This window comes from Rossellomorea aquimaris, assembly GCF_000935355.1.
GTDB lineage: Bacteria > Bacillota > Bacilli > Bacillales > Bacillaceae_B > Rossellomorea > Rossellomorea aquimaris_B.
The window spans coordinates 1-115343 of the sequence record NZ_JXZC01000009.1 but is presented as its reverse complement, the minus strand read 5'-3'; the positions used below and the strand labels follow the sequence as shown (position 1 = coordinate 115343).

Here is a 115343-nt window from a genome sequence, read left to right as displayed (position 1 = left end):
ATTTGAATAATATAGGAAGCATCAGTCAACCCGTTTATATAGTAGATGTGGACTCCTTTTTTCAAAATCATGAGTTTTCGTACACCTAAATCAAAGCTTTTGTTTAATCCTACATGATTCTTCATGTACTCTTCTATAACACCTAAATCTTTCGATATGGGTGTTTCTTTCGTTTTCTCAGGCATGATATCCGCTCCTTTCCAAGATAATTTCAACAGCCTTTTTCGTAATGGGTGAGCCTTGTGAGTAGTGATCCCTTTTAGCCATTTTGCCAATATCACCAATTCCGACAATGACGGGAACATCCAGCTCATCAAGGCAATAAACCGTATCACCCGTTAACCTTCCCAAATCCATTTCGGGTACACCAAATTTATCTACCCCATATGGAGTTAGTTCACCGAATTTATCAATGCACACATCCACTCTTGTCCATTCAGCCTGCCTGGTTTTACTTGCTACCGCAATGATTCCGAGGACCTCTATGCCAGGGTGGTTCGCAACATGCTTTAGAGCTCTTTCGCCTGCACCTTCTCCAATAAATCCACTATCATCAAACATCACAAAGACGGGGTCATTCTTTGCACTTCTGATTAATTTCACAATCTCTGGCCCTGATAATACAGAAGGATTTCCTTTTGAGCTCGAGATACATCGGCCTCCATACTCTTTGGCAACGCACTCTATTGCCCGCTTCGCATATTCATCTCCGTCTGTAATCAGGATCACTTTTCGTTTGTCATCCATATGAACCCCTGCCTCTTGCTGTTTATTGATGAACCAAGTAGAGCCAATGAAAAAGTGAGCCGGCTATTTTCCCAAACACAATCGCCATAATGAGAATGACGATTTGACCTTCTATCCCAATCCGCTTCGCCAAGATCGGGAAAACATTCAATACCTCTGTTAATGCAGCCGCCAATAGCCCTATGAACACTCCGCTCGCTAAACCGATGGGCATAAGAACGAATGGGGAAAAATGCAACGTATAATTATTTAAGCTGACAAATCCTCCAGCCAGTGCTCCTATAATGACAGCCAGTTCATAGTGATGAATCATTTTCATTGTTTTTGTTAATTGAGTCAACCTTGGGATGATTCCTAATACGGTTAAAAATGCTACAAAACCGGAACCAACGGCCAGTCCACCAGCAAAACCAATAAATACTGTGATCAATACACTAATGGTCATCTAATTTTTTCTGACTTTCTTTATTCTCATGCATGATGACATACTGATCTAAATCCTGCTGGTAATTAAACATTTCAACTTCTAGTGGACTCGGCTCTTCATTAAGTCTCTTTCTGAACACATGGTTGAAAAATAAGATCATCCCAAGACCTAAACCGAATGAATAGGGAACTTGGAACAGTAGAGGATGAGGATCCTCTTCACCTGTCACGAAATGATACAGCCTTTGATGAACTTCCCTCATGCTTACATCTTCATGGAAATTCATAATTGCCAGGGCCGCACCGATGAATAATAGTAACCAAACGCCAATGAAGAGAGGAAGAGAGATTTTCTTTTTCTCATAGATCACTTCAATAATACTTTGTGTGGGTCCTATCGTTTGAATATCAAGATCCGAGAAGTTTTTGCATATGTCCCTTATCACCGTCATCACATCGACCACAATGATATTTTTATCAGATGGAGTCACTTGATGGATCGGGATTTGTCTTAATTCTTCTAAAATATTTTCAGGTGCTATGATTTGAGCAAGCTGACCAAGCTTGACCATACTCTCTTCCCTTACCTGCACTCGATGACGTAAGCGTATATACAGAATACCTTCCATGCAGTTCACTTCCTGAAAACATGATTTTCCCTTCGTACCAATAGTATGGATTAACGGAAATAATTTATGTAATGTCTGGATGTGGCCGATAAGAATGATGGGGGAGTAAATGCGGTGTTATATAGTATTTGAGGGATCTAAGGTATTGAAAATGGCAACAATTTCACAGGAAGAAGAAGGTCGGGTCAGTAAATAAACTGAAAATAACCTTATCGTTTCAAAATGGTTCTTTGAAACGATAAGGTTATTTTGCCTAAGATTCTGTATGCATATGATCTTTCATTGTTTGTAATATTTTCTTCTCGAGCCTCGATACCTGGACCTGGGATATACCAAGTCGATCTGCTACTTCCGATTGGGTTTGGTCTTTGTAATACCTTAAATACACAATCAGCCGTTCCCGATCATCCAATTCCCGGATGGCTTCTTTTAAGGCTATTTTGTCAAACCATTTGTTATCGGTATTGTCGGCAATCTGATCCAATAGAGTAATGGGATCTCCGTCATTTTCATATACGGTTTCATGAATGGAAGATGGAGCCCTGCTCGCTTCCTGAGCCATGATCACTTCTTCTACCGAATACTCGAGATGCTCGGCAAGCTCACTCACCGTAGGAACCCTCCCAAATTTCTTGGAAAGTTCATCCTTGGCTTTACGGATTTTGTTTCCCATTTCCTTCAGGGAACGACTTACCTTTACCGTTCCATCATCCCGGATGAACCGCTGGATTTCCCCGATGATCATCGGAACAGCATAAGTCGAAAACTTGACGTCGTAGCTTAAATCAAACTTATCCACTGATTTCAGCAATCCGATACTGCCTATTTGAAAGAGGTCATCAGGTTCATATCCCCTATTGAGGAACCGTTGGACGACAGACCAAACCAGGCGCATGTTTTTTTGGACAATTAAGTCCCTGGCACTTTGGTCACCGTCCTGACTCTGCTTTATGAGTTCTTTCACCTCATGATCCTTCAAGAAGGTCTGTTCCTTTTCATTTTTAACTTCGACATCCATGGGCACGACTCCTTAATTGCATAGCGCTTTACTATTGGTCAAGTGCTTCTTTAGTCTTACCGTGGTGCCTGTACCTGGGTGTGATGACACTTCTATTTCATCCATGAAATTCTCCATAATGGTAAAGCCCATTCCTGAACGCTCAAGCTCTGGTTTGGATGTGAACAATGGCTGGCGGGCTTCCTCTACGTCTCCAATCCCTATTCCCTCATCACGAATGGTCATATCAATGAAGCCATCCTCTTCCATAATGACAGATATATAAACGGTACCATTGGGTCTGTTTTCATATCCGTGGATGATGGCATTCGTCACAGCTTCAGATACGACTGTCTTGATTTCGGTCAACTCATCCATCGTCGGATCTAACTGCGCAATAAACGAAGCAACGGTTACTCTGGCAAAGGATTCATTTTGGCTTAAAGAACTGAATTGAATGTTCATTTCATTTCTCATGTTATGCGACCCCCAATCTTTGTAATGCGTTTTCTTCAGACGGCTCAAGACGGATAATCTTAAACAACCCTGACATTTCAAATAATCGGTTTACAGAAGGGGAAATCGCACACACAACCATTTCTCCGTGCTTTTGTTTGATCTGCTTGTATCGGCCTAAAATCACACCTAAACCTGAACTATCCATAAAGCTTAATTCCTCTAAATTCAAAATGATATGCTTCACATTTTCACTTTCAATCAGATTCGAAGCTTTTTCCCTGAGCTCATCAGCAGTATGGTGATCCAACTCACCACTTAAACGGACACACAAAACATCTTTTTTGACTTCTAAGTTAATAGCAAGACTCACTATCAGAAAGCCTCCTTCTCTGTCGTATAGTGAGTCATTTCGCTATTCTTTTAGTGAATTCCTTCTCCATGACAAAACTAGAAGGAATTCGTCATAATTAGAGGTTATTTTTATCAGTGATCACGGTTTTACTTCCCAACTTTCGTGAAAAGTCCAAAGGATTTTTTGTATAACTCCCACCAGCTTGCGTCTTTCACATTTTTCTTTGCAACGAGAGTGCTTTCCAACACTTTTTCTCCTTTGTTCATGATGACAAGGGTCCCGACTTTATCTCCTTTTTTGATAGGAGCCTTAAGGTCTTTAGAGAGTGTTATCTTCTTTTCTACTTTATCCAATTTTTCACCTTTTTGTGTTAACAGGGAAATCGGCTCTTCCGTCACTGCATCCACTCTGTTTTGTTTCCCTTTCGATACTTTCACTTGTGCCAGGGAGTCTCCTTTTTTGAATAGAGGTTTGGTTGAATACTGATTGAAGGCATAATCCAGCATTTTACTTACCTCGTTGTTCCGCTCTTTAGGCGTCGGTGCTCCGAACACGACAGCAATGACTCTCATATTATCTTTCTTCGCCGTTGCCGTTAAACAGTATTTCGCTTCATTTGTGAATCCCGTTTTCAGTCCGTCTACTCCGTCATAGAAACGGACCAATTTATTTGTATTCACCAACCAGAACTTTTTATCCGTATCTTCACGCAGGTACGATTCATAACTGCCTGTAAACTTGGTGATTCCTTCATATTTTAGAAGTTCCTTGGCCATCATGGACATATCATGTGCCGAACTATAATGATCTTTGGATGGTAATCCTGTCGGGTTTTTGAAATGAGTGTCTTTCAACCCTAACTCTTGTACCTTTTTGTTCATCTTCTCAACAAAGGCTTCTTCACTTCCTGAAATATGCTCCGCCATGGCTACTGATGCATCATTGGCAGACCCGATCGCAATTCCTTTTAGCATTTCTTCGACAGACATGCTTTCACCTGGCTCCAGGAAAATTTGCGAGCCACCCATCGAAGCGGCATATTCACTTGCACGAACCTGGTCTTCCCACTTTATTTGACCCTTTTCAAGGGCTTCCATGATCAACATCATTGTCATAATCTTGGTCATGGATGCTGGTGCCAGCTTTTCATGGCTATTCTTCTCATATAATACCGTTCCAGTATCCCGCTCAATCAAAACGGCTGATTTCGCTACTTCAGCTAATTCCGATTTCTTCTCCTGGGCAAACCCCATTGAAGGAAACAAAAAAGCTGCTAAAACAAATGTAATCACTATATACGCAAAACGTTTCATCCAACTGTCCTCCAATCAAATCTCGTTTTAAATCAATACTCATAGACCCATTTTTTCCAACTGCATCATTTTTATACAAACATTGGTAAAAAAGTGAGGTTGGCCTATGGATGATAGGTTGTAACATAAAAAGGCCTCTGCCAAAAGAGGAATAATCCTCTTGGCAAAGGCCCGTATTAAAATTAAAGATCAACCCGTGATTTCAGTATGAATCAACGTAGGTGCTGTCACATGTTCAGATGTCACTTTGATGCTTTCATATAATTTTTCTTTTACGTTATCGATATTCTCATCATTGCTGTAAATCGTCACAAGTGAATCTCCCGCTTTGACCGAATCGCCAATTTTCTTGCGAAGTTCAAGACCAACCGCTAAATCGATAACAGAATCCTTGGTTGCACGGCCCGCTCCTAACCACATGGCAGCCGTCCCTACTGCATCGGCCACGATTTCTGATACATAGCCATCTTCTTTCGCTTCAAGCTCAACCTTATATTTCGCCTGTGGAAGTTTTGATGGATCATCCACAACGGATGGATCTCCACCTTGTGATTCCAGGAATACTTTAAAGTTCTCAAGAGCCGATCCATCTTCAATCGCTTTCTGTAATAGCGCTCTCGCTTCTTCCAATGTTGATGCTTTTTCAGCCAGGTATACCATATGACTTCCAAGAGTTAAGCATAATTCTGTTAAGTCTTCCGGACCTTCACCTTTTAACGTATCGATTGCTTCTTTCACTTCAACTGCGTTACCGATCGCGAAGCCAAGTGGCTGACTCATGTCGGAAATGACAGCCATAGTTTTTCTGCCAACGTTGTTTCCGATATTAACCATTGCTTTTGCAAGGTCTTTTGAATCGTCCAAGGTTTTCATGAATGCTCCGGCACCCGTTTTAACGTCAAGTACGATAGCATCCGCACCAGCAGCGATCTTTTTACTCATGATGGAACTTGCGATCAGAGGAATGCTATTGACCGTTGCCGTCACATCACGTAATGAATAAAGCTTTTTATCAGCCGGTGTTAAATTACCACTTTGTCCGATAACGGCTAACTTATTTTTGTTCACTAATCGGATGAATTCATCGTTTTCAATTTCCACATGGAAACCTTCGACGGACTCAAGCTTATCGATGGTTCCTCCTGTGTGACCAAGTCCTCGTCCGCTCATCTTCGCTACAGGTACTCCAACGGAAGCAACCAGTGGTCCGAGAACCAGGGTCGTTGTATCACCAACACCGCCTGTAGAATGCTTGTCTACTTTAATTCCTTCAATGGCAGACAGATCGATTTGATCTCCTGATTCAACCATTGCCATCGTCAGATCTGCTCTTTCTCTATCGCTCATGTCTTTGAAGAAGATGGCCATTGTCAGGGCACTTACCTGATAATCAGGGATGCTTCCATCTGTATATCCTTCAACGATATATTTAATTTCTTCTGTAGAGAGTTCTTTACCTTCACGCTTCTTCTCTATTAAGTCAACCATTCTCATTGTATTCACCCGCTCCTCTAGTATTGTCAAAGGGAAGTACCTTTAGTTTCTAACAACTCTTAGATTGATTTCACGATCTCTTTTACATATGCCAGGAAGTTTGCACGAACCAGTTCAGTTGTCTCCATCACTTCATCATGGGAAAGAGGTTGATCAAGGATACCTGCTGCCATATTTGAAATGCAAGAAATTCCGAGAACTTTGATTCCGCCGTGACGAGCGACAATCACTTCAGGTACAGTCGACATTCCAACCGCGTCTCCACCAAGCGTACGAGCAAGGCGGACTTCAGCAGGCGTTTCGTATGTAGGGCCAGTATTACCCACATACACACCTTCCTGCACTTCAATAGAGAGCTTCTTTGCGATTTCTTTCGCTTTTTGACGCAGTTCTTTACAATAGGCTTCTGACATATCCGGGAATCTTGGTCCTAAGCGGGAATCATTAGCCCCAATCAGTGGATTGCCACCCATATTATTAATATGATCTGTGATCAGCATCAAGTCCCCGGCCTTAAAGCTTTCATTCACTCCACCGGCTGCATTTGTCACGATTAAGACTTCGACGCCTAGTTCTTTCATAACTCGGACGGGAAATGTGACTTTATCGAATCCGTACCCCTCGTAGTAATGAAAGCGCCCTTGCATGGCTACGACTTCCTGACCCGCCAATTGACCGAACACAAGCTGCCCTGCGTGTCCTGCCACTGTCGAAACAGGAAAGTCAGGGATTTCTTTATAAGGTATTTTCACTGAATTTTGGATTTCATCAGCTAACACACCCAACCCTGATCCAAGGATGAGTCCGATTTTCGGTTGGCCTGTGTATTGGTTTTTTAAATGGTTTGCTGCATTTTGGATGTTTTCGTAATTCATTTTCATTACTCCTTTATTATCATTCAACGTAAAGAGGAGGAAACGGGCCGATGTTCCTGCACCTTCATCCCTCTCCCTTTCAATATTTATCCCAGGAATATCTATTTCAATTCTGATAAGAAACTTCGACCAAACTTCGGCATGGTCACATTAAAGTTGTCTGCCACGGTAGCGCCGATATCTGCAAATGTTTCAGAGATAGGCAGCTCTTTCCCTCCGTCAAAGCGTTTTGAATATACAAGAAGTGGGACATATTCTCTTGTATGGTCTGTTCCTGGTGCGGTCGGATCGTTCCCGTGATCGGCTGTAATGATAAGAAGATCATCTTCCGTCATTTTCTCGAACACTTCAGGAAGACGTGCATCAAATTCTTCTAACGCCTTTCCATATCCTTCTGGATCGCGACGATGCCCGTATAAAGCATCGAAATCTACTAGATTCAGGAAGCTTAAGCCTGTGAAGTCTTGGTCGAATGATTGAATGAGTCCGTCCATTCCGTGCATATTATGTTTCGTACGAATCGATTCGGTCACTCCTTCGCCATTAAAAATATCGGAAATTTTACCAATGGCGATCACGTCAAACCCGGAATCCTTCAGTTCATTCATTACGGTACGGTTAAAAGGTTTTAACGCGTAGTCGTGACGGTTGGATGTACGTTCGAACTCGCCTGGTTTACCGACGAATGGACGGGCGATCACACGACCTACAAGGTATTCCTCTTCTTTCGTGATCTCACGGGCGATTTCGCAAATTTTATACTGTTCTTCGATTGGAATAATCTCTTCATGAGCAGCAATTTGAAGGACAGGATCAGCTGAAGTGTAGACAATGAGAGCTCCTGTTTCCATATGCTCTTTTCCTAATTCTTCAATAATCTCAGTTCCACTTGCAGGCTTATTTCCAATGATCGTTCTGCCTGTCTCTGCTTCAAGTTTTTGAATCAATTTTTCCGGGAACCCGTCTGGATACGTTTTGAACGGTTTATCAATATTCAAACCCATTATCTCCCAGTGCCCAGTCATCGTGTCTTTTCCAACAGAAGCTTCCTGCATTTTCGTGAAGTATGCTAACGGCTTGTCAGCTTTTTCAATTCCTTTCACTTCTTTTATATTGGAAAGTCCAAGTTTTCCGATATTGGGCATGTTCAGCCCATTCATATGTTCAGCGATATGTCCAATCGTATCCGTTCCTTTATCATTGAATAATTCAGCATCAGGCGCTTCACCAATTCCCACTGAATCCATGACGATTAAATGAACTCTTTTGTATGTATAGTTACTCATTCAAGTAAACCTCCTATATGTTGTTCCTTATTTAAAAAAGCGTTTACATTTTTAATCTATAATCGTATCTTACCCTTATCTGCATTATAGCAATCGACAGGATTTAACGTCAGAAGTCTGACATCTATATTCTACTTTTCCCTATCCAAAAAAACAAGAGAGATCCCTTAAAGAATTCTATTTTCTTTAAGACACCTCTCTTCATCTTTTAAGCTCGAGGATGGAATTGTGAGTATACATCCTTTAAGCGTGTTTTCGTTACATGTGTATAGATTTGTGTGGTGGAAATGTCTGCATGACCGAGCATCTCTTGTACTGCCCTTAGGTCTGCCCCATTCTCCAATAAATGGGTTGCGAATGAGTGCCTGAGTGTATGAGGAGTCAGATCCTTTTCAATATTGGCTTTTTTCGCAAGAGCCTTTAAGTTCTTCCAGAAACCTTGTCTTGTCAAACCTTTTCCATGATGATTTAAAAATAGATGATCGTCCCGGTGCTTCTTGCTTCTCAATTTCAACCGGGAATCTTGAAGGTAATTCTCAAGAACATTCATTGCTGTCTGTCCGATGGGGATAATACGCTCTTTGTTCCCTTTCCCGATGCATCGTACAAAACCCATGGTCAAATGGACGTCATCTAATTTAAGTTGAATGAGCTCACTTACCCTGATTCCAGTCGCATAGAGGATTTCAAGCATCGCTTTGTCTCTCATGCCAAGGGGGGTAGATTCCTCAGGGGCTTCAAGTAAAGCCTCCACTTCAGCGATGCTCAATATCTTCGGAAGGGTACGCTCTGTTTTCGGAGTCTCAATATGGACAGTCGGATCTTGTTCCGTCGTCTTCTCCCTTAATAAAAATTGATGAAAAGATCTGATTGATGCCACATGGCGGGCAACTGTCTTAGAGGATTTCCCCTGGTTTTTTAAGTATCCGAGAAATTGGACAATATTCATTCTCGAAACGGCGTTCAGTTCCGATACTTCCTCAACCTTTGTTAAGTATAGTGCATAATTCTTTAAGTCACGCTGATACGACTCGATCGTATTCTTTGCCAGTCCTTTTTCTACTATTAAAAAATGCATGAAATCTTGAATATGGTCCTCCACACTGCATTACTCCCCGTTCATATAAAAAAATAATAACCGATCATACCAATGGCTTTCTTCATCGGTCACAGAAGAATATACCTTTACTGCCGCTCCCTCTGGTTCATCATATCTGTGATAACCTTCATATTCCTCACTGATCCACATGATACCATAGTAAAACAAAATCGTTGATCCAGTAAATAAAATAAACACTTTAATGGTTTGCCACACCATTTGAAATCCTTTTATCATTATGTCGTCCTCCATATTCATCGGTACTAACGCCTATTAATACAAGCTATGACGTTTTTAAACTGTTTTATACCTTATGGAGTTATAAACTGTGAAAATTTCTATTCAAATATGAAAAAAGCCTTAAAGAGTATGTATGGGATGTTTCAAGAGTGAAACAACGACAGGAGTCTTTAAGGCTTTCAGGCATCATATTATTCTTCTGGGTCCTCTTCTTTATCCTGGCATCTCGAACAAATGCCATGAAAGGTAAGGCGGTGATCTTTTATTTTAAACTTCCAATCTCGTTCAACAATCGTTTCCACGTCTTCTAAGAGATCTTCTTGAATTTCATCGACCGCTCCACATTCAATGCATACTAAATGATGATGAAAGTGGGCTGCCCCTTCTTGTCTGAGATCATAACGGGACACACCATCGCCAAAATTGATTTTATCTACAATTTTCAATTCAGATAGCAATTCCAACGTACGATATACGGTTGCCAGTCCGATTTCCGGAGATTTTTCCTTAACGAGGAGGTATACATCTTCGGCGCTTAGGTGATCTTCTTCATGTTCTAATAACACGCGTACCGTTGCTTCGCGCTGTGGCGTAAGCTTGTAGCTGGCAGAATGAAGTTGTTTTTTTATTCGTTCAATACGGCTTTCCATGGTCCTCTCCTCCCTCGTCAATGTCTTTACTATTATATCAAAAAGGGAGGAATAAGCAAAATAAAATTATTATAATTAAACAAATAAAACCATTCTTATATAAGAATGGTTTTATTTTATTTTCGAAATAACCGCTTCCATTAAATTGGGGGAAAGATAAGCCTCTATACTGGCTGCAATCGTGACAATCCCGATTGCTACCACCAAGAAAATCACGTATCTGGATAAGAACGGAATCATTTGAAACTGCATCGATGAAGTCTGCCTCATGAATATCTTTCGAATCAACGTAAGGGAGAAATTGGCGCTGATCGCTCCGATGAAAATAAACGCCGGAATAATAATGATATTTTGCGGTAAGACGCTGACAAAGGATAATAAAAACCCGCTCCACCCCATTTGATTCACCAGGAATCCAACCGAAAACCCCACTACTACACCCTTCATAAATAATAGAACGAAGATGAGGGGGAGTCCGATAATCGAGATGCCCAGTAACCACATCAGCCCAAGGTACTTTACATTATGAAGGAAACTCTGACGGAACAATTCTTCCGCTGACGTCATGCTCCCATCTTCCATTTCGGTGAAGAACTTACTTAAATAGAAATACAGGTCTTCCTTTTGGGCAAAAGACAATGAATTGACCACGATTGCTCCAAAAATGATCCCCATTAAAAACAACGTAATGATAAATAAATAGATTGAGGAATGTGCTTGTACATGTTGAACGAGTGGATTTGAATTTGATATTTTTTTGCGCATCACAGTGCTCCTCCTAGATATCGATTACTAAACTATATGTAGGGAGGGACACGTTTATTCTCCTCTCTTCTATTCTATTGAACTTCCATGGAGATAAACGTATAATCATAGAAACCTTATTGTGGAAGTGGAGGAATACATGATGAAAAATCCAAGTCTAATCGAGTTTCCTGATCGGATCGAAACTCCCCGCCTTTACATCAGACCGTGCATGCCCGGTGACGGATCCGACGTGTTTCGTGCCATCTCCGAATCAAGGAATGAATTCAAACCGTGGCTCCCCTTCGCCCGTAAAGAACAAACCCTTGAAAACGTGGAAGCCGGGATCCGGCATTCCTATGGGGAATTCATCAAAAAAACCGACATACGACTACATATATACTTGAAAGAGTCAAATGAATTTGTTGGATCGACTGGACTTCACCGCATCGATTGGGACGTACCCAAAGTGGAAATCGGATATTGGCTATACACGAAGCACACAAAAAAAGGCTATATGGCTGAAGCCGTGAAGGCGTTAACCCATTTCGCCCTGCACGACCTTTCCTGTAAGCGGGTGGAGATTCGTTGCGATGAGAGAAATACCGGTTCACGGAGGGTACCTGAAACACTGGGCTTCATGCTTGAAGGAATCATAAGGCATGATCGTATAGATGAGAGCGGGACAGAGACACGTAATACGTGTGTTTATTCTCTGATTCCCAGTGACCTCGATTAAGATTGGATCACTGCATGAAAACAGGACAGCCTATTCAGGCTGTCCTGTTTTCTCTTATTTTACAAACTTCTGAAGTTGCAGATATTGAACAGCATAAGCCGTTTTTGCATCGTAAATGCGCTGTTCCTTTATTAGCTGCGCCGCTTCCTCGACTGTCACTTCAATCAACTCCACAAATTCATCTTCATCAGTTTCTTTCGATTCCTGAATCGGATAAAGATCGTGGGCGATATACAAGTGAACGAGCTCATCCGCAAATCCGGGAGACGTGTAAAACGATATAAGATGCTCCAGGTTGTCACAGCCGTAGCCCGTTTCTTCTTCCAATTCACGAAGGGCGGTTTTATCCGGTTCTTCCCCCGGCTCAAGTTTTCCTGCAGGAATTTCGATGATGGATTTCTCCAGTGCTTTGCGATATTGCTCTACCATGACAAGTTTCCCCTCTGGTGTTAATGCAATAACGGCAACAGCCCCTGGATGCTTAATCAGTTCTCTCTTGGAAGTCTTTCCATTGGGTAGCTCTACTTCATCCACTTTGAGATCAATGATCTTCCCTTGATAGATCGTTTCCGTTGTGATCGTCTTTTCTTCAAATTTTTTCATCGTTCAACTCTCCTTGTTCTGTCATTGACCTTGTCCTCATACATTTTACCATATCCCATTCGAGGAACGAGGTGAAAGCCCCTTGAAGGTAATTGCTGAAAAAAACCGGATCATCCTGGTAGGGAAGGCATGGGAAATCAGGGCGAAACTAAAGCAATATAATCAGACTTACGCCACGGTGAAGGAATGGATTGAAGCCAATCGTTGAAACCAGCCGTTTCTTTTGTTTATTCATCCCGACTTTCGTTAATATAATAGAGAGTGCTAATGTCGAAAGGACGGATACAATGGAAAAAAGACAAATAGGAAACTCGGATTTATTTGTATCAAAAATGGGACTCGGTTGTATGTCACTTGGAACCGAAGAGAAAGCTGCCAAGGAAATTGTGCAACATGCTTTAAAAAATGGGATCAATTATCTTGATACTGCTGATTTATATGACTTTGGTCAAAATGAAGAGATTGTGGGGAAAGCCATCCGTGAGGTCCGGGATGACGTTATTCTTGCCACAAAGGTAGGAAATCGCTGGGATGACGTGGAAGATGGCTGGCGCTGGGACCCTTCCAAATCCTATATCAAGTCTGCGGTTAAGAAAAGCTTATCCCGCATGAAAGTAGACTATATCGACCTTTATCAGCTTCATGGCGGGACGATTGAAGATCATTTTGAAGAAACGATCGAGGCTTTTGAAGAATTAAAGAGTGAAGGTTTGATTCGCCATTATGGAATCTCCTCCATTCGGCCGAATGTCATTAAGCGATTCCTGATGAGTTCTTCCATTGAAAGCGTGATGATGCAATACAGCTTACTGGATCGCCGTCCAGAAGAATGGATGGACCTGCTGGATGAGAACAAAGTGGGCGTCATTGCCCGGGGGCCTTTGGCAAAAGGACTACTATCGGAAAAGATGCTTTCCAAAGCTTCTGCCAAAATGAAAGAAAACGGGTATCTCGACTATTCTTATCAAGAGCTTCAAGAGACGATAGAGTCCATTCATGGAAAAATGGGAGACACCCGTTCAATGAACGAACTTGCCCTTCAATATGATCTCGCCCATGATTCGGTCGCTGCCGTGATTCCCGGGGCAAGTTCTATCCAACAGCTTCAGGAGAATATCGATGCTGTGAATGCATCACCATTATCTCCTGAGGAGGTAGACATTCTTAAACAGCTGACAAAGTTATCCCGTTATGGGCAGCACAGGGAATAATGTTCAAAAAATCAGCAGGTCAGGGTTATTCATTCCCTGCCTGCTAATTTTTTTTGTCCGCTTGATGAGGCACTACTTCCACATCTCTCATCAATCCTTGTAATTCTTCCAATTCATATTGCTTTCATTCAGTAGCTCTTCAAAACTCTTATTCTTTTCCCGCTGCTTTTTCTCCTCTATTTTACGAAGACGCTCTTCTTCTTTTTTCACAGACTCTACTTTTTCAAGTTCTTCCTTCTTTTGCTTTAATTGTTCGAAGAGATCCTGGTTGATTGAGTTCTTTAATGTCAATTCTGCTTCCTGTTTCTTTTTCTTGGACATGTGGTGATTCCCCCTATCTGTCATAGTTATAAATCTTTTTTTGAATATAGTCAAAGTTGAGGGTTTGGGATTTACTCCACTAAAAATAAAAAGCCGGCCAAAAGGAGTGTCCATCCCTTTTAACCAGCTCTCAACATTAATAGGCTTCCAGTTTCACGTCTTCATCAACGATCAACGTCGCATCCGTGGATGATTGGATGTCTTCCACAGAGAAACCTTCCGCTACTTCACGAAGCAGTAAGCCTTCATCCGTGACATCCATCACAGCGCGATCCGTGATGATCCGGTGCACAACGCCTTTTCCTGTCAGGGGCAAGGTGCATTCTTTCAGGATCTTGCTTTCACCTGCTTTATTGACATGCTCCATGATGACGATGATGCGCTGGGCTCCGTGAACGAGGTCCATCGCTCCGCCCATACCTTTAATCATTTTCCCAGGGATCATCCAGTTGGCTAGGTCACCGTTTTCGGCTACCTCCATTCCACCCAGGATAGCGATATTGATATGTCCTCCGCGAATCATCCCGAATGACTCCGAACTATCAAAGTAAGAGGAGCCTGGAATGGCTGTAACGGTTTCTTTCCCTGCGTTGATGAGGTCTGCATCTACTTCTTCTTCGGCTGGATATGGTCCGATTCCGAGTAATCCATTTTCAGATTGAAGTACAACCTGTTTGTTTTCTGTGATATAGTTGGCTACCAGTGTAGGCATCCCGATTCCTAAGTTGACATAGAAACCATCTTCAATTTCCTTTTCCGCTCTTCTTGCTATTCTTTCACGCATTTTGGCACGATCCATCCCGTTCCACTCTCCCTTCTATGCTTGTTTTACTGTTCTTCTTTCAATGCGCTTTTCTTGCTCAGCTTGAATCAGTCGCTGCACGTATATGCTTGGTGTATGAACTTCATTCGGATTGATGTCCCCGATTTCAACAAGCTCTTCTACTTCGGCAATCGTCACTTTTCCTGCAGCCGCGATCATCGGGTTAAAGTTTTGAGCCGTTTTGTTGTAGATCAGATTCCCCATCTTATCGGCCTTCCAAGCTCTAACAAGGGAGAAATCTGCAGTGTAGGCTTCTTCCAGCAAATATTCTTTTCCATTAAACGTGCGTGTTTCTTTCCCTTCGGCTACCGGTGTCCCGACTCCCGCCGGCGTGTAGAATGCAGGAATCCCTGCTCCCCCGGCGCGGATCTTCTCAGCAAGCGTTCCTTGAGGAACCAATTCCACTTCCAGCTCACCAGATAGGACCTGTCTTTCAAATTCTTTGTTTTCCCCGACATAGGAGCCTATCATTTTATCAATCTGCTTATTTTTCAATAATAAACCTAAGCCCCAGTCGTCTACACCACAATTATTTGAAATGACGGTCAGGTTTTTCACACCTTTTTCTACAAGGGCAAGAATGAGTTTTTCAGGGATCCCGCACAGACCGAATCCTCCAACCATTAAAGTGGCTCCATCGTGGATGTCTGCCACCGCTTCGTCATATGAAGTGTACACTTGTTTCATTGTATTCCCTCCTCGAATCTAGTTTTCGCGGTCTTTACTTATTTGTGAAGTTCAACGACAGTTGCAACGCCCTGTCCCCCACCGATGCAAAGGGTAGCGAGACCGTTCTGGACGCCTCTCTTCTTCATTTCATGAATCAGCGTCACAAGAATGCGCGTTCCACTTGCTCCAATCGGATGGCCCAGCGCGATGGCTCCCCCATTCACATTGAGGGCATCCCTTTTGAATTGAAGTTCTTTATCCACCGCTAATGATTGGGCGGCAAATGCTTCATTTGCTTCAATTAATTCCATATCCTCAATCGTCAGCTTTGTTTTTTCCAATACCTTTTTAACCGCAGCAACAGGACCGATCCCCATAACGCTTGGATCGACTCCGGCATTGGCGTTCCCTTTGATCGTCACCAGTGGCGTAATGCCCAGTTCATCGGCTTTCTTCTTCGACATGACGACGACGGCAGCAGCCCCATCATTGATGCCGGATGCATTTCCTGCTGTTACACTGCCATCTTTTTTGAATGCAGCCCGAAGACCGGAAAGCTTCTCGGCAGTCGACCCTTTACGGGGGAATTCATCCTGCTTGAATACCACAGGGTCTCCTTTTCGCTGAGGGATATGTACCGGGACGATTTCATCATCAAATCGGCCGGATTCAATGGCAGCAGCGGCCTTTTGCTGGCTCCAGGCCGCAAATTCGTCCTGTTCTTCCCTTGTAAGAGAATAGCGGTCACATAGATTTTCTGCCGTCACACCCATATGATAATCATTAAAGGCACACCATAAGCCGTCGGAAATCATGCTGTCGACCACCTTCTGGTCACCCATTTTGTATCCTTCTCTTGCTCCTTTTAGTAAATATGGAGCCTGACTCATATTTTCCATTCCACCTGCAACGATGATATCTGCATCCCCGGAAAGGATGGCCTGCGTTGCCAGGTGGACCGTTTTCAATCCTGATCCACACACTTTATTGATGGTCAAGGCCGGTACATGCTCAGGCAGTCCCGCTTTGATGGATGCTTGACGGGCCGGATTTTGACCTAATCCTGCCTGCAACACATTCCCCATGATCACTTCGTCTACATCGGCTCCATTTAAACCAGCCTTCTCTAAAGCCTCTTTAATCACAACCGCTCCAAGTTCCGAAGCTGAAATGCCTTTTAATGATCCGTTAAAACTTCCGATGGCTGTGCGTACTGCACTGACAATGACGACTTCATTCGACATCTTTCTTCCTCCCTTTCTCTTCTGACTGATCGATTTGCACGTATTTACCTTTAAAAACAGTTCCACTTTAACTCATTCTATGTAAGCGGTTAAATTCCTCTAAATTTGTCAAAAAATTTTTATATTGATTTATATGTCGAAATTTTCTTAAAATGAAGAGGGAGGAGTGAAATGATGCATTTACCTAAAAAAGCAACGATTATTGAAGTTGGTCCGAGAGACGGGTTGCAAAATGAAAAGAATTTTGTCCCGACGGACGTGAAAAAAGAATTTATCCTTCGCTTGAAACAAGCGGGAATCAAGGAAATGGAGCTGACTTCGTTTGTTTCTCCAAAATGGGTTCCGCAAATGCAGGATGCCAGTGAGATTGTCGACTCCTGCATGACAATCGATTCCCGGGATATTGTCCTTGCTCCTAATCAAAGAGGGATTGAACGGGTCTATGAAACAGGCTGCAGGTCCGTGGCAGTATTCGTAGGCGTAAGTAACACCTTTAATCAGAAAAATATCAACAAGACAACGAATGAAGCCCTTGAGGGCCTGGCTCCTCTTATTTCTGAGCTGAAAGAACGGGGCTACTTCGTAAGAGCCTGTATCTCTACCGCTTTCTACTGTCCATATGAAGGAAAAATCTTACCGGAGGACACCCTTTCTCTATGTAAGAAATTTGTTTCTTTAGGTGTGGACGAATTAAGTGTCGCTGATACGATTGGTCAGGCTAATCCTATAGAAGCCCATGATCTGTTTGCTTTGCTGAAACAGGAATTACCCCACACATTACTGACAGCGCATTTCCATGACACACGGAAGATGGCACTCGCTAATATCCTAGCGTCGCTGCAAGCGGGGATCGACCGCTTCGACACTTCCGCCGGGGGACTCGGGGGCTGTCCTTTTGCTCCTGGTGCAACAGGGAATGTAGCGACTGAGGATGTAGTGTACATGTTGGAAGAAATGGGGATTTCCACAGGTGTGGATCCCGAGAAGCTTGCAGTGGCCATTGAGCTTGTGAAGCCCCACGTCAGCCGCCCGATTGAAAGCGGTTACTACCGCCTGTATGAATTGAATCAATCGTGAATACGTCCCCTCTTCTTAGAGCATTCTATACCAGATAACCCTTAAGGAGATGAGTCACATGAGCCAAAAACGCGATAAAGGATTCAGTCAAAAAGGAAAACCCAATGCAGATACAGTTTCACATACCATAGCGAAAGAAGAACTGGATAAAGCCATTCATCCTACTAAAGGACAAAATGCTAAATCGTAAGTTCCATGCCTGAAAAGGTGTCTCTCCCAGAGGCACCTTTTTTATTTCCCCTTCAAAATTCCTCTTTTTTCCTTCATTTGCTACAATATGAGTAAATGATTTTCCCAGAGGTGATGACGATGAGAAAAAAACTGGCGATCCTGGGCGGAACCCTTTCCTCTATCGGTCTGCTTGGCGTTTATATTACCAATCGATTTATGTATTTACCGAAAAAAGGGGATGACTTCATCCGGGCACGTGAAGCGGAATCTACCCGGCTGATTGAAGAGGAATATGACTCCCTTCCTAAAGAAGAGGTGCTGATCCCTTCCCGATACGGTTATGACATTAAAGCGGTATTCGTGAAGCCCCACCCCCATAATAAATTCATGATCTTTTCCCATGGTGTGACGGAAAATAAATGGAACTCGATCAAATATATGAATCTCTTCCTCAAACAGGGATTCAATGCCGTGATTTATGACCACAGGCGTCATGGGGAATCCGGCGGGAAGACGACAAGCTACGGATATTTTGAAAAATATGATCTAAAGGCCGTGGTGGATGAGCTGATCCGTCGTGAAGGGGAGGATGTCTTCTTCGGAATCCACGGGGAGTCCATGGGTGCAGCCACCCTGCTCCTTTATGCCGGCAGCGTGGAAGACCGGGCGGATTTTTACATTGCCGACTGTCCTTTCTCCGACTTTGGTGAACAGCTCTCTTACCGCATGAGTGTAGAAGTGAAGATGCCGGCAAGATTCCTTCTTCCCCTCGTCAATCGGACGCTAAAGCTCCGGCAAGGGTATACTTTAAAGGATTTATCACCTATTTCGGTTGTCCAAAACATCCAAAAGCCCGTGTTATTCATTCACAGCAAAAATGATGACTTTATCCTGCCTCAAATGACAAAGGAGCTGTTCGAAAAAAAGCAGGGCCCAAAGGAGCTTTTCCTCGATTTCCACGGGACCCACGCCCAATCGTATAATGACAATCCTGAACAATACGAAGAGCTGATCCAACGGTTTCTAAAACAATTTGTGCTAAACGAAAAGGATGTTGTCTCTTGATTCCTGCTGATTTCAAATCAAAAATGCAAACCATGTATGGCGAGTCAGGTGCAGGGTGGATTTCGAACGTGGAAGAGCTGCTGCTGTCCTTAAAGAATCGGTTCCACCTAACCTACGGTGAGCCTTATTCATTGAGCTATAACTTTGTGGTACCGGTCCAGATCGGGAATGAACGGGATGCCGTTCTGAAGGTCGGATATCCGAACAACGACTTTTCCAATGAGTTTCATGCGCTTCGGGATTTCCAAGGGAAGGGCATGGTGGAGGTCATAGATTTTCATAAGGAAGAGGGATGGATCCTGTTAGATCGCCTCACACCGGGTACTTCCCTTCACTCCGTTGAGAATGAAGAAGAGGTCCTGAATGTGTTCTCCCTTGTTGCTGATCGTTTATGGCATAAACCCGTTACCCAACACGCATACCCTACCGTTCAATCCTGGTCAAAAGGAATTGGACGGCTGCGGGAAAGATTCAAGGGAGGAAGCGGGCCCATCCCTGAAGAACTCGTCTTAAAAGCTGAAGACCTTTTTCCTGAGTTGCTCGGTACTTCCACAGACCTCTTTCTCTTGCATGGTGATCTCCATCATGGGAATATACTGTACTCGGAGTCTTCAGGCTGGACGGCCATTGACCCAAAAGGAATCATCGGCGAGCGGGAATATGACTGCATTCAGTTTATGTTGAATGAATGGAAGAAATGGGAGGTGCCGTTGGAGCTGCTCCGATACAGGACCCGGACTATCGCTTCCCTTCTTTCCCTCTCTTATGGACGTTTGATCCGATACGGGTTCTGTCATTCGATTCTATCTGCATGCTGGTCTGTAGAGGATGGATGGGATGGATGGGATGGATGGGATGGATGGAAAACCGGGGTTTCTTTGGCCATGATGTTTGACGAGTTGATGAGGGAAAATGAGCTGACCCTTTGATCTAACTAAGAGTCAGCTTCGTTTCTTTTCATTCCCCTGGAAACATCAAAAAGTTCATTCTCCCATTTATGATCTGCCCGGGGCTTTTTAATTGGAATGTATTGCTTTGTGAAGAAAAGTCAATCTTCAGTTCTTCATCAAGAAAGACCATCTTTGACTTTTCTACAAGGATCGGTAAGGTGTTGGTTTCTATTTTTATATCTTCACCTTCAACTGGGTGGTGGATAAACCATAAGGTAGGAATGCCGCTCACCACACAGCCGCAGCCTTCTGTATCGTATTTTAATTTCAGGTGACCCTTTTGCGTCCCGATTTTATCTTGAATCTTTCGGGTTGCTTCGTTCGTTAGTTGGATTTTCATTCGACGACCTCCTCTGTCCCTTATCCTATCATATTTCATTAGATTCCTTTAGAATATTGCTTTTTTACTCTTTTCACCTTACTATCGATAGTGGGGATTCTTTTGTATTTCTAGAAAGGGTGGGTTTTCATGACAAAAGCTCAAATTAAAGTGAATGATAACGGTTCTTTTCGCGTAAGCGGCGATGTGGAACTGATTGATGCCGACGGAAATGTATTTCCAACGAAACAAGTGTTTACTCTTTGCCGCTGCGGTTTATCAACCAACATGCCGTTTTGCGACGCTTCTCACAAAGGGAAATTTGAATCATGTGTGCGTGCCGAAAAGGTATTGGACGAAGAATGAATGCTATGAAAAGAGAGACTTCACCCGAAGTCTCTCTTTTCATTGGAACATCAATCAAAAAAGCGAATGTCCACGACGCTTGCAAGCGGAATATAGTGTACGTCTTCGAACCTGTCTACGACGTGGAGCTTCCCATCCAGCGGGTCGGCATGATGAACGGTTCCAATCGATAATTGATGACGATGCTTCGCGTAGTGGGTAATCGATACCATTCTACCAAACTCCATCGCCTCTGCCACGACTTCATTCATCCTGTCCAGCTCCTGCTCGTCAAGTTCGATCCTCTTTTCGTACGTATCTTCCTTTGCCCAATCCCTTAAGAGTTTCACATGCTCGGGCAGCATCATGGATGTCCATTTGATTCTTCCTCGATCGCGGATCAATACTCTCACCTCTCTATTCCTTACGATTTATGTCCGCCCACCAGACGGGCACGATGCCTTGCTGTCCCGGCTTCCGTATAGGAAACCGCACGGAGCAGGGCGCCTGACCCGTATTTGTTCCGGATGCGATCCACTACATACCCAAGTTCCCGCCTTTCCCAGCGGTCCGGTTCGAAAAGCGAAACCTGCAGCGCCCCGTCCTCTACGATATTCGAAAGGGCGATGTTGATTTTCCGTACGGTTTTTCCATTGTAATTTTCTTCGAATAATTCCAGGCAGACCCGGTACAGATCCATGGTGATGTTGGTCGGTTCCTCTATTGTCCGTGACCGGTGGAACCCCCCGCCGAATTCTTCGTGGCTGTACCCAATCCCAAAGCTGACGGTCCTGCCTGCCTTGCGGTGGGTCCGGGCGCGTCTTGCGACTTCTTCGCACATTTCTAAAATGACGCGTTTGATTTCTTTTTTCTCCTTATAGTCCCGCAGCAGAATCTGCCCCTTGCCGAAGCTGACCTGCCCATCCATGATCGGGGCCCCGATTTCAGATAGATCCACCCCCCATGCATGGTAATAAAGCTGATTGCCCATCACACCGAACTTCGCCTCAAGCTTTTCCAGGTCATACTTCGCCAATTGGCCGATAGAGAAAATGCCCATGCGATTGAGGGTCTTCTCAAGACGTCCGCCTATCCCCCACATTTCACGGAGCGGTGACAGTGGCCACAGCTTTTCAGGGACGTCTTCATATGTCCACTCGGCAACCCCCTTTTTTCTTTGCTTCAAGATCCAGGCACAGCTTGGACAAGAGCATATTGGGTCCGATTCCTATGGCGCATGGAAGCTGAAATTCCCTTTCCATATCATCTTTGATTTTGCGGGCGATGGTGGTCGCGTCTCCCCAGAGACTCGTCGCTCCATCAATCTTGATGAAGCTTTCATCCACGCTGTACGTATGGATGGCATCCTTCGGCACATAACGATGAAACAGGCGGGTCAGCTCCGTGGAAATCCGGACATACGTCGCCATTTTCGGCTCTACAAGCCGGATGCGCGGGTCGTTTGGAATTTCAAACATCCGCGACCCCGTTTTGATCCCAAAGTCCTTCTTCATCCTGGGCGAGGCCGCCAGCACAATACTTCCCTGCCGACTTTTATCCCCGACTACAGCCAAGTGGCATTCAAGGGGATCCAGCCCCTCCATGACAGCCGAACAGCTAGCATAAAAGCTCTTCATATCGATGCACAAAATCTTGTGGTGTGGCAGCACACTGTAATCGACAGTCATATCTTCGTCCTCCATTTTACCTAAGTAGAACAAACGTTCTTATATAGTATATCTATGATTTTAACCGAATATACGTTCCCTTTCAACTTAAATTAATGGAAACCGAGAGAATAAAAAGAAAAGCGGAGGCGGCTTTGGGAGGCCCGACAAGCCCTAAAAGTGAAACACGAGTCAGATTATGTCGATATTTTTGTCGTAAAATACATAGTCATTTTTTCCTATAATTGCTAAAATTCAAATGAACACATTATCAGGACTAGGGAGGCGTAACATGGCGAAAGTGATTGTGATGTATGAGAAACCGAAGGATCAGGAAGCGTTCGAGGAATATTACTTCAACACCCATATGCCGATCGCAGGAAAGGTACCTCTTGTGAAAAATGCGAATGTACAGCGGGTATTATCCAATCAAAATACGGATTTGTCGCTCTATTTAGTAACGGAGATCGAGTTTGAAAACAAAGGAGATATGAAAGAGGCGTTCAAGTCAGAAGAGTGGAAAGCAGTCGGAGATGACGTTCCCAACTTCATGAAATACTTAGAAAAACCACCAATCATCACCATAGTGGATTAAAAATACTTACACTCAAAATACAATGGAAAAAGCCAAAATCACTTGGTGGTTTTGGCCTTTTCCTATTTATGCATCAGCCTTTCCCGGCTTGGAATCCCGGATATTTCGTCATGCCCCCATCGGCAATGAGTGTCGTTCCGGTGACGTAGCTTGCCTGATCAGAGGCGAGAAAAGCCGCGCAGGAAGCAACCTGTTCGGGTTCCCCGATATACCCCATGGGAATGAGCTTTTCCACTCCCTTTTTCTTTTCGGGATCGGAAAATTTCTCGGCATTGATGGGTGTATCAATGGCACCGGGAGCGATATTGTTTACCCGGATTCCATCCGGTGCGAATTCTAATGCAAGACTTTCCATTAATAATTTCACCCCACCCTTACTGGCTGCATAGTGAGCAAAGTGGGGCCAAGGGATGATTTCATGCACGGAAGAAACATTGATGATCGATCCCTTGATTTTGTGCTGGAGCATGTATTTCGCCGCTTCACGGCATCCAAGAAATGTGCCTGTTAAGTTCGTATTGATGACCCTTTGCCAATCTTCAATTGGCAGGTTTTCAGACGGGACTTCATTTTCGATCCCCGCATTATTCACGTAGAGATCAAGACGGCCATACGTATCGTGGGCAAAGCGGACAAAACCCTGGACGTCTTCTTCTTTTGACACATCCCCCTGAATGATGGAAGCGGTCCCCCCGGCTTCTTCAATTTCCTTTACCAGTTCTTCAGGATTTTCTTCTTCTTTAAAATAATTGATGACCACCTTACAGCCTTCACTGGCAAACCGTTTGGCAATCGCCTTCCCTATGCCTGTGGCAGCCCCCGTGATAATGACAACCTTACCCTTCAAATCTGAATACATTTTCATTCCTCCTTAATCTTTCGTGAAGCCTAATAGAACGCCACCTATAATGATCAGAATACATCCTGCAATAACAAGAAGAATCTGCTTCCTGGATTTCTTTTCACCTAAGAAAAACAAACCTCCAAGGGTAGAAATGACGATTCCCGTCTGGGACAGGGAGAAGCTTGTAGCCACTCCGATGCGGGGAAGGGCCAGAAGCAATCCCAGATTCCCCGATGCCCACATAAGACCGGTTAAAATATTGCGTATAGTATATTTTGTAAAGGGCTTATGCCTGAAAGTGATGACAACGGCCCCGATGAACATTCCGATCGCCTGTGGTAAAATGGCTTCCCAGCCGTCAATATCAAACCATCTTAAAATGACGACATAGGCTATGTATCCACAGCTGGATAACAATAAAGTCAGTAAACCCTTTTTAAGCTGAGATTGATCATCACCCTCGGATTTTTGAGTGAACGAGGTTAATATAACACCAATAATAAGAGCTAAAACGGCCCCGCTTCCAAGGAGGATCGTCTCAGTTGTTTTCCATTCTTTAAACACTAAAACGCCAAAAAGAGTCGTTCCAATCAGCTGCATTCCCGTTGAAATCGGAACGGTTTTCGCAACTCCGATGAACTTTACACTCGCTAACTGATTGACTTGACCGACTGCCCAGAAGACGCCTGAAATGAAGCCGATCCCCCAAACAAATAACGTCAATTCCGGGGATTTGATGAAGAAAACGCCTATGGCAAACAGCAAGGAACCAATGGTGATTCCAACCGTTTGGCTATAAGCATTCCCTCCAAGTTTTACACTTACAAACACTAGACTCCCCCATGCTATTGCGGGGATCAGGGCCAAAAGAATCCCTATCATACATCCACATCCTTTTTGCAACAATAGTAATAGTTTTCCTCTGAAACAAAAATTCTAGCCGTTTAGGCTAGAAAATCATAAATATTTGCCGCTCCATGATGCATACCCTTATTTTATCAAGTGTAATCTCAAGGTGAGGTGGAAATACGGGCCGTCTCGTAACGAAGACGATCCTGGATCAGCTGGAATCAAAGCATTTGATCACAAAGAAGAAAGCATTGGTTTATAAACCAATGCTTTCTTCTTTGTCATTTTGTAGATGTATGAATGGGCACGATCACCCGGTCATTGTCCACATTCACAATGACGTGTACATCTCTGTTAATGGAGAGATCTTTGAATCGTAATGAATATAAACCTGTGGGATTTTTTTCAATGGATTGTATAACGACTTGTGAAAATCGAGGGTCTTTCATGACTAATGTAACGGCGCGTTCTTCGGTTTTACTTTGTTGATCCGTCAGAAAAATCAATAGATCGGCAGAAGCTCTGCGAGGGAATGACTCCTGGAGCTTACCATTAAATGTCACATTTATTTTTTTCCCGATTTGAATATCTTCTTTATGTAGTTTTTTTTCCTTATCTGTCTTCATGACGGTTTGGTCATCAAAAGAAAACCAAACATCATTGATAAGCACTTGATTGCTTTCGATCTGGGTAACAAAGCCTATGAGATTTGCGCTGGCTTGAGATGTATTTACAGATGTCGAAGACTCGCAGCCAGTGAATAGAAAAAAGAAACAAAGTATCAAAACAGACAAACTCTTCTTCATAGACTCCCCCCTTATTAGATTAGACGGACGAAAGCATGATTAGGTTTCACTATTTTTTGAAAAAAAGGGTATTTCCCACTTTTTCTACAAAAGATGGGAATAATTGATAGAACACACTACCCATATTCATCCATCTGGGCAAATTAATTTCCCGCCTGTTGGTAAAAAGGGACTCTACCACCTTTTGAGCGACTTCTTTCGGATCAAGCATATACTTTTCCACATTTTTAACATATGTCCCGGATTCATCGGCAATGGAGAAAAAGTCTGTGGCGATCGGACCAGGATTAACCGCTGTCACCTTTACCCCGTATCTTTTGGCTTCCATTCTCAGGCTATTTGTATATCCTAATACAGCATGCTTAGAGGCAGAGTACGCACTCGACTTTGGTGAAGCGAACTTACCTGCCTGAGAGGCGATGTTGATGATATGACCAGAACCTTGTTGACGCATATAAGGAAGAACTGCTCCGGTACATGCCATAAGCCCAAGGACATTCACATCCATCATTCCCTTTACATCCTGAAATGATGTTTGATGTGCTTCCTGGAATATCCCATAGCCTGCGTTATTGATCAAGGCGTGAATCGCTCCAAAGTCCTTCAGGATGGTGGTAAAGGTGCGTGGGATTTCGTCGTAATCCGTTACATTTAAAGGATATACTGCTACTTTACAATTGAATTCTGCTGTCAGTTTTTCTTTTAATGATTCCAGGAGATGTACACGGCGAGCAATCAAAGCAAGATTCCCGCCATTTTCTGCCACTTTAATGGCCATTTGTTCCCCGATTCCTCCAGAGGCACCGGTAATCACAATGGTTTTTCCTTTTATTCTACTGTTCATTTATCGTCACATCTTTCTAGGCAAAATAATGATAGATTCCATCATGCATTTCTTTCTTTATGTAGCGAAGAGATTCCAGGTAGTCTAATTGCCCGATTGTTTCAGACAGAGTCAGACCAAGTTCTTTTCGATATACGGAAGGAAATAATGTCTTACATATGTCGAATACGGTCAGGCGGTTACCTTTGACCATTTCCAGCACACCTCGTGCTCTTTCATCCTGTTTCCCTAATCGCCTCGGAATTAACCCGTGAACATCCTCAATATTGTCCCCATGACCTGTGTAGGCAAGGGAAATGGGAATATCCAATAACTTTTTCAAAGACGCATTGTATTGTAGCAATGGCTTTGAACGTTCGCGGTCCCCTTCAAAAGGAGGTTCAATGAGTGGATTAGGGGAAATATTCGCGAGTATATGATCTCCTGCTATCAGCACACCGTCCCTCTCCCGGTAAAAGGATAAGTGACTCTGAGCATGTCCTAACGTTTCAATGACCGTCCAATCTTCCATTCCGGGAATGGTGTCCCCTTCTCTTATTTCATGATCTAATTTTCGATCCCCCATAAATTTCAAAGGACTCTTAAATGTATGAATGGCCTGAAGATACTCTTTAGGCAATCCAGATTCAATGGACAATTGAAGGAAAAACCGATCATATACTTCATGAAAATAGTCGTCCCGATGCAGCCAAAACTTGTTATAGTTGTGCCCAAATATTTTAATAGAGGAAGAGAACCGATCAAGTAGCCCGGCATGATCCGGATGATGATGGGTCAGAACGATTTGTTCAATATCGTGAGGTGTATAACCCAAAAGGGACAATTGCTCGGTCAGTTGTAACCAGGCTGTATCTGTAAGGGGTCCAGCGTCCACCAATGTCAAGGCGTCCCCCTTCACTAAATAAACATTCACATCTCCTACTGCAAAAGGAGTGGACAGCGTAATTTTTGCGATATTATTCACTAAGGTTGTCATATTTTCACCACATTCTTCATAATAAAAAAGGAGAGGCACACAAAAGATCGAACCCACGTGCTTTTCCCGTCTAGAAATTCATTACTCTTACGTTAACAGAAAATGAATGACTCTTCATTTAATAGTGTACATTTTTTCCTAACAAATGTCATTTTTTAATTGATTGAATAGACTGAAATAAACACTTGACAAATATGCGATCTTTCTATGATAATCACCTATAATATACGTTTACTATCCGTAAGTCATTTTACATAACACTAAAAGAAAAAGCGATGATAAAGACTAGTAATGAATAGATGATGTTAGAGATCGGTGCTCACCGGCTGAAAGGCACCGTCGTCCTCTCTATTTATGAACCTGCCTTTTGAGCGTCTTAAAGCAGAACGTTTTCCAGCGTTACTTGGAACTAAAAGTGTGTTCATTTCATCAATTGAGGGATGAACAAAACAAGGTGGTACCACGGAAGAGAGACCCTTTCGTCCTTTATGGATGAAGGGGTCTGTTTTTTTTTCAAAAATGGAGGAGGAATGAATGAATGAAGACATTGTTTATTGGAGCAGGTTCGATGGCTCACGCTTTAATGAGTGGAGCACTGAAAGCCGGTGTATTGAAGAATGAAAATGTGTATGTAACCAATCGGGCCAACCAGCAGCGTTTAGAAGAAATCGTCCATCAATTCGGTGTCCGTCAGATAGATCATGATTCCTCATACGATGTCGTCATTCTCGCCATGAAACCGAAAGACTTTCATGAAGCATCAGAGACGATCAGCACCTATCTTTCATCGGATACATTGGTCATTTCTGTTTTAGCCGGAATCACCATGGAACATATAGGCGACAAGCTTGGTTATAACGGACCAATAGCTCGAGCGATGCCAAATACAAGTGCTGCCATGGGAAAATCGGCAACGGCAGTATCGTTTAATCCACATCTCTCCCAAGCTCAAAAGGATTGGACGGCAGCATTATTTCAATCCGTTGGAACAGCAGTGGAAGTAAAGGAAGAACAATTGGACCTTATTACGGCCCTATCAGGCAGCGGTCCTGCTTATATCTATTATGTAGCGGAATTACTTAAGAATGCGGCAGTAGAGTTAGGTTTGCAGGAGGAACTCGCTAAAAACCTCGTTACCCAAACGATTGCAGGGGCAAGTGCGATGATGGAAGAATCAGGTTTAGAAGCCCGGGAACTCAGGAGAAACGTAACCAGTCCAGGTGGAACGACTGAGGCAGGAATTGCTACATTGGAAGACTACCAGGTAAGAGATGCGTTTTTCCAATGTGTCTCTTCAGCGAAAGACCGATCTGAGGTACTTGGTAAAGAATTAAAGAAGCAGTCCTAAGCTATTAACCCACCATGATTCGCAATTTTCATGTTTCATTGATAAAATCAAAGCAAAAAAGAAGGTCGACAGAATGATCCTCCTACTACTCCTACTTTGCGCTGTTCTTATTGTCTGGATTTTTATCGGGATGGATGTGTGGAGGGGCTTATCTAACATCTCTTCCATTGATGAGCTATTCCATCCATCAAGTAATGGACCACTCCTATCCGTGATTGTTCCAGCTAGGAATGAAGAAGAGACAATTACGGACAGCATTCTTTCTCAGCTGCAGCAGGATTATCAACGGATTCAATGGATACTCGTCAATGACCGTTCAACGGACGGAACTCCGGAAAAACTCGAAGCACTAGCGGAAATGGATAAGAGAATAAAGGTGCTTCATATCGACTCACTGGAAAAGGGATGGCTCGGGAAAAATCAGGCATTATATAAAGGGTATCAGATATCAAAAGGAGAACTCATCCTTTTCACAGATGCCGACGTCATTTTTAATGATCCGGGCATCCTGACAAAAGCAGTGTCCCTGCTTCGAACACAGAAGCTGGATCACCTGACACTGGCTCCACATATAAAATCACAATCCTTCTGGCTAAAAAGCTTTGTTGCTTTTTTCTTATTCGGTTTTTCTTTTTATAAGCGACCCTGGAAAGCAAACGACCCCTCCTCTAAGATAGGGATGGGCATTGGCGCCTTCAATCTCATCACAAAATCTGTTTATGAGGAAATAGGTACCCATGAGAGGCTCAAGCACATGCCCGATGATGATTTACAGCTAGGGATCCATATAAAGAAACACCACAAAAAGCAAGCCTTCCTCACTGCCCTCAAGTCTCTGGAGGTGGAATGGTATCGCTCATTGAAAGAAGCTTTTAACGGCTTGGAAAAAAATACGTTTGCCGGTCTTCATTATTCCTTTCTGCTTGTATTGTTTGCCATGTTAGGAGTCTTCTGCTCTACTGTACTTCCTTTCATAACGATTTTCTCAGGGGAGACCCCAATTCGAGTCGTAAGTATGATAATCATTCTTTTCATCGGTATTACCTATTTAAAGGTCATTAAACAGATGACGAAGGAGACTCCCCTTCTCTTTCTCGCATTACCTGTAACCGCCCTTTTATTTATCTATTCCATAGGACGAGCCACGTTTTTAACCTTTAAACGAGGCGGAATCGAATGGCGTGGAACAGTTTATTCATTTAAGGAACTGAAGCAAAAAAAGAAGTAAAGCACATTTCTTTCCGAACAAAAAAGGTGTTGTTATACTTCATGTGTAGTACTATTTAGAAACCCGAAATAAATACCACGTCATGGAAGGTGATTAAAATGAACGTAAAGCTATTTCAACCATATTCGCTTAAAGAGGTAGAACTGAAGAATCGAATTGTAATGGCACCTATGTGCATGTATTCTTCCCATAACGAAGATGGAAAAGTTGAAAACTGGCATCGCACCCACTATACGAGCCGTGCTGTCGGTGGTGTCGGCCTCATCATTCAAGAAGCAACTGCGGTCACTCCCCAGGGGAGAATATCCCCGCAGGATTTAGGGATTTGGGATGACGAACATATTGAAGGGTTGAAAGAGTTAGTGGGCTTGATCAAGGAACAGGGCGCAAAGACCGGGATTCAGCTTGCTCACGCAGGAAGAAAAGCCGTTCTTGAAGGAGACATCCTTGCTCCATCTGCGATTCCATTTAATGAAGAGATGAAGATGCCCGTTGAAATGACGGCGAATGATATTAAAGAGACTATAACGGCATTCATTAAAGGAGCAGAAAGAGCGAAGAAAGCGGGCTTTGATGTGATTGAAATTCATGGGGCACATGGGTATCTCATCAACGAATTCCTGTCTCCACTATCCAATAAACGTACCGACGAATACGGTGGATCTGCAGAAAACCGCTACCGCATCCTTCGTGAAGTCATCGATGGTATTCAACAAGTGTGGGACGGACCTCTACTCGTCCGTGTTTCTGCCAAAGATTATAACGAAGAAGGATTGGACGTTGAAGACTATGTTGTGTTTGCCCAATGGATGAAGGAACAAGGAGTCGATCTTATCGACGTAAGCTCCGGTGCACTTGTACCTGCACGAATTCCAGTGTTCCCTGGTTATCAGGTGAAACTTGCCGAGACCATAAAAAAAGAAGCGAAGATCGATACAGGTGCAGTCGGGCTGATTACAACAGGTATACAAGCAGAAGAAATCCTGCAAAACGAGCGTGCTGACCTCGTCTTACTTGCTCGTGAATTGCTTCGTGACCCATACTGGCCAAGAACGGCAGCCAAAGAGTTGGGTGTTGAGATAGAAGCTCCTAAGCAGTATGATCGCGGCTGGTAAGCACTAAGCTTTTTACAAAAAAGAGTGTGACATGCAGGAATACGTGTCACACTCTTTTTTTCTATTCATACACCTTCTGTACCTCATACCTGAAACCTAAACAACGATAGTTTTGTTTTCGATACATCAATCTCGGAGTATCTTCCCCATCCGCTACCAATATCACGGTCTTATCAGGGAATTGCTTCATCACAAACTGTTGAAGCCTTGCCCCGATCCCCTTTTTTTGAAACGTTTCATGAACCATCAGCCCATCGATTTCTGCTGTATGATCTTCAATGATCACATCCACGGATCCGGCCGGGGTCCCCTTATAGAAAGCGAGAAGCTGCACCAAACGGGGATTCTGAAAATTCCTCTTATGCATATCCACCTTTTGATCGGCAAAATCGGGGCCATACTCCATATCCTGCTCGTATTGGAACGCAAGGTACGCATTGAGCTCCGCCTCGGTCACTTCCCTTACTTCAATATCAGTGGTGTCTTCAAGTATTGGGAATTGACCAGGTTCGATAAAATACAGTTCATTGTAACCTGCCTCATATCCTTCATCCTTAAAATAATCCATCAATTCCTTCGAAGGCTTATGATCGTCGGGAAAAAGGAACTTTACATGCTTCTGGCCTTTTGATTGATGAAATTCCCTCAAGAACAGGGCAGCCTCTTTAAACTCAGCCAGCGTTGGATGTTTTTTGAATTTAAGAAAGTTACTATCATACCTTGTTAACATTTCTGGAAAATGAATATGTTTATAAAGCTCATTCTCACCTATTTCATGTCCTGGATTATAAATATGGTCAAATGTGATTTCCTTCATTCGTACTCCCCTTTTCCTCTATGAACTTACTCCCATATCCGTTGAACAGATGCCTCGTCTTCATCGACTTTTACAACATACACATCAGGATTGGAAAGGGCGAACAGCTCATCATATCCGAATTTCTCATCAAACAGCCTTAAAATCAGCGTGGTTAAGTTTCCATGACTCACGCAAACAATATGATCTTCTTCTTTTTTTAAAATGTCTTCTATAAAAGACCTCGCTCTCTCCGTCGCCTGATCATTCGACTCTCCGCCTGGTAAAGCAAGGGAAAAGTCCTCAAAACTGTCTCTTAATTTTTCCATCCAATCAGGAAGATCCTGATCACTTAAAATCCTTTCTCCTAAACGATCATCTTCCTGTACGGTTAGTCCCGACTGATTTGCGAAGGGAGCGATTGTTTCAACTGCTCTCACAAAAGGACTGGAATATATCGCTCTAATGGGTCGTTTTTTTAAAAAAGCAGCTAATTGGTTCGCTTGATTCTTTCCTGTTTCCGTTAAATGCGCATGAAGCGGTTGTCCTTCCGCTTTTGCGTGACGTACGATATAAATCGTCTTCATCCCTTCACCCCTCTACTTCTTTAAAGGTATGACATATTCCATAAAATCCTTGGCTATATACGTATCAGGGAACACTTCCCTAGCTTCCCTCTCCAACTCTTCCCAGGACTCTTTGGCATATCGAGAGGAAATATGGGTTAAAAACAGCAATTTAGCCCCTGCTTCTAAAGCTGTCTCCCCCGCTTGCTTTGTCGTCGAGTGGTAATACTCACGGGCCATTTCCTCCTGATCCCGATTGAAAGTCGCTTCATGAATGAGTACATCTGCCGACCTTCCTAAATCGACAGCATTCGAACAAACCCTGGTGTCTCCAAGAATCGTCACAACACGCCCAGGAATCGAAGGTCCAAGAAAATCCTTTCCATTGAGCTCTGTGCCATCTTCCAACTGGACGGTTTCGCCTGATTTTAATTTCTTGTAGACGGGTCCAGGTTGAATACCTATCCCCTTTAATCGATCAACTTGAAGGATACCCGGTTTATCTTTTTCAACCACACGGTATCCGAAAGTCGGCAAGGCATGATCCAGCTCTCTCGCCTCGACTATAAATCCTTCATCTTCGAAGATGGCCCCTTCCTCGATCTCAATCACTTCAAGGGGATATTGAAGATGCGTCCGACTGACAGATAGAGACACGTGGATATACTCTTTGATTCCCTTGGGTCCATATACCGTAAGCTGGGACTCCCCACCTTGGAAGGAGCGGCTCCCTAATAATCCAGGCAATCCATAAATATGATCCCCGTGTAGGTGTGAGATGAAAATTTTTTCTATTCTTCTCGGTTTCAAGCTAGTATGTAAAATTTGATGCTGCGTTGCTTCCCCACAATCAAAAAGCCAAACCGCACCGCGCTCTTCTAATAATTTCAAAGCAATACTGGTTACATTTCGGAGTTTAGCGGGTACCCCTGCCCCAGTTCCTAAAAATAATAGTTCCAACTTATTCACTCCTAAAATGAGCTATGCTGCCTTTATTTTAGCACATCCTACGCTTATTTACCTTTCCCTTCCATAGAGGATGAAGAATTTCCATCATACTCAGTTAAACAAAGGGGTAATAAGAATGAAAATTAAAGCCAACATAATGACGAAGATGTTTGTGCATAAAACGCTTCCATTTCCCTCGTTAAAAAAGTCATCAGCATATAATTTGCTAAATGAACCAGAAGTCTTTAAAATTAAGTAATTGTATAGGATATGAAATAAATAAGAAGAAATGCAGCTAACAATAGCATCAAGATAAAGTGAGGTCATGACATTGAATAATTCAACTACACCATCATCTCTCATTACGATTTTTGGAGCGACAGGTGATTTAGCAAAAAGAAAGCTATATCCATCTCTTTATCATTTGTTCCGTAAAGGGAAAATCTCAAAGCGTTTTGCCGTTGTAGGGGTCGCTCGACGTGAATGGTCAAATGAAGAGTTTCAGGAACATGTAAAAACTTCAGTACATAAAGCGTTAGGCAGCAACGAAAACATAGATGAGTTTGTTTCTCATTTCTACTATCAACCGAATGATGTTTCAAACAGCGACTCGTATAAAGCGTTGAAGAATCTTTCTGATGAGCTGGATGAAACGTATGAACTAGAAGGGAATCGCATTTTCTACTTAGCGATGGCACCTGAATTCTTCGGAACGATTACAGAACAGCTGAAGAATCAAGGTGTAACCGATACAAATGGTTTCCAACGACTTGTCATTGAAAAACCATTCGGTCACGACCTGCCTTCAGCCGAAAAACTGAACAGCCAGATCCGGGAATCGTTCTCTGAGGATCAAATTTACCGTATCGACCACTATCTTGGAAAAGAAATGGTGCAAAACATCGAAGTCATCCGTTTCGCCAATGCGATGTTTGAACCCCTATGGAATAATCGATACATCTCAAACATCCAAGTCACTTCCTCTGAGGAGCTGGGTGTTGAAGATCGTGGACGCTATTATGAAAAAAGTGGAGCTCTCCGGGATATGGTTCAAAACCATCTGCTTCAAATGGTCGCCCTACTTGCCATGGAGCCCCCAATCAAATTGACGACAGACGAAATCCGCAGTGAAAAGGTCCGTGTATTACGATCACTGCGTCCGTTTGAACATGAAGAAGTGAAAGATTATTTCGTTCGAGGTCAATATGGCCCTGGAACATCCGGCAACCAGGATCTCCCAGGTTATCGCGAAGCAGAAAACGTGGATGATCACTCGAATACTGAAACATATGTTGCCGGGAAACTGATGATTGATAACTTCCGTTGGGCTGGTGTTCCATTCTATATCCGCACCGGAAAGAGAATGGAAACAAAGTCAACGAAGATCGTCATCCAATTCAAAGATATTCCTATGAACCTGTATTACAATCCCGACAAGCCACTGGCACCGAATTTATTGGTGATTCACATTCAGCCTGAAGAAGGAATCACCCTTCACTTAAACGTGAAAAAATCCGGACAAAACATTGAAACGACTCCAGTGAAACTAAACTTTGCCAACAACAGCGTAGACGGGATGAACACGCCGGAAGCATACGAAAAGCTTCTATTCGATTGCCTGCGCGGGGATGCAACGAACTTCACTCATTGGGATGAAGTAAAGTTATCCTGGGCATTCGTCGATAAGATCTCTGAAGTATGGGAACAAACGCGTGATGGAGAATTCCCTAACTACGAAGCAGGATCAATGGGTCCGAAAGCCGCCGACAACCTGCTGGCTAAAGATGGCTTCTACTGGTGGCCCATTGCGAATCTAGACGTGGACCAATGCTAAGGAAGGTGTGGAAACAATGAAAATTTATGATGTAACAGCTCCAATCTTTAACGGAATGCCGGTTTATAAGAACAAACCAGAAAAACAACCTACGATCGAAACGAATACCAATGGTCATGTAACAGAGTCCCGCATCTCAATGGATGTTCATACAGGAACACATGTTGATGCTCCCCTTCACATGATTAACGACGGGGAAACCATTGAAACGATCGATATCGAGCAGCTCGTTCGTCCTGTAAAAGTTTTTGATTTAACAAAGGTCGATGAGAAAGTCAGTCTTAAAGATATCGAGGAATTAGATATTGAAGAAAATGACTTCATTCTCTTCAAGACGAAGAATTCATGGGATACCGAATTCAACTTTGAATTCATCTATGTGGCAGAAGACGCTGCAGCTCACCTTGCGGACAAGAAAATCTCAGGTGTTGGAATCGACGCTCTTGGTATTGAAAGAGCCCAGGAAGGTCACCCCACTCACCGCAGCTTAATGGGAAGCGGCGTCATCATCATGGAGGGACTTCAACTGAAAGATATCGAAGCCGGCCAATACTTCATGGTTGCCGCTCCACTTAAGATAGAAAACACAGATGCATCGCCTGCACGTGTGTTGTTATTTGATGAATTGATTGGATGAAATCCGAAAACGACTCTCTAGTTTACTAGGGAGCCGTTTTTTTTTGATCTGTAAAGAAATACATTAAAAACTCAATTTCCAGATGTATATTTTCCTAATATTTTCTTTGTGCTTTGAAGGTTTTACTGCTTTCGTCAATCATTTAAAAAAGCCTTATAGACGTCCCCGATGACCCCTTTTAATTGATGAACACCCAAGTCTGTATTGGTCATGATGACCAAACCACTATCCAATTGTGGATATGCCACCATCATGCATTGAAAACCAACGCCCCATCCAAGTGATGATATTTCGATTCCCTTGTCGTTTTTATCCAGGAAGACCCCTAGTCCGGTCCATTCCTTACCACCTTGTGGATGGATCATTTCCGCTGCTTTTATGGAGGTAAGCTTGAGCTTGCTTTTTCCTTTTAACGCATGAATAAGTTCAACCACTACAAGGGCTAGATCAGTTGGGGTTGTCCACAGTCCGGAAGCAGCAGGATACGGATAAATTGGATATTTGCCTTTCACTACTTTTCCATCACCCGTATGACCGCAAGAGACATTTTGAAATGGAGGACTAAATGTACTATTTTTCATATGTAATGGCTGAAAAAGATGTTCCCTCATGACTTCTGAAAAAGGGTTCCCAGTAACATCTTCTATCAACAGTTGTATGATACAGAAGCCTGCATCAGAATAGTGAAAGTCCCTTTTAGGGCCATATTTCAATTCAATAGGAACCTTACAATAAGGGGATTTCCCTTCTAACAGGTCAACCATCGTCGGCGTTCCGAACTTTGAATTGAATTCATTGAAGCTGCCTTCAGGATCGACAACCCCCGATTGGTGACTAAGTAAATGTCTTAGGGTAACATCTCCATTATATGTATGTAGAGGAACCTTCCAAGTTGTTAGCATTTTATTTATGTCTTCATCTAAATCCAGAATGCCTTGTTCCGTCAAGGTCATCACCAATATGGCGGTTAGAAATTTACTGATTGAACAAGCACTGAAAATCGAATCACTTTCCACCCGTTTATCCGTTCCTGCTTCGAGTAAACCGAAGCATTCTGTGCCGCTGATGCTGCCACTCTCAATGACTGCCATGCTTAATCCCGTTACTCCATACTCTTTCATGCTCTTTTGTATGTTGATCATTTGTGGTTTCATCATAACCCCCATCGTTCTATTAAATATGTTCCGGCTACAGCAAACTCACGACCTGAAGTTGATGGAAACATCTTTCATCGATCTCTTCCATATCATATGATCAGACCCGTTCCCCCAATAATCCTTCAGCCAATAATCAGGCTGCCCAAATTTTTTCATCCATATTTTTTGGGCAACGCCATATCCACTATCCAGACAGAATTCCTGGATTCCTTTGTTTAGAAAAGTAAGGAACATAACGTTTAATAGTAATGTCCCTACACCACGCCCTTGATGATCGGGATGCACAAACACCGTTCCTACTTCATATATATCATTCAATGCCCCGTCAGTACAGGTGTGAATCAATTCACTCGCAGGGCCGTATTCAATGGTGCCGATGATGTCATCATTCTTTCCTGAAGCGATTAGAAAGTATCGGTTCGTCCCATTAGTGTCCAAGTCATTTTTTAAGTATTGTTTCTTGCTCTCTATTTCACTTTCGATATCATCAAGCAGCTCCGCTAGACCTTCTATGGCAAAGGTATGCTTGATGACTGTAGAAAAAAATAGATTCAGTTCTTCCTGATTTTCTATTCGTGGTCTTCTTATTTCAATGGTAGGCACTGAAAATCACTCCTTGATAACCTGAAAAATGAGAGGGTCCAGAACTCTCTATTCCCCCTCATGTTCTGTAACATATCGTTGAAATCTCAAATATATCTCTTTCATCCATTGTTTAGTTCCCTTTGATTTCATCCACATGAATGCCTGCTTTTCTTATGTAATATTATGGTATCATATCCGATAGAATGTTTTATATATCTTTCAAAAATAAAAGCCCCTCTCCTAATAGGAAAGGGGCTATACTCGATTGATTATTTCATCCACTCAGTATGGAAAATACCTTCTTTATCCACACGCTCATACGTATGGGCACCGAAGTAATCACGCTGAGCCTGGATAAGGTTTGCAGGCAGGGTTTCTGTACGGTAGCTATCGTAGTAAGACAGTGCCGCAGAGAAGCCAGGTACCGGTACACCATTTTGGACGGCAACGCTGATTACTTCGCGAAGTGCATATTGGTAACTTTCTACGATCTCCTTGAAATAAGGATCTAATAGAAGGTTTGAAAGATTTGATTCACGGTCGTAAGCTTCTTTGATCTTTTGCAGGAATTGAGCGCGGATGATGCATCCTCCGCGGAAGATCATTGCAATATCCCCGTATTTGAGATCCCATATGTACTCATCAGACGCAGAGCGCATTTGTGCGAAGCCTTGAGCATAAGAACAAATCTTACTCATGTAAAGAGCTTTACGGATGGATTCAACCAGCGCTTTTTTATCGCCTTGGAATGGTTCGGTGTCAGGTCCTTTGAGCATTTTGCTTGCTTTCACACGTTCATCTTTAATGGCTGAGATGAAACGGGCAAAGACAGATTCTGTGATGATCGGTAAGGAAACGCCAAGATCCAGCGCACTTTGGCTTGTCCATTTTCCAGTACCCTTTTGTCCTGCTTTGTCCAGGATGACATCGACCATGGGTTTTCCTGTTTCCTCGTCCCTCTTTGTGAAGATATCTGCTGTGATTTCAATGAGATAGCTATCAAGCTCGCCTTTATTCCAGTCGGCAAACACCTCATGAAGTTCCTCGGCACTTAAGCCCAGGACATTCTTCATCAGGAAGTAGGATTCTGCAATCAGCTGCATATCTCCGTACTCGATGCCGTTGTGCACCATTTTCACATAGTGCCCGGCGCCATCAGGACCGATATACGTCGTACAAGGGTCGCCATCGACTTTCGCAGCGATGTCTTTCAAGATAGGAGCAACTAGGTCGTACGCTTCCTTCTGTCCGCCAGGCATGATGGAAGGACCAGTAAGAGCACCTTCTTCTCCACCGGAGACACCCGTTCCGATAAAGTGGATGCCTAATTCGCTTAATTCGTGATTGCGGCGGCGCGTATCTTCGAAGAACGTATTTCCTCCGTCAATCAGAATGTCCCCTTTTTCCAGGAACGGCTTTAATTGTTCAATGGTTGCATCAGTTGGATTTCCTGCTTTCACCATCAAGAGGATCTTTCTAGGTTTTTCTAGAGAATGAACGAATTCTTCAATCGTATATGTAGGAACGACATTCTTTCCTTTAGATTCACTAATCATTTCATCCGTTTTTTCACGGGAACGATTATATACAGAAACAGAATACCCTCTGCTCTCAATATTCCAAGCTAAGTTTTTACCCATTACGGCTAGACCGATAACACCAATTTCTTGAGACATGTCATTAACATCCTTTCATGAATACTGGTTTTTTCTTTTTTAAACTATCAACATATGTAGGAAAACTCCAGCTGATTAGTTTTTCAAAAGCTGTTTGTCGCACTCTATTTCAATCTAACAAGAATAGTGTGGTGATGCAAATAATCCGTTTGAAGTGTTCACCATCTACCTTAAGGTGTCCTCTATCTTTCCGGGTCATTCCCTCAAAAAATCTTTGTTGAAGCTTGTGTCCTGTTTTGAATCAAAGGTTTTCTTCTTGTTCTTCCCTTTTATTCCTTGAGAGATGGAATCTTTCCCGAACTTTTCCTGGAGTTGTGATAAAACATTATAAAGCGGTTCCTTTTCTGCAACCTTTTTATAAGAGAATAGGTCCAGTTGTTCAGTTGCTTCACTCTTTTCCACAATATCCTGGGCGGTGACACCCAAAAGTCTTACGGGATCTCCATCCCAGTGCTTCAACAATAAGTCTTTAGCATAATGAAATAAATCTTCTTTTTTATATATCGGATTTTCCAGCTTCTTGCTTCTCGTAATGGTTTTTCTGAATTTATCCCTGATCATGAGCTGGATCGTCATCCCCAGAACATCTTTCTGCTGCAGGCGTGAGGAAACTTTCGCGCATAGCTTCTCTATAACCGTTAAAAGCTCATGTTGATTCGTCGTATCCTTTGGTAACGTGGTAGAGTTACCGACACTTTTATAATCATAAATTGAATCAGGGTCTACACTTCGGCGATCAATACCATTTGCACGCTCCTTGAGTCGTAAGCCATTGATCCCGAGGAGTGATTTCAGTTGAATATCATTGGCGTGAGCAAGATCATTACAAGTTTGAATTCCGATTGTATTGAGTTTCTGGGCGGTTTTCTCTCCAATTCCATGCATCTCGATGACAGGAAGGGGCCAAAGCTTTCCGGGAATATCACGCTTTCTTAATACTGTGATTCCCATAGGTTTTTTCATGTCTGATGCGGTTTTGGCAAGGAATTTGTTAGGAGCCACACCGATACTGCAGGGAAGATCGAGTTGACTTTTAATTTGGGATTGAATGTCTGACGCAATTTCTAACGGAGTGCCTTTTTCAAAGGAGTCCGTGATATCCAGATATCCCTCATCAATAGAGACAGGCTCCACTAATTCAGAATATTGTCTGAGGATATCGAATATTCCTTTTGAGGCTGAGCGGTAACGGTCAAAGTTAGGCGTCATGATAATGAGTTCGGGGCACAGTTTTTTGGCTTCCCAAAGAGGCATTGTCGTCTTCACTCCGAAGCTTCTCGCTTCGTAGCTGCATGTCACGATGATGCCTCGTCTCTCTTGGGGATTCCCGGCAATAGCCAATGGTTTGCCCCTCAGTGTTGGGTCGAAAGCCATTTCAACAGAGGCATAAAAGCTATTCATATCAACATGAAGGATCACTCGTCCGTTTTTTGGATAATGTGAGTTCATTTAAATCGCGGCTTTCTTTGTCTAATTTTGATGTGTTATTTGCTCGTTCACGTAATTCTTTAATTCTCTAATACCTTCTAAACTCTCTACTAAAACTTCGGGGTCGATCTGGGTGATGAGAGAATCTTCAAGATTGATGATCCCTGAGAAATAGTTTGTTTTTGAATAAGAAAGTAAACCTACATTTGTAAAAGAATCATTCGGTACTTCAAGAATCTCTTTCGCTTCTTTTACGACCAGACCGATCTGCATGGTTTCTGTGTGAACGACGAGAAGAAACATTCCTTTTTCTGAACCTGCATTACTGTTATAAAGGATATTTGCTAAATCAAGGACAGGGATCAGCTCTCCCCTGACCTTTACAAGTCCCAGGACAAATGAAGGCAGATGAGGGATGGGCCTCACTTCTTCCACTCTTTCAATCGATACTACATTCTCAATCGGTAGAGCATATTCTTCTTTTCCAGCATGAAATACAACTACTTTCGGCATGGTATGACGTCCCCTCTTAAACTTCTCATCCTTATACTTCTAATGTACCATAATTTAGAAAGGTTAGGTGATGATTTTGAGAGAAGAAAATGTCCACGAACGACGGATGATCCTTCGTTTGTGGACATTGTATTGTATGAGTGCAATCAGAGGCGACAAGCAAGCCGCCTGCGCTTTTCTATTTGTCCAGCTCCGGCGCCTAGGCCCTCGAGGTCATAAGATGAATCTGGCAAAAAGGCAAATTACGCCTTTCCGCCAGATTCATCTTATGCTTGTCGGGCCTGGGCAAGCCGCCTGCGCTTTTCTATTCCCCCGCTACCTCTTGAATGATCGCTACAACCATTTCAGAGAGCTTGTTCAGTTCTTCAACAGGCATTCTCTCGCTCTTCGTGTGGATTTCTTCGTAGCCTACAGCCAGGTTGACTGTCGGTACTCCAAATCCTGCGATTACGTTTGCATCGCTTCCGCCACCGCTTGTCAGAAGCTCGCTTGGTCGACCGATTTTCTTCGCGGCACGTTTCGCCACTTCTACTACTTCGTCACCGTCTTTGAACTTGAAGCCTGGATACATCACCTGTACTTCAACTTCCGCTTTTCCACCCATTTCTTCTGCTACGGATTCAAATGCAGATTTCATCTTTTCTACTTGAGCTTCCATTTTTTCAGGCACGAGTGAACGTGCTTCTGCAAGAATATCCGCTTGTTCGCATACGATATTCGTTGCTTTTCCACCCTCGAAGCGTCCGATGTTTGCTGTTGTTTCTTCGTCGATGCGGCCGAGTGGCATTTTGGATATCGCTTTAGCCGCAATCGTGATGGCAGAAACGCCTTTTTCAGGAGCCACACCGGCATGTGCTGTTTTTCCGTAAATCGTAGCTTTTACTTTTGCTTGTGTAGGGGCAGCCACAATGATATTCCCTACTTTCCCATCGCTATCAAGGGCAAAACCGTATTTCGCTTTTACCAGGGATGAATCCAGGGCTTTCGCTCCGACTAGTCCTGATTCTTCCCCTACTGTGATGATGAACTGGATATCACCGTGAGAAATATTGTTCTCTTTTAATACTCGAACAGATTCAAGCATTGTTGCAAGACCTGCTTTATCATCTGCTCCCAGAATGGTTGTGCCGTCAGAGTAAATATAGCCATCTTCTTTAAGGGTTGGCTTAACCCCTTTTGCAGGAACAACTGTATCCATATGAGAAGTGAAGTAGATGGTATCTACGCCTTCTTTATTTCCTTTAAGAGTACAGATAAGGTTACCGGCACCATGACCGGTTTGACCCATCGTATCATCTTCAAATACGTCTACTCCAAGATCAGAGAATTTTTGTTTTAAAACTTTTGCAATTTCAGCTTCTTCCTTCGTTTCAGAATCGATTTGTACCAATTCCATAAATTCATTTAGTAAACGTTCTTGATTAATCATTTAGTAGACCTCCACAATATGTATTCACTTCTATAGTATAGCGTGAATAGCCTTGTTCAACAAATCGTACCACTTCTACAATGGAATATTCCCATGCTTTTTCTTTGGTCGATCTTCCCGTTTGTTTCTCATCATTTCCAATCCTTGAATCAATTTGATTCGGGTTTCACGAGGATCAATGACGTCATCGACCATTCCACGGGACGCCGCTACATATGGATTAGCGAATTTCTCACGGTATTCTTCTATTTTCTGCTCCCGAAGCTGTTCAGGATTCTCACTGGCTGCAATTTCCCTTGCAAAAATTATATTCGCAGCTCCCTGTGGACCCATGACGGCAATCTCTGCATTCGGCCAGGCAAACACCAGGTCAGCTCCGATGGATTTACTGTTGAGAGCAACATACGCCCCTCCATACGCTTTCCTTAATATCACCGTCATTTTTGGTACGGTCGCTTCAGAATAGGCATAAAGGATCTTTGCACCATGACGAATGATTCCGCCATGCTCCTGCTTGATACCAGGGAAGAAACCTGTTACATCTTCAAACGTGATTAACGGGATATTGAAGGAATCACAGAAACGGATAAAACGTGCTGCTTTGTCAGAGGAATCGATGTCCAGTCCTCCTGCCATGAATTTTGGCTGATTACAGACAAGTCCCACTACCTCTCCTTTAATTCGGGCAAGTCCTACGACAATATTTTTTGCGAATTCCTTTTGAACCTCCATAAAGCTATCTTGATCCACAATTTCATTAATCACGGTGCGGACGTCATATGGGCGAATCGCATCAAAAGGAATAATATCTGTTAAATTGCCACGGTAATCATCTTCTTCATTCACCTCTAGGCGAGGAGGCTTTTCTTCATTGTTCTGAGGTAAATAAGCTAATAATTTCCGAACTTCCATGAGAACCTCTTCTTCGGTTTTCCCTCTGAAATGAGCATTCCCGCTAATGGAGTTATGAACCTTTGCTCCACCTAAATCTTCAGAACTGATTTTCTCACCGGTAACGGTTTCAATTACTTTAGGTCCGGTGATGAACATTTGACTTGTATCGTCCACCATAAACACAAAATCCGTGATGGCAGGTGAATAAACCGCTCCTCCTGCACAAGGTCCCATGATGACGGAGATTTGTGGAATCACTCCCGAATAAATGGAGTTTCGATAGAAGATATGTCCGTATCCATCTAAAGATACGACTCCTTCTTGAATTCTTGCACCACCAGAATCGTTTAGACCAATAAATGGCGCTCCATTTTTGACTGCCAGATCCATGACATGTGAGATTTTCTTCGCATGCATTTCCCCCAATGCCCCGCCAAATACGGTAAAATCCTGAGAAAATAAGTAGATCGGATTTCCGTTTACTTTCCCGTAACCTGTAACAACTCCATCTCCAGGGCCCTGAACCCCGTCCAGTCCGAAGTCTGAACAGCGATGCTCGATGAATGGATTCAATTCGACAAAGCTGCCCGGATCCACTAAAATATCGATTCGTTCTCTCGCAGTCAGTTTTCCTTTTTCATGCTGTTTATCTATTTTTTTATCTCCGCCGCCTAATTCCACTTCTCTTCTGCGATCATACAATTCATTAATCTTTTCATAGATATCCATTATGTTACTCCCCCTTGATGTTTGATTTATCACATAGTTCATATAGTACACCGTGCGCTGACCTTGGATGCATGAAGGCAACCGCAGCCCCTCCAGCCCCGGGTTTTGGCGTTTCGTTGATCATCCGGACTCCTTTGGCTTGCAGTTCCTTGATCCGTTCTTCAATTCCTTCAACACCAAAAGCAATATGGTGAATGCCTTCTCCTTTTTTCTCAATGAACTTTGCAATCGGACTTTCATTATGTAACGGTTCAAGTAACTCAAGCTTAATATTCCCACCATCAATGAATGCTACTTTCACACCTTGATTTCCCACCTCTTCAACCTTGACCAGTGAGAGCCCAAGAGTATCTTCATAAAACGTGAGAGCATTGTCTATTGATGATACTGCTATTCCGATATGATCTACCTTTTTCATTCCTATCATCCCCCTGTTGTTTACACACTCCACCCGTATAGTATTCGATGATTGTTGTCGAATTTCCTCCTAAACCGGCGAATAATTAAAGCGTTTTCTTTTATGCCAACGGTTGTTTTATCTCACCATTCACGATAAAATAGAGTTGAAATTCACCTCTTTAAGGTGATATGAAGAATGGAGAGATACAATGGGTAATAAAAAATTACAAAAAATAATTGTATTTGTCATGCTGTTTGCGATGATTGCATCGACGATCATGGCAGGACTGACTTTCTTATTATAAAAGAATAATGAACCGTATCATTTAAGGGACATGCCCTTTAGAAAACAAAGGATCTGCTTTCGCTAGTCGAAAGCAGATCCTTTTATTTTATCGCACCTTGCTCTTTACCTAGCTGATGGAAGCTTTTGTTCGTTTTGACGACTAGCACCTTTGTTCCGACAGGCACCTGATCAAACAGATATTCAACATGTTTGTTGTGCATTCGAATGCATCCATTTGAGATATATTTGCCTATGCTTGAAGGTTGATTCGTACCATGGATTCCATAAATCCTTCCGTCTGTCCCCTTGGCGTCAAAGCCGATCCATCTCGAACCCAATGGATTACGCGGGTCTCCACCCGGAATATTCTTCTTACGGTAATAAGGGTTCTTGGCTTTGACTGTTACATTAAATAGTCCTTCCGGGGTGAGGGTCGTCGTTTTCCCTGTTGCTACCGGGAATGTGTTCTGGATCTTCCCTTCGTCGATATAGGCTAATTGATTGCTTTCCTTGTTCACGATAATAAACGGATCCCCGGGCAACGGATTCCTTCCAAGTGGCCAGATGGGAGAAGCGAACAAGATAATGGCGAGAAGTATACGCATCCTATCACCTTTTTTCGGTTTTAGGTGTAGTGTACTTCTCTTTGATCATTTTCATCCTTCTTTATTCCTTTAAACGAGCTTTTTAGTAGAAGATACTGCTCCATCTCCTGGACGAACTGATAAAGGGCCGCACGGGTTTCGAACTCTTCCCTAGTCTTCGGTAAATCCATTTGCTCAAATTCCACTTTCATATCGTACAATTTCTTCAGATAAAACAAGGCAGTGTTTCCCGGATGTATGTGATCACTAAGCTCATCCAGAAATTCTGCAATCCGATGTCCCTGTTCCACTGTCAAAGAAATCGATGTAGCAATCGGTAAAATACGCTGTAGGATTTCGAACTGCTTTTCCCTCATTTTAAAATACAGATAATATAAGTTCTCATGTCGTAAAAAGTGATTTTCAACATCCTTGAATGCAAGGGTCTTCGCTTCTTTAAGTAATTGTTCCGTTTCAGTGATTTCTTTACCATCCCAATGGCTATCATTTGTTCGAAGGTAGTTGATCATTTCACAAAAGATCTTATAGAAATTGGCTTCAATCTTTTCTTGATATTCGATCATCTTTTTATCTACACTCGGCATATAAAGGTTCATGATAAGAGCTATCCCTATCCCGATGACAATGATGCCTAATTCATTCTCGAAAAGCCCCAAGGTCACGTTACCCGCGGAATAAATATGTAAAATGATAACGGAACTGGTGACAATTCCTTCTTTGATACTCAGGGCAACTGTAATCGGAATGAACACAAGTAATAGCAGGCCGATGACGGCAGGGTGATAGGCAATGAATTCAAAGAACGCAGCCGAAATCATCATGGCAATCACACAGGCCAGAAAACGGCTCCAAGATGCATTCACCGATTTCTTCTTCGTGTTTTGAATGCACAGAATCGTCAATATTCCGGCAGATACAAAGTTATCCAGCTGGAACCACTGTGCAATACTGATCGCAACGGCTGTGCCGATCCCAGTCTTAAGTGTTCGGTACCCGATTCGAAACATTCATTTTTCTCCTAACTCTTTCTTTTTTTTGCTTCTATAGAATACCATAATTCCCCTTGAACATAAAAAGGAGGATTAACGAAACTGTTCGCTAATCCTTCCATCGTTCATAGTATTTTTTCTAGGAATTCTTTTCCCCGGTCGCTTTGCGGGTTCGAGAAAAACAGAAGAGGCTCTCCTTCTTCGACGATCTTTCCATCGTCCATGAATAAGACTCTGTCTGCTACTTCCCTTGCAAAACCCATTTCATGGGTGACAATGATCATCGTCATACCTGAATGAGCGAGTGATTTCATGACCTCCAGCACCTCTTTGACCATTTCAGGATCCAGTGCAGACGTCGGTTCGTCAAACAACATCACTTTTGGTTCCATGGCAAGTGCCCTTGCAATGGCCACACGCTGCTTTTGACCTCCTGATAGACGGTTTGGATATTCATCACTTTTTTCTTTCAAACCGACTTTTGTCAGGAGGTCCGTCCCTAATTTTTTAGCCTCTGTTTTGTTCAGCCCCTTCACTTTCACTGGAGCGTAGATCACGTTTTCCAACGCTGTCATATGAGGAAAAAGATGAAAATGCTGAAATACCATGCCTATATCTTGTCTCACTTTGCTTATATTTTTTCCATTCACAACAGCTTCTTCAAAGTATATCGATCCTGAAGTTGGTTCCTCTAAATAATTCAGGCAGCGGAGAAGAGTGGATTTCCCGGAACCGGAAGGACCGATCAATGCGACAACCTCCCCTTTTTCCACGGAAAAATCGATACCTTTTAATACTTGAAGCTTTCCAAACGACTTTGTAATCTTTTCTGCTTTAATCATTTCCACGTAGTCTCCCTTCCAGCGCTTTCCCTAATAAGGTCAGAACCATGACAAGCACATAATAAATCAGTCCGGCAAATAGGAGTGGTTCGAAAAAGGAATACAAATCACTTCCCACCATATACGAACGTCTCATGACATCGGCTGCCCCGATAACTGTGACGATGGCGGATTCCTTCGTAAGGGTGATAAATTCATTCATTAAGGCCGGCAGGATATTTTTAATGGCCTGAGGCAGAATCACGTCTTTCATCATCAGCCGATAAGGAACCCCAAGGGCCATGGCCGCTTCCTTTTGACCTTTATCCACTGCATTGATTCCCGCTCGAATGATTTCGGAAATATAGGCAGCTGAATTAAGGGAAAAAGAAAGGATCGCTGCTGTATACGGTTCGATCTGGGTTCCAAAAAGCTGTGGCGAACCATAAAAGATGATCATTAACTGGAGAACTAAAGGAGTCCCCCGGAAAACCGATGTATAAATGTCTGCAAGTAACGTTAAAGGTTTGATGGAACTTATTTTACAAAGAGCAAGCAGAATACCGAACGCAAACCCAAGTATTCCCGCTAACCCGACAATTTTAAGAGTGACCTTCAATCCTTCTAAAATAAAAGGAATTGAAGGAATCAATTGTTGAAAATCAAGCGGCACTGTATTCTCCTCCAATCATACTATTAAATAGGAAGGGCTAACCGATGATGGGTTAGCCCTTCTATCAATCTACTGTTCTCCGTCAAACCACTTTTCAGCCAGTTTATCCAATTCTCCATTTTCTTCAAGCTTCTTCAACGCATCATTGAATTCACTTGTAAGTTCACTGTCCTTCGGAAAAGCAACAGCAGATCCGGCATCTTCTTCATTCACATCCATCGTATTTCCTTGAAGTTCATCATTTTTATCCAAATAACCGTTTGCAACTGTATTTTCTATGATAATGGCATCAAAACGTCCATTTTGGAGATCCTGTATCAGCTCGGGTATACGGTCACGCGTCTCGACTTTTAATTGGATGGATGTGGAAAGTTCTTCTGCAGCATCCTGTTGAATGGAACCTAACTGAACCCCAACCGTTTTTCCATCAAGGTCTTTTTCGCTTTGAATTCCGCTCTCTTTAGTTGAGATGATCATATCTTTTGCGGTGTAGTAGACATCACTGAAGTCAACGTTCTTTTGTCGTTCCGGCGTAGGCGTCATAGCTGAAAGCACAAAGTCCACCTGGCCTGTTTTAAGAGCTGATATTAATCCGCTGAACTCCATATCTTTGATCTCGATTTCATATCCAAGTTCATCTGCCAGCAAATGAGCCAAGTCAATGTCGTACCCGATAAATTCATCACTGTTTGCCGTATCGACGTATTCAAATGGTTTATAGTCAGCAGACGTACCCATGATCAGTTTCTTAGAGTCTCCTGAAGCAGTCTCTGCATTCTCTTCTCCTGCTCCGCATGCAGCTAGAGTAGTAGAAACGATCAGTAATAATAATAGAGATAATAGCTTTTTCATTGTAGTTCCTCCTTGGTTATCGTGTATAAATATAATATATAATGTATATTAATTACTATATTCGTATTGTAGCAGAGATTAATTTTTATGCAATAGCTTTTATAATTATAGATAAATGTTTATATTTTCTGAAAATTACAGTGATTTTATTAAGTTTTTATAAGTTAGAGTAAATAGAGAAGGATGAATATTATTCAAATTATATTCATTAATAGTGGAATTGAGCATCTTCGAAATTTCTGGCTGTCACAATCGAGGTAAGTTTCACTAATAATTGAGAGGAATGAGTATGGATCCTGTAAAACTCCCATCCAACATAAAAAACCGTCAGGCTTCTCACTCTACCTGTGAGAAACCTGACGGGTTTTTTCATCTTATTTACACTTCTTCACAATATTGATCGAAGTAAGATTGAATTTTGTTCACAACCGACATTGGATCGTGACCTTCAATTTCGTGTCTTTCTACCATCGTCAGTAACTTTCCATCTTTTAATAGGGCAAACGACGGTGAGGATGGCGGGTAACCGGTGAAGTAGCTGCGTGCTTTCGCTGTAGCTTCTTTATCTTGACCGGCGAAAACCGTTACTAATTGATCCGGTCGTTTATCGTAGTGAATGGAATGAGCTGCTGCAGGGCGTGCGATTCCTCCGGCGCAACCACAAACGGAATTGATCATCACAAGTGTTGTACCTTCTTTAGCGAAAGCTTGATCTACTTCTTCTTCTGTTGTTAACTGAGTATAACCGGCTTGTTCGATTTCTTGACGGGCCTGGCGAACAACATCATTCATTAATAAATTGAAATCTATATCCATGCTTGAACTCTCCTTTTAATCGCTGACTTAATCATTCTCCATAAAACAGGAAATTTGATATACCCCTATCATAACAATTTCAAACCATATCTTTCAATTAAAATTAACTAAACCATTCAATGAATTGCTTCTTTATACAACTTTAGCAATTCTTCTACTGCCTGAGAAGTCGTAAAATCTCCTTCCTTCACTCGATTTTCCATGTGAGGGAGGGCGGACTTTATGTTTTGGTGAAAAAAGAAGTCTGAGAGGACTCTTTCTTTCAACATCGTATGAAACCATTCCTGCTTTTGGAGAAGTCGCCTTTCTTCAAAGACTCCCTGTTCTTTTGATTGCTTCTCAAACTGTCGGATCACATTCCACATCTCTTTTAACCCCTCATTTTTCAAGGCAGAACAGGTATAAGCCTTTGAGCTCCAACCTTTAGTTGCGGGAGTCAAGAAGTGGAGGATTTGGTTCAGCTCTCTTTTTGTTTTCTCAGCGAGAGGTTTATTTTCTCCATCCGCTTTGTTGACAAGTAATGCATCGGCAAGCTCCATGATCCCCTTTTTCATTCCTTGAAGCTCGTCCCCCGCTCCAGTGATGACGAGCAGGAGGAAGAAATCCACCATTTGCCTCACCATCACTTCACTCTGACCGACTCCAACGGTTTCAATGATCATCAGATCATATCCGGCCGCTTCGCATAAGAGAAGGGTTTCACTGGTTTTCCGGTGTACTCCACCAAGTGTTCCTGCAGTGGGGGAAGGTCTTACAAAAGCATGGGGGTTTTTCGATAATTGTTCCATCCTTGTTTTATCCCCCAGAATACTGCCACCGGAAATGGAAGAGCTGGGATCAATCGCAAGGACGGCAACCCGGAGACCCTGCTCACATAACATTTCCCCGAACGCTTCTATGAATGTACTTTTACCGGCTCCCGGCACACCTGTAATGCCGATCCGAAAACTTTTACCCGTATAGGGAAGGAGCTCCTGCAACAGTTCCTGTCCCATGGCATAATGCTGTTCTGCATTGCTTTCAATCAGCGTGATGGCCTTCGCCAAGGAGCTACGGTCGCCTTTCAAGACCCCGTCCTTTAATTCGGGAATTGATACAGAATCCTTTTTCTTCTTCACAAACCGCTTCTTTCGCCCTGAATCATTCTCTGCCATTATTCAGCCACTTCCTCATAGCCCAGCATTTCATAAATTTCTTTGATGACTTTTTGTGCAGCAACGGGTATGATCGTTCCTGGTCCAAAAACGGCAGAGGCTCCGTTATTCAATAGGAAGTCATAATCCTTAGCGGGAATCACTCCACCAATGACAACGAGAATGTCTTCTCTTCCTAATTTCTTTAGTTCCGCTACCAGTTGAGGCAGGAGTGTTTTATGTCCTGCGGCTAATGAACTTACACCGATGACATGCACGTCATTTTCGACTGCTTGCAGAGCCGTTTCTTCCGGCGTCTGGAACAATGGTCCGATATCCACATCAAAACCAAGGTCTGCGAACGCCGTGCTGATCACCTTAGCACCTCTGTCATGACCGTCCTGTCCCATCTTTGCAATAAGGATACGGGGTCTTCTTCCTTCGTTTTCCAAAAACTCTTCTGTCATTTCTTTTACTATATTGATTTCTTGTTCATTTGAAAAATTCGAGCTGTACACCCCGCTTATACTTCTAATGGTCGCTTTGTGCCGTCCCGATACTTTCTCTATCGCATCGGATATTTCTCCTAATGTGGCACGTGCTCTTGCTGCATCAACCGCTTTCTCAAGGAGATTCCCTTCCCCTGTTTCTGCTGCATGGGTTAATGCTTGAAGCGTTTCGATCACTCTCTCGTCATTTCTTTCTTCTTTAAGCTTTTGGATTCGTTCTACTTGTTTTTGTCTTACAACCGTATTATCGATATCCAATGTTTCAATCGGGTCTTCCTTGTCGAGACGATATTTATTTACGCCAATAATCGCTTCGTCTCCTGAATCAATCATCGCCTGTCTTCTGGCAGCCGCTTCCTCGATCCTCATCTTCGGCAATCCGGTATCTATCGCCTTCGTCATGCCGCCAAGCTCTTCGATTTCTTCGATATGTTCCCATGCCTTCTCCATAAGTTGATCCGTCAAGGATTCTACATAATGGGAGCCTGCCCATGGATCAATCACTTTCGTAATGCCGGTTTCCTCTTGAAGATACAGCTGTGTATTACGGGCGATCCGTGCTGAAAAGTCTGTCGGCAGCGCAATCGCTTCGTCCAGTGCATTTGTATGAAGGGATTGTGTATGGCCCATGGCTGCCGCATGCGCCTCAAGTAATGTACGAATGACATTATTATAAGGATCCTGCTCCGTTAGACTCCAACCAGATGTTTGGGAGTGAGTCCTTAGCGCCATGGATTTAGGATTCTGAGGGTTGAATGTTTTCATCATTTTTGCCCAAATCCTTCTTGCCGCCCTCATTTTGGCTACTTCCATGAAATAGTTCATGCCGATGGCCCAGAAGAATGATAGTCTCGGTGCAAATGAGTCGATATCGATCCCTGCCTTGAGACCAGTCCGTACATATTCAAGACCGTCCGCTAATGTATAAGCCAGCTCAATATCGGCAGGTGCTCCCGCTTCCTGCATGTGATATCCGGAAATACTGATGCTATTAAACTTCGGCATATGTTTGGATGTATATTCAAAAATATCGGCAATGATCTTCATGGATGTTTCAGGAGGATAAATATAGGTATTCCGCACCATATACTCTTTCAAAATATCATTTTGAATCGTACCGGACAGCTTCTCCTGCGAAACGCCCTGTTCTTCTGCCGTGACGATATAAAATGCAAGAATGGGCAGCACCGCTCCGTTCATCGTCATGGAAACAGACATTTGGTCAAGAGGTATTCCATCAAACAGAATCTTCATATCCAGAATCGAATCGATGGCTACTCCCGCTTTCCCTACATCCCCCACTACACGCGGATGATCTGAATCATAGCCGCGATGGGTTGCTAAATCAAAAGCAACAGAGAGTCCTTTCTGCCCCATACTTAAATTTCTTCTATAGAACGCATTGCTTTCTTCTGCTGTTGAAAATCCTGCATACTGCCTTACGGTCCAAGGACGATTCACATACATCGTCGGGTACGGTCCCCTTGTATAAGGTGCCAAGCCTGGGAGGTCTTCCCCATGGGATATATCCTTTGAGTCCGCTTCTGAATAAAGAGATTTAATGACGATCTTCTCATTTGTCTCGTAGGTACTGCCTGTCAGAGAACCATCATTCGTTCTCGTTTCTTTCGAATAAGGGTTGATTGCTTGCCAATCAGGCTTTGTCATTGTCAATTCCCTCCTCCCAGATGATTAACAGCTCATTTACTTTTTCCAGAATGTTTTGCTTGTTGTAAATGGATCCATTCAGCCCTATACGAACCCACTCATGCTCATCAGATATTTTCCCTGCTGCGTCAATCACAATGGTGGAATCAATATGATGGATGGACTCAATCAGCATGGGCAGTTTATCTTGATATTCTTCCTCTGTTCCACAAACCACATAGTACGGATAACGGGTTTCCTCCACAAATTGAAGTACATCTTCCTTAGAGAAGCACTCTTTACTTTGATTCGCATGAATGCCCCCCGTCGCTAAAAATCCTTTTACAAAATCAACACGGGGCTTGTGGGTTTTTAACTTTCCTAACCCTATTAAACCTGCCACCGGTTTACTTGTCAGCTTATGTGTCCTTTCTCTTAATCTTTCAAAAGGAAGTGACAAACGCTCATCCACACTATTAGATGTTGGAGTTTGAACTGTCTCTTCAAGGTTTGAATAGATATTCGTCCCGATCATAGAGTTTTTTCTTGTGGCTAAATCATGAATGCGAGACGCTCTCACTCTATTTATTTTTTCATGTATGGAACCATTTTTCAGGCAGACAAGAATTCCCCCATCTCCATCGACCTGTTGAAATTCCTTCCATGCAAGCTTACCTACCTCTTCTGATAACCATTCCACATAAAAAGAACCGCCTCCAGGGTCGACCACTTTATCCAAATGAGCTTCTTCCCCAAGGATCAGTTGAGTATTCCGGGCAATTCTCTCAGAAAACCCGTTCACTTCCCCACTCACTTCATTGAATGGAGCAACAAGAAGATAATCCACCCCAGCAAGAATGGCAGAAAACGCTTCTCCTCCCCCGCGAAGCATATTGACATACGCATCGAGAGTGGATTTGTTCAACTGAGACGTTTCAGCACTGCAGCTGACCGAATGTGCGATCGCTTGTTCTGAAAGTCCATAAGACGATAATACCTCTTGCCACAATTTCTTAAAAGCTCTGATCTTGGCTATTTCCATAAAGAAATGACTGCCTACTGCAAAATGAAAATGCATTTTATCAGCAATCTTTTCTATGGTCCACCCTTTTCTCTGAAGTGCTTCAATATAAGCTACCCCTTCACTCAGACCGTATGCCAATTCCTGCGTGGCACTTCCTCCACTATTATGATACTGGGCAGAATTAATGATTATGGTCTTCAGATAAGGCAGATACTCATCTACGTCTTTTACAACTTTCAACCAATCTTCAAATAACTCTCGATTTTCATTTATTGGATCAAAGCCCATTACACCTTTGAGGTCCCTCAGTTCAGGTATTTCCATCAGTCGCTGAATAGAGAGTGCTGTCTTTTTTTCAATGGAAAAGACAGGAGTCTCAAACTCAACGACTTCTTTTATAAATTGATGGAAGCCTTCTCTTAAGTCTAAGTCACCTACTTGAAATGAAACACAGTTCTGCCCCCGGGATAATGCATCCTTCATTGCAGAAGTGAGTTCCTCCCAAGAGCCCCTTTTGACCGGTTGAGCGATGAACCATTTTGGAGTCCTCTCCAATTTCCCTTGAACATTAGGGATATAAGCATTCACCCTATCCACTCCAGGTAAATCTTCTTTCGTGTATAACGGTTTAAGTTCAATATTTTCATAGGTTTTCGTATGTAAGGAACGAATCCCTTTCCCCTTTAACGCTATTTCAGCTGCTTCCTGCCATTCTGTAAGTGTTCGTCGACTGAATGATTGCTCTTTCATATCACTAAGCTTCATAGTACCCCTCTTTCGACCCGTATGATTGTAATCGTTTACATTTGCATCTGAAAAATCTCACTTAACTAGCATGATTGCACATTGAACATTCAAAATGTTTATACTAATACTATTTTAGTATATAAAAGAAAACGTATTTCTTCAATCTCTCTGGTAAATGAATCAAAAAAAGAAAGAAGAGTCGACGGGGTCGACTCTTCCTCCCTTAATCTTTATTTCTTTGTATTGATATACAATTTACCTTCTGCACGTTTCGTTGTGACATTTCCATAATCATCGGAAATCTTCACTTCAATAAGTGCTCCAGGTGCCTTTACATTTGAAGTGGCTGTATAATAACCGACGTAGTGACCTTCTGATGTTTCCATCATTGGAAGCTCATTTGCGTTTGTTACTTGGGATCGTGCATTTGTCAGTGGCATTTGGATGACGAAGGTAGCATCTAATCCAGGCTCACTGTCAAATTCGATTTTAACCGATTCACCCTTCTTCAGCTCTTTATCTTCAGCAGGAAGAAGATTTTCAACTGCGATGTCACCAAATTTAGCAAAGACTGTCACTCTTTGTTTCTTTTTGTTTCCAGCTTTATCTTTCGCTACTACCTGGATGACATTTTCTCCTTCATTCAGAAGCAGTCTATGACTGAACTTCCCATCACTTACAGAAGCTTTCTCGCCATTTACTTTCACCCAGGCGAGGTTTTCATCGACAATCGTTCCTTCCACGGTGATGGCTTCACGATTCGTTTTCATGCCTTCTTTCGGAGATGTGATGGCAAGCTCTGGCTTCACTTGATCAAGGGTGATGGTCACAGGCTCAGATGGTCCTGTCATACCTTGCTCGGTTGCTGCCTTTGCAGTAATCGAGTTCTCCCCATCGTGTAATGAAACATCCGCAGAGAAGGTGCCATCTTCCATCGTTTCTGTTGTTGCCACTTCGTCGTCACCATTAAAAAGGTGAACGGTTGTGGTCGGGGCAGAAGTCCCTTCAACGGTAACCGAGTCCTTATTTGTAAATGATCCATCTTTCGGTGATGTGATGACCGGCGCAGTGACTTCATAATTCACTGTTGCACGAATCATATAGTTCCCTTCATCTTCTGGTGCTTGTGACCATGCACCTCCGACGAATTGCCAGCTTCTTGCGGCATATTCGCCATCTTCATCTGTTCCAAGTCCTGGCGCGTTCGGATTTGGAGCTGATTGAATGTAAACCATGTAGAAATCACCCTCTACCATGATGCCATGCTGGCTAAGATCTACATGTGTCCATTCCCCGTTACGTAAAGCAGTTCCATCAAACGGACCGGCAACTTTCTTACCAGGAGCGCCATCAGGACCAGATGCATCATAAACGGCAACTTGGAATTCAGTTCCGCCTGGTACTGGCCATTCTGTATCCCAGAATCGGAATAGTCCACCTGTAACCAATGCAGTTTCATTGCCTTCTTCAAGAGACATTTTCACAGCCCAGCCATTACCTGCATCATAGAATGCACGTGCGTTTTCAGCTGTTCCATCATCGTAACCAATTTCACCAGGATACCCGATGAAAGGCTCTAATGAAACATCGGCATTTGTGACTTCTCCACCTTCAACTGTTACTGTCATTTCCTTACTATAGTAGTAAGGTGCAACTACCTTAAGGGTGTACTCACCTTCATATGCCTCCAGTTCATATCCACCATTTTCATTCGTTTCCACAGGTTCCACAACAGCATCTTCAAGTAAGAAGACAGTAGCTCCCTCAACAGGTTCTCCAGAAATTTCATTTGTGACTGTTCCCGTAATATTCCCTTGAGGAATTTCCTCGAGTGTAAAATTGGCAGTAGATGTTTGGTCTGCTTCAATCGTTACACTCTGCGTTTGAGATCTGAAACCATAGGTTGAAGCTTGCAGGGTAAAGTCACCTGCTGCATGAGTCATTTCGTATGAACCATTTGCAGGATTTGTATAAACAGAACGGCCTGTTTCCAAGACACTCACTTCTGCTTGAAGCGGAAGTAATACCGGTGCCGCTTTGTCTTCTACTGGTTCTTCTTTCGTAACTTTTTTATCCAAATTTATTTTATTCGGATTCACACTCGGTTTCTTCGAAATAGACGATGACGTCTCATCCTTCGATTTCAATCCAAGGTTCATCTTTTTAGCTGGCAGAATCGATTCACCACTTAGTTTCACATCATCAACGTACCAACCTTGTTTCACTACACTTCCATCTGTTGTCACATTAAAAGCGACGTAGATGCGCTGACCGGCATATTGACTTAGATCCACTTCTCCATCAATCCAGCCATCCGTATTGCCATTTACACGAAGCGTCTGTGTCCACGTCTCACCATCAGTGGATACAAAAACATGACCGTAATCATAGTTTCTTTCAAGCTCGTGCCACTGCTTGAATTGTAAAAAGCTATTGCCTTCTGGTAAATCGATCGGAGGCATTTGTAATGACATGTTGGCACTGTTGTCATACGTACCATCCAGACTTGTTGCATATACCTTTTCTCCTGAAGTAGCTGCTCCAGGACCATTTACCGGTACACCCCACTCCCAGCTGTTTCCTGGTCCATAAGAATTCCAGCCACTTGGAGATGACTCAAAGTCCTGCTCATATCCGACTGTGATTCCCGGAAGAAGAGTGACAGAATAGGCATCCGTTTCTACTTCATTTCCGCCAAAGTCCATTGCGGACCATTTATAGGTTACACTTTCTCCTGTCAGTGCTTCTCCAGGAATGGTAGCCTCATAAGTTCCTGATGTATAGTCGCCTGCAGATCTTGTTGCTTCAACAGACTCCCAAGCACCATCCTGATTTTGATAATGTAATGTAACATTCGTCACACTCACATTATCATTTGCTTCCGCTTGTAGTGGCAGATTCATTCCTTCAAATGCTTCACCAGGGGCTTCATGGCTGATTACTGGAGCTTCAGAGTCATCCCCCTCTTTTGAAACTTGCCCTTCTACTTTTCCAATACCGCTCATCACGGATGAAACGGCATCGAATGCGTTAACCAAGCCATGACCATATCCATTATTAGGCGTTTCAGGGAAAGTACCGTCAGTCAACGGAACAGCCGTTGACATTAAGATTTCTTCCATTTCGTCAACCGTCAAACTTGCATCCACTTGTCTCAATAATGCTGCAACTGCAGAGACGTGAGGACCAGCCATTGATGTACCATTCCATCCGCCTTCATAGTTACTTCCCGGTACTGAAGAACGAATATTCACTCCCGGTGCGGAAATTTCAGGTTTAACTTCCTCATATGGTGAAGGACCTTGAAGTGAGAAGCTTCCAAGGTTGTCATTAATATCTGTTGCACCTGTAGCAAAGGACTCCGGGTAATTTGCCGGATTAGCGATTGAACCTGGGCCACCAGGATTAAATAACGTCGTATTACCTGCTGAAAACTCAGGGAATATTTCGGCCGCTCTCCAGGCGTTCACCATATCCCGGTACCACTCATCAAGACCGGGACCGCCACCCCAAGAGTTATTGACAACATCAGGAGCCATCTCCGGATGAGGGTTGCCCTCTGAATCCTTTGGAGCCAGAATCCATTCTCCCGCTTCTAATAAATCAGCATCTGTTCCTCCATTAGCCGTGAATGCTTTTACTGCAATCCACTTCGCTCCTGGAGCAACGCCGATCTGATTGCTCCCGTCAGGTTCTGAACCAACCATTGTGCCTGTAACATGCGTACCGTGACCATCATCATCATAAGGTGCACTTTGCCCGGCTGTTGCATCAAACCAGCTGAACTCATGATCAGGGGCATCAGGATTTTGAGGGTCATACCCTCTATATTTTTCCTGTAAAGCCGGATGGTTCCATTGAACACCTGTATCAATCGATGCTACAACGGTTCCTGCTCCATCAATTCCCATATCCCAAACAGCCGGAGCACCCACTCGGTCAATATTCCATTCAATGGAAGCAGGGCTGTTTTGAACTTCTTTTTCTGCAACGCCAGCTGCACCACCTTCTGCTTTTGCCGGTTGAATGAGTTGACGTGTTTCATTCGGTAAGATCTTATCAACTTCTGCAAATGTTGAAATCTTCTCCATTACTTCTTTCGTAGAAGTAACGGCCATTCCGTTTACAACATAGAAGTCTTTTATTTCTTTTACTGCCCCGGATTTCTTCTGTTTCGTTAAGTATTCTTTCACTTCTGCCTGAGATTCAAGGGCCGTGGCTCGAAGCTCGGAGACGACCATATTTCGTTTCAATAGTTTTTTGCTGTTAGCAGACAGCTTCTGCTTTTTCGCTTTTTCAGCCGCCTTCTTAGCTACAGCCTCTGTATCCAGCTGCTCCTTGAATTTCACTAAGTATGTGACATGCTTATCTTTCTTGAATTGATCTTGTAGTTTCGATGTGATCTTTGATTGTGGATTCACTTTTGCTGATTCGTTTGCTGAGGTGGATGGTTTTTCTTTAGCCAGTGCTGATTGTGAGGTATTCGCTGCCCCTGCATTGAATGGAAACATTAACGGGACAAACATTACTAAGGTGAGTACAATGGATAACCATCTTGCCTTCCGCTTTCTACTTGTCATCTAATTCCCTCCCAGTAATTTTTGATTCCTTCAGTAATACCGACACCTCCCTGCTTCAACTACTTGGTAAAAAGTAGGTGATAACCCAAAGATAACCAATATAGATGTAAAATGTTGTAAGTTTATGTCGTTTTAAATCTGAATATTCAGAAATTAATAGAAAAGTCACGTGTTTTCTCCTTTCTAGTACGTACATAGTCACAAAAAGAATATAACTGCAGGAATATTCTGGGGTATCAGGAACTTTTCACAGGGTAAAAGGATGGAGAATGCCTACTTTTTTAAGTTAAGTAAGAAATAATTGAGCGAGAAGTCACAGGATTGTATTCTTGTATAACGGCAACTGGAAAAACGTCCTATTCATGACGAAATATTTCATATTAGAATATTCTTCCAGTAATATTTAACCCTACTTTCCCGAATCATTGGGATAATCATTTATTTTTTCTGCTCCATACTATCCAGAAACAAAAAAAATAAGGACTAACCACCCAGGGTCAGTCCTTATAACGATTAATATACAGATGTATTTTCTTTTGAAGTGTTTTCTAGGATTTCTTTCACACGCTGTAAGAATCTTCCGCAAACCAGACCATCCAGAACACGGTGATCGAGTGACATACATAAGTTCACCATGTCTCGTACTGCGATCATTCCATTGTTCATGACAACCGGACGTTTCACAATCGATTCTACTTGAAGGATTGCTGCTTGCGGATAATTAATGATACCCATTGATTGTACTGAACCAAATGACCCGGTGTTGTTGACAGTAAATGTGCCTCCCTGCATATCTTGGGAAGTTAATTTACCGCTGCGTACTTTTCCGGCAAGCTCAGTGATTTCTCTTGCAATACCCTTGATGGTTTTTTCGTCTGCATTTTTGATCACAGGCACATACAGTGCATCGTCTGTCGCTACTGCAATGGAAAGGTTGATGTCTTTCTTCTGAACAATCTTGTCCCCGGCCCACATAGAATTAATTTGTGGATACTCTTTAAGGGCTTGAGCAACAGCTTTCACGAAAAATGCGAAGAAAGTAAGATTAAATCCTTCACGCTGTTTGAATTCCGTTTTAAGTGAGTTTCTATAATCAACAAGGTTTGTAACATCCACTTCCAGCATCGTCCATGCGTGAGGAGCCTCATGCTTGCTTCGAACCATGTTGGATGCAATGGCTTTACGAATACCCGAAACCGGGATTTCAATATCACCAGGTACAACAGGAACGTTCGCTGCAGGCGCAGATTGCTTGGCCGGTTGTTTAACCGCTTGTTCCTTCACCGGTGCTTGCTGAGGCGCCTGATCTTCAGCCTTAGGCGCCGGAGCATCTCCTGCTTTTGGAATACTACCTGACTCAATGATCTTCTTAAGATCTTTACGAGTGATACGGCCGCCATTTCCAGTTCCTTCTACTTGATTCAGATCAATATCATGCTCTTGAGATAGCTTTAATACGGCAGGGGAATATCTTGTTTTATTCCCACTATCTTTACTTGGAGCCTTCGTTTCAGGTGCAGATTGAGGTGCTTGATCCGATTCTTTCTTAGGCGTTTCTTTCGGAGTTTCTTCAACAGGTGCAGAACCTTCACCTTCCACTTCAATCGAACAAATAATTTCTCCGACTTCAAGAGTGTCTCCTTCTTCAGCAATTAATTCTTTAATGGTACCTGTGAAGGATGATGGTACCTCTGCATTTACTTTGTCCGTTTGAACTTCCGCAATCGGATCATATTTATTGACGGTATCACCAGGTGATACCAACCATTTACTTATCGTACCTTCTGTAACACTTTCCCCTAGCTGAGGCATTTTCATATTTTCAATACCCAATGAGGAACCCTCCTTACTGTCTAATGTTATTAAAATTCTGCAAGTTCACGCATTGCTTTTTCTACTTTGTCCGGGTTAATCATAAAGTATTTTTCCATTGTCGGTGCATACGGCATTGCAGGAACATCAGGACCCGCAAGGCGTTTGATAGGAGCATCAAGCTCGAATAAACAGTTTTCAGCAATAATCGCAGAAACCTCACCCATGATGCTTCCCTCTTTATTGTCTTCTGTCACCAGGAGCACTTTACCTGTTTTTGAAGCTGCTTCAATGATCGCTTCTTTATCTAATGGATAAATCGTACGTAAATCCAGTATGTGCGCTTCGATTCCATCCTGGGCAAGCTTTTCCGCTGCTTGAAGTGCAAAGTGAACACACAGACCATAAGTGATCACTGTGATGTCCTCTCCTTCACGCTTCACGTCTGCTTTTCCGATTGGAAGAGTGTAGTCATCCTCAGGCACTTCACCTTTGATCAGGCGATAAGCACGTTTATGTTCAAAGAATAATACTGGATCTTCATCACGGATAGCAGCTTTCAGTAAGCCCTTCACATCATAAGGAGTGGATGGCATGACAATTTTCAATCCTGGTTGATTAGCGAACACGGCCTCAACCGATTGTGAATGATATAGAGCCCCGTGTACTCCGCCACCGTAAGGAGCACGAATGACCATCGGACAGCTCCAATCATTATTCGAACGGTAACGGATTCGTGCTGCTTCAGAGATGATTTGGTTCACTGCCGGCATGATAAAGTCGGCAAACTGCATTTCGGCGATCGGTCTCATGCCATACATGGCAGCTCCGATTCCAACACCGGCAATGGCTGATTCCGCAAGTGGTGTATCAATGACACGGTCTTCTCCAAATTGATCATACAGTCCGTGAGTCGCTTTGAATACTCCACCTTTTTTACCGACGTCTTCTCCAAGAACGAATACTTTCTCATCACGTTCCATTTCTTCTCTAATTGCCATTGTTACGGCATCAATGTATGAAATTACTGGCATGATTGAATTCCCCCTTACTTCTCTTCTGCGTAAACATACTTCATAGCTGATTCTGCTTCAGCATATGGAGCGTTTTCTGCATAATCCGTTGCTTCGTTCACGAGCTTCATAATGCGATCATTGATTTCTTTCTCAATATCATCGTTCATGACGCCTGTTTCTTTTAAGTAAGCACCAAACGTGATGATTGGATCATTTGTTTTCGCTTTCGCTACTTCATCGGGAGAACGATAGCTTCTGTCATCATCATCCGAGGAGTGAGGAGTCAAGCGATACGAAACCGTTTCAACCAATGTCGGACCTTCTCCACGACGACCACGATCTGCTGCTTCTTTGACAGCTTTATAAACCTCGATCGGATCATTTCCATCTACAGTGATTCCCGGCATACCATACCCAATGGCACGATCGGACACTTTCTCACACGCTAACTGCTTTTCGATTGGAACTGAGATTGCATATTTGTTGTTTTCACACATGAAAATAACAGGTAATTTATGTACACCAGCAAAGTTTGCTCCTTCATGGAAATCTCCCTGGTTGGAAGATCCTTCTCCGAATGTCACAAACGTTACAACATCTTTCTTCTCCATTTTCCCGGCAAGGGCGATACCAACGGCATGAGGAACTTGCGTGGTTACAGGAGATGAACCCGTTACGATATTATTTTTCTTTTGCCCAAAATGACCAGGCATCTGACGTCCGCCCGAGTTTGGATCTTCTGCTTTCGCAAAACCTGATAACATCAACTCTTTAGCCGTCATCCCGAATGTTAATACCACACCCATGTCTCGGTAGTACGGAAGGACATAATCCTTTTCACGATCTAAAGCGAATGCAGCACCGACTTGAGCAGCTTCCTGACCTTGACAAGAAATAACAAAAGGGATTTTTCCCGAACGGTTCAGTAACCACATACGCTCATCGATTTTTCTAGCAAGAAGCATGGTTTCATACATTTCTAATACTTTCTCATTGGAAAGTCCTAACTCTTCATGACGATTTTCTGCCATTTTGTTTACCTCCTACACAATCTAATGGTTGGAAAGGTAGAGAGGACCTCTACCTTTCCTATTGAAATTAATTGTCTACTTGTAGCTCAAGAACAGTAGGCTACGCGTTTCTATGAGTGAATTGCCTTTCCATCTACAGCAAGGGCTGCCTCTCCGATCGCTTCTGACAGGGATGGATGAGGGTGGATTGTGTGCGCGATTTCCCATGGGGTTGCGTCCAATACTTTAGCCAGTCCCGCTTCTGAAATCATGTCTGTTACATGTGGACCGATCATGTGCACACCTAGAATGTCATCGGTATCTTTATCTGCAATGATCTTGACGAATCCATCCGATTCACCATATACAAGTGCTTTCCCGATTGCTCTGAAGCTGAATTTTCCGGTCTTCAAGTTATATCCCTTTTCTTTTGCTTCCTGTTCCGTGATCCCTACGCTTGCAATTTCAGGATTACTGTAGATGCATTTTGAAATGAGGGAATAGTCAATAGGGTGAGGTTTCTCATTCGCCATATGTTCCACAGCTGTGATTCCTTCGTGTGATGCAACATGAGCTAATTGAAGTCCACCGATGACATCCCCGATCGCGTAAATATGAGATTCCTTGGTTTGGAAGAAATCATTCACTTCAATAAAGCCTTTTTCCACTTTAATATCTGTGTTCTCTAAGCCAATGCCTTCAACGTTCGCTTGTCTGCCTACAGATACAAGGATTTTCTCTGCCGTAAAGGCTTTTTCTTCACCTTTATGCTCAGCTTTGATCGTTACCTCTCCTTCTCCTTTTTCCAAGGTTTCAGGAAGCACCTTAGCACTTGTAACGATTTTAACGCCTTTTTTCTTCATCAAGCGCTGCATTTCTTTAGAAATCTCATGATCCTCGGTTGGTACTATTTTATCAGCGTATTCCACAACGGTTACCTCAACATCAAAGTCAGACAGCATGGAAGCCCATTCAATACCGATGACTCCTCCGCCAACGATGATGATCGATTTTGGCAAAGCCTCAAGTGAAAGCGCTTCATCCGAAGATAGAACGTATTCACCATCAATATCAAGTCCTGGTAATGAACGAGGTCTCGATCCTGTTGCAACGATCACATTTTTAGGGATCAGCATTGCATTATCTTCACCGTTATTCATTTCAACTGAAATCGTGCCTGGCATAGGGGAGAAAATCGAAGGTCCTAAAATACGACCCAGCCCTTCAAAGACATCGATCTTACCTTGTTTCATCAAGTGTTGAACCCCTTTGTGAAGCTGTTCAACAATCCCGTCTTTTCTGGATTGGACTTTCGTGAAATCTAATTCTACCCCATTGATCTTCACACCAAAATCTTCACTATGTTTCGCTGTTGCATATACTTCAGCACTGCGAAGAAGGGCTTTACTGGGAATACATCCTTTGTGTAAGCATGTCCCGCCAAGCTTTCCTTTTTCAACGATTGCTGTTTTTAATCCAAGTTGAGAAGCACGAATGGCGGCTACGTAGCCACCAGTTCCTCCCCCTAGAATGACTAAATCATATTCTTCTGCCAATCTTGAGTCCTCCTTGCTCTTATACTCTCGCTTTTTTCTTTACTGGTCCAGGGTACACTTTATAGTCCTCTTCATTTCGCAAGACCCTTAATGCCCCTTCCGCAAGAGCTTGCAGTTCATTTTCTCCTGGTTGAATCACGACATCCGCTATCCAATTGATTCGATTGCTTATCGCCTTCACAAATTCTTTACCATAAGCAAGTCCACCCGTTAGCACAATGGCGTCTACTTTACCATTAAGGACGGCACTTGCTGCCCCTATCTCTTTAGCAATTTGATACGCCATCGCATCATACACGGCTTTGGCATTTTCATCGCCATTCTCAATCATCTTCTCCACTTTTACTGCATCGTTTGTTCCAAGATAACCGACTAAGCCACCTTGACCAACGAGTTTCTTCATGATTTCATCACGGTAATAATCACCTGAGAAGCATAGGTCAACTAAATCACCCGCTGGAACAGTACCTGCTCTTTCAGGACTGAATGGGCCATCGCCATGTAAACCATTATTCACATCCACGACTTTCCCATTGCGGTGGGCACCGACGGTAATTCCACCACCCATATGAGTGACGATCAGGTTTAGGTCCTCATATCTCTTTCCGAGTTCCTTTGCGACTCTTCTTGCTACCGCTTTCTGATTTAATGCATGGAAAATACTCTTTCTTTCAATGAGTGAAAACCCTGAAACACGGGCAAGTGATTGTAGCTCGTCCACTACAACTGGGTCGACAATATAAGACGGAATGTTTAATCCAGAAGCAATTTCAAATGCTATAATCCCACCAAGGTTTGAAGCATGCTGACCTGAGAATCCTTCTTTAAGATCCTTCAGCATGTCATCATTCACTAAGTATGTGCCGCCTTCTATCGGTCTAAGAAGGCCCCCACGGCCACAAACAGCACTTAGCTTCGAAATGTTGATCCCTTCTTCATCTAATGCTTGAAGAATGGTATCCTTTCTGAATTCATACTGATCAATGATGGTTGGAAATTCATTAATTTTTTCTGAATCATGACGAATTGTCTTTTCAAAGATAGATCGATCATCATCGAAAACACCAATTTTGGTTGATGTCGATCCAGGGTTAATGACTAATATTCGATGTTTGTTCTCTTGCACTGTTGTTACCTCCATTTGGGTAGCTGTTATTGTAATGTTTGTACGTAGAATTTTTCCCCTATGATAGATAACCCCTTAATCTGTTCGATGTTCGCATTAACAGGGAAGAAACGCTCTACTTTTGTTAGAAGTAAAGCGTTTTTTCTTCTAATTATCCACGTCTGCTTAAAATATGTTGACCGTTTTGTAAGAACTGGCTTCTTGAACGGCGCATTTTCTCGATTCTTTCTTCAGCCATACGATCAGCAGCAACGTAAGTTGGAACATTATCACGTTTAGCGATTTCAATAACCCGCTCAACGTTGTTGTACACTTGCTCCACTTTTTTCATCGCTCTTTCACTATTGTAACCGTATAGTTCATCCGCTACGTTGATGACTCCACCTGCATTGATGACATAGTCAGGTGCATAAACGATACCCATTTCATGAATCGCGTCACCATGACGAGTTTCTTTTAATTGGTTATTTGCAGCCCCTGCAATGACTTTTGCTTTTAGCTGAGGAATGGTTTCGTCGTTGATGATCGCTCCCAGTGCACATGGTGCAAAGATGTCACAGTCAACCCCATAAATATCGTTGATGTCAACAGCTTTTGCCCCGAATTCATCTACAGCACGTTGTACCGCTTCTTTATTGATATCTGTAACGATCAGATGTGCTCCTTCTTCGTGAAGGTGACGGCACATATTGTACGCAACATTTCCAATTCCTTGAACAGCGATCGTTTTTCCTTCAAGAGAATCAGTTCCGAATGCTTCTTTCGCTGCCGCTTTAATCCCACGGTATACGCCGTACGCAGTTACCGGAGATGGGTTCCCTGAAGATCCAAACGCAGGTGAAATACCTGTGACATAATCTGTTTCTTCATGGATCAAGTCCATATCGGCAACTGTTGTTCCCACATCTTCAGCCGTAATATAACGACCGTTCAGTCCTTGAATGTAGCGACCGAATGCACGGAACATTTCTTCATTCTTATCTTTGCGAGGGTCACCGATAATGACCGTTTTCCCTCCACCTAAGTTAAGACCTGCTGCAGCATTCTTGTACGTCATACCACGCGCAAGGCGAAGCGCGTCTTCAATCGCCGCTTCTTCCGATTCATATGTCCACATACGAGTCCCGCCAAGTGCAGGTCCAAGTGTAGTATCATGAATCGCAATGATTGCTTTCAAACCTGATGATTCATCTTGACAAAATACCAATTGCTCATAATCATATTGTTCCATATAGCTAAAAATTTTCATTTTCATTTCCCCCTAAAGTCTTATATATTTTGATTTATATCACTATTTATTTGAAGCAGAGCATATAGCCAGTGCCAGTGAATATAGTTTACTTTCTGCACTGTCCGCTCTGGATGTCAATACGATTGGTGCTTTCGCTCCAGCGATCACAGCTCCTACTTTCGCTTTTGCAAAATAGATCATGGACTTGTAAAGAGCATTACCAGTTTCGATATTTGGAACGAGAAGGATATCCGCTTGTCCAGCGACTTCACTTTCAATCCCTTTATGTTCAGCAGCGTGGTGTGAAACGGCATTATCCAATGCTAATGGACCATCCACGGTACAATTTCGGATCTGTCCTCTTTGATTCATCATCGTAAGAGAAGCGGCATCAACTGTTGCCTGCATAGAAGGATTAACCACTTCAACCGCCGCTATCGGTGCTACTTTTGGATGGAGAACACCGATTGAACGGGCAATCTCGACGGCATTTTCAATAATTTGCGCTTTTTGCTGTAGATCAGGTGCAATATTCATCGCTGCATCCGTAATAAATGTCAGTCTATCAAACCCTTCCACCTCAAAAGCTGCCACATGTGATAAAACATTGCCTGTTCTGAGACCCCACTCTTTATTTAATACTGCTTTTAAAATAACAGCAGTAGGAACATTCCCCTTCATGAGGGCACCTGCTTCATTTTCCTTCACAGCCTTTACAGCCAGTTCGGCTGATTTCTGTGGCGAAAATGCATGCTTGATTTTAATGCTGCTGTGAGATCGAAGTTGCGGTGCGACCTCTTCTATAAGAGAGATGATTTCTTCTTTATCGCCAAAAAGTAAAAATTTGGCCATATCTTTTTCAACTGCCATGGCGACAGCACCAAGGACTTCTTTATCTTCTGCAGCTGCTACCGCTACAGTGGAGTTTTCTATCCGGGTTGCTTTTTCCACCAAAGATTGTAGATTCATGTATGTCGTTTCAACCCCTTTTTTCTGTTATTATGTTCCCATTAATCTACATGCAAGAACCGTGCCAACTTTCAACACACTGAAAACGCTTTATTAAGCCATATTTATCCCTGCAATTTATTTCATACTGCGCAAATTATTTCATGCTAGTTATTTCAATGTTATATTTTTCAATCTTATAATACAAGTTTCGAACAGACACATTTAATGCTTTGGCGGTTGCTGTTTTATTACCATTATTCTGCTCCAAAACCCTTTGGATTATATTTTTTTCATATTGTTCCACTTGCGTTGCGAGATCCTTAACGGTGCCTTCCGTTTCGTAAGGAACTTCTTTAACAAGGCTTTTGGATGTATCATCCAGTTGGGGTAAATGCTTGATGTCTATCTTCACTTCGTTGTAATTCATAAAGATAATGGCCCTTCCCAATACATTTTCAAGCTCTCTTACATTACCAGGCCAATGATAATTCATTAAGTTATTCATCGCCTGCTCTGTTACCCCTTCAACATTTCTACCGTAATCCTGATTGATCTTCGTAATAAGGGTTTCGGCAATGCGGGGAATATCTGATTTGCGATGTCTTAGTGGCGGAATCTGAATAGGCATTCGATTGAGACGGTAGTAAAGATCTTCTCTGAAAGAGCCGTCAGCGATTCCTTTTTCAAGATTCACATTTGTCGCTGCAATGACCCGGACATTAATCTGGATGGATTTGGTCCCCCCCACACGAACGATCTCATTCTCCTGCAGGACCCTCAGTAACTTAGCTTGAGTATTGGCACTCAATTCCCCTATTTCATCCAGAAAGATACTGCCATTATTCGCTTCTTCAAACAAGCCTCGCTTACCACCACGCTTCGCTCCTGAAAATGCACCTTCCTCATACCCAAATAATTCACTTTCCAATAGGTTCTCTGATAATGCAGCACAATTGACCCGCAGGAATTTGTTGAACTTTCGATCACTCGCATTATGTATAGCGTGTGCAAATAATTCCTTTCCTGTACCGGATTCACCCCTGAGAAGAACAGTGGCAGGTGTTTTTGCCCCTAATTTAGCTTGCTCCACCGCAATCATCATTTCTTCGGAATCCCCGATGATGTCTTCAAACATATACTTTGCTTCTAGAGTGCGAATAATTCTTCTGGCCCGATCCAACTCCTGAGTAAGTGACTGAATTTCAGACATATCATGAATGACACCTACACTCCCCTTGAGTTTACCATTCACGATTATAGGAGCAACATTGACAATGACTTCTTTCCGCTTCGGCCCTACCCGCATCCTCGTTCCCCTGATGGCTCTTCTTGTTTGCAGGACTTTCAAATGGATACTCTCTCCTTCAGAAATGTCTGCCGTTGCCGGTTTTCCAATTACTTCTTCTTGGGAGAGTCCTGTGATTCTAGTATAAGCAGGGTTAATTAATATCCCTTTTCCTTCTTCGTCGACTACAGAAATCGCATCATCACTGGAATGAATGATGGCTTCAAGCATTGTTTGAATTTCTTTAAGATTCGTGATCTCCTCTGCAAGATTCACGACTTCCGTAATATCTTTGAATACAGAAAAAGCTCCGATGATTTCATCATTATCCGTAATCATTGGAATCCGATTGGAAATGATCTTCAGCCCATTGTCCAAAACAACTTCTTGATGAAATTCAGTTCGTCGCGTTTCAATCGTGTTGGTTAATTTACTCTCGGGAATCACATCAGAAATATGCAACCCCATTACGTCTTCCTGGTCCTTACCGATCATCCTCTGTGCACTTTTATTGAAGAGCATCACATTTCCTTGATCGTCTATTCCGACCATACCATCATCAGTAGAGTTAAAAATGAGGTCTCTTTTAAAGGATTCACTTGTTAATTGATGGATAAGATCTTCCTTCTCTTCCAGAAGCTTTGAAATAAGAAAGGCAACACTGCCTGGAATAATAACGGTGTTCCTTCCCCGCTTATCTCTTATATTTTCAAATACTTTTTGTTCACCGGTCACTTCAATGACGATATCAACAGAATCGTTCAGGAAATGTCGCCAATCCGTACCAACTGGTATCCCCAGCTCTTTAGCTAACACAATCCCTGAAGCGTTTTCATTTAGGTCTACAACTGCGATCACTTTCATGACGGAAGCTTCGTGTAGGATTTTTAAAATGGCTGTTCCACCCTTACCCCCGCCGACAATCAGAACCTCTTGCAACATTTTTCACCCCGGCTCTCGATACCTGCAATTTTTTTCACAAACATAATGTTACACTACTTTTCGAAACTTGACAATTTTCTAGTTGGAGTTAGAATTTTAATATGGAAACAAAAAAGGAGTTATGCACCTCATGGTTCGTCTAATTGCCCTGATTATTATGTTAATCCCTGGCGCTCTCGCTGCTCTCGGGATTAAATTGATGAGAGATATGTTATTCGGCATTCTGCAGTCTCCCATTCCTTATTTGTGGTTGCAATTTGTCATTGGATTAGTATTCTTTATATGCGGTCTCGGTTTTATTGCAGGATTTGTACTGCATCGTGATCGAAAACGCAATAAAGTACAATCCCGATTCAACAAAAAAGGCTAGCGCTTATGATTGCGCTAGCCTTTTTTACTTTCTCTCAGCTTCCATGCCTTTTCAGGATAGTCCGTTACAAATGCAGTGCAACCTACATTCAGTAATCTCTCCATTTGTTCCACTTTATTAACCGTGTAAGGTCTGACACAAATGCCGTTATTCATCGATTCCATTATGATTTCATCCTTGACTGCTTTCAGGTTGGGGTGTATCGCTTTCGCCCTTAGAGATTGGGCATAAATCCACGGCATGAATAATCCTGATGAGTATAGTGGCGCAATTTCAACGGCAGGCTCCAGCCGGTAGCACGCTACAATCGAGTAATGATTAAATGAAGAGATAATGATCCGGTCTTCAAATCCAAATTCCTTAATTAATCCGATTACTTTTTCTTCCAGTCCCTGATAGTCCATGATGCTGTTTTTCAACTCAATATTACACAGTAGGTCATTGCTCATTAACCACTGAAATACCTCCCTCAATGAAGGCACACGATTTTTTTTAAACAGCTTACTTTTAAATTTATAATTCGCTTGCAGTTTTTGAATTTCCTGAAGCGTATAGTCTTTGACGAACCCTTTCCCATTTGTGGTGCGATCAACCGTTTCATCATGAATCACGACGATTTCTCCATCTTTCGTCAGTTGAACATCCAATTCAATACCGTCTGCCCTTACTCTTTCAGCTTCATAAAACGCGTCCATAGTGTTTTCCGGGTGAGTCCCGGCTGAGCCACGGTGTGCAAAAATCAGTGTCATGAGTTCACTCCCTTTTCTTAAGTTAATCTCATTCTATATGTAGATATCCAGACCAACGCTTTGAATGAATGTGTGTCTAAACCCATTATATACTTATTAATATTCTCCTCAAAGGGATGAGTTCTCTTTAAATAAAAAAAAATCCTGAGTCACTCAGGATTTTTTTGTTTCCAATGGTAAGTGCAACATCTATTAGAACCAAGAGCATCTTCTTCTGCGGCGACGGTCTTCGATACCTGCTACATCGTCTCTGTCACAACGGCGTACAGCTCTGCAGAAATCTTCCCCTCTAATAAAAGCTCTTACAGGAACTCTAAAGTCGTCTCTATCTCTGTCAAAAGCACCAGCTACATCATCTCTATCACGGAAGCATCCCATAGTCTCACCTCCCTTTTCTTGTTTTTGCATTACACTGTATCATATGTATCAAAGGACAAGCTGTAAGGGCGAACTACCAGATATGAAAAAAAATGAGGCAATTGTTACTGAGGAAGTAGAAAAGTTCACAGGACGCTTATCTTCAAACCAAAAAACCCTACGAAACCAATTGGCTCATAGGGTTTTAATATGAATTATTCAATTCGATGCTTGGCCTAATCCTTACTTTTTCATGAAGCCATATGTTCTAAACGAAGCTTATCAGCAACCATAGCGATGAATTCGGAATTTGTCGGCTTAGCCTTGGACATACTCACTGTGTACCCGAATAAAGAAGAAATTGAATCGATATTCCCTCTGCTCCAAGCCACTTCGATCGCATGACGAATCGCTCGTTCTACTCTTGATGCTGTAGTGTTGTATTTTTTGGCGATATCAGGGTAAAGAACCTTTGTAATTGAACCAAGTAATTCGATATCGTTATAAACCATAGAAATCGCTTCTCTTAAATATAAGTAACCTTTAATATGTGCCGGAACACCAATTTCATGGATGATACTTGTAATACTTGCATCTAAATTCCTTGGTTTCTGCTCTGTATGCATTCTGGATGAGGAAGGTTTTTTGATGATTGGGTTTGATTTACCGCTGACTTGTCTAATATGACTCACTAGATTTTCCATATCAAATGGTTTTAGGATGAAGTAAGAAGCTCCGAGGTCGACGGCTTTCTTTGTTACATCTTCTTGACCGAAGGCTGTCAGCATAATGACATTAGGGATGCTCTTCTTTTCACGAAGTCGTTCGAGCACTGCAAGCCCGTCCAAATGAGGCATAATAATATCCAAAACCAGGACATCCGGATCCACTTCTTCTAACAAATCTAAACAATCTTGGCCATTATGAGCAATTCCTACTACTTCCATATCATTTTGTGAAGCAATGTAGTCTTCCAATAAAGACGTAAGTTCACGGTTATCATCCACAACACATACTTTAATCGATTTCACTACAGGTTTCCTCCTCAATCCTAATTAATTCATCTCTTTATTTTTATTCTAAATTCCTTTTATTTTTGAAAAAAACTTGAAAAATATTATATTTTCTTTGATTTTCTAAAGATTTCTTTATATTTCGACCCTATTCGATATTCGCTCATCGGTTTGTCGAATAATCTTTATTTTAACAAGTTATACGTCTTTTTGGCAAACTGTCCTTTCGGAAACACCTTTTTTATTCAAAAAAAAGAACCCTTATAAGCACCCGCGATCGGGACTTTAGTAAGGGTTTTCCACTGTTAGCTTGCTCGGTCATGATTTTTCTTGTAAATATCGATTCCAGCTTCACTTAGCATCCATTCAATGTGTACACCATATCCGCTTGTCGGATCGTTTACAAATACATGTGTCACAGCCCCGACGACTTTTCCGTCTTGAATGATGGGACTTCCACTCATGCCTTGCACGATCCCACCTGTTTTCTCCAATAGCTTGGGATCTGTTACTTTTAATACCATCCCTTTTGTTGCCGGATACTTCTGAGGTATGGTACTGACAATCTCAATATCGTACATTTCTACATCTTTCCCATCTACCACAGTCAATATCTGAGCAGGTCCTTCTTTCACTTGGTGGGAAAGAGCGATGGACATTGGTTTATCCATCAGATCATTATCAATGGTCTGATTTAACTCCCCAAAAATCCCGAATGGGCTGTTACGGGTAATGTTCCCGATTACGTTACGATCAGAAGAAAAACGGGCTAATTTTTCACCTGGTTTTCCGTCCTTTCCTTTGTGAATGGACGTTACTTCTGAATGGACAATTTCTCCGTTTTCAACCACAATCGGTTTTTTTGTATCCATGTCTGAAATGACATGGCCCAGTGCCCCATATTTCTTGGACTTCGGGTCAAAGAACGTCATTGTGCCGATTCCAGCTGCAGAATCACGAATATACAAGCCTAATTTGTAGTTATTTTCCCCTTTTTCTTTTAACGGAAGCAATTGAGTCTTTACAGTCTCTTGTTCACGCTTAATCACAACATCTAATGATTTGGAATCTTCTCCTGCCTTTTGAACAAAAGGAGCAACATCCGCAAGCTCTTCAATTTTCGTTCCGTTTATTTCAGTAATCATATCCCCTACTTGAATTCCCGCTTTTTCGCCGGGAGACATCTTCCCTGACTCTGTTTCAACTAGATGATGACCTACCACCAACACCCCGACAGTATTTAATTTCACCCCGATGGATTGACCACCCGGGATCACCTTGAAATCTTTCAGTACTTCTACATCGACTTTTTTAATGGGTAACCCAGCTAATTCAAAGACAACTTCATCTTTACCTACAGAACTTCCTTGAATCGAGAGCTGACCTTCTTCTTCATTCAATTGAACATGTTGATTATCAGACGAACCCATCGTTGTAACAGATGCAGCCTTAGGGAGAGCAACTTTATCCCCTTCCATTACCCTTACAGAGTTCGGTGTATTGATAAATTGTTGAACCGGTTTGTAAAAACCAATAAGACAAAGCGAAACAAGGAGAATTCCACCTATACATTTTCTTAACCAATCTAAACTCAATATATCCACTCTCCTCGTTTCTAATCCACACACACTAACTATCGGCTACAGTTTTAATTTTGCCTTTATAAGCTACATTTATAACTGGTAATCATGAAAAAAAGCTACCCCAATTGGATAGCTTTTCATGTTTCTTTTATGGATCCTGCTAATTGCAGTAATTCCTTTGCGTGTTCTAATGTTAAATCTGTAATTTCCACTCCCGAAATCATTCTGGAGATTTCTTTGATCTTTTCCTTCTCTTGAAGACGTTTGACCATTGTGCTCGTTCTTCCGCCTGAAAGTTTTTTCGAAATAAACAGGTGACAATCTGCCATTGCAGCTACTTGCGGTAAGTGAGATATACACATCACCTGGGAATGAATGGCAACCTGATAAATTTTCTCAGCAATCGCCTGTGCCACTCTTCCGCTGACTCCTGTATCGACCTCATCAAAAATGATGGAGGTGATTCCCTGGTGCTTGGAAAAAATCGTCTTCATGGCCAGCATAATACGGGAAAGCTCCCCACCTGATGCAACTTTGGATAACGGCTTTAAAGGCTCCCCTGGATTGGTTGATATGTAAAACTCCACTGTGTCCCAACCATCCTTTTTAAAATGCTGGAAGGAAAACGATTCATTTTCTCCACTTTTCACAAAGCGAACTTCAAATTTCGTTTTATCCATATAAAGTTGCTTAAGCTGTTCATGAATACTTGCTGTTAATTTTTTCGCCCACTGCTTTCTCGTTTGGGACAGATTTTTTGCCTCTAATGATAAATCTTTCTCAAGTGATTGTAATTTACTCTGTAAATGTTCTACATGAGAATCTTTGTTCGTGATGGTTTCAATTTCTTCTTCAATCTTTGAACTATAAGCCAGGATTTCTTCTACAGAAGACCCATACTTTCTCTTTAGACCGTTGATCTCATTCAGTCTCGCTTCAATAAGATCCAAACGGTTTGGCTCAAATTCCAATTGATCTAATTCTCCCCTCACTTGATGAGCGGCATCTTCAAGCATATAGAAAGCATTTGAAACAGATTCCAAAGTCTTTTCATATTGAGAATCAACTTCTGCAGCTGTCTCGAGATGACTCATGGCCAGCCCAGCCCAGTCCAGCCCTTTTCTCTCACCTTGAATACTGTCATAGGAGGTCTGCAGCGCCTCAAACAGCTTTTCAAAGTTCATAAGTTTCCTTTTCTCTTCTTGTAGCTCATCATCTTCGTTTAATTGAAGGTTTGCATCATGAATTTCATTCAGCTGAAACTGAATCAGATCCAAACGATGTGCCATCTCCTGCTCATTCTCATTAAGCCTGTTAAGCTGCTTATAAATAGAAAGGTACTCTTTATATACTTCCCCGTAACTTGAGAGACCAGAAGCAATCTCTTTCCCTCCGAATTGATCCAATAAGGAAAGGTGAAGGCTTTCATTCATCAATTCTTGATGCTCATGCTGTCCATGTATATCAATGAGCGAAGCCCCGATTTCCCTCATGATTGCAATCGTCACGAGCTTACCATTAATCCTGCAAACACTTTTTCCACTGCTCGAAATATCCCTTCGAAGAATGATCATCCCTTCCTCGATTTCTATCCCGAAGCTCGCTGCTTTCTCAATGCATGGATGAGTTTCATTATCAAGAATAAATAACCCTTCAATTTCAGCCTTTTTCTCCCCATGCCGCACGTATTCTGAGGATCCTCTTCCACCAACCAGTAAATGAATGGCATCAATGATAATCGACTTACCTGCTCCGGTCTCACCTGACAAAACGGTCAGTCCTTCTTCAAAGGAAAGAGAGAGGGATTCAATTATGGCGAAATTTTTGATTGATAGTTCTTGTAGCAAAACGTTCACCTCAAATAAAAAGGAACTTTTCCTAAAGAATAGAAAAGCTTCCTATTGGATTTTGTATGAAGGGCTGCCTTACAAACAGCCCATTAATTTTATGATTGATTCTGCAAATTAAAGCATATCTAAAAATCGTTCTGAAACAATCTTTGTCTCTTCTTCAGTGCGGCATATGATCAAACATGTGTCATCTCCACAAATGGTCCCTAAAATCTCTTCCCAGTCTAAGTTATCGATTAAAGCACCGATCGCATTGGCGTTACCAGGTAGAGTTTTCATTACTAGCATATGCCCGGCCTGGTCCACTTTCACAAACGCATCCGTCAGGGTACGCTTAAGTTTCTGTAGGGGATTGAAGCGCTGATCAGCAGGCAAACTATATTTGTATCTGCCGTCCATTAGCGGGACTTTAACTAAATGCAGTTCTTTAATATCCCTCGACACGGTGGCTTGAGTCACATTAAACCCTGCATTTTTAAGGCTTTCCACTAACTCATCCTGCGTTTCCACATCTCTATTCGTAATGATTTCTCTGATTTTAATATGTCTTTGTCCTTTGTTCATCATAGAACATACACCTCTTACATTTGATTAAAACCTGTATAAATATACCTCTACGCTTATGTTAGCCTATTTTGTAGGGAAGTACAATAAAAAAGAAAAGAGGAAGGGGCTCGTTCTGGGGCGACAAGCATAAGTCGAGTAATCCGGAAAGGCGCTCTTTGCCTTTTTGGGTTGCTTGACTTATGACCTCGAGCCCCAAGCCCCTGGAACTGGACAAAGAAAAGCGCAGGCGGCTCGATCAGGCCTGACAAGCACAAGATAAATCGACCGGAAAGGCGCTCCTTGCCTTTTTGGTCGGTTTAGCTTATGACCTCGAGGGCCTAGCCGCCGGAGCTGGACATAAAGAAAAGCGCAGGCGGCTCGATCAAGCCTGATAAGCATAAGGAGTTGATTCGGAAAGGATTGTTAACTGCGACAGATTTTCATGAAGTTTTGCCCTTTTGGTAATGCAGCGGGTCATTTTTTTAAAATTAATAGTCATGGCCCTCTGTTTTGGATAGCCTTTTGGTTCATAAATTCAGTGAAGGGACTGTTATATTTTCAAAACTGACTCATTTATTTTCAATATTAAAGTTTTATTTTCAAAACTGACTCACTTATTTTCAATTCTGGGATTTTATTTTCAAAACCATACTTAGTAAAATTGAGACGTCAAAAAGCCACCCTCCGAAGAAGAGTGGCCCTATTTTACTGCTGCGTTTTCGCCTTAAGTTGATGATGCGCATCCTCTATCACTTCATCTGGTGTAGTGGCGAGAAGGGACTCTCCTTCACCCTCTTGACCCGACCATTTCAGATGGATCAGGAATTCAATATTCCCATCTCCACCTGTAATAGGAGAATAAGACAAACCGGCGATATGATAGCCTTCTTTAATTGCTAACGCCATGATCTTCTCGATCACCATCTTATGCACGGCAGGATCTCTTACGATTCCTTTTTTTCCCACCTGGTCCTTCCCGGCTTCAAACTGCGGCTTGATTAGGGCAACGCAGTCCCCACCAGGTACCAATAATGTTTTCAGGACAGGCAAGATCAAGGAAAGGGAAATAAAGGATACATCGATGGATGCAAAGCTTGGCATTTCTCCTTCCAGATCAGCCGGGGTGACGTAACGGAAGTTGGTTCTTTCCATGACCACGACCCGCTCATCCTGTCTTAGCTTCCAGGCTAATTGGTTGTATCCTACGTCAAGCGCGTAGGACATCTTAGCACCGTTTTGCAGAGCACAATCCGTAAATCCCCCAGTGGAAGCCCCGATATCAATCATCACTTTATCAGCCACGTCCACATCAAAGACCTGCAGAGCTTTCTCAAGCTTTAAGCCGCCACGGCTCACATAGGGAATCACTTTCCCCTTTATCGTGAGGGGGATGTCTTCACTTACTTTTTCCCCGGCCTTGTCCAATCTCATTTCATTTGAATAGACAAGTCCAGCCATGACCGCCCGTTTCGCTTTTTCTCTCGTTTCAATTAATCCTCGTTCTACCAGAAGTACGTCTACACGTTGTTTTTTCACTTTCATCATTAAGCCCTTTTTTGTTTTTTTGGTGTGATTGTCAAAATGCGATCCACTACGTTTTCTTTGGTCATGCCTATTTCGTTCAATAGTTCCTTTACGCTTCCATGCTCGATGAAATAATCAGGAATACCGATGCGGTCGATCACTGCATCATGGAAGCCTTGTTCCTGCGCAAACTCAAGTACACCACTTCCAAAGCCGCCTTGAAGCACAGCCTCTTCGATTGTCAATACAGGCATCTCTTCTTCCAGGATATTTTTCAGCATTTTCTCGTCCATCGGTTTGATGAAACGTGCGTTTACAACCCTAACCGAAAGCCCCTGCTTTTCAAGGTCAGCAGCAGCTTCCATAGCCATTGGTATGGTCGTGCCAAAGGTCAGGATTGCAGCATCCGTTCCTTGTTTCAATATCTCCCACGTTCCAATCGGGATCGTTTTCAGTTCAGCATCCATCGGCACTCCATAACCGTTTCCACGAGGGTAGCGTAACGCAATCGGACCATCATTATACTGTAGAGCCGTATTGACAAGGTGTTGACCTTCATTTTCATCCTTCGGCATCATGATCACCATATTCGGTAAATGCCTTAAAAAGGCGATATCAAATACCCCTTGATGCGTTTCACCATCGGCACCGACTAATCCGGCACGGTCAATCCCGATGAAGACATTCAAGTTTTGTCGGCAAATATCGTGAACCACTTGATCATACGCTCTTTGCAGGAATGTTGAATAAATGGCAAGGAACGGTTTCATTTCCTGGGTAGCAAGACCCGCTGCAACCGTTGTGGCATGCTGCTCGGCAATCCCTACATCAAACATTCGATCGGGGAATTCTTCAGCAAACCCAAGCAGTTTGGACCCTACAGGCATGGCTGGAGTAATTGCGACAATTCGTTCATCCTCACGGGCAATCTTTCTGACGGTCTCACTTACAAGACCACTCCAGGAAGGTGGTGCATTTATAGGTTTAATCAGGTCCCCTGTGTCAATTTTGTATGGACCTGTACCATGCCATGTGCCCTGTTTGTCTGATTCCGCAGGATGAAACCCTTTCCCCTTTTTCGTTATGACGTGTAAGAGGACAGGACCTTTTGTTTTCTTTGCATACTGGATGTTTTCAGATAGATCATTATAATCGTGGCCATCAATTGGCCCAAGATAGGTAAATCCTAATTCTTCAAAGAACATACCTGAAACGAAAAGATACTTTAAGCTGTCTTTTACCCGCTCAGCCGTACTCGCTAATTTGCCTCCGACAGCAGGGATTCGTTTAAGGATATATTCCATTTCATCCTTCACCCAGTTATACTTTCCGGCAGTGCGCAATCGGCCAAGAACACTGTGAAGGGCTCCGACGTTCGGGGCAATGGACATTTCATTATCATTTAAAACGACGATCATATCTTTCTTTTCATGACCAATATGGTTAAGTGCCTCGAGTGCCATACCGCCCGTTAAGGCACCATCTCCGATTACAGGGATAATGAAAGAATCTTCTTTTTTGACATCCCTGGCGATTGCCATTCCCATGGCTGCAGATAATGAAGTAGAGCTATGTCCCGTCTCCCATACATCATGCTCGCTTTCATTGCGTTTTGGGAAACCACATAACCCTTTGTATTGTCGCAACGTATCAAACTGACATGCACGGCCAGTCAAAATCTTATGTACATAGGACTGATGACCAACATCCCAAAGGATTTTATCTTTTGGACTTGAGAAATGCTTATGAAGGGCAACTGTTAATTCGACCACCCCTAAGTTTGGACCAATATGACCGCCAGTCTTAGATAGATTCTTTATTAAGAAATGGCGAATCTCTTGACTGAGCGCTTCCAATTGTTCATTTGACATTTTTTTAAGAAAAGAAGGCTCCTTTATTGATAATAAATCCATGGGGTCCACTCACTTTCATCACTAAATATTTTGTTTCGCACGCTTGTAACGTTTTTTCTTGTTTTTATCTTTCTTGTCTTTTTTATCTTTAATCACTACGATGTGAAATCGGTCTTCAAAAAATTGTAGAACTTTACCAACTCTAAATATTATATCCTTAGAATAGGTGATAGCAAACGTTTTTCCAAGCGCTTTGCCTCCAACCGTCAAGGAAGCTATGATACTTGTCAATGTGACACTCACAATATATTCCTTCAAAGAGCCTCCTTCAAGCTGAAAAGAGACGGCTAGTTGAATGATGACAATTGCTGACGCAGTACCACTTATGATACCTGAAATATCGCCGATTACGTCGTTACAGAAGCTTGCGAACCGGTCTGCGTTCCGGACGATTTTGATTGAATAACGTGCACCGTATACTTTTTTCGCCGCCATGGCATGAAAAGGGGTCTCATCAGCAGCCGTTGCAGCAATCCCCAGCATATCAAAGAAGATTCCGATAAAGACGATGATTAATACAACGACCAGTCCTGTATACCATCCGACTCCATTTAAAACCATATTGGATGTAACTGAAAAAATAGCCGCTAACACAAATGTGATAACGGCAATGCTGACACTCCACTTTATTGAGTTTTTCATTGTTTCATTCATTATCGTTTAAACACACCGTTTCTATTGTGTATATAGTATCAGAACTATGTAATTGGATGGTCATATAAAGAGTAAAAATTGCAGCTTAGGTCCAGTAGGTTTTCCCAATCAGATACCGGATGTTGCCATACCGGCGGTTTCCCTTTAAATCCGACTTAGCCGCGTCACCACAAGCTAGACTGGATTACCACTTAGTCCGCACTATAATCCTCTTTATATGTCCGAATATGAACAGTCTAGGAGTTTTCCTCAACAGTCCTTAACGCAATCCTTAGCCTCTTTTGCAAAGAGGATTTCATATGGGCGAAAAAGCACATATCAATGGCCAACTGATGTGTACCTTGTAACCATAATCCCCTCTCTCTTCACTCAAGGCAGGCTACGCTGCTAGTGAATCATCACATCGCAGGTTCATACTTTGCTCTTATTGCATATGCTTATGCCAGCATAAGAAACAAAGCCTCCGCGGCTTGCGGGTCAACGCCCACATGCCATTGTGGATCGCCCTCAAGCCTTACTCCCAGATATGACCCAAGGCTGGGCGCCTCAAGCCAATTCCAGGAACTTCATCGATGTGCCCTTTAGTGGATTTTTAGGCCCACCTTCAGGATTGGTGGACTGACTAGAATACTGCACCACCCAAATTTGCATTCTATAGGTATTATAACATATGTTAAATAATTTGCTCAAACATAGAATGGTTTTAATGATTCCGGGCAGCGATTAATTGGGCAATTTCGGTAAGGAGACTGGAATCGATTGTCATTTGATCTAGCTTGGATAACGCTTCGTTCAAGTGGAAGTGAAGCTTTTCCTTAGCCCCTCCTATCGTCAAGAGACTTGGGTATGTACTCTTATGTTTCGATTGGTCGCTCCCCACTGGCTTTCCAATAATTTCTTCGGAACCTTCAATATCAAGAATGTCATCCTGAATTTGAAAGGCAAGGCCAATATGATAAGCAAATTGCTTTAGTAGTTCAAGCTGCTCCTCCGACGCATCGGAGATAATCCCGCCTGCCAATACACTAAACGTCAGTAACTTTCCTGTTTTATGCTCATGAATGCTTTCGAGCTCTTTTACAGAAAGCTTCTTATTTTCCCCTTCAATATCCGCTACTTGTCCACCAACCATGCCTTCAGGTCCTGCACACTTTGCTAAAAGACCGATGAGCCTTACCTTGTTATTATCTGTAAGTCCCTTGTCCTCTGTGATCATTTGAAAACTGTAGGTTAGTAAAGCGTCACCGGCTAAAATCGCCATCGCTTCCCCAAACATTTTATGATTGGTCGGCATCCCTCTTCTCAAGTCGTCATCATCCATGGCAGGAAGATCGTCATGAATCAAGGAATAGGTATGAATCATTTCAAGGGCAGACGCAGTATTTAATCCAAGTAAAGGGTCCTTGTTAAAGGCTTTGATCGTAGCAAAAAGGAGAAGGGGACGAATTCTCTTTCCACCTGCTTGCAAAGAATAGATCATAGCTCTCTTCAAGTTAGAAGGCAAAGAAAGGCTGTCTACAGTCTTGACCATATGGTTGGTAATCGTTTCTCCATGCTGTTGTTGAAACTCTTTCAGATCAACGTGAGGATTCACCCTTTATTCCTCCTCATTCAGATCGAAGGCTTTTTCCCCTTCATCTGTCATCATTTTCGTTAATTGGTTTTCAGCTTTTTGCAACGTATCATGGCAGTATTTTGAAAGATCCATTCCTTTTTGATAATATTCTAACGCTTTCTCTAACGGAACTTCTCCCTCTTCTAATTTCTCAACAATTTCTTCCAGTTGTTCCATAGCAGTTTCAAATGATAGTTCTTCTTTAGACTTTGCCATTATTTTCACGCTCCTCAACGGATTCAACTTCGCAATTTATTTTTCCATCCCTGACATTTATCTCGAGACGGTCACCAGCTTTGACTTGCTGAGATGATTTGATCAATGTACCTTCATCCTGATATACCAGGCTGTATCCCCTGTCCATGATTTTCAACGGACTGAGGGCATGTAAAGTGGACAGTGCTGAGCTGAAACGATGATTTTTTCCTTTCAGCACTTGTTTAAATTGCTTCTCAAGCACTCTTTGCATAAATAAGACCCGTTCATGCTGTATGGTGATGAGTTGTGATGGGTGAACACGCTGCAGCCTTGAATGGAGCCCGGACAATTGATCCCGGTTTTGTTTCACATGCAAGCTTAAATTTTTCTGCAGCTGATCAGTCAGCCGGTCGACTTTTTCAATTTTTTGTTGATACAGATTACGCGGATTTCGTAAAGCGTAGGACTTAGTTAAACCATTTAAGCGGCTGCGCTCACTTTGAAGCTTTGTTTTAAAAGATTTAATCAGTCGTAATTTACGATTCATGATTCTTTCCAGCAAATCATCAATGTGGGGGACAGCTAATTCTCCCGCTGCTGTTGGGGTAGGGGCTCTTAAATCGGCTACAAAGTCAGCAATCGTAAAGTCTGTTTCATGTCCTACAGCAGAAATAACCGGAACTTTCGACTCAACGATTGCTTTGGCCACGATTTCTTCGTTAAACGCCCATAATTCTTCAATAGAGCCACCGCCACGGCCAATAATCAATACATCTATATCTCCCAGATCGTTAACCTTCCTCATTGCTCCGGTAATCGACCCTGCCGCTTGATCACCTTGAACCAAAGCAGGAAAAACGAGGATTTCTCCCACTGGATATCTCCTTTTGATGGTTGTGATAATATCTCTGACGGCAGCACCTGTTGGGGAGGTAACAACGGCTATCCGCTTCGGGAACTTAGGGATCATCCGTTTTCTGCTTTGATCAAAATAACCTGCTTTCTCGAGCTTTTCTTTCAGCTGCTCATAGGCTAAATATAGCTCACCGATTCCGTCAGGCTGCATTTCTTTTACATAGATCTGATATTGACCGCCTGATTCGTAAACAGAAATATCTCCCCGGATCAACACATTCATTCCATTTTCGGGTATGAATTTCAGTGATTGATTATTACTTGAAAACATGACAGACAAGATACGTGCTTTTTCGTCCTTTAGGGTAAAATACATGTGTCCACTTGAATGCCTTTTGAAATTAGAGATTTCCCCACGAACAAATAGATTGGACAGATGGGGGTCTCTATCGAATTTACGCTTTATGTATTTTGTCAGAGCTTGTACCGTTAAATAACGTGATTGATCGAGTTCCATGCTCAAGTGACTCCTTTTCCCCTGGCATTTTGTTAAGGCTTTCTATGTAGGAATACGGAAAGGGACCAGCGATTAGCTGTCCCTTTCCGTGTTATGTTACCTATAGTGTACTATTTTTTAACGGTTTTGGCGATTAAGAGTGGCCCATTCTGCAGATTTCACTGTATTGTACAGTAACATCGTAATGGTCATAGGACCGACCCCACCAGGAACCGGTGTGATTTTTCCGGCCTTTTCCTTCACTTCTGAAAAATTCACATCTCCACAAAGTCCGCCGTTTTCATCACGGTTCATTCCGACGTCAATGACGACGGCTCCAGGTTTAACGTCTTCTGCGCCGATTAAATTCGCTTTTCCTACCGCTGATACGATAATATCAGCTTGCTTTGTGTAGAAGGACATATTCTTTGTTTTCGAATGACAATACGTAACCGTCGCATTTCGATTCAAGAATAAGTGGCCTGCCGGCTTCCCGACAATATTACTTCTTCCTAGAATCACGACGTGTTTACCTTCTACTGAAATTTTTTCATATTCAAGCATCTTCATGATTCCAAGTGGCGTGCAGGAATAGAAGGTATCTTGATTGGTCACCATTTTCCCAATGGAAACAGGGTGAAACCCGTCCACATCTTTAGATGGGGAAATCGTTTCAATCACCGTTATTGGATTAATATGCTCAGGGAGAGGCAGTTGGACCAGAATTCCATGAATATGGCTCTGTTCATTTAACTCTTCAATTTTATTCAGCAGTTCATCTTGAGTCAAACTGGATTCATATTGATAAAGCTCTGAATGAATCCCAAGATTACTGCACGCTTTTCTCTTCATTTTGACATATGAATGAGAAGCATGGTTATCCCCTACCAGGATGACAGCCAGGCCTGGAGTGACATCCTTTTCCTTCAGCTCCCCGATCTGACTTTTTAATTGTTCACGATAATGACCTGCAATGAGTTTGCCATCAATTATAGAAGCTGACATTCCACTCGCCCCCAACCATTGTTAAGATTGACTTACCTTTGAAAGAACACCATTTATAAACTTGCTGGATTGGTCATCACCAAAGATCTTTGCAACTTCAACCGCTTCATTGATGACTACCTTATTCGGAACATCTTCTACAAACAGCAGTTCATACACTCCTAAACGCAAAATGTTACGATCTACTTTTGCCAGGCGGTCAAAGGACCATTTCTCGAGGTTTTCACGAATGTGCCCATCGATACGTTCCTGATTCTCGATAAAACCGAGAACAAGCTGTTGAAGATAGGCATCCATCTTCTCCTCTTCCTCCAGTACATTAGTTAATGCAACTTCAGGCTCAATCCCACTCATATCTATTTGAAATAACGCTTGTAAGGCCTTTTCACGAGCAACTCTTCTCTTCATCTTATATTTACTCCTTTTAATCCATCAATTTTCATACCTTTGATAATAGCACAAACTAAGGGCAATACGCACGCCTATGTAAAAAAATCAATATTCTGAAAGAAAAGCGGAGGGGCTTTGCCCAGAGGCGACAAGCATAAGACGAACCTGCCGGAAAGGCGTTCTTTGCCTTTTTGGCAGGTTTGACTTATGACCTCGAGCCTCTAAGCCCCGGAGCTGGACAAGTAGAAAAGCGGAGGCGGGTTGGTCAGGCCCGACAAGCATTTCTTGAGACTCCCTGAAGGCGTTCTTTGCCTTTGGGGAGTCTCAAGAAATGACCTCGAGGGACTACCCGCCGGAGCTGGACAACCAGAAAAGCGGAGGGGCTTTGCCCAGAGGAAAAACGTAAATCGAGTCTCAACTATGCGTGTCCCAACACCCCTTGAGATGAATCCGGCTGAATTTTCAATAATTCCAGCCTTTTTGATGAAAAATCCAGCCGAAACCTTCAGGAATCCAGCCGTTTCTGGAAATAATCCGGCCGATTCACGCAATAATCCAGCCTATTTACAAAAAACACCAATTCAGAAACAAACCCACACAAAAAAGAACGGCCCCCTAAAGGACCGTTCTCTCAATTACATTTCGTCTTCAATTTCAGCTTCAAATTTTTGATTTTCAAATTGAACGCCTACGATATGAACATTTACTTCATCTGCTTCTAAAGCAGTCATGTTCAACAAGGCTTGACGGATGTTGTCTTGAATTTTTTGAGCGACCGTCGGGATCGCTACACCGAATTTCATGATGCAGTAAACATCCACGATGATTCCTTCTTCGGCAAGCTCCACTTTGACGCCCTTACCGTGGTTTTTCTTTCCGAGACGCTCGACGACACCTGTTGCGAAGTTCCCACGCATTTGTGATACGCCTTCAACTTCTGAAGCTGCGATACCTGCAATCACTTCAATCACTTCAGGTGCGATTTCAATTTTCCCAAGACCGTCTTTACCGTGAGACATTTGTAAAAGGTTTTGATTTTCCGCCATTTAAGGCACCTCCTGAATTCACACTAGGATTTCATTACTTCATATTTCTCTAAGAATTTCGTATTAAATTCTCCACCAACAAAGGTTTCATGTTCTAATAGTTTCAAATGGAACGGAATGGTTGTGTATATACCTTCAACGACAAATTCACTTAGGGCGCGTTTCATTCTTGAAATCGCTTCTTCACGTGTCGCTCCATAGGTAATCACTTTGGCAATCATGCTATCGTAATATGGAGGGATCATATATCCAGGATATGCGGCTGAGTCGATTCTTACGCCAATCCCGCCTGGTGGAAGATACATTTCAATCCGGCCCGCTGAAGGCATGAAATTCTTTTCTGGATTCTCTGCATTAATACGGCATTCAATGGCCCAGCCAGTGAATGTTACTTCTTCTTGTGTAAGAGAAAGCTTTTCTCCTGATGCCACGAGAATCTGCTCCTTAATTAAATCGACACCTGTGACCTGTTCCGTAACAGGGTGCTCCACTTGTATACGGGTATTCATTTCCATAAAGTAGAATGTTTGATTAACGTAATCATATATAAATTCTACCGTGCCTGCACCAGTATAATCAACCGCTTTGGCTGCTTTTACTGCTGCTTCCCCCATTTTAACACGAATTTCTTCGGTTAAAGCAGGTGACGGTGTTTCTTCGATCAGTTTTTGAAGGCGGCGCTGAATCGTACAGTCACGTTCTCCAAGATGGATCACGTTTCCGAAATTATCAGCCAGTACCTGGATTTCCACATGCCTGAAGTCTTCAATGAATTTTTCAATGTAAACACCAGGGTTACCGAATGCAGTCATGGCTTCTTGCTGAGTGATTGTCACTCCTTTAACAAGCTCTTCCCGGCTTTTTGCCACACGGATCCCTTTTCCTCCACCACCGGCAGTGGCTTTGATGATGACAGGATATCCCATGGATTCCGCAAGCTGTACAGCATCTTCTGCATCTTTCACAATTCCTTTTGAGCCTGGTACAATGGGAACGCCCGCTTCCCTCATAGTTTCACGAGCCACGTCTTTCGTCCCCATCTTCGAGATCGCTTCTGGTGAAGGACCAATGAAAATGATATTGCAATCGCGGCACAGGTCTGCAAAATCAGAATTCTCCGCTAAAAAACCATAACCTGGGTGAATGGCATCACAATCTGTCAGTTTTGCCACGCTGATGATATTTGTAAAGTTCAGGTAGCTGTCTTTCGATGCAGTTGGCCCAATACAATAAGCTTCATCTGCTAATTGAACATGAAGGGCTTCTTTATCTGCTTCAGAATAAACGGCTACACTTTCGATGCCTAAATCTCGGCATGCACGAATAATACGTACCGCAATTTCTCCTCGATTGGCGATTAATACCTTTTTTATCATATCTATTTTCGCTCCTTATTCAGGTTTGACCAAGAATAACGGCTGTCCATATTCAACTAATTGACCGTCTTTTACTAAGATTTCAGTGATTTCACCTTTTACTTCCGCTTCAATCTCATTAAATAGTTTCATCGCTTCTACGATACATACGACAGAACTTTCATCGACTTTATCCCCAACTTTAACATATGGACCTGCTTCAGGAGAGGAAGATTGATAGAACGTCCCTACCATAGGAGACGTGATTTTATGTAGGTTTGCATCTTCTTTTGCTTGTGGAGCTTCTTTTGCTTCTGTATTTACAGAAGGAGCTGCCTCCTGTGCAGGTGCCGGAGCCTGTTGTACAGCTTGAGCTGCAGGTCTCGCTTCTTCAGCTGCTTGAGTAACTTGCGGTTGCGCAGCTACTGTAACACCATTGCTCTTTTTAAGTTTTATTTTCGAACCCTCATGTTCGTATGTAAACTCATCAACACTAGAATGACTTACAAGTTTGATTATTTCACGAATTTCTTGGATTTTTAACACGGTTGACACCCCTCTTATAGTTTTAAAAATTATGACTAGCTACTAATATCATACGATAATACCTCGTATAAATTCAATATGTGATTCCTACCATTCTGTAAAGCGCATACAACTCTACTCTCTATTCTAGACCTTTTCGCTGAAAAAATAAAATAATAGAAAGGATTTTTTATTTCTCTGTTATTACGAGTCAGTATTTATAGAGTTTGAAGTCATTTTATGGCAGAAATGCAGCCCCTGAAGCCTATTAAACTTCGTCCTTCAAAAAAAAAAATGCCACTCAAAGGAAATTCTTTGAGTGGCTTTATTTTAGTTTAATTTGTTGGCTGAAACTCTACTGCTACAGGCTTCATTTGTCCCACTTCACTCATCACGAGGCGGATGATTTCATTCGCATCGGCTGTTGAATGTTCTTTGTCGGACTTCACGGTAATACGGATGTTTTCACCGTTAGCTCTGACTAAGGCATCTTCGTAACCCATTGTTTTGATCATTGTCTCTAAAACAGATTCTGTCATGGCTAACTCTCTCAAGTTTTCCATTTCTTCATAGGCGGCACTCTTTTCTTCTGCTGATACATCGGCGTTGGCTACTTTTGCTTCTAATTCTTCACGAAGCTGTTCGCGTTGGTCCAATACTTCAATTCTTAATGCTTCAAACATTTCATTTCCAGCAGCGTCCGTTACCACTTCCATATCAGACATGGTTTCTTTACCATCTTCCTTGGCTTGTTCTTTTCCGTCCTTTTCTTCATAAGCCATATCTGTCACTTGCTGCGTTGGAGAAGTAATGTAGTATACTGATAGCACGATCACAAGACTCAACATCGTTAATAACCAAACCGTTTGTTTTTTTAGTAACATCTATCATTTCCCCCTTATTTTTTGGGCAGAACCGATACCCGGTGACTTGGTACGTCTAATCCACGGGTAACAGCCTCTATGATCCATTTTTTGATTTGTATATTATCGGCGCCTTTTGCTACAACAAGGACACCGCTGACTTTAGGTTTTTTAGTTTCTTTCACAATGGGAACTTCTTTCTCTCCATCCCTCACGATGACCATTTCTTCCTCTTGTGATTTATCCTCTATCGATCGTTTTCCACCTTGCTTATCTTCTTCTGAGGTTGTTTGTGACTGTGTGGATTCATTCTTTTCATATATTTTTGACTCAGTTGCCTCTACATTGACCACAACATGCACTTCACTCACCCCGACAATCTGATCCAGGGCTTCTTTCAGTTGGTTTTCGTATTGATCTTCGTACCCTCTCATAGAGCCATCAGATTCCTTATGGCCTGAGCCGAATGTAGCGACTTCTTCAGGAACTTCTTCGTCTACTGATTTCGAGACCTCTAAGCTGCTATCCTTGCCCCAAAGATCACTGATCAGCATAAAGGCGACACCTATTAGTAGCACAATGAGAAAGTATTGAAACTTATTTCCTTTTTTATCCTTTGGCGGTGAATTCGCATTTTCCTTTGACAGCCATTCCTTCAATGCGTTAAGCGGACCTTTATTAAAGTTCATCGGCTTCCCCAGTCCCCCCTTCAACTGTAATGATTATTTTGTCTGGTGTAAGATTCCATTGCTTGGCAAGTAAGGAGGCCATTTGGGACGTACTTTCTTCAGGCATTTTCTTTCTCCGCTCAGCTCCCGTATCGATCTCCACGTTCTGAACAGTTTCAATCGTGGTGTTTTCTTGTTTTTCTTTTACAATCACTGTCACTTCTGTGATACTATCCGGGACATTCTCCAAATCATCTGCTTTTACCATAACCTTCTCAATGACCTTACCGTGTTCATCCATCATCTCCTTTTCAGCTTGTTGTTTCATTTGGACAGCCATCTGTTCTAAAATATATGCACGTTGTGAGGCTTGTATTTCTTTTTTCTTCATTTCTATTAAATTTTCTACTGAATTATTCCGGGAATCTCCATTTATATCAACTGATTCGAGCACCTTATCAAAATCGGTTGCCATCAATTTAAACAATGGTGTCAGGATGATAGTGATCAATAATAAGCCAGTCACGATTTTCGCATATTTTTGCATATTGGAGCTTGGAAGAAGCATGTCAATGACGGTGGCTAAGAGAACAAAGATTATGATATTTGTAATCCAATCGGTGAGAAATGACATGACGGTACTCCTTCCTCTTTATCGCATCATCATCGTGATATTTCCTGCTGCAATGATGACAGTAAGACTCAAAAAGAACATAAAGGACACAATGGCAAGGGCCGCAAAGACATAAATCACACTTTTCGCAATGATATCGAGACATTCAATCACCGGCCCGCCACCGAGTGGTTGCAGTAGTGCCGCTGCTAATTTATAAATAAACGCAATCATGAGGATCTTGATTGCCGGAAAGGCTGCAATGATAAGAACAATGGCCACACCAGCGATTCCCACCGTATTCTTTAACAGAACGGAAGCGCTGATCACTGTATCGGTGGCGTCTGTGAACATCCTTCCGATCACAGGTACAAAATTCCCTGTCACAAATTTCGCTGTCCGAATGGTAATCCCATCTGTCACCGCTGCCGTTGCTCCCTGGACGGATATAACACCAAGGAAAACGGTCATGAAGGCTCCTAGTAACCCTATGCTCCATGTACGTAATAACTGGGCCAGCTGCGTCACTTTATAATGACTGGAAAGGGTACTTACAATACTCAAAAGGGCCGCCAGGAATAGCAGGGGGAGAACGACATTTTGAATCAATAAACCGCTTGTATTCATTAAAAAGATAATCACCGGATGGAAAAATGCTGCAGACACAACTCCTCCAGAAGCGGCAATGAGAGCTAACATTAGCGGGATGAGGGCGATAATGAAGTGAATCATGGTGGAAATGGCATCCCGGGTGTAATCGATCGCCACATGAAAACTATTAAGGGCGATGATGATCAACACCATGAAGACAATACTGTATGCAACCTTGCTCACACTCCCTCCTTCAAATGCATTCTGCAGGGATTGGAGAAACATACTGAAGATCGTGAGCATGATCAGTGTTCCTAATAGCTTTCCATTCATCACAAGTTCCTGGAAGGCAAACTTGAATATCCCACTGAACCATGCTTTAAAAGAAAACTCTTTTTCTCCTTTTATGAAATCAACCAAACTGCCTTTTTGACTTTCAGGAAGATAGCCGCCGTATTGGTCGACGATGCTATTCCAGAACCCTTTTAATTCTTCAATTCCTAACTGATCTATCTGTTGATCAATCATATGCTGCTGAATTGTTGAATCAGGAGGATTCTGTTCATCCCCTTCTTCTGCTTGTCCACTAGAGGCGCCAATGAAAAAGATTACGAGTGCTATGACGAGTATTCGATGTAATGGCAACAATTTTTTCCACCTCTTAACGTTTCGCTTATCCAGTTGGGATCATGTTGATAATCGTTTCGATGATCACTGTTAGGATAGGTACCGCCATTGCTAAAATTAAGATTTTCCCTGCAAGTTCCACTTTCGCCGCAAGTGCCCCCTGCCCGGCATCTTTTGTAATGTGAGAAGCAAATTCCGCTATGTAGGCGATGCCGATAATTTTGAGAATGGTCTCTACATACACCATATTTACATTTGCATTTGCAGCAAGTTTCTCAATCATATGAATGATGGAGTAGATTTGATCGATCAGAAACAAAAAAATTGAACATCCAACAAACACAATAAGCAAAAAAGCAAAATTGGGTTTCTGTTCTTTCACGATCAAAGCCAGAAAAGTCGCTACCAGTGCTATACCAACAATTTGAATGATTTCAATCGCGGACGCCCCCTCTATCCTTGATATAAGAAGACTGATTTAATCTTCTGGAACAAGTCATCGACAATCGAGGCCACCATAAACAGAATATAGATGAATCCAAAGAGGGTAACCCACTGTGCATATTCCTTCTTTCCGACTTGATCTAAAATCGTATGCAAAAAGGCCACCACAATCCCTACCCCTGCGATCTTAAAAATAATATCCACATCAATTCCCATATTTGTTTCCCTCCTGGTTTCTATAAGCTGTTCCCGCAAGCGATCGGTATTTATAAATGGTATGGATCATGGTTAAAGTAATAGAATGATCAGTAATAAACCCGATAAAAAGCCTAAACTCTTTGTCATCTTTTCATACTTCCTCTGCTTCTCAATGGCTTCCAATTCTTCTCTTTCCAGATGTTTTAGCGCTAACTGTATATGTTTCTGTTGCGTCATCATGTCGTGTTTGCCAAGGTTTTCTCCGAATTGTTTGAGGATCTCATACTCACCTGTTTTAAAAGCCGTTAGTTTCCATATATCAGTCAGGCTTTCTTCCCACGCTTTCTTCACTGAAATCTCCCGTTCCGTCAATTTCTTTGAGAATGTTTCAAAGAACCAAGAAACAGGTTTTTGCAGCTGCTTGGAGATCTTTCTTGATGCTTCATGCAAGGGGGTATGGCTGTAAGTGATTTCTGCTTCCAATGACTGAAGGGCTACCTTCAACAACCGTAGCTGCCTCGGTCTTTCCGTTAAATATTTTGACGCTTCGAAACCAGCCCAGGAAGTAGAAAGCAGGATAAAAACAGCACCGATTAGTTTAATCATTTATGTCACACTCACTTTTTCCAGAAGAGATTGACCATGTTCATTCCACACTTCATGAACCTTACCAGGCTCATCCCCTCTCCTTAGTTCAATAAACCGCTCGATGGTTTGAAGATTCACAATGTCCTTGATAACGGGTCTCTTCGCTACTTCACCAAATGTAGATCCATGAGTCGTCATCACAAGGGTAATACCGGCATTAACGGCTTCCTGGATAGCTTGACCATCTTCTATCCGGCCAATCTCATCCACGATCAGGACGTCTGGACTCATGGAGCGGATCAGCATCATCATCCCTTCAGCTTTTGGACATGCATCCAACACATCAACCCTTGGCCCGAACAACAGCTGAGGGATTCCATTTACACAGCCGGCAATTTCGGAACGTTCATCGACAATACCGACTTTAAACGGGGGGATATCTTTGTCCGGGACGCCCGTCGATATCATACGTGCAAGGTCCCTGAGCAATGTGGTTTTCCCTGTCTGCGGCGAACCGATAATCATCGTATGCTTCCAGCCATTATCATAAACATATGGGAATAACGATTGAGCTATGCCAAGCTTTTGTCTCGCAATACGGATGTTGAAGGAAGACAGATGCCGAATTCCTTTCACCACACCACCTTCTAGAATAACCTTTCCGGCAAGGCCGACACGATGTCCCCCTTCAATTGTGATATAGCCTCTCTTCAGTTCCTCTTCCAATGTATAAAATGAATGCCCGGATAGTTTGTTTATGAGCTGTTCGCTATCTTCCTCGGTAACGGTATAAGAAAGAAAATATGGTTTCCCCCTGGCCGTGACCTCCAACACACGGTTGGTACGAACCCTTATTTCTTCAATTCGGTCAATAAGATCTTGTGGAAGGCTCAGGACTTTGTCAGAAATAGTGCTGGGTAGTAAGGCTAGAACTTCTTGCATTTTAAGTACCTCCTAATCTTGTTCCACTTCGGAATATATGACGTCGCTCTTCATACATGCTTCCCGATAATACAATGTATTCTAGTAAAATAAGATTATGACAGTAGAGTTGGAAGATTTGAGGTGGGGATTGGAAGGGTTTTGAATTGGGGTGAGGTGGATGAGGGGGACGGGGATGTCGATTCATGACAAATTCATAATGCAAAAAAAAGCCTGAACGAGAGTAATCCCGTTCAGGCTTTTCATATTATTTATCCACGTGATACATAAGATCCGTCAGTTGTATTAATGATCAATGTGTCTCCTTCGTTGACGAAGAACGGAACGTTAACCACCAATCCTGTTTCAACGGTAGCAGGTTTTGAACCACCGGAAGCTGTGTCACCTTTGATGCCCGGTTCTGTTTCAGTTACTTTCAATTCAACTGAGTTTGGAAGTTCAACTCCTAGAGTTTCTCCTCCATACATCATGATGGACACTTCCATGTTTTCTTTCAGGTATTTCAATTCATATTCAATTGAAGAAGCAGGAAGTTCGATTTGATCATAGCTTTCGTTGTCCATGAATACATGCATGTCACCATTCGCATACAGATATTGCATTTTACGGTTATCAATTTGAGCTTTCCCTACTTTTTCACCAGCACGGAATGTTTTTTCCTGGATGGCACCAGTGCGAAGGTTACGAAGTTTAGAGCGAACGAAGGCTGCTCCTTTACCCGGTTTAACGTGTTGGAAATCAATTACTCGCCAAATCCCGTTGTCGACTTCAATTGTCAAACCTGTACGAAAATCATTTACTGAAATCATGTTTTTTCCTCCTATTGTCTAGTAGACCTGTGTAGGGACTACAATGGTAGAATGATTAGATCTTTTGTAGAGTGTGTCAGTGTTTCATTGGAATCTTCTGTTATGAGTGTATCATCTTCAATACGAACACCGCCTACACCTGGAACATAGACTCCCGGTTCAACCGTTACGATCATTCCAGGTTCCAATACCACATCGGAACGGGAGGACAATCCTGGTCCTTCATGGACTTCAAGGCCGATTCCGTGGCCCAGTGAATGTCCGAAATACTCACCATAACCTTTTTCTGTTATGTAATCACGAGCAATAGCATCCGCTTCTTTACCTGTCATACCCGGCTTGATCTTTTCCATGGCAAGGAGCTGTGATTGTAGAACGACATCATAGATCTCTTTCAATTTCTCACTTGGTTCTCCTACAGATAAGGTACGTGTCATATCGGAGCAATATCCTTTATAGTATGCACCATAATCCAACGTTACAAAATCACCTTTTTCAATCACTTTATCACTGGCAACCCCATGAGGAAGTGCAGAGCGATTACCTGAAGCAACGATGATATCAAATGATGAAGATGTCGCTCCCGCTTTTCTCATGAAGAATTCTAATTCATTGGAAACTTCTAACTCTGTCACACCCGGTTTAATAAAATCTAATATATGCTTAAATGCTGCATCGGCAATATCCGCCGCATCCTTAATTATCTTAAGCTCTTCAGGTGTCTTAATCAAGCGTAACTTTTCCACCAGACCTGATACCGGGACTAGTTCTGCTTCCAACACTTCACGGTAGCTCTCATACGCACTATATGTCAGGTAGTTCTTTTCAAAGCCTAATTTCTCAATTCCAAGTTTTTTCGCTTGCTTGGCTACTTCTTCATGGATTGGTCCGGTATGCTGTACGATTTCATATTCAGCTGCCTGCTCGGTTGCTTGCTCGATGTAACGGAAATCTGTTATGAATAATGCTTTCTCTTTAGAAATTAAGACAACACCTGATGAACCCGTAAAGTTCGTCATGTAACGACGGTTATAGGTACTTGTCAAGAGAATTCCGTCAATTCCGTTTCCTGAAAATGTCTCGCGTAATCGTTCAATTTTCATCGTATTCCACTCCCTTAATATTCTTTATGATCGCTTGTAACGCCAGTTCGTAACCAAACAGCCCAAATCCGACGATCTGGCCAACCGTTTCAGCTGCCACGACAGATTGATGTCTAAACGCTTCACGGGCATGGATATTTGATATATGCACTTCCACTACCGGTACCGATACCGAAGCCACTGCGTCTCTTATGGCATAGCTGTAATGCGTGAATGCACCGGGGTTCAATATGACTCCCCCATATCCTTCATCCTCTGCCTTGTGTATGTAGTCAATCAATTCCCCTTCATGGTTCGATTGAGCTGAAAAGAGTTGAAAACCTTCATCTTCTGCTTGTTTCGATATTTTTTCCTCAAGCTGAGGCAGGGTGACATGTCCATAAATATCAGGTTCACGTTTACCCAGCCTATTTAAATTAGGACCATTTAAAAGCAAAATTTTAACCATATGTAAACTCCTAAAAAAATAGAATGTTCATCATGAACATTCTAACATAAACCCTTTACCTATACCTACATAATTGTCTGATAATGAGGATTTATCAATGTGAAACTTCCCCTGATTTTTCTTTCTGATCTTGATGTCTCAATTCATTTTCTTCATAAGAAATGGAGTAGCCAATAAATACACCATACAAAATATACAAGCATAAGGTTGTGATCAGGGTGTGATAATCAATGGATGTAAAGGATTGAATGCTCGGAAAGAGTGGATTGAGCAGTAAAAAGAAAGCTAAATATAACCCTACACCGTAGGCGGCCCCTACCCACATAGACTTGAATTTCCGTAATAAACCATAATAAATGAGGGCCACACCTATAGAAATCACTCCGTACGCCACAATGGAAAGGACGATCCCAATCCATTTGTCCACCCAGTCACCAACCGCCCACGGCTCAAAAATGATATTTGGCTCGATTTTCGTAAAGGAAAAAAAGTAACAAAGGTAAGAAATTGAACTCCATAACATCCCGCCAATAAAGCCCGTAACTACAACCATCGCCATGAACGATAGTGGTTTTTCACCCTGATTCTGCTCTAAACGTGGATTTTCCTTGCTTTCTACTGTTCCATCCTGTATCTTTTCATGTTGTCCCTTTTGTTCCGCCATCTGTAACACCTCCATTCGTAGTATGTCCCATTGATTTAAACATTTGCATGGTTTTACTTATTTTTCATCTATAGGTGATGAGGGAAATATGGATGTTAAATCCTATCTCTAGTCCTTTGATTCATTTTTTAGTAAAATAGAGAATATCTTTCCAAGTTTCAGAAAAATAACTTCAGCCATATTTACAGAAAATCGATAACTAATATGGTTAAATAACAAGGAATTTGTCTAGAATAATAGTATAGATATGTATAATGGATTGTATTGTAAGGAGGTGGCTTTGTTGAACGCTCGTAATATCTTTGTGTTCACATTAATATTGTTAGCTATTGTTGGGCTCTTTACTTCCCTATTCGGAAATCCTTTGGGGCTAGTAAAACAATTACTTGTTACAGCAGCTGTGATTGGAATTATCTACTTTATTTACCGAAGATGGTTCAGCGGAAGGCGGGCTGGTAATAGTAATGAACAGAGAGCGTTTCTTAAAGCAGCCAAACAATCGAAGAAGCGTCATAAGAGGAAGTCTTCAAGTAGGCCTCAAGTATCAAACGTCCAAAAGAAACGTTCGATACGAAAGAAATCCAATGCCAATCTGACTGTTATTGAGGGAAAAAAGAATAAGAAAAACAATCGAGCCTCATTTTAGGAGCTCGATTGTTTTATTAATACGTCCATTTTTGCAGAAAAGCTTCAGCTTTTGTTTTTCCGTACTGGATTAGTTCTGTTTTCCTTTCCGGGGTTAACTCGAATTCCGTTGTAAGAACTCCTTCCGTAGGAATAAAGATGATGTTTTTTTCAAGTTTTCTGGAAATGTATCTGGAATCATGTGCATCTTTCATCGTCGTAAAGAGGGCTTCATACATATCGATTGCATTTTTGATTTGTTTTTTGGGCTTCCCCACTAGATCGTGACTCAACTTAACCCCGATGACTGGCCTCACTTTTTTCACATTTTCCCGATCGAACAGCCACATAGGAAAATTACTCAGCACTCCACCATCCACCATGAAGCTTATTCCTTCTAAAGATCGCAGCTTTACAGGTTCGAAGAAGAATGGAAGGCTTGCACTCATACGTATCGCCCTGGCCACCGGGAAGGTTTCTTTCGGTATGCCGTACTTCTCGAGATCATCTGGAAGAACTAATAACCTGCCATTCGATAAGTCCGAAGCGATGACCCTTAGTGAATGGGGTGGTAAGTCGGCAAATGTATAAATCCCCCTTGCTTTAAGCTTCTCTTCCACCCAGCTCTCGAGGGCCACTCCTTTATATAAACCTAAACGATAGTAAACCCGGAACCATTTTATGATAGGTAGAGAGATGATCGCGTTTGAGTCCAGCAATTTATTAAAATCTAAATCATCCATGATTTTTAAGAGCTCCCTGCTCGAATAACCTGCAGCAATAAATGCTGCAATCACTGCTCCCGCACTCGTTCCTGCGAGCCTCTTAAATCTGTAGCCCTTCTCCTCCAATGCTTGATATGCCCCAATCAAGGCGAGCCCCTTGATGCCCCCACCTGAAAAAACGCCATCGATGTCCACAGGCTCCACTCCTTCTTTGTGTCTCTTACTACATCTTTAATTCACAAGGAAGGATTTTAGACTAAAAAAAATAGGAGGGGAACCAGTCCCCGCCTATCTTCATTTATTATAATCCGCACTTCAGTTGGGCACCGCAGTTGGTACAAGTATTGCAGCCGCCCATATCTTTCACCGTACCTTTACGGCAGACCGGACACGTATTCCCGACTTCAGAACCAATAGTGACGTCAGTTGAACGCACATCTTGAATCGTATCGAGTAATACGATCGGCTTTTTCGATGTAGGAATGTCCTTTTGTTCCTGTTCAACCTCGTCATCAAAGCTGTTTTCTTCTGCTTTGAGGGTAAGGACTTGTGAATCACGGCTTCCGTCAACGTACACCGTACCACCTTTTGCTCCACCTTTATAAAGTCGCTCATACACTTTTTCTACTTGCTCGACCGTATAACCTCGAGGAGCATTGACTGTTTTCGAAATGGAGCTGTCGATCCAATTCTGAATCACACATTGGACATCGGCATGTGCTTGTGGTGCCAGGCTCATGGAAGAAACAAACCATTCCGGAAGATTGTCAGCATCTGCATCCGGATTTCGCTTCAAGTAATCCTCTACAATATCTGCTTTCACTTCAATGAACTTACCAAGACGTCCGCTTCTGTAATATGTGAATGAGAAGTATGGTTCAAGACCAGTAGATACTCCAACCATCGTACCTGTTGAACCTGTTGGGGCAACGGTCAATAGATGGGAGTTTCGAATCCCGTACTGTTGAATGTCATTCCGTACATCCTCAGGCATTTTCTTCATGAAACCTGTTTCCACGAACGCTTTTCGCAAAGCTTTCGTTTCTTCGTCCGTACCCCCAGTAAGGAATGGAAAGCTCCCTTTTTCCTTGGATAATTCAACGGATGCACGATAAGCGGTTGTTGCGATGACTTCAAATACTTCATCTACAAGTCTGTTGCCTTCTTCAGAACCGTATTCTTTTTCACAGTAGATCAATAAGTCTGCAAGACCCATTACACCAAGGCCGACACGGCGCTCACCAAGGGCCTGCTTTTTATTTTCTTCAAGGAAGTATGGAGTCGCATCGATGACATTGTCCTGCATGCGCACACCCACTTCAACGGTACGCTTCAATTTTTCGAAATCAACGGTTTTCGTCTCTTTATTGGCAAACTGAGCAAGGTTGACAGCTGCCAGGTTGCAGACTGAATATGGAGCAAGAGGCTGTTCACCACATGGATTCGTAGCAACTACCTTTTGACCATATGCCTTCGCATTCGTCATATCATTCGCGTTATCTATAAAGAAGATTCCAGGTTCAGCTGAATACGTTGCACAAACATTGATAAGATTCCAAAGCTCTTTCGCTTTGATCTTACGGTAAGTACGTACTTTGTATCCAAGCTTTTCCCATTCTCGGACGTCACCCACATTGTGCCATTCTTCATTGTAATATTTCATTTGCTCTTCATTATAACTTTCAACATCCGGGAAACGGAGTTCATACTCACGATCGTTTTCCACAGCTTCCATAAAGTCGCTTGTCAGGCAAACCGAGATATTGGCACCCGTCAAGAATTCTGAATTATGGACACTGTAAGTTCCGCCTGTACGCAGCTTTTCTTCTGCATTCTTAAGGATCCTCGCATCAAATCCCCCGTAGCCAGGGATTTGTCTATAATTAAGGATTCCTTGATACATCGCTTCCTCTTGTTCTGTCAGAGGTGTGAATTTCAGCTTATCCTGAGCCGCCTTTTTAATCGTTTCATCTTCTGTATTTTCGAGAAGATAACGCAGAATACGCGGGTTTTGCATTTTAGAAATGATGAATTCGATAATATCGGGATGCCAATCTGAAAGCATGATCATTTGTGCCCCACGTCTTGATCCGCCCTGCTCAACCAAATGAGTCAATTTGGCGATGTCATCCAGCCATGAAACGGAACCTGAGGATTTACCGTTCACGCCTTTTGCAAGGGTATTGCGCGGACGAAGCGTCGATCCGTTCGTTCCGACACCCCCGCCCCGGCTCATGATCTCCATCACCTGCTTGCGATGTTCCGAAATCCCTTCACGTGAATCCTGTACAAAAGGCATCACATAACAGTTAAAGTATGTTACGTCCGTTCCGGCACCCGCTCCGTAAAGCACCCGGCCAGCTGGAACAAAATGCAGGTTCACCAATTCATGATAGAACTTTTCAAACCAAACTTGTCTCTTTTCAGGAGTTTCTTCCACTTCTGCCAAGCCTGTTGCGTTACGCTTCGCAATTTGTTCGTAGTAGACTTCCAGAGGCTTTTCGATTACATCAAGTGTTCTTGAAACGATACCGGTTTCCATTTCTTCCGGCTTGTCGATGGCACTTCTGTACTCTTCTTCGATCCAAACATCTGCTTTCTTCGTTTCCCAGTCGATGCTCGAAATGTAACCTAATCCTCTTGCAGGGAATTTAGGATCTTCTTTGATGGTGAGGACGACAAAGTCTCCCTCGGAAAGAGTGATCTTTTCCGTGTCTTTGAAAGAATAACGATCAATCATGACAAGACGGGATACACCTTTGTGTGTAGTATTCATATCCGGTGTAATGGGATGTACTTGAGGAAATAATCCGATATCCTGATTTAATCTTTCGATGTTTAATTTCATTGTGTTTTTCGACGCAACAGTCATAAAGACAACTCCTTCTATCTCAAATCTTTCATTTGTTTGTTATTTACTATGATGTTTAATATCAAATAATACGATATCATAGCTCTCTTCGAAAAGCAATAAATAAACACAACATATAGTGTCTAAAAAATTATTCGACACACCATATATTGTGTTTCAGGTCAATAGGTCATTTGTTTGTCAAACGGATAATAAGCCAATAAAAATAGAAAACAGGAGGAAATAATAGAAAATCATATAATACTCCGACCATTTCTATTAATTTAGAACTTGATATAAATCCAAGTGACGTAATAGTTGGTAAAATAGGAAAAAAGCGACAAGCATCGCTTTTTTTCTACAAAAAAATTTTTATCGTTTAAAATTCCAGTCATCTGTTTCGTACCGGGTCCTGGCAAGGTCCACAACATATTGTGTTTCCTCTGCGGAAAGTTCATATGGTTCCAGGTGGATATTCAATCCTTCTTCAAAACCTTTTTTGAACGCTTCCTTCGCCATATCCATGGTAACCGTTTCAGAACTGATTTCGTTCATCGCAACGGCTTTACTTTTAAATGCCCGTTGCATACGCTCTTTTACCCTGTCAGATGGATAATTAAACAGGCTGAACAATTTGTCTTCGTCGAGATCCAGGAGGATAGAACCGTGTTGAAGGATGACACCCTTTTGACGCGTCTGGGCGCTGCCTGCCACTTTTCGGCCTTCTACCACCAGTTCATACCAGCTTGGTGCATCAAAACAAACAGCTGAACGTGGATTTTTTAATCCTTCCCGCTCCTCTGCTGTTTTCGGAACAGCAAAGTAGGCTTCAAGACCAAGGCCCTGAAATCCCTTCAGAATTCCTTCCGAGATGACACGATACGCTTCCGTTACGGTTTTAGGCATTTCAGGGTGATCTTCTGAAACAATGACGCTGTATGTCAATTCATGTTCATGCAGAACCCCTCTGCCTCCGGTCGGCCTTCTGACGAACCCCAGTCCGTGCTCCTTGACTGCCTGAAGATTGATTTCCTTTTCTACCTTTTGGAAATAGCCAATCGATAGTGTCGCAGGATTCCATCCATAAAAACGAATCGTCGGAGGAATTTTCCCCGCGCTATGCCAATCCAGTAGCGCTTCATCAAGGGCCATATTATAAGAAGGGGAGCAATTCCCTGAGTCAATGAATCTCCATGTTTCTTTTTTCATGCATCACACCTCATTTACGTCTTCTCTTTGATATTTTGTTATGTAATCATTCACCTTCAATTAAGTCCGTTACTAGTCTATCAAATCCAATCGAAAAAACAAAGAAAAACAGATTGGAAAGTGTTTGCTATAAAATAATAAATTTGTTTTGATTCTCGGGGCTTTCATGAATATAATAGAAGATAGCGCATTTGTAGAAAGGAGCATGAATGATGGAAGGATTATATATTCTTTTAGTCGTACTTGGTGGAATCATTGTTTATTCACTCTTTACGTTCTTCTATCAAAAGAGAATTGTAAATACATTGACTGAAGAAGAATTTCGAGCAGGATATCGTAAAGCTCAATTGATAGATGTTCGTGAAGCGAATGAATTTGAAAACGGTCACGTACTCGGCGCACGAAATATCCCTCTCTCTCAAATTAAGATGAGACAAAAGGAAATCCGTGCCGATCAACCCGTTTACCTTTATTGCCAAAGCGGACTCCGCAGCGGACGAGCAGCTCAAATGCTTCACCGCAAAGGGTACCGAGATCTTCACCAATTGCAGGGCGGCTTTAAAAAGTGGACAGGTAAAGTAAAACATAAAAAATAATGTGAAAGGATTGCCTTTTGGGCGATCCTTTTTTTGATCGGTGGGATTAGTCGGATGGATTGCGCTGGTGGTTCTAGTGGTAGTATGCATAGTCCCATCATTAAATGGGATTATTTGTAATTCAGCTGGATTTTTGATGAAAACGGCTGGATTCCTATTCATTTTGGCTGGATTCTCGACCAAAACAGCTGGATTCCTGTTCATTTCGGCCGGATTATCGAACAAACCGGCTGGATTCCCTTTCACTTTGGCTGGATTATCGACCACCACGACCAAATTCCGTGCCTATTTTGCTGAGTGATCCACCACATCTGCTTAATTACTTGTCTTACTATGCTAATAGTCCCTATAAACGGCCAAACCACGTCTTTTTCACTTGAATTACAGGAGATAACACGCCCATCACCTTCAGCCCAATTTCTGAAAATGAAGGTCCGTCCCTCAAAAAATCCCCGCAGCGAATCGCTGCAGGGATTTTCGTTGTTACCTATTATTAGCTTTCTTTTGAATAACGAAGTACTGGTTTTCTTGCTGCAAGTGTTTCGTCCATACGTTTGACGATGGTCGTATGAGGTGCTTCTTGGACGATTTCCGGTGTTTTTTCTGCTTCTTTAGCAATTTGGATCATTGCATCAATAAAGGAATCAAGGGTTTCTTTTGATTCTGTTTCAGTTGGCTCTATCATCATGCATTCTTCCACATTTAATGGGAAATAAATCGTTGGTGGATGATATCCGAAATCAAGGAGTCGCTTCGCAATATCCAATGTACGGACACCAAGCTTTTTCTGGCGTTTTCCACTGATGACAAATTCATGCTTACAATGACGATCATACGGAAGGTCAAAGTGAGGTGCCAGTCGACGCATCATGTAATTTGCATTCAGAACGGCGTTCTCCGTCACAGCTCTCAACCCGTCCGGACCCATCGTTCTGATGTACGTATACGCACGAACGTTGATTCCAAAGTTTCCATAGTAAGGTTTCACACGACCAATGGAGTCAGGTCTGTTGTAATCGAATTCGAATGTATCGCCATTTTTCACAAGGACCGGTTTTGGAAGGTATTTAATCAAATCTTCCTTCACACCGACTGGGCCACTTCCTGGGCCTCCGCCTCCGTGAGGACCGGTAAACGTTTTATGAAGATTTAAATGCACGACATCAAATCCCATATCCCCCGGTCTGGCTTTTGATAATACAGCATTTAGATTGGCACCATCATAATACAGCTTTCCTCCCGCTTCATGAATGATCGCAGCCATTTCCAGAATGTTCTCTTCGAATAAGCCGAGGGTGTTCGGATTTGTCAACATAAGTGCCGCTGTATCCTCTCCCACCACACGCTTAAGATCCTCTAAATCCACTAAGCCATTTTCATTCGATTTAACCGTTATGGTTTCGAAACCTGCTACAGTAGCACTCGCCGGGTTCGTTCCATGAGCTGAATCCGGTACGATGACCTTTGTACGGTGAGAGTCACCATTTGCTTCATGGTAAGCACGGATCATCATCAGACCCGTCCATTCTCCATGAGCTCCGGCTGCAGGCTGCAGGGTCACCTCATCCATCCCTGTAATCTCTTTTAAATGCTCTTGAAGGTCATACATCAGTTCAAGGGCGCCTTGGACACTTCCTGCTTCTTGTAGTGGATTGATATGGGCAAATCCATTCAGTCGTGCAACGTTTTCATTCACCTTTGGATTGTACTTCATCGTACAAGACCCTAACGGATAAAAACCTGAATCCACACCATGATTACGTTTTGATAATGCTGTATAATGACGCATGATATCCAGTTCAGATACCTCTGGAAGCTCTGGTTCTTCCGAACGGATATAATCCGATGGAATGAGATCCGATAATTCCACCTGTGGTACATCTAATTCAGGTAAGCTATAGCCGACACGGCCTTCTTTAGATAATTCAAAAATAAGAGGTTGATCTTTCTTATTCACGACAATCCCCCAATTCTGCTACAAATGCGTCGATTTCTTCTTTGCTGCGAAGTTCAGTAACAGCCACCAGCATGTGCTGTGCCAAGCTGTCATCCACTAATCCAAGGTCATATCCGCCAATCATTTCTTTTCCTAAAAGCTTCTGATTGATTTCTTTGACCGGCATATTTACCTTTACGACAAACTCATTGAATGTTGGTCCTTCAAATGCAATGGAGAACCCTTTTGCTTTAAAGGCTTCTTTTGCATAATGTGCTTTTTGGATATTTTGAAGTGCCATCTCTTTGACACCCTGTTTTCCAAGTGCCGTCATGGCAACAGATGCTGCGAGTGCATTTAATGCCTGGTTTGAACAAATATTCGACGTGGCTTTATCACGACGGATATGCTGCTCACGCGCTTGAAGAGTGAGAACAAACCCTCTGATTCCATCTTCATCAACCGTTTGACCAACAAGACGGCCCGGTACTTTACGCATAAGCTTCTTGTTCACGGCGAAGTATCCACAGTGAGGTCCACCAAAGGCACTTGGAATGCCAAATGGCTGTGCATCACCAATGACGATATCTGCACCTAATTTTCCGGGAGGTGTAAGTGCTCCTAATGCAAGCGGATTTGAGGATACCACGAACATCGCTTTTTCAGCATGAGTCACTTCTTCGATCGCTTTTAGTTCTTCCACCCGGCCGAAGAAGTTAGGATATTGGACGATTACCGCTGCAATTTCATTACTCATTAATTTCTTGAGTTCTTCCACGTCCGTTACACCATTATTGTGGGGGATTTCCACCACTTCGATATATTGACCTTTTGCATAAGATCTTAAAACATCACGTGATTCCGGATGTACGGTACTTGAAACCAATACCTTTTTACGACGGGTCTGACCTGCGCTAAGCATAGCTGCTTCTGCCAATGCCGTTCCTCCATCGTACATGGAAGAATTGGCTACATCCATGCCAGTCAGCTCACAAATCATCGTTTGAAATTCAAAAATAGCTTGAAGTTCACCTTGAGATATTTCCGGCTGGTACGGAGTATAGGCTGTATAGAACTCAGAACGTGATAATACATGATCAACGATGATCGGCATATAGTGGTCATATACTCCTGCCCCTAAAAAGGATGTATGACTTTTCAAGTCAGCGTTCTTCGCTGCCATTTTGGTCAGTTCTTTTACCAATTCCGTTTCAGACTTCGCTTCTTTGATCTTATAATCCCCTTTGAAACGAACCTTTTCAGGGATATCTTCAAATAGATCGTTAATGCTGTTTACTCCTATGCTGTCTAACATTTCCCTTTGATCCTGCTCTGTCATCGGTAAATAACGATGCTTCATGACCGTCATTCCTCCCCTATTTCTTTGGTCTTTTATAAAAAGGTGTCGCTACTACTTTGGCTTTCAACTTTTTCCCTCTGATTTCAACCAGTACTTCTGTTTCTAAAGAGGTAAACTCTTTTTTTAGTAATGCTAATCCTACGTTTTTCTTTAATGTCGGCGATTGCGTACCGGTTGTGACTTCCCCTATCTCTTCTTCACCGGAATACACTTTGTAGCCATGACGGGGAATTCCGCGATCGATCATTTCGATCCCGACGATTTTTCTTGAAGCCCCTTCTTCCTTTTGCTGTTTCAGCACTTCCTGACCAATAAATGGAACCTCTTTATTCACCTTTACGGCGAATCCGATTCCCGCTTCGATCGGTGTGATCGATTGAGATAATTCTTGTCCGTAAAGGGCAAGATTCGCTTCAAAACGCAATGTATCACGTGCACCCAGTCCGCATGGGAGTACCCCATGTTCCTTTCCTGCATCCAGGATGGCTTTCCAGATTGCAGCCGCATCACCTGCATCACAGTAAATTTCAAATCCGTCTTCCCCTGTGTAACCGGTACGTGAAACAAGTGCATGCTTACCAGCTATATTCACTTCGGTTTGGAATTTGAAAAATCCGATATCGCTGAGTGAATGTTCGTTTGTAAGTATTTGTAAAACCTGTTCGGCAAGTGGACCTTGGAGTGCTAATTGCGCCATATGTTCAGAAATATTGTTAATTTCAACTCCATCGACTTCATGTTCTTTAAGCCACTGAAAATCTTTATCTATATTTGCTGCATTGACGACGAGCAAATAATCATTATCTTTTATTTTATAAACTAATAAGTCATCGACCGTCCCACCGTTTTCGTAGCACATAGCCGTATACTGAGCCCCTCCGTCTTTTACTTTGGAGACATCGTTTGTCATCATTCTTTGTAAGTAGTCAAGAGCCCCTTCACCCTTCACTTCAATTTCTCCCATATGAGAAACGTCGAATAGTCCAGCCCGGGATCGTACCGCTTCGTGTTCTTCTTTAATGCTTGAGAATTGCACTGGTAAAGCCCAGCCACCGAAGTCGATGGTCTTTCCTCCATACTCTTTGTACACTTCGTATAAAGGTGTTTGTTTTAACTCTGACATGACTTTTCCCCCTTTATCTTCCTTACATGCATAATTCTTAACCACGTTTTATCCCATGAAAAAAGGACAGAAAAACCCCTTTTCATAAAGAAGTTTTCTCTGTCCTTGCACCTGAAAGTTTACCGAAGAACGGCTTTCCCCTTTGGTGGTTTCCTGTACGGAAACACTCTCCAGAGCTGCGTCCAACAAGAGTCTTTTTGCCTGAGAGATTCACACTTAAACGTGCTTGCTCCTTCGGCGCTGTATGCACAGTCTCTCCCCTTGTTATCATTCGCCAATATTCCTTGAAACATTTGGTCATACTAGAAATATACAGAAGAAATGTTGTAAATGTGAATGTTCGGATTTTCGAGTTTTTTAAACATTAGAAAATCTATTTTCATCCTACCATTAAATACGAGGATTGAGCAATCATTTTTATTAGAATTAAGGAGATGTTTTTCAGATGAATGTTGAGGTTTTATTTGATGAAGAATGGGGCGAGGGTCTCGAGAATTTAATTGATAACGATGGCCCATGGGGGAATTGGGAGCTTTATAAGCTTGCAATCGAATTTGAACATCATCTTGCAATTCCGAACTTTGAAGGCCTTCAGGCGCCAAAACATTTGGCAAATGTCACTCCGCTCCCCCATCAGCTTGAAGCAGCAAAGCAGGTTGTCGAAACAATGAACGGGAAAGCGATCCTTGCAGATGAGGTCGGGTTAGGTAAAACCATCGAAGCCGGGTTGATATTGAAAGAATACATGATTAGGGGATTAGTGAAGAAAGTATTAATATTGGTTCCCGCCTCCCTGGTCTCTCAATGGGCCTATGAATTAAACAGTAAGTTTTTCATACCGGCTGTTCCCCAACGAAAAAGTTACGTATGGGATCAGTGCGATATTGTCGTCTCATCCATGGATACGGCCAAGAGGAGCCCTCATCGGGAAAAGGTGTATGAACAGGACTATGACTTAGTGATTATAGATGAAGCTCATAAACTAAAAAATCATAAAACAAAAAACTATGAATTTGTCCAAAACTTAAAGAAGAAATTCTGCTTATTGCTGACAGCCACACCGATTCAAAATCGTGTCGAGGAGATTTTTCATCTTGTTTCTCTCCTTAAGCCGGGACATCTTGGAAATGAGTCCGGATTTTCTGACAGATACAAAAAGGGGGATCGTACTCTTCAAGAGGATGAACATTTAAAGAGCCTCATTAACAAGGTGATGATTCGTAATAGGCGGAGTGATACGGGTATTGAATGGACGAAACGTCATGTCAAGACAGTTTTAATTGATTTTAATGAAGCTGAAAGAGATTTATATAACAGCATCAATTTGCTTAAGGGTGACTATGATGAGTGGGCTAATTCAAGCTCCTTCTCTCTGTTAACTCTTCAAAGGGAAGCATGCAGTTCTCGTGAAGCTGTATTTTATACTCTTAAAAACATGCTGGAAAAGAAGGAAAACCCGACAGCAGCTTTTGAAAATACAATTGGCACACTTATGAAAAAAGTAGAAAACGTGACAATGAACTCCAAGGCCCAGAAAGCACTGGAAATCGTCCAATCGATCAATGATAAAGTGATTATTTTCACAGAGTACCGGGCGACACAGCTCTATCTGCAATGGTTCTTAAAACAGCATGGAATAAGCTCTGTACCATTTCGAGGTGGATTCAAGCGGGGGAAAAAGGATTGGATGCGTGAACTCTTCCAGAAGCATGCCCAGGTGTTGATTGCAACGGAAGCCGGCGGAGAAGGAATAAACCTTCAATTCTGTCATCACGTAATCAACTTTGACCTGCCTTGGAATCCTATGAGATTAGAACAGCGAATCGGTCGTGTACACCGGCTGGGACAAACAGAGGATGTTCACATCTACAATTTCGCGACTAAAAACACTGTAGAAGAACATATTTTAAAACTTCTTTATGAAAAAATTAATCTCTTTGAACGAGTTATAGGGCAATTGGACGAAATTCTGACCCGCCTGGATTTCCGCGACTTCGAAGAACATGTAACCGATATTCTCTCTTCGTCCCGGTCAGAAGGAGAAATGAAGATTAAAATGGAGAATTTAACGAGTATGATTCAATTTGCTGAACAATTGAAGGAGGAGAAATCAAATGCAGCAGCACGAAATTCATCGATTTCTTGAGAGATACTTCGTGGCTAATGGGTGTGACCTGGTTGCGAACGGAGATGGTCACATGACCGTCCAGCTCACGATAGAATTGGATAAGGAGCTGATGAACCGCCCTTTCTACTGGCACTACCTTGAGAAAACGGGAGGTGTCCCTAACCCGATGTCTTTATCCCTAATAACGAATCCAGATAAAGCACCTGAAGACTTAAAAGGAGAACCCATTCACTTCGGTTCCCCGCGGTTACACCAAATCTTTCATTCAACACGAAATTTGGCAGGGTATATACGTTTATATGAAAACCGGCATACACCAAGTGGTCAACAAACCCCGCTTCATCCATGGCTCGGGCTGAACATCAAAATATCGTATCAATCCAACCGTAAAAAAGACAGCATCCGAAGCATCGGACTAAACCTGATCAATGGAATCATTCAAGAAAACTTTCATTCGTCATTGATGTCCAGAAACTTGACACCTAAGATTCCTGATTTCTCTTTCACACTCACACCGATCATTAAACCCAAAAGTGGGGTGAACCGAATACAGACGTTTCTGTATGAAGAAATCAAAAAAGAGCCCGTTGAATGGGCTGAGCAGGCACGTAAGACGTGGGAGGAAGATCTACAATTATTGAATCACTTTTATGGAGATCAAGAGGAAAAGCCCGAATCGTATTTCTTGGAGCAACAAGCATTAAAAGAGCAGTATGAACCTAAGATTGCCATTGATATTATCAATGGCGGGATTTTTTACTTACAGAACAACAATTAATCGTTAAACGGAGTAAGTCCTTCAGATGCTTACTCCGTTTAACTCCATACAAAAAGACTACCAATACGGTAGCCTTATACACACTATTTATTTTTCTTAAACATGATCATGAAAGCATATGGGATGATCCCGAACCAGCGAAATAGGAATGGTTCTCGTTCATTCTTCCGTTGCTTCTTTATACTTTTACGTTCATGAGGTGATTTTTCATAATGTTGGACAAATGTTTGTGTTATGAATTTAACATAATCATTCACTGACATAAAAGCACCACCTCCCACTTTTATCAGTATGCCCGGCTAATAAGTGATTTATTCAGCTTCCAACCCTAGATGAGGCAGGATTTCTTGAATAACCTCTTCTACGGTTTTATTGCCTGTATGAATCGTTTTGGAACTTCCACTATCATACAATGGTAAGCGGCGATTGAATAAACTTGATAAACGTTCCCTGGAGTTATTTTGTACGAGAGGACGATTTTCGTCCCCTTTTAATCGGGACCATAATGCATCAAAAGGACAAGACAGGTGGAACACCAATTCCTGTTGACGTAAGATCTCCCTGTTCTTTTCTCTTTCAACCACACCGCCACCCGTTGTGATTATCGCTTGTTCGTTGGCTAACTCAAGGAGCACATCGCTTTCAAGATCCCTGAAATATTCTTCTCCATGCTGATTGAAGATCTCTTTAATAGGCTTTTTCTCTTTATTCTCAATGTAACTGTCCATATCAATGACCGGAAGACCCAATACCTCCCCAAGACGTTTACCAATCGTTGTTTTCCCCACTCCCATAAATCCAATAAAGAAAATCGGTCTCATATTCTACTCCCAACTTATAATGTGTTTTGTTTCCCTATTATACACAACCGTCGTTGGAAGAAAAACCTTCTCATCGCGTTGGAATGTCACCTTCAATTGCATTTCATACGGGTTTAACATCTCGCTCTGGGTCAGGATTTCACCATAATTACCTATCAACTGTTTGGAAGTAACCAACCCACTCTCCCTCTCCAGCAATATCGCATGGGACACACTTACGTTTCTTTCATATATGTTTTTCATGTTTGTTAAGTATAGATACTTACTTATAAAAAGATCCTTTGCAGCAAAACCTATTGATAAAACCATCATAAGAAGCACTAACGTATAGGGCAAGATAAATCCTTTATTGTTAAGGTATTTCTCCTCCTTGTCCGGTTGAAAAATAAAAGAATTCCCCCTCCACTTTTTCTCCACCCACAAACTCCAACTCCATATGCACTCCCTGGATAATGGAAGCAAAGCTAAATGAATCCACTGCCTGTAGAACGACTTCATGTCCTCGATTATTTACCCTCCTTCGAATAGATTGATTATACTTTTCATACGAAATGGCTTGACCACTCACTATAAAAAAGATCTTATCTGGCGTGACCACTACACCTTCGCCTCTCCATAACTCATCCTTCAAGCTTTCATTGAAGAGATTCCATTCATAATAATGTGGAGGGACCATATCATTCTTAATCGTAGAGAAACCCTTCATGATGAGTGGAATGCATAGTGAAATCATGCAAAATACTGTAAAGGTTAACAGTGAATCGATTAATGTATATCCTTTGTTATTCACCCTTTGAGATACACACTTCATTGAGTCCGGTACCTCTTTCATGATATTGAACACACACTTCTTCATTGCCTCCCTCTTTCCAATTAAGGTCATACCTGACCCCTCTATACATTTTTGAATGATTCACGTACACGTCACTGACGATTGCCTTCTCCACCCCTTCTTCAAGAAATTTCAAAGCCTCTACTTCATATTGTAGTCGCTTTAGTTGAGAAGCATAGTGGATGAGAAACGGGATGAAAATGCTGGCAATCATAAGTACACAACTGAAAGCAATTAGGGTTTCAGGCAGTGAAAATCCCTTAGTATTCTTGTACATAAAATCTCCCTTGTCCAATTTGAAACATGAGTTGTAATATCCTATCGCCCATCTTAAAATTCACCTTTCCGAACCGGTTTGTATTCCCATCCGGAAAGAATGTGATGTCTTCCAAGCTGTTTGATGATATGTGGATGGAAGATGAAAGCTCTCTCGAGACGATCGTCTGCCTTGAAAGTGTTTTCGCAACGTATTTATTCGAGGTAGGGTAAAAGGTTAAAGTGATGGGAGTTTGATTACTGATGCTGTAGCTTTGAATTTGATAGAGGTCTGATTGGAGCCGGGAAATAAAAAGGTCCTTTTCATTATGTTCTTTCATGGGAAGGACGGAAAAGCTGACCCATGATAGAAGGGTCGTGAAAACCAATAAGATGACAAGCATCTCAATGAGGGTATAACCCGCTTCCCCCTTTATATTGTTCATTAATTAGAGGTCACCTTCCCTTCAGCATCAATGGTGATGGCACTACCGTCGGGGCAGGCTTTATAATCTTCATTTAAATATCCATCTGCAACAAGCATATCTATGGTGACCGGTAGCGATTTTCCATCCATTTTGTAGGCTTCAACCTGTCCTTCCACCATGTGAACAAATGCCTCGCAGCCTTTGGAGTTAATCGAACTGCTTTGGTTGGTGACGTTGGGAATCGTAATGAAAAGCAAAACAGATATGACTAACAATACAATCATCATCTCGATTAGGGTGAAGCCTTTTTCATTCTTAAGCATTGTGTTCCTCCTTTGGTTTTGGTTATGTGTTACCGGTGTGACTGTGGTGAATAATTCATTTGCATTTAATTTGCTGTTGAGCCCAGGCATTGCAGGTATTGGCCTTTTCTATGAATTTTCTAGATCCCCTGCATCATCTGAAATAGCGGCATCATAATGGAGAAGTAGATCGCCATGATGAATAAACCTACAAAAGTAAAAATCATCGGCTGAATATATTTAAGCAATGAATTGGTATTCTCCTCTAATTCCTGAAAACAAATCTCGCTATAAAGTTGCAGCTCTTCTGCTAATCTTCCGTTTGATTGCCCGTGGTGGACAACGATGGATAGCTCTTTTTGAAAAAAAGGGAGGGATGTGAAGCATTCATGAAATGGCTTCCCTTCTTTTAATCCTTTAATCAATTTCATTGAAACGTATTGTAATGTCGGTCGGAAGGATTGACTTTCAATGATGAGCAAGGACTCAGTGATGGATACTCCACTTGTGAGAAGAAAACTTAATTCTCTTGCAAAAAAGTGTGAGTGACCGAGCATTAAATATTTTGACAGATAGGGGATTTTGCACAGGGTGATTGAGATTTTAATAGGAGAAATTCTTTTTTTGAACAGGAAGAATAATATGGTTGAGAAAATGAGCGATAATAAAAATGAACTAAAAATCACTGGGAAGCTTTCGATGAAGTGCAAGAGGTACTTTAGATTTGCTGAAGGTTCATATCCTATAGAAGTATACAAAGATTGAAATCTTGGAAATAGCACCTTTCGAAGTAAGACCATCATTAAGATCGCTACGATTACGAGCATTAATGGATACTGAATGATCTGTTGTATTTTCTGCTGGTTTTTCCTTCTTTTTATAAGGTAGTTTCCTGCTTCTGATAGAGTGGGGCCCATTTGACCGTGATGCTCGGCAAAATAAATCTGTGCACTCACGTGACTCGGTATGTTTAGCTGTTTGTGGATGACCGAGGAGATGGACTCTCCTTTTTGTAATGATCCCATCATTCTCTTTTTTAATTTGATCGTATTCTTTTCTTTAGGGAGCAGGAGAAATTCGATGGCCTCTGAAAAACTATACCCTTTTTGGAGGAGGTCTCCAAGTCTCTTAAGAAATTTACCTTGATCATCGCTTTTCTTCATGAACCCATTTCCTATATTCAAGTTCTGAAACAAATCCTAGTGCCACCCCCTTATTGATTAGAGTTTGGAGTGTGTGATACTGATGCCGTGCTTTTTCACCTTTCGCCTCTTTCAGCACCTCCTTCAAAGCACTTCCAGTCACAATTTCATATACGGATGCCATGTTCAGATTTTTACCTCGATGGCATTTCCCACCACACTCTCCTTTGCATACCGCACATACTAACTTTAGTAATCTCTGAGCTGAAACTGCCAGCAGTGTCTGTTCAATGTCATGCCACTCAATTCCTAATTCCATTAAACGATAGATCGCCCCTTTTGCATCTCTCGTATGCATTGTAGAAATTACCAAATGACCCGTTAAGCTCGCCCTTATCGCAATCTCCGCCGTTTCCCGATCTCGGATCTCCCCCACCATTATGATATCCGGGTCGTGCCGCAAAATCGCTTTCAAGCCGGTGGAATATGTTATCCCCGCTTTTTCATTCACTTGTATCTGCACCATATCCTCCTGCATCTTCTCCACGGGATCTTCCAGTGTGATCACATTACGGTTCAAGGCTGCCGAACAATGGTGAACAAGGGAATACAAAGTCGTTGTTTTCCCACTGCCTGTCGGTCCTGTGAACAAAATGAGACCATGAGAATACATCAGGAGGGCAAGTAATTTTTTTGCAGAGGCAGGATAGAGTGACATCTTTTCGATTGGTATTTGATATTTTTGAGGGAGTATTCGAATGACGAGACTTTCTTTTAGATGAGTCGTTGGTAAGGTAGAAATTCTGAGAGATAGGGGTGTGTTTCGGACGGTAAGGCTGAAGGATCCACTTTGAGGTTTACGTTTTTCGCCAATGTCCATGGAGGCCATGAATTTTAAATGGGCAATTAATCGTTCTGCCTGATCAGGGTCGATGGTCTGGAATGGAACCAATGCTCCCAGCTTCCTGAATTGAATCAAGTAATCTTTGGTTCTGGGTATTAAATGAACATCTGTTGCTTCACTGCTGAAAGCTTTTCCAATCATTACTTCCGATAGGGATTCCACAGAATGAAATATAAATTGGCACCGCCTTTCTGTTTTCCTAAGTAAAGATATACGACATCAATTTACAAAATCCTTCTTTTATTTCAAAAAAGTTTGCATAGAACTTTTTAATCTAGTCATACTATATCTTGTAACAACATTCAATGGGCTATAGCCAAGCGGTAAGGCATCGCACTTTGACTGCGACATGCGTTGGTTCGAATCCAGCTAGCCCAGTACTAAAAGCGGAGGCGGCTCGTTCAG

120 protein-coding genes, 1 tRNA gene, 1 pseudogene, 2 riboswitches and 1 other annotated feature (1 of these 125 running past the window's edge) are annotated in these 115343 nt (G+C 42.4%); of the genes and pseudogenes, 22 read left to right on the top strand and 100 right to left on the bottom strand.

Translation table 11 applies throughout. The annotated features are described in order from the left end of the window. The 15 genes from TV75_RS17640 to spoIIM form a co-directional block, all read right to left on the bottom strand. Window positions 1-185 carry the 5' portion of a spore germination protein gene (locus TV75_RS17640; RefSeq protein WP_044340122.1) on the bottom strand. It extends 1294 nt beyond the left edge of the window, so only the first 185 of its 1479 coding nucleotides appear in the window; it begins with the start codon at window positions 183-185; its stop codon lies off the left edge, out of view. Next, window positions 178-747 (bottom strand): stage V sporulation protein AE, encoded by a 570-nt coding sequence (locus tag TV75_RS17635; protein WP_044340121.1) that lies wholly within the window; start codon window positions 745-747, stop codon window positions 178-180. Before TV75_RS17635 ends, TV75_RS17640 begins: the two co-directional genes overlap by 8 nt. Window positions 748-769: 22 nt before the next feature. After that, on the bottom strand, window positions 770-1192 hold the full coding sequence (locus tag TV75_RS17630) for a stage V sporulation protein AB (protein WP_044340120.1): 423 nt from the start codon (window positions 1190-1192) through the stop codon (window positions 770-772). Next, entirely contained in the window at window positions 1182-1802 is a 621-nt protein-coding gene (locus tag TV75_RS17625) for a stage V sporulation protein AA (protein ID WP_044340119.1), read from the bottom strand. Before TV75_RS17625 ends, TV75_RS17630 begins: the two co-directional genes overlap by 11 nt. A 253-nt stretch (window positions 1803-2055) precedes the next feature. Next, window positions 2056-2820 carry an RNA polymerase sporulation sigma factor SigF gene (gene sigF, locus TV75_RS17620; RefSeq protein ID WP_044340118.1) on the bottom strand — a complete coding sequence of 255 codons (765 nt, stop codon included), beginning with the start codon at window positions 2818-2820 and terminating at the stop codon, window positions 2056-2058. A 12-nt stretch (window positions 2821-2832) separates the two neighbouring features. Further along, the gene (spoIIAB, locus tag TV75_RS17615; protein WP_044340117.1) at window positions 2833-3276 is read right to left on the bottom strand and encodes an anti-sigma F factor; all 444 of its coding nucleotides are present in this window, start codon (window positions 3274-3276) and stop codon (window positions 2833-2835) included. A gap of 1 nt (window position 3277) precedes the next feature. Next, the gene (gene spoIIAA / locus TV75_RS17610) at window positions 3278-3628 is read right to left on the bottom strand and encodes an anti-sigma F factor antagonist (protein ID WP_044340116.1); all 351 of its coding nucleotides are present in this window, start codon (window positions 3626-3628) and stop codon (window positions 3278-3280) included. 128 nt (window positions 3629-3756) lie between these two features. Next, window positions 3757-4923 (bottom strand): D-alanyl-D-alanine carboxypeptidase family protein, encoded by a 1167-nt coding sequence (locus tag TV75_RS17605; protein WP_044340115.1) that lies wholly within the window; start codon window positions 4921-4923, stop codon window positions 3757-3759. A gap of 189 nt (window positions 4924-5112) precedes the next feature. Beyond that, complete coding sequence (locus TV75_RS17600) at window positions 5113-6417, bottom strand: pyrimidine-nucleoside phosphorylase (RefSeq protein ID WP_044340114.1); 1305 nt, start codon at window positions 6415-6417, stop codon at window positions 5113-5115. 59 nt (window positions 6418-6476) lie between these two features. Continuing rightward, window positions 6477-7292, bottom strand: coding sequence for a purine-nucleoside phosphorylase (locus TV75_RS17595; RefSeq protein WP_044340113.1), 816 nt, complete (start codon window positions 7290-7292; stop codon window positions 6477-6479). Between the two features lie 101 nt (window positions 7293-7393). After that, the gene (gene deoB, locus TV75_RS17590) at window positions 7394-8578 is read right to left on the bottom strand and encodes a phosphopentomutase (protein WP_044340112.1); all 1185 of its coding nucleotides are present in this window, start codon (window positions 8576-8578) and stop codon (window positions 7394-7396) included. 208 nt (window positions 8579-8786) lie between these two features. After that, window positions 8787-9680, bottom strand: a complete 894-nt coding sequence (gene xerD / locus TV75_RS17585; RefSeq protein WP_044340111.1) for a site-specific tyrosine recombinase XerD — start codon at window positions 9678-9680, stop codon at window positions 8787-8789. 6 nt (window positions 9681-9686) lie between these two features. Next, window positions 9687-9914, bottom strand: coding sequence for a YqzK family protein (locus TV75_RS17580; RefSeq protein WP_044340110.1), 228 nt, complete (start codon window positions 9912-9914; stop codon window positions 9687-9689). 194 nt (window positions 9915-10108) lie between these two features. Further along, window positions 10109-10567, bottom strand: coding sequence for a ferric iron uptake transcriptional regulator (gene fur, locus TV75_RS17575; protein ID WP_044340109.1), 459 nt, complete (start codon window positions 10565-10567; stop codon window positions 10109-10111). Between the two features lie 111 nt (window positions 10568-10678). Beyond that, window positions 10679-11332: a stage II sporulation protein M gene (gene spoIIM, locus TV75_RS17570; protein WP_044340108.1), complete on the bottom strand. Its 654-nt coding sequence runs from the start codon at window positions 11330-11332 to the stop codon at window positions 10679-10681. A 139-nt stretch (window positions 11333-11471) separates the two neighbouring features. Between spoIIM and TV75_RS17565 the strand changes: the two genes are divergently transcribed. Continuing rightward, window positions 11472-12050, top strand: a complete 579-nt coding sequence (locus tag TV75_RS17565) for a GNAT family N-acetyltransferase (RefSeq protein WP_367379321.1) — start codon at window positions 11472-11474, stop codon at window positions 12048-12050. Window positions 12051-12104: 54 nt separating this feature from the next. Here TV75_RS17565 and TV75_RS17560 read toward each other — a convergent pair whose 3' ends face one another. Then, window positions 12105-12653, bottom strand: coding sequence for an NUDIX hydrolase (locus tag TV75_RS17560; protein WP_044340106.1), 549 nt, complete (start codon window positions 12651-12653; stop codon window positions 12105-12107). 82 nt (window positions 12654-12735) lie between these two features. Between TV75_RS17560 and mciZ the strand changes: the two genes are divergently transcribed. Together mciZ and TV75_RS17550 are read left to right on the top strand one after the other, a co-directional pair. Next, window positions 12736-12861, top strand: a complete 126-nt coding sequence (mciZ, locus tag TV75_RS17555) for a Z-ring formation inhibitor MciZ (protein ID WP_044340105.1) — start codon at window positions 12736-12738, stop codon at window positions 12859-12861. 79 nt (window positions 12862-12940) lie between these two features. After that, complete coding sequence (locus tag TV75_RS17550; protein ID WP_044340104.1) at window positions 12941-13864, top strand: aldo/keto reductase; 924 nt, start codon at window positions 12941-12943, stop codon at window positions 13862-13864. A gap of 90 nt (window positions 13865-13954) precedes the next feature. Here TV75_RS17550 and TV75_RS17545 read toward each other — a convergent pair whose 3' ends face one another. The 4 genes from TV75_RS17545 to TV75_RS17530 form a co-directional block, all read right to left on the bottom strand. Further along, a complete protein-coding gene (locus tag TV75_RS17545; RefSeq protein ID WP_082051340.1) occupies window positions 13955-14185 on the bottom strand; it encodes a YqkE family protein in 231 nt (76 codons plus the stop codon). A gap of 136 nt (window positions 14186-14321) precedes the next feature. Next, window positions 14322-14984, bottom strand: coding sequence for a CoA transferase subunit B (locus tag TV75_RS17540; RefSeq protein WP_044340102.1), 663 nt, complete (start codon window positions 14982-14984; stop codon window positions 14322-14324). 18 nt (window positions 14985-15002) lie between these two features. Then, window positions 15003-15695: a CoA transferase subunit A gene (locus TV75_RS17535; protein WP_044340101.1), complete on the bottom strand. Its 693-nt coding sequence runs from the start codon at window positions 15693-15695 to the stop codon at window positions 15003-15005. Between the two features lie 38 nt (window positions 15696-15733). Beyond that, window positions 15734-16921: an acetyl-CoA C-acetyltransferase gene (locus TV75_RS17530; protein WP_044340100.1), complete on the bottom strand. Its 1188-nt coding sequence runs from the start codon at window positions 16919-16921 to the stop codon at window positions 15734-15736. 174 nt (window positions 16922-17095) lie between these two features. Here TV75_RS17530 and TV75_RS17525 point away from each other — a divergent pair, with 174 nt between their 5' ends. From TV75_RS17525 to TV75_RS21255, 4 genes are all read left to right on the top strand, one after another. Continuing rightward, window positions 17096-17998 carry a hydroxymethylglutaryl-CoA lyase gene (locus TV75_RS17525; RefSeq protein ID WP_044340157.1) on the top strand — a complete coding sequence of 301 codons (903 nt, stop codon included), beginning with the start codon at window positions 17096-17098 and terminating at the stop codon, window positions 17996-17998. A 58-nt stretch (window positions 17999-18056) separates the two neighbouring features. Beyond that, window positions 18057-18188 carry a hypothetical protein gene (locus TV75_RS22570; protein WP_257141176.1) on the top strand — a complete coding sequence of 44 codons (132 nt, stop codon included), beginning with the start codon at window positions 18057-18059 and terminating at the stop codon, window positions 18186-18188. Window positions 18189-18307: 119 nt separating this feature from the next. After that, a complete protein-coding gene (locus TV75_RS17520) occupies window positions 18308-19234 on the top strand; it encodes an alpha/beta hydrolase (protein ID WP_044340099.1) in 927 nt (308 codons plus the stop codon). Beyond that, a complete protein-coding gene (locus tag TV75_RS21255; RefSeq protein WP_052504605.1) occupies window positions 19231-20163 on the top strand; it encodes an aminoglycoside phosphotransferase family protein in 933 nt (310 codons plus the stop codon). Before TV75_RS17520 ends, TV75_RS21255 begins: the two co-directional genes overlap by 4 nt. A 28-nt stretch (window positions 20164-20191) precedes the next feature. Here the strand turns inward: TV75_RS21255 and TV75_RS17510 are convergent, their stop codons facing one another. Continuing rightward, window positions 20192-20524 (bottom strand): iron-sulfur cluster biosynthesis family protein, encoded by a 333-nt coding sequence (locus TV75_RS17510; RefSeq protein ID WP_044340098.1) that lies wholly within the window; start codon window positions 20522-20524, stop codon window positions 20192-20194. A gap of 129 nt (window positions 20525-20653) precedes the next feature. Here TV75_RS17510 and TV75_RS17505 point away from each other — a divergent pair, with 129 nt between their 5' ends. Further along, a complete protein-coding gene (locus tag TV75_RS17505) occupies window positions 20654-20869 on the top strand; it encodes a CDGSH iron-sulfur domain-containing protein (protein ID WP_034758155.1) in 216 nt (71 codons plus the stop codon). Between the two features lie 50 nt (window positions 20870-20919). On the opposite strand, the gene TV75_RS17500 is transcribed toward TV75_RS17505, so the two are convergent. Next, window positions 20920-21252, bottom strand: coding sequence for a YolD-like family protein (locus TV75_RS17500; protein WP_044340097.1), 333 nt, complete (start codon window positions 21250-21252; stop codon window positions 20920-20922). Window positions 21253-21272: 20 nt separating this feature from the next. Beyond that, window positions 21273-22536: pseudogene (locus tag TV75_RS17495) on the bottom strand (DinB/UmuC family translesion DNA polymerase). Between the two features lie 271 nt (window positions 22537-22807). Here TV75_RS17495 and TV75_RS17490 point away from each other — a divergent pair. Then, window positions 22808-23110, top strand: a complete 303-nt coding sequence (locus TV75_RS17490; RefSeq protein ID WP_044340096.1) for an EthD family reductase — start codon at window positions 22808-22810, stop codon at window positions 23108-23110. Between the two features lie 73 nt (window positions 23111-23183). Here TV75_RS17490 and TV75_RS17485 read toward each other — a convergent pair whose 3' ends face one another. The 5 genes from TV75_RS17485 to TV75_RS17465 all read right to left on the bottom strand — a co-directional run bounded on the left by TV75_RS17485 (window position 23184) and on the right by TV75_RS17465 (window position 27429). Further along, a complete protein-coding gene (locus tag TV75_RS17485; RefSeq protein WP_044340095.1) occupies window positions 23184-23969 on the bottom strand; it encodes a glucose-1-dehydrogenase in 786 nt (261 codons plus the stop codon). A 12-nt stretch (window positions 23970-23981) separates the two neighbouring features. Continuing rightward, a complete protein-coding gene (locus TV75_RS17480; protein ID WP_044340155.1) occupies window positions 23982-24833 on the bottom strand; it encodes a GRP family sugar transporter in 852 nt (283 codons plus the stop codon). Window positions 24834-25084: 251 nt separating this feature from the next. After that, entirely contained in the window at window positions 25085-25609 is a 525-nt protein-coding gene (locus TV75_RS17475) for a hypothetical protein (RefSeq protein WP_044340094.1), read from the bottom strand. Window positions 25610-25658: 49 nt separating this feature from the next. After that, entirely contained in the window at window positions 25659-26453 is a 795-nt protein-coding gene (locus TV75_RS17470; RefSeq protein WP_044340093.1) for an SDR family NAD(P)-dependent oxidoreductase, read from the bottom strand. Between the two features lie 16 nt (window positions 26454-26469). Then, window positions 26470-27429, bottom strand: a complete 960-nt coding sequence (locus TV75_RS17465; RefSeq protein ID WP_044340092.1) for an MBL fold metallo-hydrolase — start codon at window positions 27427-27429, stop codon at window positions 26470-26472. Between the two features lie 266 nt (window positions 27430-27695). Beyond that, window positions 27696-27919: a binding site (T-box leader), on the top strand. Between the two features lie 48 nt (window positions 27920-27967). Between TV75_RS17465 and proC the strand changes: the two genes are divergently transcribed. From proC to namA, 3 genes are all read left to right on the top strand, one after another. Continuing rightward, window positions 27968-28777: a pyrroline-5-carboxylate reductase gene (gene proC, locus TV75_RS17460; protein ID WP_044340091.1), complete on the top strand. Its 810-nt coding sequence runs from the start codon at window positions 27968-27970 to the stop codon at window positions 28775-28777. Window positions 28778-28850: 73 nt separating this feature from the next. Next, window positions 28851-30005, top strand: coding sequence for a glycosyltransferase (locus TV75_RS17455; protein WP_044340090.1), 1155 nt, complete (start codon window positions 28851-28853; stop codon window positions 30003-30005). 98 nt (window positions 30006-30103) lie between these two features. After that, window positions 30104-31120 (top strand): NADPH dehydrogenase NamA, encoded by a 1017-nt coding sequence (gene namA, locus TV75_RS17450; RefSeq protein WP_044340089.1) that lies wholly within the window; start codon window positions 30104-30106, stop codon window positions 31118-31120. A gap of 61 nt (window positions 31121-31181) precedes the next feature. Here the strand turns inward: namA and TV75_RS17445 are convergent, their stop codons facing one another. The 3 genes from TV75_RS17445 to rnz are packed head-to-tail and all read right to left on the bottom strand — an operon-like array spanning window position 31182 to window position 33442. Then, entirely contained in the window at window positions 31182-31937 is a 756-nt protein-coding gene (locus TV75_RS17445; RefSeq protein ID WP_044340088.1) for a GNAT family N-acetyltransferase, read from the bottom strand. Between the two features lie 26 nt (window positions 31938-31963). Continuing rightward, the gene (locus TV75_RS17440; RefSeq protein ID WP_044340087.1) at window positions 31964-32503 is read right to left on the bottom strand and encodes a histidine phosphatase family protein; all 540 of its coding nucleotides are present in this window, start codon (window positions 32501-32503) and stop codon (window positions 31964-31966) included. Window positions 32504-32515: 12 nt separating this feature from the next. Then, on the bottom strand, window positions 32516-33442 hold the full coding sequence (rnz, locus tag TV75_RS17435) for a ribonuclease Z (RefSeq protein ID WP_044340086.1): 927 nt from the start codon (window positions 33440-33442) through the stop codon (window positions 32516-32518). A 319-nt stretch (window positions 33443-33761) separates the two neighbouring features. Between rnz and zwf the strand changes: the two genes are divergently transcribed. Further along, entirely contained in the window at window positions 33762-35264 is a 1503-nt protein-coding gene (gene zwf / locus TV75_RS17430) for a glucose-6-phosphate dehydrogenase (RefSeq protein WP_156142507.1), read from the top strand. Window positions 35265-35280: 16 nt separating this feature from the next. Then, window positions 35281-35901, top strand: coding sequence for a cyclase family protein (locus TV75_RS17425; RefSeq protein WP_044340084.1), 621 nt, complete (start codon window positions 35281-35283; stop codon window positions 35899-35901). 134 nt (window positions 35902-36035) lie between these two features. On the opposite strand, the gene TV75_RS17420 is transcribed toward TV75_RS17425, so the two are convergent. The 8 genes from TV75_RS17420 to mce all read right to left on the bottom strand — a co-directional run bounded on the left by TV75_RS17420 (window position 36036) and on the right by mce (window position 44730). Continuing rightward, entirely contained in the window at window positions 36036-37055 is a 1020-nt protein-coding gene (locus TV75_RS17420; protein WP_044340083.1) for a serine hydrolase domain-containing protein, read from the bottom strand. A gap of 45 nt (window positions 37056-37100) precedes the next feature. Next, entirely contained in the window at window positions 37101-37661 is a 561-nt protein-coding gene (locus tag TV75_RS17415) for a GNAT family N-acetyltransferase (RefSeq protein WP_044340082.1), read from the bottom strand. Window positions 37662-37912: 251 nt separating this feature from the next. Next, on the bottom strand, window positions 37913-39319 hold the full coding sequence (gene gndA / locus TV75_RS17410) for an NADP-dependent phosphogluconate dehydrogenase (RefSeq protein ID WP_044340081.1): 1407 nt from the start codon (window positions 39317-39319) through the stop codon (window positions 37913-37915). 195 nt (window positions 39320-39514) lie between these two features. Further along, window positions 39515-40768: a DNA polymerase IV gene (locus TV75_RS17405; RefSeq protein ID WP_044340080.1), complete on the bottom strand. Its 1254-nt coding sequence runs from the start codon at window positions 40766-40768 to the stop codon at window positions 39515-39517. Between the two features lie 21 nt (window positions 40769-40789). Next, entirely contained in the window at window positions 40790-41260 is a 471-nt protein-coding gene (locus TV75_RS17400) for a chemotaxis protein CheW (protein WP_044340079.1), read from the bottom strand. Window positions 41261-41564: 304 nt separating this feature from the next. Then, window positions 41565-42689 carry a tripeptidase T gene (locus TV75_RS17395; RefSeq protein WP_044340078.1) on the bottom strand — a complete coding sequence of 375 codons (1125 nt, stop codon included), beginning with the start codon at window positions 42687-42689 and terminating at the stop codon, window positions 41565-41567. Between the two features lie 75 nt (window positions 42690-42764). Continuing rightward, window positions 42765-44312 (bottom strand): acyl-CoA carboxylase subunit beta, encoded by a 1548-nt coding sequence (locus TV75_RS17390; RefSeq protein WP_044340077.1) that lies wholly within the window; start codon window positions 44310-44312, stop codon window positions 42765-42767. 4 nt (window positions 44313-44316) lie between these two features. Next, window positions 44317-44730, bottom strand: a complete 414-nt coding sequence (gene mce, locus TV75_RS17385) for a methylmalonyl-CoA epimerase (protein WP_044340076.1) — start codon at window positions 44728-44730, stop codon at window positions 44317-44319. 190 nt (window positions 44731-44920) lie between these two features. On the opposite strand from mce, the gene prli42 reads away from it, so the two are divergent. Beyond that, entirely contained in the window at window positions 44921-45016 is a 96-nt protein-coding gene (gene prli42, locus TV75_RS21945) for a stressosome-associated protein Prli42 (protein WP_148969555.1), read from the top strand. 82 nt (window positions 45017-45098) lie between these two features. On the opposite strand, the gene TV75_RS17380 is transcribed toward prli42, so the two are convergent. From TV75_RS17380 to TV75_RS17295, 18 genes are all read right to left on the bottom strand, one after another. After that, on the bottom strand, window positions 45099-45602 hold the full coding sequence (locus TV75_RS17380) for a L,D-transpeptidase (protein WP_044340075.1): 504 nt from the start codon (window positions 45600-45602) through the stop codon (window positions 45099-45101). Window positions 45603-45622: 20 nt separating this feature from the next. Continuing rightward, window positions 45623-46609, bottom strand: a complete 987-nt coding sequence (locus tag TV75_RS17375; RefSeq protein WP_044340074.1) for an aromatic acid exporter family protein — start codon at window positions 46607-46609, stop codon at window positions 45623-45625. A gap of 107 nt (window positions 46610-46716) precedes the next feature. Beyond that, the gene (locus tag TV75_RS17370) at window positions 46717-47433 is read right to left on the bottom strand and encodes an amino acid ABC transporter ATP-binding protein (RefSeq protein ID WP_044340073.1); all 717 of its coding nucleotides are present in this window, start codon (window positions 47431-47433) and stop codon (window positions 46717-46719) included. After that, entirely contained in the window at window positions 47426-48085 is a 660-nt protein-coding gene (locus TV75_RS17365) for an amino acid ABC transporter permease (RefSeq protein WP_044340072.1), read from the bottom strand. The genes TV75_RS17370 and TV75_RS17365 overlap by 8 nt, the downstream gene beginning before the upstream one ends. Before the next feature lie 69 nt (window positions 48086-48154). Beyond that, window positions 48155-48937, bottom strand: coding sequence for a transporter substrate-binding domain-containing protein (locus tag TV75_RS17360; protein ID WP_044340071.1), 783 nt, complete (start codon window positions 48935-48937; stop codon window positions 48155-48157). Window positions 48938-49315: 378 nt separating this feature from the next. After that, entirely contained in the window at window positions 49316-49753 is a 438-nt protein-coding gene (locus tag TV75_RS17355) for a BrxA/BrxB family bacilliredoxin (protein ID WP_044340070.1), read from the bottom strand. A 116-nt stretch (window positions 49754-49869) separates the two neighbouring features. Continuing rightward, on the bottom strand, window positions 49870-50907 hold the full coding sequence (gene meaB / locus TV75_RS17350) for a methylmalonyl Co-A mutase-associated GTPase MeaB (protein WP_044340069.1): 1038 nt from the start codon (window positions 50905-50907) through the stop codon (window positions 49870-49872). Next, window positions 50907-53063 carry a methylmalonyl-CoA mutase gene (gene scpA, locus TV75_RS17345; protein WP_082051339.1) on the bottom strand — a complete coding sequence of 719 codons (2157 nt, stop codon included), beginning with the start codon at window positions 53061-53063 and terminating at the stop codon, window positions 50907-50909. The genes meaB and scpA overlap by 1 nt, the downstream gene beginning before the upstream one ends. Beyond that, complete coding sequence (locus tag TV75_RS17340; RefSeq protein WP_044340068.1) at window positions 53050-54831, bottom strand: methylmalonyl-CoA mutase family protein; 1782 nt, start codon at window positions 54829-54831, stop codon at window positions 53050-53052. The genes scpA and TV75_RS17340 overlap by 14 nt, the downstream gene beginning before the upstream one ends. A 212-nt stretch (window positions 54832-55043) precedes the next feature. Beyond that, entirely contained in the window at window positions 55044-59393 is a 4350-nt protein-coding gene (locus tag TV75_RS17335) for a S8 family serine peptidase (RefSeq protein WP_044340067.1), read from the bottom strand. A 513-nt stretch (window positions 59394-59906) separates the two neighbouring features. Beyond that, window positions 59907-61226, bottom strand: a complete 1320-nt coding sequence (locus TV75_RS17330) for a dihydrolipoamide acetyltransferase family protein (RefSeq protein ID WP_044340066.1) — start codon at window positions 61224-61226, stop codon at window positions 59907-59909. 29 nt (window positions 61227-61255) lie between these two features. Beyond that, window positions 61256-62239 carry an alpha-ketoacid dehydrogenase subunit beta gene (locus tag TV75_RS17325; protein WP_044340065.1) on the bottom strand — a complete coding sequence of 328 codons (984 nt, stop codon included), beginning with the start codon at window positions 62237-62239 and terminating at the stop codon, window positions 61256-61258. A 14-nt stretch (window positions 62240-62253) separates the two neighbouring features. Continuing rightward, entirely contained in the window at window positions 62254-63252 is a 999-nt protein-coding gene (locus TV75_RS17320) for a thiamine pyrophosphate-dependent dehydrogenase E1 component subunit alpha (protein ID WP_044340064.1), read from the bottom strand. Between the two features lie 110 nt (window positions 63253-63362). Then, window positions 63363-64787 carry a dihydrolipoyl dehydrogenase gene (gene lpdA / locus TV75_RS17315; RefSeq protein ID WP_044340063.1) on the bottom strand — a complete coding sequence of 475 codons (1425 nt, stop codon included), beginning with the start codon at window positions 64785-64787 and terminating at the stop codon, window positions 63363-63365. 19 nt (window positions 64788-64806) lie between these two features. Next, entirely contained in the window at window positions 64807-65913 is a 1107-nt protein-coding gene (gene buk, locus TV75_RS17310; protein ID WP_044340062.1) for a butyrate kinase, read from the bottom strand. 151 nt (window positions 65914-66064) lie between these two features. After that, on the bottom strand, window positions 66065-67162 hold the full coding sequence (gene bcd / locus TV75_RS17305) for a branched-chain amino acid dehydrogenase (protein ID WP_044340061.1): 1098 nt from the start codon (window positions 67160-67162) through the stop codon (window positions 66065-66067). A gap of 42 nt (window positions 67163-67204) precedes the next feature. After that, the gene (gene yqiS / locus TV75_RS17300; RefSeq protein WP_044340060.1) at window positions 67205-68113 is read right to left on the bottom strand and encodes a phosphate butyryltransferase; all 909 of its coding nucleotides are present in this window, start codon (window positions 68111-68113) and stop codon (window positions 67205-67207) included. Between the two features lie 136 nt (window positions 68114-68249). Further along, window positions 68250-70319 carry a sigma-54 interaction domain-containing protein gene (locus tag TV75_RS17295; protein ID WP_044340059.1) on the bottom strand — a complete coding sequence of 690 codons (2070 nt, stop codon included), beginning with the start codon at window positions 70317-70319 and terminating at the stop codon, window positions 68250-68252. A 133-nt stretch (window positions 70320-70452) separates the two neighbouring features. On the opposite strand from TV75_RS17295, the gene TV75_RS17290 reads away from it, so the two are divergent. After that, window positions 70453-70692: a DUF2627 domain-containing protein gene (locus tag TV75_RS17290; RefSeq protein ID WP_044340058.1), complete on the top strand. Its 240-nt coding sequence runs from the start codon at window positions 70453-70455 to the stop codon at window positions 70690-70692. Window positions 70693-70706: 14 nt separating this feature from the next. Here the strand turns inward: TV75_RS17290 and TV75_RS17285 are convergent, their stop codons facing one another. From TV75_RS17285 to TV75_RS17140, 29 genes are all read right to left on the bottom strand, one after another. Next, window positions 70707-71441 (bottom strand): glycerophosphodiester phosphodiesterase, encoded by a 735-nt coding sequence (locus tag TV75_RS17285; RefSeq protein ID WP_044340057.1) that lies wholly within the window; start codon window positions 71439-71441, stop codon window positions 70707-70709. 192 nt (window positions 71442-71633) lie between these two features. Next, on the bottom strand, window positions 71634-71819 hold the full coding sequence (locus tag TV75_RS17280; RefSeq protein ID WP_044340056.1) for a hypothetical protein: 186 nt from the start codon (window positions 71817-71819) through the stop codon (window positions 71634-71636). 230 nt (window positions 71820-72049) lie between these two features. Then, window positions 72050-72829 carry a sporulation transcription factor Spo0A gene (gene spo0A, locus TV75_RS17275; protein ID WP_044340055.1) on the bottom strand — a complete coding sequence of 260 codons (780 nt, stop codon included), beginning with the start codon at window positions 72827-72829 and terminating at the stop codon, window positions 72050-72052. A 287-nt stretch (window positions 72830-73116) separates the two neighbouring features. Continuing rightward, on the bottom strand, window positions 73117-74406 hold the full coding sequence (gene spoIVB / locus TV75_RS17270; protein WP_044340054.1) for a SpoIVB peptidase: 1290 nt from the start codon (window positions 74404-74406) through the stop codon (window positions 73117-73119). Between the two features lie 125 nt (window positions 74407-74531). Beyond that, window positions 74532-76241, bottom strand: a complete 1710-nt coding sequence (gene recN, locus TV75_RS17265; RefSeq protein ID WP_044340053.1) for a DNA repair protein RecN — start codon at window positions 76239-76241, stop codon at window positions 74532-74534. 117 nt (window positions 76242-76358) lie between these two features. After that, a complete protein-coding gene (gene ahrC, locus TV75_RS17260) occupies window positions 76359-76808 on the bottom strand; it encodes a transcriptional regulator AhrC/ArgR (RefSeq protein ID WP_044340153.1) in 450 nt (149 codons plus the stop codon). A gap of 687 nt (window positions 76809-77495) precedes the next feature. After that, window positions 77496-78332 (bottom strand): TlyA family RNA methyltransferase, encoded by an 837-nt coding sequence (locus TV75_RS17255; RefSeq protein ID WP_044340052.1) that lies wholly within the window; start codon window positions 78330-78332, stop codon window positions 77496-77498. Between the two features lie 2 nt (window positions 78333-78334). Beyond that, the gene (gene dxs, locus TV75_RS17250) at window positions 78335-80227 is read right to left on the bottom strand and encodes a 1-deoxy-D-xylulose-5-phosphate synthase (RefSeq protein WP_044340051.1); all 1893 of its coding nucleotides are present in this window, start codon (window positions 80225-80227) and stop codon (window positions 78335-78337) included. Between the two features lie 21 nt (window positions 80228-80248). Beyond that, the gene (locus tag TV75_RS17245; RefSeq protein WP_044340050.1) at window positions 80249-80881 is read right to left on the bottom strand and encodes a hypothetical protein; all 633 of its coding nucleotides are present in this window, start codon (window positions 80879-80881) and stop codon (window positions 80249-80251) included. 703 nt (window positions 80882-81584) lie between these two features. Then, entirely contained in the window at window positions 81585-82475 is an 891-nt protein-coding gene (locus TV75_RS17240; protein ID WP_367379320.1) for a polyprenyl synthetase family protein, read from the bottom strand. 3 nt (window positions 82476-82478) lie between these two features. After that, window positions 82479-82712 carry an exodeoxyribonuclease VII small subunit gene (xseB, locus tag TV75_RS17235; protein WP_044340049.1) on the bottom strand — a complete coding sequence of 78 codons (234 nt, stop codon included), beginning with the start codon at window positions 82710-82712 and terminating at the stop codon, window positions 82479-82481. After that, window positions 82699-84066, bottom strand: coding sequence for an exodeoxyribonuclease VII large subunit (gene xseA, locus TV75_RS17230; RefSeq protein ID WP_044340048.1), 1368 nt, complete (start codon window positions 84064-84066; stop codon window positions 82699-82701). Before xseA ends, xseB begins: the two co-directional genes overlap by 14 nt. 117 nt (window positions 84067-84183) lie before the next feature. After that, a complete protein-coding gene (folD, locus tag TV75_RS17225; protein WP_044340047.1) occupies window positions 84184-85050 on the bottom strand; it encodes a bifunctional methylenetetrahydrofolate dehydrogenase/methenyltetrahydrofolate cyclohydrolase FolD in 867 nt (288 codons plus the stop codon). Between the two features lie 21 nt (window positions 85051-85071). Next, window positions 85072-85458, bottom strand: a complete 387-nt coding sequence (gene nusB / locus TV75_RS17220; RefSeq protein ID WP_044340046.1) for a transcription antitermination factor NusB — start codon at window positions 85456-85458, stop codon at window positions 85072-85074. Window positions 85459-86075: 617 nt separating this feature from the next. After that, entirely contained in the window at window positions 86076-86486 is a 411-nt protein-coding gene (locus TV75_RS17210; protein WP_034758025.1) for an Asp23/Gls24 family envelope stress response protein, read from the bottom strand. 23 nt (window positions 86487-86509) lie between these two features. Continuing rightward, window positions 86510-87862 carry an acetyl-CoA carboxylase biotin carboxylase subunit gene (gene accC / locus TV75_RS17205; RefSeq protein WP_044340044.1) on the bottom strand — a complete coding sequence of 451 codons (1353 nt, stop codon included), beginning with the start codon at window positions 87860-87862 and terminating at the stop codon, window positions 86510-86512. Between the two features lie 15 nt (window positions 87863-87877). Continuing rightward, a complete protein-coding gene (accB, locus tag TV75_RS17200; RefSeq protein WP_044340043.1) occupies window positions 87878-88387 on the bottom strand; it encodes an acetyl-CoA carboxylase biotin carboxyl carrier protein in 510 nt (169 codons plus the stop codon). 314 nt (window positions 88388-88701) lie between these two features. Beyond that, complete coding sequence (locus TV75_RS17195) at window positions 88702-89250, bottom strand: SpoIIIAH-like family protein (RefSeq protein ID WP_044340042.1); 549 nt, start codon at window positions 89248-89250, stop codon at window positions 88702-88704. 14 nt (window positions 89251-89264) lie between these two features. Next, a complete protein-coding gene (gene spoIIIAG, locus TV75_RS17190) occupies window positions 89265-89918 on the bottom strand; it encodes a stage III sporulation protein AG (protein WP_044340041.1) in 654 nt (217 codons plus the stop codon). Beyond that, window positions 89908-90531 carry a stage III sporulation protein AF gene (gene spoIIIAF / locus TV75_RS17185; protein ID WP_044340040.1) on the bottom strand — a complete coding sequence of 208 codons (624 nt, stop codon included), beginning with the start codon at window positions 90529-90531 and terminating at the stop codon, window positions 89908-89910. Before spoIIIAF ends, spoIIIAG begins: the two co-directional genes overlap by 11 nt. Before the next feature lie 18 nt (window positions 90532-90549). Beyond that, window positions 90550-91746, bottom strand: a complete 1197-nt coding sequence (gene spoIIIAE / locus TV75_RS17180) for a stage III sporulation protein AE (protein WP_253275560.1) — start codon at window positions 91744-91746, stop codon at window positions 90550-90552. Window positions 91747-91774: 28 nt separating this feature from the next. Next, on the bottom strand, window positions 91775-92167 hold the full coding sequence (gene spoIIIAD / locus TV75_RS17175) for a stage III sporulation protein AD (protein ID WP_172655798.1): 393 nt from the start codon (window positions 92165-92167) through the stop codon (window positions 91775-91777). A gap of 14 nt (window positions 92168-92181) precedes the next feature. Continuing rightward, entirely contained in the window at window positions 92182-92388 is a 207-nt protein-coding gene (gene spoIIIAC / locus TV75_RS17170; RefSeq protein WP_034758004.1) for a stage III sporulation protein AC, read from the bottom strand. 72 nt (window positions 92389-92460) lie between these two features. Further along, window positions 92461-92976 (bottom strand): stage III sporulation protein SpoIIIAB, encoded by a 516-nt coding sequence (gene spoIIIAB, locus TV75_RS17165; protein WP_044340037.1) that lies wholly within the window; start codon window positions 92974-92976, stop codon window positions 92461-92463. Beyond that, window positions 92977-93900, bottom strand: coding sequence for a stage III sporulation protein AA (gene spoIIIAA / locus TV75_RS17160; protein WP_044340036.1), 924 nt, complete (start codon window positions 93898-93900; stop codon window positions 92977-92979). Window positions 93901-94151: 251 nt separating this feature from the next. Further along, window positions 94152-94709, bottom strand: coding sequence for an elongation factor P (gene efp / locus TV75_RS17155; protein ID WP_034757996.1), 558 nt, complete (start codon window positions 94707-94709; stop codon window positions 94152-94154). A 38-nt stretch (window positions 94710-94747) separates the two neighbouring features. Then, complete coding sequence (locus TV75_RS17150) at window positions 94748-95812, bottom strand: M24 family metallopeptidase (protein WP_044340035.1); 1065 nt, start codon at window positions 95810-95812, stop codon at window positions 94748-94750. After that, a complete protein-coding gene (aroQ, locus tag TV75_RS17145) occupies window positions 95802-96260 on the bottom strand; it encodes a type II 3-dehydroquinate dehydratase (RefSeq protein ID WP_044340034.1) in 459 nt (152 codons plus the stop codon). Before aroQ ends, TV75_RS17150 begins: the two co-directional genes overlap by 11 nt. 94 nt (window positions 96261-96354) lie before the next feature. Continuing rightward, window positions 96355-96924 (bottom strand): YqhR family membrane protein, encoded by a 570-nt coding sequence (locus tag TV75_RS17140; protein WP_044340033.1) that lies wholly within the window; start codon window positions 96922-96924, stop codon window positions 96355-96357. 283 nt (window positions 96925-97207) lie between these two features. Here TV75_RS17140 and TV75_RS17135 point away from each other — a divergent pair, with 283 nt between their 5' ends. After that, window positions 97208-97570: an SA1362 family protein gene (locus TV75_RS17135; RefSeq protein WP_052504604.1), complete on the top strand. Its 363-nt coding sequence runs from the start codon at window positions 97208-97210 to the stop codon at window positions 97568-97570. Between the two features lie 16 nt (window positions 97571-97586). Here TV75_RS17135 and TV75_RS17130 read toward each other — a convergent pair whose 3' ends face one another. The 3 genes from TV75_RS17130 to TV75_RS17120 form a co-directional block, all read right to left on the bottom strand. Then, on the bottom strand, window positions 97587-98468 hold the full coding sequence (locus TV75_RS17130; protein WP_044340031.1) for a patatin-like phospholipase family protein: 882 nt from the start codon (window positions 98466-98468) through the stop codon (window positions 97587-97589). Window positions 98469-98574: 106 nt separating this feature from the next. Beyond that, a complete protein-coding gene (locus tag TV75_RS17125; RefSeq protein WP_044340030.1) occupies window positions 98575-101145 on the bottom strand; it encodes a vitamin B12-dependent ribonucleotide reductase in 2571 nt (856 codons plus the stop codon). A 351-nt stretch (window positions 101146-101496) separates the two neighbouring features. Beyond that, window positions 101497-102333 carry a lipoate--protein ligase family protein gene (locus tag TV75_RS17120; RefSeq protein WP_044340029.1) on the bottom strand — a complete coding sequence of 279 codons (837 nt, stop codon included), beginning with the start codon at window positions 102331-102333 and terminating at the stop codon, window positions 101497-101499. 212 nt (window positions 102334-102545) lie between these two features. Between TV75_RS17120 and TV75_RS17115 the strand changes: the two genes are divergently transcribed. Together TV75_RS17115 and TV75_RS21940 are read left to right on the top strand one after the other, a co-directional pair. Further along, a complete protein-coding gene (locus tag TV75_RS17115) occupies window positions 102546-102929 on the top strand; it encodes a rhodanese-like domain-containing protein (protein WP_044340028.1) in 384 nt (127 codons plus the stop codon). Between the two features lie 76 nt (window positions 102930-103005). Further along, window positions 103006-103230, top strand: coding sequence for a hypothetical protein (locus TV75_RS21940; RefSeq protein WP_156142505.1), 225 nt, complete (start codon window positions 103006-103008; stop codon window positions 103228-103230). 192 nt (window positions 103231-103422) lie between these two features. Here the strand turns inward: TV75_RS21940 and gcvPB are convergent, their stop codons facing one another. From gcvPB to gcvT, 3 genes are read right to left on the bottom strand one after another with little or no spacing between them, the layout of a single operon-like run. Continuing rightward, window positions 103423-104886 carry an aminomethyl-transferring glycine dehydrogenase subunit GcvPB gene (gene gcvPB / locus TV75_RS17110; protein ID WP_044340027.1) on the bottom strand — a complete coding sequence of 488 codons (1464 nt, stop codon included), beginning with the start codon at window positions 104884-104886 and terminating at the stop codon, window positions 103423-103425. Continuing rightward, complete coding sequence (gcvPA, locus tag TV75_RS17105) at window positions 104879-106225, bottom strand: aminomethyl-transferring glycine dehydrogenase subunit GcvPA (RefSeq protein ID WP_044340026.1); 1347 nt, start codon at window positions 106223-106225, stop codon at window positions 104879-104881. The genes gcvPB and gcvPA overlap by 8 nt, the downstream gene beginning before the upstream one ends. Window positions 106226-106241: 16 nt before the next feature. Beyond that, the gene (gene gcvT, locus TV75_RS17100; protein WP_044340025.1) at window positions 106242-107348 is read right to left on the bottom strand and encodes a glycine cleavage system aminomethyltransferase GcvT; all 1107 of its coding nucleotides are present in this window, start codon (window positions 107346-107348) and stop codon (window positions 106242-106244) included. 97 nt (window positions 107349-107445) lie between these two features. Further along, a riboswitch (glycine riboswitch) is annotated at window positions 107446-107524 on the bottom strand. A 3-nt stretch (window positions 107525-107527) separates the two neighbouring features. Then, a riboswitch (glycine riboswitch) is annotated at window positions 107528-107619 on the bottom strand. A 174-nt stretch (window positions 107620-107793) separates the two neighbouring features. Here gcvT and TV75_RS17095 point away from each other — a divergent pair. Next, the gene (locus TV75_RS17095) at window positions 107794-109494 is read left to right on the top strand and encodes a DEAD/DEAH box helicase (protein ID WP_044340024.1); all 1701 of its coding nucleotides are present in this window, start codon (window positions 107794-107796) and stop codon (window positions 109492-109494) included. Further along, entirely contained in the window at window positions 109463-110254 is a 792-nt protein-coding gene (locus tag TV75_RS17090) for a YqhG family protein (protein ID WP_044340023.1), read from the top strand. The genes TV75_RS17095 and TV75_RS17090 overlap by 32 nt, the downstream gene beginning before the upstream one ends. An 83-nt stretch (window positions 110255-110337) precedes the next feature. Here the strand turns inward: TV75_RS17090 and TV75_RS17085 are convergent, their stop codons facing one another. The 8 genes from TV75_RS17085 to comGA form a co-directional block, all read right to left on the bottom strand. Continuing rightward, window positions 110338-110517, bottom strand: a complete 180-nt coding sequence (locus TV75_RS17085; protein WP_044340022.1) for a YqzE family protein — start codon at window positions 110515-110517, stop codon at window positions 110338-110340. 48 nt (window positions 110518-110565) lie between these two features. Next, window positions 110566-111075, bottom strand: coding sequence for a shikimate kinase (locus TV75_RS17080; RefSeq protein WP_044340021.1), 510 nt, complete (start codon window positions 111073-111075; stop codon window positions 110566-110568). A gap of 352 nt (window positions 111076-111427) precedes the next feature. Continuing rightward, window positions 111428-111931 carry a competence type IV pilus minor pilin ComGF gene (comGF, locus tag TV75_RS17070; protein ID WP_172655796.1) on the bottom strand — a complete coding sequence of 168 codons (504 nt, stop codon included), beginning with the start codon at window positions 111929-111931 and terminating at the stop codon, window positions 111428-111430. Continuing rightward, window positions 111858-112184, bottom strand: a complete 327-nt coding sequence (locus tag TV75_RS21935; protein WP_044340018.1) for a hypothetical protein — start codon at window positions 112182-112184, stop codon at window positions 111858-111860. The genes comGF and TV75_RS21935 overlap by 74 nt, the downstream gene beginning before the upstream one ends. Continuing rightward, on the bottom strand, window positions 112168-112608 hold the full coding sequence (gene comGD / locus TV75_RS17060; protein WP_044340017.1) for a competence type IV pilus minor pilin ComGD: 441 nt from the start codon (window positions 112606-112608) through the stop codon (window positions 112168-112170). The genes TV75_RS21935 and comGD overlap by 17 nt, the downstream gene beginning before the upstream one ends. After that, window positions 112608-112913: a competence type IV pilus major pilin ComGC gene (comGC, locus tag TV75_RS17055; RefSeq protein ID WP_044340016.1), complete on the bottom strand. Its 306-nt coding sequence runs from the start codon at window positions 112911-112913 to the stop codon at window positions 112608-112610. Before comGC ends, comGD begins: the two co-directional genes overlap by 1 nt. A gap of 119 nt (window positions 112914-113032) precedes the next feature. Next, a complete protein-coding gene (gene comGB / locus TV75_RS17050) occupies window positions 113033-114055 on the bottom strand; it encodes a competence type IV pilus assembly protein ComGB (protein WP_044340015.1) in 1023 nt (340 codons plus the stop codon). Then, window positions 114039-115112: a competence type IV pilus ATPase ComGA gene (gene comGA, locus TV75_RS17045; RefSeq protein WP_437176720.1), complete on the bottom strand. Its 1074-nt coding sequence runs from the start codon at window positions 115110-115112 to the stop codon at window positions 114039-114041. Before comGA ends, comGB begins: the two co-directional genes overlap by 17 nt. Before the next feature lie 132 nt (window positions 115113-115244). Here comGA and TV75_RS17040 point away from each other — a divergent pair. Then, window positions 115245-115316, top strand: a tRNA-Gln gene (locus TV75_RS17040). Window positions 115317-115343: the final 27 nt, after the last annotated feature.

What these genes read in the sequence shown, in the direction of transcription:
- TV75_RS17375 (WP_044340074.1), bottom strand. Translation starts at nt 46,609, where the DNA reads ATGTTTCGAATCGGGTACCGAACACTTAAGACTGGGATCGGCACAGCC.
- TV75_RS17080 (WP_044340021.1), bottom strand. Translation starts at nt 111,075, where the DNA reads ATGAGACCGATTTTCTTTATTGGATTTATGGGAGTGGGGAAAACAACG.
- TV75_RS17530 (WP_044340100.1), bottom strand. Translation starts at nt 16,921, where the DNA reads ATGTCGAATGAAGTCGTCATTGTCAGTGCAGTACGCACAGCCATCGGA.
- TV75_RS17505 (WP_034758155.1), top strand. Translation starts at nt 20,654, where the DNA reads ATGACAAAAGCTCAAATTAAAGTGAATGATAACGGTTCTTTTCGCGTA.
- TV75_RS17400 (WP_044340079.1), bottom strand. Translation starts at nt 41,260, where the DNA reads ATGCCGAAAGTAGTTGTATTTCATGCTGGAAAAGAAGAATATGCTCTA.
- spoIIIAF (WP_044340040.1), bottom strand. Translation starts at nt 90,531, where the DNA reads ATGTCATTTCTCACCGATTGGATTACAAATATCATAATCTTTGTTCTC.
- TV75_RS17485 (WP_044340095.1), bottom strand. Translation starts at nt 23,969, where the DNA reads ATGTATTCAGATTTGAAGGGTAAGGTTGTCATTATCACGGGGGCTGCC.
- proC (WP_044340091.1), top strand. Translation starts at nt 27,968, where the DNA reads ATGAAGACATTGTTTATTGGAGCAGGTTCGATGGCTCACGCTTTAATG.
- TV75_RS17420 (WP_044340083.1), bottom strand. Translation starts at nt 37,055, where the DNA reads ATGAAACCACAAATGATCAACATACAAAAGAGCATGAAAGAGTATGGA.
- bcd (WP_044340061.1), bottom strand. Translation starts at nt 67,162, where the DNA reads ATGAAAATTTTTAGCTATATGGAACAATATGATTATGAGCAATTGGTA.
- TV75_RS17595 (WP_044340113.1), bottom strand. Translation starts at nt 7,292, where the DNA reads ATGAATTACGAAAACATCCAAAATGCAGCAAACCATTTAAAAAACCAA.
- TV75_RS17340 (WP_044340068.1), bottom strand. Translation starts at nt 54,831, where the DNA reads ATGAAGCTTAGTGATATGAAAGAGCAATCATTCAGTCGACGAACACTT.
- TV75_RS17210 (WP_034758025.1), bottom strand. Translation starts at nt 86,486, where the DNA reads ATGGCGGAAAATCAAAACCTTTTACAAATGTCTCACGGTAAAGACGGT.
- TV75_RS17290 (WP_044340058.1), top strand. Translation starts at nt 70,453, where the DNA reads ATGGTTCGTCTAATTGCCCTGATTATTATGTTAATCCCTGGCGCTCTC.
- yqiS (WP_044340060.1), bottom strand. Translation starts at nt 68,113, where the DNA reads ATGAATCTACAATCTTTGGTGGAAAAAGCAACCCGGATAGAAAACTCC.
- spoIIIAB (WP_044340037.1), bottom strand. Translation starts at nt 92,976, where the DNA reads ATGATTAAACTAATCGGTGCTGTTTTTATCCTGCTTTCTACTTCCTGG.
- TV75_RS17120 (WP_044340029.1), bottom strand. Translation starts at nt 102,333, where the DNA reads ATGAAAAAAGAAACATGGAGATTCATTGACTCAGGGAATTGCTCCCCT.
- mce (WP_044340076.1), bottom strand. Translation starts at nt 44,730, where the DNA reads ATGAAAAAGGTAGATCATATCGGAATAGCAGTATCATCAATAGACAAT.
- TV75_RS17535 (WP_044340101.1), bottom strand. Translation starts at nt 15,695, where the DNA reads ATGAAACAAGTGTACACTTCATATGACGAAGCGGTGGCAGACATCCAC.
- comGB (WP_044340015.1), bottom strand. Translation starts at nt 114,055, where the DNA reads ATGAAGAAAAGCGATGATCAAGGTAAATTTCTTAAGAGACTTGGAGAC.
- TV75_RS17470 (WP_044340093.1), bottom strand. Translation starts at nt 26,453, where the DNA reads ATGAACAGTAGAATAAAAGGAAAAACCATTGTGATTACCGGTGCCTCT.
- TV75_RS17635 (WP_044340121.1), bottom strand. Translation starts at nt 747, where the DNA reads ATGGATGACAAACGAAAAGTGATCCTGATTACAGACGGAGATGAATAT.
- TV75_RS17605 (WP_044340115.1), bottom strand. Translation starts at nt 4,923, where the DNA reads ATGAAACGTTTTGCGTATATAGTGATTACATTTGTTTTAGCAGCTTTT.
- TV75_RS21935 (WP_044340018.1), bottom strand. Translation starts at nt 112,184, where the DNA reads ATGTACAAGAATACTAAGGGATTTTCACTGCCTGAAACCCTAATTGCT.
- xseA (WP_044340048.1), bottom strand. Translation starts at nt 84,066, where the DNA reads ATGGAACTCGATCAATCACGTTATTTAACGGTACAAGCTCTGACAAAA.
- scpA (WP_082051339.1), bottom strand. Translation starts at nt 53,063, where the DNA reads ATGACAAAGCCTGATTGGCAAGCAATCAACCCTTATTCGAAAGAAACG.
- TV75_RS17140 (WP_044340033.1), bottom strand. Translation starts at nt 96,924, where the DNA reads ATGGCGGAACAAAAGGGACAACATGAAAAGATACAGGATGGAACAGTA.
- TV75_RS17195 (WP_044340042.1), bottom strand. Translation starts at nt 89,250, where the DNA reads ATGTTACTAAAAAAACAAACGGTTTGGTTATTAACGATGTTGAGTCTT.
- spoIIIAC (WP_034758004.1), bottom strand. Translation starts at nt 92,388, where the DNA reads ATGGGAATTGATGTGGATATTATTTTTAAGATCGCAGGGGTAGGGATT.
- TV75_RS17090 (WP_044340023.1), top strand. Translation starts at nt 109,463, where the DNA reads ATGCAGCAGCACGAAATTCATCGATTTCTTGAGAGATACTTCGTGGCT.
- prli42 (WP_148969555.1), top strand. Translation starts at nt 44,921, where the DNA reads ATGGGTAATAAAAAATTACAAAAAATAATTGTATTTGTCATGCTGTTT.
- efp (WP_034757996.1), bottom strand. Translation starts at nt 94,709, where the DNA reads ATGATTTCAGTAAATGATTTTCGTACAGGTTTGACAATTGAAGTCGAC.
- accC (WP_044340044.1), bottom strand. Translation starts at nt 87,862, where the DNA reads ATGATAAAAAAGGTATTAATCGCCAATCGAGGAGAAATTGCGGTACGT.
- TV75_RS17285 (WP_044340057.1), bottom strand. Translation starts at nt 71,441, where the DNA reads ATGACACTGATTTTTGCACACCGTGGCTCAGCCGGGACTCACCCGGAA.
- TV75_RS17465 (WP_044340092.1), bottom strand. Translation starts at nt 27,429, where the DNA reads ATGACAACCTTAGTGAATAATATCGCAAAAATTACGCTGTCCACTCCT.
- namA (WP_044340089.1), top strand. Translation starts at nt 30,104, where the DNA reads ATGAACGTAAAGCTATTTCAACCATATTCGCTTAAAGAGGTAGAACTG.
- dxs (WP_044340051.1), bottom strand. Translation starts at nt 80,227, where the DNA reads ATGGATTTATTATCAATAAAGGAGCCTTCTTTTCTTAAAAAAATGTCA.
- TV75_RS17360 (WP_044340071.1), bottom strand. Translation starts at nt 48,937, where the DNA reads ATGAAAAAGCTATTATCTCTATTATTATTACTGATCGTTTCTACTACT.
- TV75_RS17085 (WP_044340022.1), bottom strand. Translation starts at nt 110,517, where the DNA reads ATGTCAGTGAATGATTATGTTAAATTCATAACACAAACATTTGTCCAA.
- TV75_RS17405 (WP_044340080.1), bottom strand. Translation starts at nt 40,768, where the DNA reads ATGAACTCACATTATCCAAAAAACGGACGAGTGATCCTTCATGTTGAT.
- spoIIIAA (WP_044340036.1), bottom strand. Translation starts at nt 93,900, where the DNA reads ATGCAAGAAGTTCTAGCCTTACTACCCAGCACTATTTCTGACAAAGTC.
- comGD (WP_044340017.1), bottom strand. Translation starts at nt 112,608, where the DNA reads ATGAACAATATAAAGGGGGAAGCGGGTTATACCCTCATTGAGATGCTT.
- fur (WP_044340109.1), bottom strand. Translation starts at nt 10,567, where the DNA reads ATGGAAAGCCGTATTGAACGAATAAAAAAACAACTTCATTCTGCCAGC.
- TV75_RS17560 (WP_044340106.1), bottom strand. Translation starts at nt 12,653, where the DNA reads ATGAAAAAATTTGAAGAAAAGACGATCACAACGGAAACGATCTATCAA.
- TV75_RS17475 (WP_044340094.1), bottom strand. Translation starts at nt 25,609, where the DNA reads ATGAAGAAGAGTTTGTCTGTTTTGATACTTTGTTTCTTTTTTCTATTC.
- TV75_RS17380 (WP_044340075.1), bottom strand. Translation starts at nt 45,602, where the DNA reads ATGCGTATACTTCTCGCCATTATCTTGTTCGCTTCTCCCATCTGGCCA.
- aroQ (WP_044340034.1), bottom strand. Translation starts at nt 96,260, where the DNA reads ATGGTTAAAATTTTGCTTTTAAATGGTCCTAATTTAAATAGGCTGGGT.
- spoIIIAG (WP_044340041.1), bottom strand. Translation starts at nt 89,918, where the DNA reads ATGAACTTTAATAAAGGTCCGCTTAACGCATTGAAGGAATGGCTGTCA.
- TV75_RS17395 (WP_044340078.1), bottom strand. Translation starts at nt 42,689, where the DNA reads ATGATTAATCAAGAACGTTTACTAAATGAATTTATGGAATTGGTACAA.
- TV75_RS17325 (WP_044340065.1), bottom strand. Translation starts at nt 62,239, where the DNA reads ATGCCAGTAATTTCATACATTGATGCCGTAACAATGGCAATTAGAGAA.
- TV75_RS17355 (WP_044340070.1), bottom strand. Translation starts at nt 49,753, where the DNA reads ATGGATATAGATTTCAATTTATTAATGAATGATGTTGTTCGCCAGGCC.
- TV75_RS17510 (WP_044340098.1), bottom strand. Translation starts at nt 20,524, where the DNA reads ATGAAAATCCAACTAACGAACGAAGCAACCCGAAAGATTCAAGATAAA.
- TV75_RS17390 (WP_044340077.1), bottom strand. Translation starts at nt 44,312, where the DNA reads ATGGATATCTATGAAAAGATTAATGAATTGTATGATCGCAGAAGAGAA.
- TV75_RS17245 (WP_044340050.1), bottom strand. Translation starts at nt 80,881, where the DNA reads ATGAATGAAACAATGAAAAACTCAATAAAGTGGAGTGTCAGCATTGCC.
- nusB (WP_044340046.1), bottom strand. Translation starts at nt 85,458, where the DNA reads ATGAAGAGAAGAGTTGCTCGTGAAAAGGCCTTACAAGCGTTATTTCAA.
- TV75_RS17455 (WP_044340090.1), top strand. Translation starts at nt 28,851, where the DNA reads ATGATCCTCCTACTACTCCTACTTTGCGCTGTTCTTATTGTCTGGATT.
- comGC (WP_044340016.1), bottom strand. Translation starts at nt 112,913, where the DNA reads ATGCTTAAGAATGAAAAAGGCTTCACCCTAATCGAGATGATGATTGTA.
- TV75_RS17625 (WP_044340119.1), bottom strand. Translation starts at nt 1,802, where the DNA reads ATGGAAGGTATTCTGTATATACGCTTACGTCATCGAGTGCAGGTAAGG.
- TV75_RS22570 (WP_257141176.1), top strand. Translation starts at nt 18,057, where the DNA reads ATGAGCCAAAAACGCGATAAAGGATTCAGTCAAAAAGGAAAACCCAAT.
- TV75_RS17445 (WP_044340088.1), bottom strand. Translation starts at nt 31,937, where the DNA reads ATGAAGGAAATCACATTTGACCATATTTATAATCCAGGACATGAAATA.
- TV75_RS17255 (WP_044340052.1), bottom strand. Translation starts at nt 78,332, where the DNA reads ATGAAAGTGAAAAAACAACGTGTAGACGTACTTCTGGTAGAACGAGGA.
- TV75_RS17565 (WP_367379321.1), top strand. Translation starts at nt 11,472, where the DNA reads ATGATGAAAAATCCAAGTCTAATCGAGTTTCCTGATCGGATCGAAACT.
- TV75_RS17525 (WP_044340157.1), top strand. Translation starts at nt 17,096, where the DNA reads ATGCATTTACCTAAAAAAGCAACGATTATTGAAGTTGGTCCGAGAGAC.
- spoIIM (WP_044340108.1), bottom strand. Translation starts at nt 11,332, where the DNA reads ATGCGCAAAAAAATATCAAATTCAAATCCACTCGTTCAACATGTACAA.
- TV75_RS17490 (WP_044340096.1), top strand. Translation starts at nt 22,808, where the DNA reads ATGGCGAAAGTGATTGTGATGTATGAGAAACCGAAGGATCAGGAAGCG.
- TV75_RS17370 (WP_044340073.1), bottom strand. Translation starts at nt 47,433, where the DNA reads ATGATTAAAGCAGAAAAGATTACAAAGTCGTTTGGAAAGCTTCAAGTA.
- ahrC (WP_044340153.1), bottom strand. Translation starts at nt 76,808, where the DNA reads ATGAACAAAGGACAAAGACATATTAAAATCAGAGAAATCATTACGAAT.
- TV75_RS17280 (WP_044340056.1), bottom strand. Translation starts at nt 71,819, where the DNA reads ATGGGATGCTTCCGTGATAGAGATGATGTAGCTGGTGCTTTTGACAGA.
- TV75_RS17580 (WP_044340110.1), bottom strand. Translation starts at nt 9,914, where the DNA reads ATGATAAAAGGATTTCAAATGGTGTGGCAAACCATTAAAGTGTTTATT.
- TV75_RS17125 (WP_044340030.1), bottom strand. Translation starts at nt 101,145, where the DNA reads ATGACTGTTGCGTCGAAAAACACAATGAAATTAAACATCGAAAGATTA.
- TV75_RS17150 (WP_044340035.1), bottom strand. Translation starts at nt 95,812, where the DNA reads ATGAAAATTGAACGATTACGCGAGACATTTTCAGGAAACGGAATTGAC.
- TV75_RS17630 (WP_044340120.1), bottom strand. Translation starts at nt 1,192, where the DNA reads ATGACCATTAGTGTATTGATCACAGTATTTATTGGTTTTGCTGGTGGA.
- TV75_RS17520 (WP_044340099.1), top strand. Translation starts at nt 18,308, where the DNA reads ATGAGAAAAAAACTGGCGATCCTGGGCGGAACCCTTTCCTCTATCGGT.
- gndA (WP_044340081.1), bottom strand. Translation starts at nt 39,319, where the DNA reads ATGTCTCAAGAAATTGGTGTTATCGGTCTAGCCGTAATGGGTAAAAAC.
- TV75_RS17550 (WP_044340104.1), top strand. Translation starts at nt 12,941, where the DNA reads ATGGAAAAAAGACAAATAGGAAACTCGGATTTATTTGTATCAAAAATG.
- gcvPA (WP_044340026.1), bottom strand. Translation starts at nt 106,225, where the DNA reads ATGAAGCATCGTTATTTACCGATGACAGAGCAGGATCAAAGGGAAATG.
- TV75_RS17545 (WP_082051340.1), bottom strand. Translation starts at nt 14,185, where the DNA reads ATGTCCAAGAAAAAGAAACAGGAAGCAGAATTGACATTAAAGAACTCA.
- deoB (WP_044340112.1), bottom strand. Translation starts at nt 8,578, where the DNA reads ATGAGTAACTATACATACAAAAGAGTTCATTTAATCGTCATGGATTCA.
- TV75_RS17115 (WP_044340028.1), top strand. Translation starts at nt 102,546, where the DNA reads ATGGAAGGATTATATATTCTTTTAGTCGTACTTGGTGGAATCATTGTT.
- TV75_RS17095 (WP_044340024.1), top strand. Translation starts at nt 107,794, where the DNA reads ATGAATGTTGAGGTTTTATTTGATGAAGAATGGGGCGAGGGTCTCGAG.
- TV75_RS17335 (WP_044340067.1), bottom strand. Translation starts at nt 59,393, where the DNA reads ATGACAAGTAGAAAGCGGAAGGCAAGATGGTTATCCATTGTACTCACC.
- comGF (WP_172655796.1), bottom strand. Translation starts at nt 111,931, where the DNA reads ATGAAGAAGTGTGTGTTCAATATCATGAAAGAGGTACCGGACTCAATG.
- TV75_RS17440 (WP_044340087.1), bottom strand. Translation starts at nt 32,503, where the DNA reads ATGAAGACGATTTATATCGTACGTCACGCAAAAGCGGAAGGACAACCG.
- TV75_RS17600 (WP_044340114.1), bottom strand. Translation starts at nt 6,417, where the DNA reads ATGAGAATGGTTGACTTAATAGAGAAGAAGCGTGAAGGTAAAGAACTC.
- sigF (WP_044340118.1), bottom strand. Translation starts at nt 2,820, where the DNA reads ATGGATGTCGAAGTTAAAAATGAAAAGGAACAGACCTTCTTGAAGGAT.
- spoIIAB (WP_044340117.1), bottom strand. Translation starts at nt 3,276, where the DNA reads ATGAGAAATGAAATGAACATTCAATTCAGTTCTTTAAGCCAAAATGAA.
- gcvT (WP_044340025.1), bottom strand. Translation starts at nt 107,348, where the DNA reads ATGTCAGAGTTAAAACAAACACCTTTATACGAAGTGTACAAAGAGTAT.
- folD (WP_044340047.1), bottom strand. Translation starts at nt 85,050, where the DNA reads ATGTCAGCTTCTATAATTGATGGCAAACTCATTGCAGGTCATTATCGT.
- TV75_RS17320 (WP_044340064.1), bottom strand. Translation starts at nt 63,252, where the DNA reads ATGGCAGAAAATCGTCATGAAGAGTTAGGACTTTCCAATGAGAAAGTA.
- meaB (WP_044340069.1), bottom strand. Translation starts at nt 50,907, where the DNA reads ATGGCAGAGAATGATTCAGGGCGAAAGAAGCGGTTTGTGAAGAAGAAA.
- TV75_RS17540 (WP_044340102.1), bottom strand. Translation starts at nt 14,984, where the DNA reads ATGGATCGTGCCAAAATGCGTGAAAGAATAGCAAGAAGAGCGGAAAAG.
- xseB (WP_044340049.1), bottom strand. Translation starts at nt 82,712, where the DNA reads ATGGCAAAGTCTAAAGAAGAACTATCATTTGAAACTGCTATGGAACAA.
- TV75_RS17425 (WP_044340084.1), top strand. Translation starts at nt 35,281, where the DNA reads ATGAAAATTTATGATGTAACAGCTCCAATCTTTAACGGAATGCCGGTT.